Origin of the sequence: Pseudomonas protegens, assembly GCF_003363755.1 — a bacterium.
Lineage (GTDB): Bacteria > Pseudomonadota > Gammaproteobacteria > Pseudomonadales > Pseudomonadaceae > Aquipseudomonas > Aquipseudomonas danubii.
In genome coordinates this window covers 1490481-1602671 of record NZ_CP031396.1, presented here as the reverse complement: position 1 = coordinate 1602671, position 112191 = coordinate 1490481, and the positions used below count along the sequence as shown (strand labels likewise).

The following is a 112191-nucleotide window of genomic DNA, read 5'->3' as shown; positions in this document are numbered from 1 at the left end:
CGAAGTCAAGCAGCGCACCCTGTATGGCTTCATCGATGCCAGCGGCCTGTACAGCAACCCGATCAACAAGTCCGACCGCTCGTGGATGAACGTGCCGTTCCGCCTGGCCGACGATCGCCTGGACAAGCCGTTCCTGGCTGGCGCCGAGGCTCGTGGCCTGCTCAACCTCAAGGGCCATCGCTCGGTGGGCGGCATGCGCGCCTCCATCTACAACGCCGTGGACATCAACGCAGTCAATGCGCTGGTAGCCTACATGGCGGAGTTCGAGAAGGAACACGGCTGATGTCTGAGCAAGAACTCAAGGCCCTGCGCCTGCGCATTGATGCTCTGGACGAGAAGGTCCTGGAGTTGATCAGTGAGCGTGCGCGCTGTGCCCAGGAAGTTGCCCGGGTGAAGATGGCTTCCCTGGCAGAAGGCGAAGTGCCTGTGTTCTATCGTCCCGAGCGCGAGGCTCAGGTGCTCAAGCGGGTGATGGAGCGCAACCAGGGGCCGCTGGGCAATGAAGAGATGGCGCGTTTGTTCCGCGAAATCATGTCTTCGTGCCTGGCGCTGGAGCAGCCGCTGAAGGTGGCTTATCTCGGTCCCGAAGGCACTTTCACCCAGGCTGCGGCCATGAAGCATTTCGGTCATGCAGTGATCAGCAAGCCGATGGCGGCGATCGACGAAGTGTTCCGCGAAGTGGCGGCCGGTGCGGTTAATTTCGGCGTGGTGCCGGTGGAAAACTCCACCGAGGGCGCGGTCAACCATACCCTCGACAGCTTCCTCGAACACGATATGGTGATCTGCGGCGAAGTCGAGCTGCGTATCCACCACCATCTGCTGGTAGGCGAGAACACCAAGACCGACAGCATCAGCCGTATCTATTCCCATGCCCAGTCCCTGGCCCAGTGCCGCAAGTGGCTGGACGCCCATTATCCGAATGTCGAGCGCGTGGCGGTGTCCAGCAACGCTGAGGCGGCCAAACGGGTCAAGGGCGAATGGAATTCGGCGGCTATCGCCGGCGATATGGCAGCGGGTCTGTATGGCCTGACGCGACTGGCAGAGAAAATCGAGGATCGTCCGGACAACTCCACGCGCTTCTTGATGATCGGTAATCAGGAAGTGCCGCCGACTGGCGACGACAAGACCTCGATCATTGTCTCCATGAGCAACAAGCCCGGTGCGTTGCACGAGCTGCTGGTGCCGTTCCACGACAACGGCATCGACCTGACGCGCATCGAGACCCGACCCTCGCGCAGCGGCAAATGGACCTATGTGTTCTTCATCGACTTCGTTGGCCACCACCGTGATCCGTTGATCAAGGATGTGCTGGAGAAGATCAGTCAGGAAGCAGTGGCACTCAAGGTGCTGGGTTCCTACCCGAAAGCGGTTCTCTGAGGCTTTAACAATGAGTGGCGACTTCCTCGCACTGGCACAACCAGGCGTGCAACAACTTTCGCCTTACGTTCCGGGCAAGCCCGTGGACGAATTGGCTCGTGAGCTGGACATCGATCCGGCCACTATCGTCAAGCTGGCGAGTAATGAAAACCCGCTGGGCGCCAGCCCCAAGGCGCTAGCAGCGATTCGTGACGAGCTGGCGGAGCTGACCCGTTACCCTGATGGCAACGGCTTTGCTCTCAAGTCCCTGTTGGCCGAGCGCTGTGGTGTGGAGATCCAGCAGGTAACCCTGGGTAACGGTTCCAACGACATTCTGGAGTTGGTGGCTCGCGCCTATCTGGCGCCAGGCCTGAATGCCGTGTTCAGTGAACACGCGTTTGCCGTCTACCCCATCGTGACCCAGGCAGTCGGTGCCCAGGCAAAAGTAATTCCCGCCAACAACTGGGGGCACGATTTGCCGGCCATGCTCCAGGCGATTGATGAGCAGACCCGTGTGGTGTTCATCGCTAATCCGAACAACCCGACAGGGACATGGTTCAGTGCCGAGGCGCTGGATGAGTTTCTTCAGGACGTGCCTGCCCATGTGCTGGTAGTGCTGGATGAGGCCTATATCGAGTATGCCGAAGGCAGTGACCTGCCTGACGGTCTGGACTTTCTGGCAGCCTACCCGAACCTGCTGGTGTCACGGACCTTTTCCAAGGCCTATGGTCTGGCGGCCTTGCGGGTTGGTTATGGTCTCTCGACCCCGGTGGTGGCGGATGTGCTGAATCGGGTGCGTCAGCCATTCAATGTCAACAGCCTGGCTTTGGCGGCGTCCTGTGCCGCCTTGCTGGACGAGGATTACCTGGCTGAGAGCCGTCGACTGAATGAGTCGGGCATGCAGCAGCTGGAGGCGGGTTTCCGCGATCTGGGGTTGAGCTGGATCCCTTCCAAGGGCAATTTCATCGCCGTGGATCTGGGGCGTGAAGCTGCGCCAGTGTTCCAGGGGTTGTTGCGTGAAGGTGTGATTGTGCGTCCGGTGGCTAACTACGGCATGCCGAACCATTTGCGCGTCACCATTGGCTTGCCTGCGGAAAATACTCGCTTCCTTGAGGCTTTGGCCAAGGTTCTGGCCCGTGGTTGATGTCATTCCAATGCAATCTGCTGTGCCTATGATCGGTCGCCTGGTAGTGATCGGCCTGGGGTTGATTGGTGGCTCCTTTGCCAAGGGGTTGCGCGAAAGTGGTGTATGTCGCGAAGTGGTCGGTGTCGATCTGGATCCGCAGTCCCGCCAGTTGGCGGTTGAGCTGGGGGTAGTGGATCGCTGTGAGGAAGACTTGGCTCTGGCTTGCCAGGGGGCCGATGTGATTCAACTCGCGGTACCGATCCTGGCCATGGAAAAACTGCTGGCAATGTTGGCTGGCATGGATTTGGGGGCGGCGGTGCTGACCGATGTTGGCAGTGCCAAGGGTAATGTGGTGCGTGCGGCGCAGGCGGCCTTTGCGGGTATGCCAGCTCGGTTCGTCCCGGGGCATCCTATTGCCGGCTCCGAGCAGAGCGGCGTCGAAGCCTCCAATGCGCAGTTGTTCCGTCGTCACAAGGTGATCCTGACGCCTCTGGAGCAAACCGATCCTGCCGCGCTGGATCTGGTCGACAAGCTTTGGCGTGAGTTGGGGGCTGATGTCGAGCACATGCAGGTCGAGCGCCACGACGAAGTTCTGGCAGCGACCAGTCACCTGCCGCACTTACTGGCATTTGGTCTGGTCGACTCCCTGGCTAAGCGCAGTGAAAATCTCGATATCTTCCGTTACGCTGCGGGCGGGTTCCGCGATTTCACGAGAATCGCCGGCAGCGACCCGGTCATGTGGCACGACATCTTCCTCGCCAACCGCGAAGCAGTTCTGCGCACACTCGATACATTTCGCAACGATCTCGACGCCTTGCGCGACGCGGTCAATGCAGGGGACGGGCATCAGTTGTTGGGCGTATTCACTCGCGCCCGGGTTGCCCGCGAGCATTTCGGTAAAATCCTGGCCCGCCGGGCCTATGTGGACGCTATGAACTCCAACGATCTGATTTTCCTGGCAAATCCTGGTGGCCGCCTGTCTGGGCGGATTCGTGTACCGGGCGACAAATCGATTTCCCACCGTTCGATCATGCTTGGCTCCCTGGCTGAGGGCACCACCGAAGTCGAGGGGTTTCTCGAGGGTGAGGATGCTCTGGCGACGCTGCAGGCCTTCCGCGATATGGGGGTGGTCATTGAAGGTCCGCACCATGGGCGTGTGACTATTCATGGTGTGGGTCTGCATGGCTTGAAGCCAGCGCCGGGCCCGATCTATCTGGGTAACTCCGGCACTTCGATGCGCCTGCTCTCCGGTCTGCTGGCTGCGCAGAGCTTCGACAGCACCCTCACGGGGGACCCCTCGCTGTCCAAGCGTCCGATGAATCGCGTGGCCAACCCGCTGCGGGAAATGGGTGCGGTGATCGAGACAGCGGCCGAGGGTCGCCCGCCAATGGTGATTCGTGGTGGTCACAAGCTCAAAGGGCTGACCTACACCTTGCCAATGGCCAGTGCCCAGGTTAAGTCCTGTCTGCTGCTGGCTGGCTTGTATGCTGAGGGGAAGACCACAGTCACAGAGCCAGCACCGACCCGCGACCATACTGAGCGTATGCTGCGTGGTTTTGGCTACCCGGTGAGTGTTGACGGTGCAACTGCATCGGTTGAGTCGGGCGGTAAGCTCAAGGCAACTCATATCGAAGTCCCGGCAGACATTTCTTCTGCGGCGTTCTTCCTGGTAGCTGCTTCCATCGCCGAAGGCTCTGAGTTGGTGCTGGAGCATGTGGGAATCAACCCGACCCGTACTGGCGTGATAGATATCCTGCGCCTCATGGGCGCTGATATTCGTCTGGAAAACCAGCGCGAAGTCGGCGGTGAGCCGGTTGCCGATTTGCATGTGCGTGCTGCCAAGCTCAAGGGGATCGAGATTCCTGAAGAGTTGGTGCCATTGGCGATCGACGAATTCCCTGTGCTATTCGTAGCTGCCGCCTGCGCCGAAGGGCGTACTGTGCTGCGTGGTGCGGAAGAGCTGCGGGTCAAGGAGTCCGATCGTATCCAGGTAATGGCTGATGGCTTGCTGACCTTGGGAGTCAAGTGTGAGCCAACTCCTGACGGCATCATTATTGAGGGTGGCCAGATTGGGGGCGGTGAAGTGCACGGTCATGGTGATCACCGTATCGCCATGGCATTCAGCGTTGCTTCGTTGCGTGCCAATGCGCCGATTCGTATCCACGACTGTGCGAACGTTGCTACCTCGTTCCCGAACTTTCTTGCGTTGTGCGCGCAGGTGGGGATTCGTGTCGCGCAAGAGGCTCAGTCGTGAATATCAAGGCGCCCGTGATCACCATTGATGGGCCAAGTGGTTCAGGTAAAGGCACCATTGCTGGCAAGCTGGCCAAGCATCTGGGTTGGTGCCTGCTGGATTCCGGGGCTCTTTACCGGCTGCTGGCTTTCGCCGCACGCAATCATGGCGTTGACCTGACTAACGAAGAGTCGCTGAAGTTGTTGGCAGCTCATCTGGATGTGCAGTTTCTCGGCGCCACTGAAAATCATCCACAGCGGATCATCCTCGAGGGCGATGATGTGACCGACGACCTGCGCAATGAGCAGGTTGGAGCCTGGGCGTCTCAAGTGGCAGCGCTGCCGGCTGTGCGTGACGCCTTGTTACAGCGTCAGCGTGCATTCCAAGAGCCGCCGGGCCTGGTTGCGGATGGTCGCGACATGGGCACCGTGGTGTTTCCTGATGCGCCATTGAAGATTTTCCTGACTGCCAGTGCCGAGGAGCGTGCCCGTCGGCGTTACTTGCAGTTGAAGGGAAAAGTCGATGGTGTTAGTCTGTCGAGTCTGCTAGATGAGATACGTGCGCGCGACGAGCGCGACACCCAGCGAGCGGTAGCCCCGCTCAAGCCGGCGGCCGACGCCATACAGCTGGATTCCACGGAGTTGTCCATCGATCAGGTGTTGCAACGCATCTTGAGTGAGATCGCCATCCGCGATATCGCCGGGTGAACAAGGAGGATCGCGGGGGACCAGTCATAGTCCTGCGATCTTTCTTTTATATGAACGTAACCCACATTGTCTGGGATGTGGCAGATGGGCGTATTCTTCGCCCTTATCAACAGGAATTAAAATGAGCGAAAGCTTTGCGGAACTCTTTGAAGAAAGCCTAAAAACCCTGAACCTTCAGGCAGGCTCCATCATCACCGGTGTTATCGTCGACATCGACTACCAAGCGCGTTGGGTAACCGTTCACGCTGGTCTGAAGTCTGAGGCACTGATCCCGCTTGAGCAGTTCTACAACGATGCTGGCGAACTGTCCATCAATGTTGGTGATGAAGTTCACGTTGCTCTGGATTCGGTTGAAGACGGTTTCGGTGAAACCAAGCTCTCCCGTGAAAAAGCCAAGCGCGCTGAATGCTGGATCGTTCTGGAAGCAGCCTTCGCAGCCGAAGAAGTGGTCAAGGGCGTTATCAACGGTAAGGTTAAAGGCGGCTTCACAGTCGACGTTAACGGCATCCGTGCGTTCCTGCCAGGTTCTCTGGTTGACGTCCGTCCAGTGCGCGACACTACGCACCTGGAAGGCAAAGAGCTCGAGTTTAAAGTCATCAAACTCGACCAGAAACGCAACAACGTTGTCGTTTCCCGTCGTAGCGTCCTCGAAGCCGAGAACTCCGCTGAGCGTGAAGCTCTGTTGGAATCCCTGCAGGAAGGTCAGCAAGTCAAAGGTATCGTCAAGAACCTCACCGACTACGGCGCATTCGTTGATCTGGGCGGCGTCGATGGCCTGCTGCACATCACTGACATGGCTTGGAAGCGTATCAAGCATCCTTCCGAAATCGTCAACGTTGGCGACGAGATCGATGTCAAGGTTCTGAAGTACGATCGCGAGCGCAATCGTGTTTCCCTGGGCCTGAAGCAACTGGGCGAAGATCCATGGGTTGCTATCAAGGCTCGTTACCCAGAAAGCACCCGCGTTACCGCTCGTGTAACCAACCTGACCGACTACGGCTGCTTCGCTGAGCTGGAAGAAGGCGTGGAAGGCCTGGTGCACGTTTCGGAAATGGACTGGACCAACAAGAACATCCACCCTTCGAAAGTCGTACAAGTCGGCGACGAAGTGGAAGTTATGGTTCTGGACATCGACGAAGAGCGTCGTCGTATCTCCCTCGGCATCAAGCAGTGCAAGTCCAACCCGTGGGAAGACTTCTCTGGCCAGTTCAACAAGGGTGATAAGATCTCCGGCACCATCAAGTCGATCACCGATTTCGGTATCTTCATTGGTCTGGACGGCGGCATCGACGGTCTGGTTCACCTGTCCGACATCTCCTGGAACGAAGTGGGCGAAGAAGCCGTACGTCGCTTCAAGAAGGGCGACGAACTGGACACCGTTATCCTGTCGGTTGACCCAGAGCGCGAGCGTATCTCCCTGGGTATCAAGCAACTGGAAAGCGATCCGTTCTCCGAGTACGTTCAAGAGAACGACAAAGGCGCAATCGTTAAGGGTGTTGTAAAAGAAGTTGACGCCAAAGGCGCCATCATCACCCTGGCTAACGATATCGAAGCTACTCTGAAAGCCTCCGAAATCAGCCGCGACCGCATCGAAGATGCGCGTAACGTTCTGAAAGAAGGCGAAGAAGTTGAAGCCAAGATCATCAGCGTTGACCGTAAGAGCCGTGTAATCCAGCTCTCGATCAAGTCGAAAGACGTTGAAGACGAGAAAGAAGCTATCCAGAGCCTGCGCGACAAGCCAGCTGCTTCGGATATCGCTGCTGGTCCTACCACTCTGGGCGACCTGCTGCGTGCACAGATGGAAAAGCAGAACTAAGTTCTGTCAGACCATAAAAAGGGCGACTTCGGTCGCTCTTTTTTTTGCTCCAAAATCGTTAGTTTGAGAGTTCTCCGCAAGGGAAACCAACATGTACCGTGAGCTGTCTCTTTCTTAGGTGGCCGGCTGCATATTCGGAGCTAGGCTTTGCCTTGGATGTGCATCATTCGAGCAGCAGGGGCTGCTATAAGGAAGAGCATGAGCAGGCTGGTTATGATTGTTTTGGTTCTTTTGTTGGTTGGTTGTGCGACCAATGTAAAGACTCATGCTGTTCGTGGGGTCAGTGGTATTGAGATCGATTGTTCAGGTTTGGGAGCGGATTGGGGGCAGTGCTACAGGCGTGCTGCGAGCGAATGTAAGGCCGTTGGTTACAAAATCATCACTAAGTCGAGCGACACCAAGGACGAGGAGGGAGATTATCCCTTCGGCTGGAATCCGGCGGGGTACCTCACGCGTACGATGCTCGTGATGTGTCGATAGAAAGGCCTGAGTTTACATCTCTGCGTCTCTATCACTGGCAAAAGGAGTTTGTGCTAGCTACGCAGTTCTTGGGCTGTTCAAAACCTTCAGAGCATGCTAAAACCTTTTGAGCACTGACCTAGCTGCTTGAAAAAGAAGGGAAAAATATGACGAAGTCGGAGTTGATCGAACGAATTGTCACCCATCAAGGGCTGCTGTCATCCAAGGATGTCGAGTTGGCTATCAAGACTATGCTTGAGCAAATGTCCCAGTGTCTGGCTACTGGGGATCGGATTGAAATTCGAGGATTTGGCAGCTTCTCGCTTCACTATCGCGCTCCTCGGGTAGGTCGGAACCCAAAAACTGGTCAGTCAGTTAGCCTGGATGGAAAATTTGTGCCCCATTTTAAACCGGGTAAGGAGCTTCGCGATCGGGTAAATGAAGAGGAAGGAGATGGGCTCTAAGCCTGTAAACTAAGGATTCACCGTTTTTCTGATTTTACTAAAGAAGAGTTTCTTTAGTTTATCTTGCTGAGCACTTGTTAGCGAAAATTTTTTATATGGTTTTTAGTGTTTATAAAGTGTTTTTTTTGTGTTGCTAGATTGTTTTTTATGAGTTTTATAGTTGGTGGTTTTTTTGGGCTTGTATTTTTGTGAGGTTGTGGCATTAGCAATTATAAATCGCGGGCTTTTTTGATATTGGATTATGGTTCATCAGGGCTCTATAAGTGCATAATGTCGTTTTTCGAGCGCTTCAGATACTACCCTGTAGCGCCAGTTCAAGAAGGTACAGTAGGAAATGAACAGGATCCTTTTGACAGGAGCATCCGGTTTTGTGGGAGGAGCTGTTCATGAATGCTTGTCTAAAATCTCAACTCAGAAGCTAACCTTGGCAATACGTAAGCCAGTGCAAGGGTTGATATCCTCTACGATCACTGCTCAGATTGATCAGATTGATGGCTTTACGGACTGGGCTCAGGCCCTGTTGGATTGTGATGTCGTAATACACGCGGCTGCTCGTGTCCATGTAATGCATGATTCCTCTCTTGATCCACTCGCTGAGTTTCGAAAAGTTAATGTTGACGGAACGCTGAATCTTGCGCGACAAGCTGCGCAAAGAGGGGTGCATCGGTTCATATTCATTAGTTCCATAAAAGTCAACGGTGAGGAAACGTCACTTGATGAACCCTACACTGCAGATATTGAGCCGGCTCCGGTGGATCCCTACGGAATTTCCAAGATGGAAGCGGAAAAGGGGCTTATGACCATAGCATCACAAACTGGAATGGAGGTTGTGATCATTCGGCCTACGCTTGTTTATGGCCCCGGGGTTAAGGCGAATTTCTTGAGTATGATGAAATGGTTGTATAAAGGAATTCCTTTGCCTTTTGGTGCTATATACAATCGCCGCAGTTTAGTTGCGTTGGGTAACTTGGTAGATTTTATTGTTACTTGTATTGATCATCCCAAAGCCGCAAATCAAACATTTCTGGTTAGCGATGGTGATGATCTATCAACAACTGTATTGCTCGAGAAAATGGGCGCAGCATTGGGGAAAAGTGCTCGCTTGTTACCTGTGCCGAGTGGCGTTTTGAAGTTTGGTGCTGCTATGTTGGGGAAAAAATCGTTGTCTCAACGATTGTGCGGCTCGCTTCAAGTTGATATAGAGAAGAATCGCGAGTTGCTGGGGTGGAGTCCGCCTATAACTGTAGATGTCGCGATTGGTCTTACCGCCAAGCATTTTATTGATAGTCATTCCTGAATCCTCATGCTTGTCAGGAGTGTTTTTCAAGAGGCTTTCATTTTTTAGGTTGAGCAGTTCTAGTTGTGCTTGCTCTCTAGTTTGGAATTAGGGAAAAATATACATGGCAATCTGGTGGTTGATGTTGGCGGTGCTCGGCATTTCGCTTTTGTTGACTTGGGTGCTACGTCGTTATGCGCTTGCCCGCAGCCTGATGGATATTCCCAATAATCGTAGTTCTCACTCGGTACCTACCCCTAGAGGGGGGGGCGTTGCAATTGTTTTGAGCTTTCTTGTGGCCAGCCCTCTTCTGACTTTTCTTGTTGATGTGCCTTGGCCGTATATTTGGGCTCTATGGGGGGCTGGTGCGCTTATTGCGGTGATTGGCTTTCTGGATGATCACGGACATATAGCTGCACGTTGGAGGCTACTTGCTCATTTTTCTGCCTCGATTTGGGCGTTAGCGTGGCTGGGTGGCTTGCCCCCTGTAAAGTTGCTAGGAATGGACTTCAACCTTTCATGGGTTGGCCATTTTTTCACTGTTTTCTATTTGGTCTGGATGCTTAATCTATATAACTTTATGGATGGTATTGATGGAATAGCCAGTGTGCAGGCAGTGAGCGCATGTCTTGGTGCATGCGTTATTTATTGGTTGTCTGGAGACGTATCTTTGATCTGGGTGCCGCTACTATTAGCAGCGGCAGTACTTGGGTTTCTTTATTGGAATTTCCCCCCTGCACGAATTTTTATGGGTGATGCGGGCAGTGGTTTTCTCGGGCTTATTTTGGGTTTGTTTTCAGTCCAGGCTGCTTGGACCTCTTCACGTTTTCTTTGGGTTTGGTTGATTCTTCTTGGAGTATTCATTGTTGATTCGACTTTTACTCTGACTCGTAGATTGTTACGTGGAGATAAAGTTTATGAAGCTCATCGCAGCCATGCTTATCAATTTGCCTCTCGCCAATTTGGTCGACATCTGCCGGTGACTCTGGCGGTTATGGCGATTAACGTATTTTGGCTGCTGCCAATTGCTATGTGCGTGGGGCTATTCGACTTGGATGGTAGTATGGGCATGGTATTGGCTTATGTGCCTTTGGTGCTCCTTGCTATAAGGTTTCATGCGGGAGAGCTGGAGAAAGCCGGTTGACAGGGCTCGATGTCAGGAGTAGGCAAATGAATGCTCCACATCAGTGTGTAAGATAGATCGAGGCTAGGGGCCGGGATTCGAAAAAGCGATTATGGATACAATACGAACATGTCTGTTAAAGCTTCCACGCCGACAGAAGCGAGTCCTGCAAGTCATCACCGATATTTTGTTAGTGTGGGCTGCGTTGTGGATGGCGTTTGTCGTCAGGCTGGGTTTTGATGACCTAAACAATCCGTTTGTCGTGCATTTCTGGCTCTTTGCTAGCGCACCCATCGTTGCCATACCTTTGTTTGTACGGTTCGGGATGTATCGTGCAGTGATGCGCTATTTTGGTAACGATGCCCTCATAGCAATAGTTAAGGCTGTGACGTTGTCTGCCTTGATTCTTGCCTTGGTCGTTTATCTGTATAGCAATCACCAAACAGTAGTGCCACGCTCAATTGTGTTCAACTATTGGTGGTTGAGTATGGTGATGATCGGTGGGCTCAGGCTCGCTATGCGCCAGTACTTTCTGGGGGATTGGTTCACTGCAGCCCAGCATGTGCCCTTCACCAATCGGGATGATGGTTTACCCAAGGTAGCCATTTATGGCGCGGGGGCGGCAGGTAATCAACTGGTTGCAGCGTTGCGATTGGGACGACTGATGCGGCCGGTGGCATTTATTGATGATGACAGCAGTATCGCTGACCGGATGATCGCCGGACTACAAGTATACAAACCCAAGCATTTACAACAGATGATTGACGAGACAGATGCAGAAGAGATACTTCTTGCTATCCCTTCGTCCACTCGTAGTCGCCGAAGAGAGATTCTGGGTTATCTGGAAGGTTTTCCCCTTCATGTTCGAAGTGTTCCTGGCTTTATGGATTTGGCCAGTGGGCGAGTGAAGGTTGATGACATTCAAGAAGTGGACATTGCGGACTTGCTTGGGCGTGACTCTGTACCTGCTCAAGGCGATTTGTTGGCGCACTGTATAAAAGGGAAAACTATTCTGGTGACAGGTGCCGGCGGATCTATTGGATCTGAGCTTTGCCGACAGATTTTGTCCTTGGGCCCCACTGCTCTGATTCTGCTCGATCATAGCGAGTTCAATCTCTACAGTATTTTGTCTGAGCTTGAACTGCGTGTGTCGCGGGAGGCTCGTATTGTAAAATTGCTCCCTATTCTAGGCTCCGTGCGTAATTACGAAAAGCTGTTATCTGTCATGAAAACCTGGAGTGTCGAGACGGTTTATCATGCTGCTGCTTATAAGCATGTACCGATGGTTGAGCATAATATTGCTGAAGGTGTACTTAATAATGTGATGGGTACGCTCAACACGGCGCAGGCCGCTTTGCAATCCGGTGTGGCTAATTTTGTACTGATTTCTACTGATAAGGCTGTTCGCCCAACTAACGTAATGGGCAGTACCAAGCGTTTGGCGGAACTTACTCTGCAGGCGTTGAGCAAAGAAGTCGCGCCAGTGTTATTCAATGACTCTTCAAATATTTCAAGGGTAAATAAAACCCGTTTCACCATGGTGCGTTTCGGTAATGTATTGGGCTCTTCAGGCTCAGTCATTCCACTGTTTCGCAAACAGATCAAATCAGGTGGTCCGCTGACGGTCACTCATCCGAAGATTACGCGCTATTTCATGACTATTCCGGAAGCTGCTCAGTTGGTTATCCAGGCTGGATCGATGGGGCAGGGCGGTGATGTTTTTGTGCTGGATATGGGTGAGCCGGTGAAAATCGTCGAGTTGGCGGAAAAGATGATTCATCTCTCCGGGCTGAGCATACGCTCGGAAAAAAATCCTCATGGCGATATCGCTATCGAGTTTACCGGCCTTCGTCCTGGTGAAAAGCTTTACGAAGAGTTGCTGATTGGCGACAACGTAGTGGCGACTCAACACCCAATGATCATGAGCGCCAATGAGGATCATCTGTCTTGGGATTTGCTTAAGGCCAAGCTCAGCGAACTCCTTGCAGCGCTTGAGTTAGATGATTATGCAAGAGTTCGACAACTGCTTCGTGAGACGGTGAGTGGTTATACCCCGGACGGTGAAATCGTCGACTGGGTTTATCAACAGCGGCGTCTCAAGCCTTGAATCTACACAACCGGTAACCCTCCTGCTTTTGACTTGCCTGCGGCATCACCTAGGTTTGGAAGGCAGCTTCGGAAAAGCTGTTTTCCTTACTCGATGTCATGGAGCGTCACTATGCGTAACTCTTATCTCTCCTCGCTGATCTTTGCCGTTCTAGCCAGCCTTTCGCTTGCAGCTCAAGCAGCGCCTGCTGTCAAGGCGCAGGTTGTTGCTCCTGAGGCAGTGGAGCAGGCAACGCCTCAAGTCAGCAAAATCAACCTCAATACCGCCGATATGGCTGTCCTGCAGCGCGAGCTATTTGGAATTGGCGAGGCCAAGGCCAAGGCGATTGTCGCTTATCGTGAAGAGAATGGTCCCTTTGCTTCGGTGGATGAACTGCTTGAGGTCAAGGGGATCGGCAAGACTATCCTGGAGCGCAATCGAGACAAGCTCGTCGTCAACTGACTTGATCAAGTAGCAATCGAAGGTCGGTCAGTGACCGGCCTTCTGTATTTCGGGCGGGTTTGGTGCCTAGCCATGAATCTCAATCAACAGGCAATTTTTTCATGGTGCTGCAAGAGTATTGTGCATGTAATATTTTTCGCTCTCCGGATGTTCCAATCGGAGGCGTCCATTACTTTCAAGATTGTCAGGAGCGGCCGCGACGAGTTTTTTCGCGGTCGGGCGCAGGGCGATCATCAAAATTGTCTCAGTGGTCGCGTTAATCCCGGAGCGTTTCAATGCGACTTACAGTGCCGCCAAGGCTTACGTGCTAAGCCTGACTCAGTCACTGCCGGCTGAGTTGAAAGGCAATGACGTTCAGGCTCAGGGGAGCTTGCCTGGCGTTACTTGTACCGAGATATGGGAGCGTTCAGGCTTGGAGGCTAAGGCCATCCCCCTAGAGATGGTGATTGAGGCGACTGAGATGGTGGACGCGGCATCGAGTGGTTTCGACCAGAGAGAGTTGATCACGCTACCTTCGTTTCCCGCTCCGGCGGACTGGCAAGCACTGGTAGCCGCGCGCCTGGCCTTGGGGCCCAATCTTTCCAGGAACAGTGCCGCCGCGCGTTCCAATTAAGGCGGCCCATGGAGCGGGTTGTATTATTCCTGCTCCTGTTTCTTCAGGCCCTCACTGACGACCTCCAGTATCTGTACCGCCAGTTCAGGACTTTCCACGCTGCGCGAGAGCATCAACGCTCCCACCAGGGTCGACATGATCATCAGGCTGCGTTGCGCCTTATTTTCACCTTCCAGAGTCGCTTCCACTTGGGCAAGTCTGGCATTGAGCACTGCATCGGTGGTGGGGCTGGGTTGGCCGCGCTGGCCGAGTTCCGAGCTCATGGTTGGTAGTGGGCAACCTTGATGGGGTGAGCTGCGATGCCACTCGGAAAGGTAGTTGTCGATAAACGCCTGCAAGGGCTGTTCTTGTGCGAACAGAGTTGCGCAGTGGGCGTCCAGGTCTTGGGCAACTGCGCAAAGGGCTTCTTCTACCAGCTCATCCTTGGACTTGAAGTGGGAGTAGAAACCGCCATGGGTCAGGCCCAGTGCCTTCATCAGTGGTTGTAATCCCGTTCCCCCTATTCCATCACGACGAAAACGTTCCGAAGCTTCTTTGATAATGCGTTGATGTGTCTGGGCTTTATGGTCTGCTGAATAACGCATTTGAGAAACCTCCACAACTAGAGCGCTATTTTAACCAAGGATCATCAGATCACGCCCCTACTTATCAGTGGGTGTTTTGCGTATTTACAGCGTTCCGACAGGTAGGGCGAGTGTTTGCAGGACCCTCAGGAATTGGCACGATAAGTGATTAAAGTTTGATCACGAATTGTTGAACAATCTCGAGGTGTTGCCATGAGCAACGGTTTATCCCTTGCGGACCAGATCAGGGTGGAACTGCGTGCCGACATTATCGGTGGTCGCCTGTTGCCTGGCATGCCGTTGGTAGAGAGCGAGCTGGTCAGCACCTACAACGCTTCGCGCAACACCATACGTGAAGCGTTGCACGGCTTGGGCCAGGAGGGGTTGACCCACTATGTCCGTTATAAAGGCGTGGTGGTCAGACGCCTGAGCAGCGATGAGGTAAAGGATCTGTTCCGGGTACGTCGGACTCTGGAGTTGCAGGCGATCGCCAGTGCAAAGCCGCTGAGCGAGTGCCAGGCTGATCGTATGCTCGACGCCATCGAGGCGGCCCAATTGGCCCGAGATCGCGAGGACTGGCGTGCTGTCGGGACCCATGGTTTGCGCTTTCATCAGCAGGTGGTAAGGCTACTGGATTCTTCCTTGTTCGATGAGTTTTTCACCAATGTAGTCGCGCAATTGCGTCTGGTGTTTTGCGCCGCGCCGGATGAAGCGTTGTTCCAGGCGCCCTGGCTGGTTCGTGACCGGCAGATTCACCAATGGCTGGTGGAGGGTGACAAAGCCCGCGCCGGCGAGGCAATGGAGGCATATCTGGACGACTCCGAGCGCCTGCTGCTGAACATGTTCAGTCAATCCTTGCGTCACTGAGTGAGGGCGATACCCATGTACAAAGACTATCCAGCGGCTTATCAGGTCAGCAAAGGCTCGGCGCTGCAGGTGGATACGACCTTTTATGAACGTATCCGTGATAACCGGGCACAACGTACGCTGATCGAGCAGTTCGAGGTGCCGATTCGTACGGGCCGGGCCTGGAAGGTGCCCGCCGGTCATGTGTTTCGAGTGACCACACCCGTAGGCCCGCAAGTGGGAGACTTCAACGTCTGGAATGCCAATGACCCGCGAGAACGCCTATGGGCTGCACGTACCCGGCAGTTGCAGGGCGCCCATGTCAGCACCCATGACCGGCTCTGGTCGAACCTGCCTTTCTTGCGGCCGCTGGTCACGATCACCGATGACAGCCTGGCGAATTATGGTATCGACGAGCATGGCGGGCGCCTGCACGATTTATTGGGTACCCGTTGCGATCCCTATGTGAACCGAATGCTCACAGGCGAGGATTTTCATCATCACTGTCACTCCAATCTGACACGGGCGGTTCTGCCCCATGGCCTCACCGAATTCGACGTGCATGACGTATTGAATATCTTTCAGTGCACCGGCCTTAATCATGACGACATGTATTTCATGAAGGCCTGTCCGGCGCAAAAGGGCGACTATCTGGAGTTTTTTGCCGAAATCGACCTGCTGTGTGCACTGTCGACCTGCCCGGGGGGCGATCTGTCCTTGCCGATGTGGGGCCCCGAGGCTCAGGACCCCTTGAGTGTTTGCCGGCCACTGGGAGTGGAGATCTATCGTCTCGAAGAGTCACTGCTTGAAGGCTGGAGCCAGCCGGAGCGGGCGGCCTACAAAGGTCAGCACGGCTTGCACATCGCCAAGGCCGAATGGGAAAAGTAGGGCCTTGAGCAGTCCCTTCAATGCAGGACGAAAGGGCTGATGGGATTAACGATCCTGCGCTTCTTTGGCATCCATTTCTGCGTTGCGTTCGGCTACGCGTTTACGTTGCTCATCAGTCAGTTCCACCTTGTGGGCGGTGTCGCGCAGCATCATCAAGCCGCCGACGATCGAACCGATAGCAACCACCAGAATCAACCAGGCATACCAGGGCATAGGGCTCTCCTTGAACGGCAGTTTCCCGAGGACGAAGGTTCGCCCTCGGGACTGCCTGTAATGCTTTGAGTTAAAGCGTTTCGCACTGGTTCCATTGTATGCCTGATTGTTCTGGCTAGTAGTGCCCGATGCTTACAGACCGGTGAGCATGGCATCCGCCGGGGCATCGGCCCGCAGTTGTGCGGTGAGCTGAAAGTAAATGAAACCCAGCACCATGAAGCCGAGGAAGATCAGGCCAATCAGCGCGTTGAACCAGGCCATGGCCACCAGGCACACCAGCGCCAGTGCCAGTGCGATGGCGGGTACCAGCGGGTAGCCCGGGGCGCGGAAGCTGCGTGGCAGGTCCGGTTCGGTCCGGCGCAGTTTGAACAGGCTGAGCATGCTCATGATGTACATCACGATGGCGCCGAATACCGCCATGGTGATCATTGCGGCGGTCAGGGTCATGCCGCCCAGGTTGATCAGGCCATCGCTGTAGATCGCGGCGATACCGATCAGGCCGCCGGCGATGATCGCCCGGTGTGGCGTCTGGAAACGTGACAGCCTGGCCAGGGATGCTGGCAGATAGCCGGCACGAGCCAGGGCAAAGAACTGCCGCGAATAGCCGAGGATGATCCCGTGGAAGCTGGCCACGAGGCCAAACAGGCCGATCCACACCAGCATGTGCAGCCAGCCGGAACTGTCGCCCACCACGGCTTTCATCGCCTGTGGCAACGGGTCGTTGATATTGGCCAGGGTGCGCCAGTCACCCACTCCGCCAGCGAAGAACATCACCCCCATGGCCAGCAGTACCAGGGTCAGAATGCCGCTGATGTAGGCCTTGGGAATGGTGCGTTTGGGGTCCTTGGCTTCTTCGGCGGCCATGGCCGCACCCTCGATGGCCAGGAAGAACCAGATGGCGAAGGGGATGGCGGCGAACATCCCGGCAATCGCAGGGGCTCCGAAGGTGTCGGCTCCGGCCCAGCCGTTGAGGGCGAAATTGCTGAAGCTGAAGGCCGGTGCTACCACGCCCATGAATACCAGTAGCTCTGCCACCGCCAGTACGCACACCACCAGTTCGAAGGTAGCCGCCAGTTTTACCCCGAGGATGTTCAGGCCCATGAAGACGAGGTAGGCCCCCACGGCGGCATGCTTGGGGTCCAGCGCCGGAAACTGCACATTCAGGTAGGCGCCAATGGCCAGGGCAATCGCCGGTGGCGCAAAGACGAATTCGATCAAAGTGGCCAACCCGGCAATCAAGCCGCCTTTCTCGCCAAAGGCGCGTCGGCTGTAGGCAAAGGGGCCTCCTGCATGGGGAATGGCCGTGGTCAGCTCGGTGAAACTGAATATAAAGCAGGTATACATGGTGGCGACCAGTAAAGAGGTCACGAGGAAACCAAGGGTTCCGGCCACGCCCCAGCCATAGCTCCAGCCGAAGTATTCCCCGGAAATCACCAGACCGACCGCGATACCCCATAAATGCAGCGTGCCCAGAGTGGGCTTGAGTTGTGTGTTCATCAGTTGCTCCCTGAACGGTTGGAAGTGCTCGGGACTGGCCTGTGCAGCGCCCATGCCAGTCTCGTGGCGACCGTCGTAAAGCCAGGAAAGCGGTCGTATCGAGGATGTTTTCCAGGTTTTTGTCGTCGATCGATATCAGTCTGGTGCATCCCGGTGCCTTCGATTGGGGCAGGGGGAGCATGGGGGCAGCCGCTGTCGTCTTCCAACTGCCCAGGTAAACGCCGCATAAAGCCAGTCTTTACGCTTTCTTTATGGGCCTCCCACCCCGTCGATCTCGTTCCTTTACAGGCACCCTGCGGACAATGGCTGCATTCGCGGCAATCGCCGTACCTCGGAGACATTCCATGAACATTCTGGACGCGGTGTCATTGCTGCTGGCAGTGGGCCTGTTCGTTTATCTACTGGTTGCGCTGCTGCGCGCGGATCGGAACTAGGAGCTGCGGTTATGCACAGTTATGACTATTGGCTGCTCCTCGCCTTCTTTGCCCTGGTGCTGCTGCCCGCGCCCTGGCTGGGACGTTTCTACTACAAGGTCATGGAAGGCCAGCGCACCTGGCTGACCCCGGTCCTGGGGCCGGTGGAGCGTGCGTGCTACCGGATTTCCGGGGTCGACCCACAAGACGAGCAGAGTTGGCAGAAATACACCCTGGCCTTGTTGGCCTTCAACCTGGCGGGGTTTGTCCTGCTGTTTGCCATCCTGCTGTTCCAGGGGTATCTGCCACTCAACCCGCAGAATCTTCCGGGACAGGAATGGACCCAGGCGTTCAACACCGCCGTCAGTTTCATGACCAATACCAACTGGCAGTCCTACAGTGGTGAGGCCTCCCTGAGCTACCTCAGCCAGATGGTCGGCCTGACCGTGCAGAACTTTGTCAGCGCTGCTACCGGGCTGACGGTGCTGGTTGCCTTGTGCCGCGGCATTGGCCGGCGTTCGGTGCGCACCTTGGGCAACTTCTGGGTCGACATGACCCGCGCGACTCTCTATGGCTTGCTGCCGCTGAGTCTGCTGCTGGCGTTGTTCCTGGTCTGGCAGGGCGTGCCCCAGACCTTTGCCCACTACGTGGATGCCCTGACCCTGCAAGGTAACGACCAGGTGATTCCGCTGGGCCCGGCGGCGAGCCAGATCGCCATCAAACAGTTGGGCACCAATGGTGGTGGCTTCTTCGGTGTCAACTCGGCTCACCCGTTCGAGAACCCCAGTGCCTGGAGCAACCTGTTCGAGCTGGTGTCGATCATCTTGATTCCCGTGGCCCTGGTGTTCACTTTCGGCCACTACGTCAAGGATCTGCGCCAGAGCCGCGCGATCATTGCCTGCATGTTTGCCCTGTTCCTGATTGGCGGTGCCACCTCGCTGTGGGCGGAGTATCAACCCAATCCGGCGTTGCAGAATGCTGCGGTGGAGCAGGCGGCACCTCTGGAAGGCAAGGAAGCGCGCTTGGGCACCACTGCCACGGTGCTCTGGTCGGTGACCACTACGGCCGCGTCCAATGGCTCGGTGAACGGCATGCATGACAGCCTGAATCCTTTGAGCGGCATGGTGGCGCTGATCAACATGATGGTGGGGGAGGTGATCTTCGGCGGTGTCGGCGCGGGTCTCTACGGCATGCTGTTGAACGTACTGATCGCGGTATTTCTCGCCGGGTTGATGATCGGTCGCACCCCGGAATACCTGGGCAAGAAGCTTCAGGCCAAGGAAGTGCAATTGCTGGTAGTGACCCTGATGGTCATGCCCATTGGCGTCCTCGTTCTCGGTGCCCTGGCCGCCAGCCTGCCTGGCCCGGCCGGAGCCATCAGCAATCCAGGGCCTCACGGTTTCAGCCAGTTGCTGTATGCCTACACCTCAGCCAGCGCCAACAACGGCTCGGCCTTCGGTGGCTTCAGTGCCAACACCCCCTTCCATAACCTGATGCTGGGCCTGGGCATGCTGATTGGACGTTTCGGCTACATCCTGCCGGTGCTGGCCCTGGCTGGCAGCCTGGGGCTGAAGAAGCCCGCCCCCATCGGCCAGAACAGCTTTCCCACTCACGGCCCGTTGTTCGTGGCCTTGTTGACCGTGACCATTTTGCTGGTGGGCGGCCTGACTTTCCTGCCGACCCTGGCGTTGGGCCCAATCGCTGAACACTTGAGCATGGGCTTCTGAGGACCTGATGATGAATATGCATGTTCCTGCCTCGAACAAGGCTGTTGACTCGGCCGCCAAGGCCAAGCGCACCCAGGCCGAATCTTCGAGTACCGCGATCTCTGCTCTGTGGCGCCCGGCGCTGATTCAGGCCTTCGTCAAGCTCGACCCTCGCCAGTTGCAACGTTCGCCGGTGATGTTGGTGGTGGAGTTGACGGCAATCCTGACCACTGTGCTGTGTTTCGTGCCGGATACCTCGGTATCGACGTTCGTCGCGGCACAGATAGCCCTCTGGCTGTGGTTTACCGTGCTTTTCGCCAACTTTGCCGAAGCTCTGGCAGAGGGCCGTGGCAAGGCCCGGGCCGACAGCCTCAAGGCCGGCAGCGAAGGCTTGAGTGCTCGCCGTCGCACCAGCGAGGGCACCTATCAGGTGGTGCCGGCGATCAACCTGCGCAAAGGCGATGTGGTGCGGGTTGAAGCCGGGGAAATGATCCCGGGGGACGGCGAGGTGATCGAGGGCATTGCCGCGGTCAACGAGGCGGCGATCACCGGTGAGTCGGCGCCAGTGATCCGCGAGTCCGGTGGCGATCGCTCAGCGGTGACCGGCAACACCCGGCTGGTTTCCGACTGGCTGCTGGTGCGCATCACCAGCAATCCCGGCGAGTCGACCCTGGATCGCATGATCGCCCTGGTGGAAGGTGCCAAGCGGCAGAAGACGCCCAACGAAGTGGCCCTGGATATCCTGCTGATCGGCCTGACCCTGATCTTCCTGCTGGTGGTGGTGACCCTGCAGCCCTTCGCCCACTTTGCCAATGGCAGCCTGCCGCTGGTGTTCCTGGTGGCGTTATTGGTGACCCTGATTCCCACCACCATCGGCGGCCTGCTGTCGGCCATCGGCATTGCCGGGATGGATCGTCTGGTACGCCTCAATGTGATCGCCAAATCCGGGCGTGCGGTGGAGGCCGCGGGGGATGTGCATGTGTTGTTGCTGGACAAGACCGGCACCATCACCTTCGGCAACCGTCGTTGCAGCGCCATTCATCCGGCTCCCGGCGTGAACGCTCGTGAGCTGGCCGAAGCAGCATTGCTGGCTTCACTGGCGGATGACACTGCCGAAGGCAAATCCATCGTCGAGTACTTGCGGGAGCTTTATCCACAACCTGAACCGGCTCCTGAAGTCTTGACCGCCGTGCCATTCAGTGCGGAAACCCGCCTGTCCGGCGTCGATTACCAGGGCCGGATCTATCGCAAGGGGGCGGTGGATTCGGTGCTGAACTTTGTTGGCCTCAAACGCAGCGACCTGGCGCCGGCCCTGTCCCGGGAAATCGACAAGATCGCCCAGAGCGGTGGTACTCCACTGCTGGTGTGCGGCGAAGGCCGGATGCTTGGGGCCATTCACCTCAAGGATGTGGTCAAGCCGGGTATCCGCGAGCGTTTCGCCGAGTTGCGCAAGCTGGGGATTCGCACTGTCATGGTGACCGGCGACAACCCGCTGACTGCTGCCGCCATCGCCGCTGAAGCCGGGGTCGACGACGTACTGGCCGAAGCCACGCCGGAAAAGAAACTGGCGCGCATCCGTCACGAGCAGAACGACGGACGCCTGGTGGCGATGTGCGGCGACGGTGCCAACGACGCCCCGGCGCTGGCCCAGGCCGATGTCGGCATGGCGATGAACGACGGCACTCAGGCGGCTCGCGAGGCGGCCAACATGGTCGACCTGGACAGTGATCCGACCAAGCTGCTGGATGTGGTGCAGATCGGCAAGGAGCTGCTGGTGACCCGTGGCGCCCTGACCACCTTTTCCATCGCCAACGATGTCGCCAAGTACTTCGCCATTCTGCCAGCGCTGTTCGCAGCGATTTATCCACAGCTGGGCGTGCTCAACATCATGCACCTGACCAGCCCGCAGAGCGCGATTCTCTCGGCGATCGTATTCAACGCCCTGATCATCGTGGTGCTGATCCCTCTGGCGTTGCGCGGGGTCAGGGTCCAGGCCGCCAGTGCCGCCCACCTGCTGCGGCGCAACCTGCTGATCTACGGTGTGGGTGGGATCGTGGTGCCCTTTGTCGGGATCAAGCTGATCGACATGCTGCTGACCGCCTTGCACCTGGTGTAACTCGCCTGCGGCATTGAATGAATCGAGGATTGAGAAATGACTAGCGTATTGCGTCCGGCCTTGAGCCTAATTGTGTTGATGACTGTGATTACCGGCGTGGCCTATCCACTGGTGGTGACCGGTGTGGCCCAGGTGGCGTTCCCGGATCAGGCCAATGGCAGCCTGGTGCGTGATGCCCAGGGCAAGGTGCGTGGTTCGACCCTGATTGCCCAGGATTTTGTCGGTGATGCCTGGTTTCATCCACGCCCATCGGCAGGAGCCTTTGCCACGGTGTCCAGTGGTGCCAGCAACTTGGCGCCGAGCAACCCGGCCCTGGCCACGCGGGTGATCGACGATGCCCAAAAGCTCCAGGTGCCAGGTCAAGGGCCAGTGCCGCTGGCCTTGCTGACCACCTCCGGCAGCGGCCTTGATCCGCACTTGCCACCCGAGGCGATTGACTATCAACTAGCGCGGGTCGCGGCGGCGCGCAATCTGCCGGCGGCTAAGCTACAGGCGCTGGTGCAGGCACATATCGAGCGGCCGCTGGTGGGGCCGCCGGTGGTCAATGTGCTGGCCCTGAACCAGGCCCTGGAGAATCTGTAAGCGCTGCCGTTCGTGCGGGTGACAGCGTCTAGCGTGCGGATTGAACCGATTGTTTTGTTGCAGAGAGATAACCCATGAGTGATTCCGGCCGCGCCGACGCGCTGCTTGCTGATCTGCCCCGGGATGGCCGCGGCCGGCTCAAGGTCTTTCTTGGCGCCGCTCCTGGCGTCGGCAAGACCTACGCCATGCTTCAGGCCGCCCACACGCAAATGCGCCAAGGGGTCAAGGTGCTCGCCGGGGTAGTGGAAACCCATGGTCGTGCCGAGACCGAAGCGCTGCTGAGCGGCTTGCCGCAGCAGCCCCTGGTGCGCTCGGAATACCGTGGGGTGGTGCTCGAAGAGATGGACCTGGATGGTCTGTTGAAGGCCCGGCCCAAGCTGGTGCTGGTGGACGAACTGGCCCACAGCAATGCGCCGGGCAGCCGGCATGCCAAGCGTTGGCAGGATATCCAGGAGCTGCTGGCGGCGGGTATCGACGTGTTCACCACGGTCAACGTCCAGCACCTGGAGAGCCTTAACGATCAGGTGCGCGGCATTACTGGGGTCCAGGTCCGCGAGACGCTGCCCGACTGGGTGCTGCAGGAAGCCTATGAATTGCTGCTGGTGGACCTGCCGCCGCGGGAGCTCCTGGAGCGCCTGCGGGACGGCAAGGTCTATGTACCGGAGCAGGCGCGGGCGGCCATCGATGCCTTTTTCACCCAGACCAACCTCACCGCGCTGCGGGAGTTGGCGATGCAGACTGCTGCGGCCCAAGTGGATAACGACCTGGCCCTGGGCTATCGCCAGTTGGGGCAGGCGGCTCCGGCGGTGCGTGGGCGTTTGCTGGTGGGCATTGATGGCGATGCCCAGGCCGAGCGTCTGGTGCGCCATGCCAGTCGTGTGGCCCAGCGTCGGCATTTGCCCTGGAGCCTGGTGCATGTGGACAACGGCCGGCTGCGGGACGAGCAGTCGCGCCTGCGCTTGCAGGCGGCGCAGCAATTGGCTGAGCGCCTGGGCGGGGAGGTGGTTCTGCTGCGGGCTGGCGAGGTGGCCAAGACCCTGATCCAGCACGCCAGCGAACGCCGCGCCAGTCTGTTGCTGGTGGGGCAATCCAGCCGCCGCTGGCGTCGGCGCTGGTTTGGTGGTGGCCTGGCGGCGCGCCTCTTGCGTAATGCCGATGGCCTGGAAATCAATGTCCTGGACAGCGAGCCACAACCCCATCAGCCGGGTTTGCGAGCCAAGCATTCGCTGTTGTGGTTCGACTATGCCCTGGCGCTGTTGGCGACCGTGTTGGCCAGTGCCCTGGCCTGGGGGGTGGCCAGTGTGCTGCCGTTGCCGAACATTTCCCTGGTGTTTCTTGCCGCAGTGTTGCTGGTGGCCGTGCGCAGCAGCCTGGGGCCGGCCCTAGCTTGCGCGGCGCTGTCGTTCTTGAGTTATGACTTCCTGTTTATCCCGCCGAGTTTCTCTTTTGCCATCCAGCGTGAAGAGGATGTGCTGACTCTGCTGTTTTTCCTACTCATGGCTGCGCTCACCGGCAACCTGGCGGCGCGCCAGCGGCGGCAGTTGCAGGCCCTGCGCGAGACCCAGGAGGAAACCGGTGAACTGTTGGACCTGTCACGCAAGCTCACCGCTGCCACTGACCGGCAAGCGGTGATCAGTGCCGCAGCCCAGCACCTGCATGGGCGTGATGAGTTGCGTATCTGCCTGCTTAATCGCGACGGGCAGGGGTGCTGGAAAGTCGAAACCGGTGGCTCGCCGCAGTTCTCCGAGGCTGAGCGTGCGGCGGCCGATTGGGCCTGGCAGCACGATCAGCCTGCGGGGCTGGGGACCGGGACCTTGCCCTTCGGGCGTTGGTGGTGGTGGCCATTATCGGTGGATGACGGCCCCTTGGGGTTGTTGGGTGTCTGTCCCAGGGAAGGCGAAGAGTTCAGTGGCCAGCGTCGCCGCCTGCTCACCGCCCTCAGCCAGCCCCTGGCCCAGGCGCTGGCTCGGGCGCGTTTGGCGGAGGATTTGGAGGCGGCGCGACTGCACGGTGAAACCGAACAGTTACGCAGTGCCTTGCTGGCCTCTGTGTCCCACGATCTGCGCACACCGCTGACTTCGATGCGCGGCAGCATCGACAGCCTGTTGGCGCTGGGGGAGGCGATTCCCCTGGAAGACCGGCGCGAACTCCTGGAAGGCACGCGGGATGAGGCCGAGCGCCTGGATCGCTACATCCAGAACCTCTTGGACATGACCCGGCTCGGCCATGGTGCGTTGAAACTGGCTCGCGACTGGGTCGCGCCTGGGGACATAGTCGGCAGCGCCCTGAACCGCCTGCGTGCGGTGCTGGCGCCGCTGCAGGTGAGCACCGAGTTGCCACCGGACCTGCCGTTGCTCCATGTGCATGCCGCCCTGATCGAGCAGGCACTGGTCAATGTCCTGGAGAACGCCGCACGCTTTTCGCCAAACCAGGGTCGCCTGCAACTCAAGGTCAGTGCCGATGAGCATGAATTGAGCTTTGCCGTCAGCGATGAGGGCCCGGGGATTCCCGAAGAGGAGCGGGCGAAGATCTTCGACATGTTCTATACCGCTGCCCGTGGCGATCGGGGAGGGCAGGGAACGGGGCTGGGCCTGGCGATTTGCCAGGGCATGGTTGGTGCCCACGGCGGGCATATCAGTGTCGCCGATGGCATTGACGGCCATGGCACCTGCATCACCTTGCACTTGCCATTGCAAACCCAGCCGGAGCTTGAGCAGGATCTGTGAATACCTGTAGAACGCAGTCATACCTCGTAACGCAAGCGCTACCGGGATTACCGGAGCAGCCTTGCGCTACTCTTTTGCCTCTTATTTGTCTTGAATTGAACCCATGAGCCAGACCGCGACCATCCTGGTCATCGACGACGAGCCGCAGATCCGCAAGTTCCTGCGCATCAGCTTGGCGTCCCAAGGATACAAAGTGATTGAAGCCGGTACCGGTACCGAGGGCCTGGCCCAGGCGGCACTGAACAAGCCGGATCTGCTGGTGCTCGACCTGGGGCTTCCGGACATGGATGGCCAGCAGGTACTGCGCGAGTTTCGTGAGTGGTCGACGGTGCCCGTGCTGGTGCTTTCGGTGCGTGCCAGCGAGGTGCAGAAGGTCGAAGCCCTGGACGGTGGCGCCAACGATTACGTGACCAAGCCTTTCGGCATCCAGGAGTTCCTGGCACGCATCCGCGCCCTGTTGCGCCAGGCGCCGGTGGGGGAGGTGCAGGAAGCGGCGTTGCAAGTTGGGCCGCTGACGGTGGACCTGGCCTACCGTCGGGTACTGCTCGATGGCCAGGAAGTGGCCCTGACGCGCAAGGAGTACGCTGTGCTGGCGCAACTGGCACGACACCCCGGTCGGGTGATCACCCAACAGCAGCTGCTCAAGGACATCTGGGGGCCGACCCACACCGAGGACAGTCATTACCTGCGGATCGTGGTCGGGCATTTACGCCAGAAACTGGCGGATGATCCGACCCAACCACGGTTCATCGTCACCGAGGCGGGTGTTGGCTACCGTCTCTTGGGAAGCGAGCCCTGAGCCTTAGAGGGCTGGAATGTCGGGGCTTGCTATTGTTCCTGTTCGTAGCGGTCCAGGGTATCGCTGGCGATTTCACGACCCAGGGCGATCAGTTCCGGGGCCTTGTAGAACTCGAAGAACCGGCACACACGCTTGGGCACGTTGATCAATATGTCCGGTGGATAGCCGGCGATCTTGTATTGGGCCAGGGACGTCTGCATGACCTCGAAGCTCTGGTTCACCAGGTCCAGTAGCGAGGCCGGACCGACGTTGTCGATGATGAACGAACCGCTGGCGGACTTGGGCGCGCCGTCGGTTTCTGGCGCAGCAGCCGGTTGCTGGGATTCCGGTTCGGCACCTTCGACCCAGGGATTGATCTCGGCGGCTTGGCTCTTGAAGGCCTCCTGTTCCAGCAGCAATAGTTGTTCGGCCTGTTTACGCCGGAACGGCAGGTGCGAGCCCAGGGAGTTGATCAGGCTGTCAAAGCGGCTTTTGAACGCCGGGGGGCGCTGGATCACCGGTAACTGATAATGGCGCTGGTTGGTGGAGTTGAGGTTGACCGCGATGATCAGGTCGCAGTGGCTGGAGACCACTGGCACGATCGGCAGCGGGTTGAGCAGACCGCCGTCCACCAGCATGCGGTTACCCTGCATCACCGGGGTGAACAGGCTTGGGATGGCTGCGGACGCGCGCATGGCTTGATGCAGGCAGCCTTCCTGGAACCAGATTTCCTGTTGGTTGGTCAGGTCAGTGGCTACCGCGGTGTAGGGAATGCGCAGCTCTTCGATATTCACTTCACCGACGATCTTGCGGATCTGGCCGAAGACTTTCTCGCCGCGAATCGCCCCCAGGCGGAAACTCACGTCCACCAGGCGCAGTACATCAAGGTAATCCAGGCTTTCGATCCACTCCCGATACTCGGCGAGCTTGCCTGCGGCATAGATGCCGCCCACCACGGCGCCCATGGAGCAACCGGCGATGCAGGCGATGTCATACCCGCGTCTTTCGATCTCCTCGATGACCCCGATATGGGCGTACCCGCGAGCGCCTCCCGAGCCGAGGACCAATGCGACACGTTTGTTCATGATTCGTCCTTTCGCCAAACAGGTTGCAACAATGCACCCATAGCGGCCTGGGGTTCAATTGCTGATGTAAGGCCGGACCTGTCCGGTGTTTTTTCCTTGGGGGGCTCGGGCCGCGCGGCTATGCTCCTGCGGCTATATTTTCCAAGGGTTGCGTCAGGCACTTTTTTACGCGGCCATCGTCTTACCCTGTACGACTGTTTTCTTTTCTTGAGGTGTCATTGATGAAAGCCTGGATCTGCTTGCCCCTGATGGCATTGGTACTGACCGGTTGCGCAGGCAAGACCGCCTACCGGGACAGCTGTGGCACTCAGCTGGACGCCGCCTGGCGCGAGCTGGACCTGGCCAAGGCTGAAGGTTTCGCCGGCACTGTGAGTTATTCAAAGGCCTTGTCGTTGCTGACGGGGGCCAAGACTCAGCAGCAATTCGAAGCCTTTGAAGGGTGCACCAAGAAAGCCGAGAAGGCGCGCTTCTATATTCGTGAGTCCCGCGCCGGGCGCTGAGCCGCGCCAGCCGCTACGCTGAAGCGGTGAATCTCCACCCTGGACCCCAATGACATGGCGCAACGCCGTTCTTGGGCCTGGGGTGTCATTCTTGAGTCGGATAAGCCCACATCGGGCTTGTGAGCCGTATTGGGGAAAGCCTGATGTCTGCCTTGGTTGATCGATTGGTGGTTCAGATCCTGAGCCTGGAAGTGAGCTTGCTGGCTTGTCAGGCGCGGCTGGCTGCCGCCACTGATGCCGAGGCACTGCATGACTTGCGTATCACTGTGCGCCGCTTGCGCAGCTTGTTGCGTCCATTGCGCGGTTTGCCTGGTGTCGAGCAGTTGGAGGCTGCAGCCAGTGAGGTGGGACAGCTGACGACGCCGATTCGTGACCGCGAAGTGTTGGCCGCTTATCTGTATCAGCATGGCCTGCATGCTGCCGCCGAGCGTCGTACCGCTCAGTTGCAAGGGGAGTATTCGGCGATCGCCGCCGGGCCGCCGTTGGCGCAGTTGTTTCTGGTGCTGGATGCGTTTCCGCGGTTTCTACGGGCCTCCGAGCGTCAGGGTCTGCTGCGTGGTTTACGAGGAAAGATTGAAAAACGCTTGTCCAAGCAGTGGAAAGCCCTGGGTGAGGCGTTGCGTGATCCCGCCCACGACCGGCATCGCCTGCGACTGTTGATCAAGCGTGTGCGCTACGCCGCCGATGCATACCCCGAACTGGATCGTTTGCCACCCCAAGCCATGAAACGCCTCAAGGCAGCCCAGGGGGCATTGGGGGATTGGCATGATTGCTGGCAATGGCTGGCTCAGGCCGAACAGCAGACGGACTTGCTGCCCTGTGTCGCCACCTGGCGTAAAACCATGCACAAGTCCCAGGCCCGCGCCGACCAGGTACTGGACAAGCTTCATGGCGATTGCTTCAGGAACTGACTACCGTTGTGCGGCTTATCTGTCCGCTGCTTTGGCCAGAATAGTGGCTGTGCGGCTCTGCGACGCTGGTTAAGATCCTTGAGTCAATTTTTTGCCCCTCGAGGTTTTCATGCGTTTTTACGATTTGCTTGAGGCCGTACGCGGCCAGCCCCAGGCGTTGACCATTCCGCCCGAGTGGGCTCAGGGGCGTGCCAGTTTTGGTGGCCTGGTGGTTGCCTTGCAGTACGAAGCGATGCGGGCCAAGGTCCCGCTGGACCGGCCGGTACGTTCCTTGGCGGTCACCTTTGTCGGCCCAGTGTCACCGGATGTACCGGTCAGTTTTGAAGTGGATGTGCTGCGCGAAGGCAAGGCTGTCAGCCAGGTGCTGGGACGCGTCATGCAGGACGGCCAAGTGGTGACCCTGGTGCAGGGCAGCTTTGGCGCTTCCCGCGAGTCTGTGGTCAGTGTCGGCGCACTTCCGGCGCCTGAGATGAAGCATTGGGAGGAGTGCCAGGAACTGCCCTACATCAAGGGCGTGACGCCGGAATTCATGCGTCATTTGGCAATGCGCTGGAGCATCGGCGGTATGCCCTTCACTGGCAACCGTTCCCGGGACATGGGGGGCTGGGTGCGCCTGCGGGGGGATGTCAAAGAGGAGCCGGTGACCGAGGCGCATATCCTGGCGCTGGTGGATGCCTGGCCGCCGGCCCTGTTGCCGCATTTGAACAAGCCAGCGGCGGGCAGCACCCTGACCTGGACCATCGAATTCGTCCAGCCGTTGTTGTCAATCAGCACCCTGGACTGGTGCAAGTACCGGGTGGAAATCGAGCATGCCCGTGATGGCTACGGGCACGCTGCCGCCGCGTTGTGGAGTCCTGAGGGGCAACTGATTGCCCTGAGTCGGCAGACGGTAACCATCTTCGCCTGATCCGTCAGTGACGGTGGCGTTGCCGCCAGGCGCGCCACCAGGCACCGCTGAGGACAAAGCGTGGAAAGGTCACGAACTGCTCCATCAGCAGGCGTTGCACTGCATCTTTGCGATCGCTGAATGGTTCGCCGGCTTGTGCCTCCAGGCTATGGCCGTGACGCTGCAAACCGAGGGCAGCCAGCACTCCGAGCACGCCAATGGCCAGGCTCAGGAAACTCAGGGAGAACACTCCCGAAGCAATCAGCAGAAAACCGACAATGAACAGCGGGACGGCGATCAGGTGCAAAACCAGGTTGGTCGGATGCTGGTGGCTGTGCGGGTAGACGCGCCATTGCCAGGCGGGGAGGTTGGGGTGACGTTTGCCCATGATGATCATCCTTAGTGCTTGAAAACTCATGGACCAAGAATAGGGCGCAGTCGGTTTGGCGGCGAATCAAGGCTGGCTATCGGTTCGATAGCCAGTGGGGTGAGGGCAGGTGGCTGCTACGGGGTAGCGGCTCATGCTGGCGGATCAGAGCTTCAACTGGCCGATGGCCTTGCTCAATTCGCCGGCCAGGGTCGCCAGTTCACTGCTGGTCGTGGCGGAAGCAACGGTCTGTTGCACGGTGTTTTCGGTAACATCGCGAATGCTGACCACCGCTCTATTCATTTCTTCGGCCACCTGGCTCTGCTGTTCCGCGGCGACGGCGATCTGAGTGTTGCTTTCGCGCATCTGTGCCACCGCGCCGGTGATTTCCGCCAGTGCCGCCCCGGCTTCCTGTGCCTGTTGCACGCAGTCGTCAGCTTTGAACGAGCTTTCCTGCATGAAGTCCACCGCATCGCGGGTACCGGCTTGCAGGGCGGACACCATGCCGGTGATTTCGTCGGTCGAGGCCTGTACGCGTTTGGCCAGGTTGCGTACTTCATCTGCCACCACGGCAAAGCCGCGACCCATTTCGCCGGCCCGTGCGGCCTCAATGGCGGCGTTGAGCGCCAGCAGGTTAGTTTGCTCGGCGATGCTGTGGATGACGTTGACCACGCCGTTGATTTTCTGGCTGTCCTCGGCGAGTTTCTGAATCATCTCGGCAGTTTGTTGCACGCCACTGGACAGCCCTGCGATGGATTTCTGCACTCGGCCGACCACTTCATGGCCAGTGCCGGCCAGGGTGTCGGCAGTTTGCGACAGGTCACGAGTGGCACCTGCATGCTGGGCAATGTGGTAGACGGTGGCGGACATTTCGTTGATGGCGGTGGCGGCCTGATCGGTTTCGCTCTGCTGGCCGAGCATGCCGTGGCGTACATCATTCATGCTTGAGGCTAGGCGCGCGGCGCCCTGATCCAATTGGCGAGCGGTATTGGCCACGGTATTCACCACCCGTTGGTAGCCGGCCTGCATGGCGTTGAACGCGCTGGCCATCTGGCCCACCTCGTCCTTACAGGAGAGCGGTACGCGGGCAGACAGATCACCGGTCTTCTCAACGTGCAGCATGACGTCCTTGAGGGTATTGAGTTGGCTGAGGAGAAAGCGAATCAGCAACTGCGAGGCGCAGAGCATGGCGAACATCAGGATGAATACGGCCGCTGCATAGTTGGTGAAGCGGTCACTGAAGACCTGGGCCAGGCTTGGAGCGCGGGCCAGGACTGCGACCTGCTGGCCGTCGGCGCGATGGACGACTTCGGCGCCCAGCAACGGGTTGGTACCGAACAGCGGCATGTGGTTGATCTCGATCCAGCCGTTGGCGCCGTTCAGCTCGGGCAACGCCTGGTCGTTGAAACTGGGCGTCTGTCCCTGGGAGAAAGTCAGTAGGTGTTCATCGGTGGGCAGGGGCTGTCCTGCAGGCCAGGCATTGAGCAGCAGGGCCTGGCTATGGGCGGCGGCCTGGGCGGTCTGGCTACGTGCCTGCTGCTCCAGTTGCACGGCGTACAGCACCAATAGCAAGGTGGTGACAAAGGCGACCGCATTGACCGCCCAGAATTTGTATTTCAACGAGATATTGCTAAGCCAGGCACCCATAGAAGGTTTTCTCTGATTGAGCGGAACAGTATTGGCAAGGTGCCATTATTGTGCCGTCATGATCTCGGAAAAATCTTGATATGAGTCAAGCAATCTCTGGCAAGCGGAAGAAAGCTCTGGAGCAGGCGGTGCTGTGGTTGGCCAGGTGTTTCGGGGTCTCTTCCCGGTGCAGTGCCACTTCCCTCAAGACCTCGGTCAGATAGGCCGGTTCGTTACGGCCGTTCTTCGGTTTTGGTCGCAGACTGCGCGGCAGCAGATAGGGAGCATCGCTTTCCAGCATCAGACGCCCGCGGGGAATGTTGCGTACCAGTGGGTGCAGGTGGGTGCCCCGGCGTTCGTCGCAGATCCAGCCGGTGATGCCGATGTGCAGGTCAAGATCAAGGTAACTGAACAGCGCCCGTTGTTCACCGGTGAAACAATGCACCACGGCTGCTGGCAAACGGTCACGAAAGTCCCGCAGGATATCCAGCAGACGCTGATTGGCGTCGCGCTCGTGGAGGAACACCGGCAGTTGCAGCTCGGCCGCCAGGGACAAGTGTTCTTCCAGGACTTTTTCCTGTTGTGGGCGGGGGGAGAAGTCGCGATTGAAGTCCAGTCCGCATTCGCCCACTGCACGTACCCGTGGCTCGCTGAGCAAAGCGCGCAAACGCCGCGAGCTGTCGGCATTCCAGTCGCTGGCAGCGTGAGGGTGCAGGCCCGCGGTGGCGAACAGTCGCTGCCCGTTGCTGTCCAGTTGCTGGCACAGTTCCAGGGCCTGTTCGCTACCTTCGACGCTGGTTCCGGTCAGGACCAATTGGCAGATCCCAGCCTCATAAGCACGATCGAGAACGGCTTGGTGTTTTTCAGCAAAACAGGGATTGGTCAGGTTGACGCCGATATCGATGAGTTGCATGGTGCTATCTCCGCCTGCGGCCGGAAAGCATATCAGAGCTGTAGATTTATAAGAAAAACCAAGAACTACAACGAGTTAACGCTGTCTTTTGTTGCCGGAAGAACGTAGTGCTCAGGCTTTTTACTGCCATTGCGTTTGTCTTTCGCACCTTGCCAGTGCTCATGGCGCTCTGTTTCTGTCGATCAATTCTTCAAAAAACGACGAAGGGTTGAACAGTATTCTTTGCGGAGAACGGATGACCCGACCCTCGATATTGCTCGCGCTGTGCCTGACGTTGCTACTGCCATTGCCGGCCATGGCGCGCTTGGCGGGGCCGTCGGAAACCCAGGCTGCGGGAAAGGTCCGCGACCTGGCGGAGATCCGCAGCAGTCGGGTTCTGCGGGTACTGGTCAACCAGAGCCGCAATAGTTCCGGTGAAGTCCAGGGCCAGGCCATTGGCGTCGAGTACCATCGTCTGCGCTCGTTCGAGCAGTATCTCAACGGCCATGCCCGTGACGGTCAGGAAATCAGCCTCAAGATCATTCCCAAAGCCAAGGATCAACTGCTTGGCGCCTTGCAGCGAGGAGAAGGGGATCTGGTGGCTCCCGGTGAGTTGTTGGAGGCTCAGCCAGGGCATGCGGTCAGTTCCAGCGATCCGATCGTCAGCAATGTTCCCTTACTGCTGGTGGGGATCAAGGGCGAGCGTCGTTATACGCGTATCGAACAGCTGTCCGGCAAGACTCTGACCCTGACCACCGGTAGCGCCGCAGGGGATGCGGTGAGTCAGATCAATCAGAAACTTGCGTTGCACAAGCTGGCGCCGATCAAGGTCGAGTGGGTGGACCCCAGTCTGGCGGTGGAAGATGTGCTGGAAATGGTCCAGGGCGGGATCTTCCACCTGACCATTGTCGAGCAGCCGATTGCCGAGCGTTGGAGCAAGATCCTGCCCAAGTTGCGTTTTGACAGGCAATTGAAGATCAGTGAGCCGGGAGAGGAGCACTGGTTTGTCCGGTGCGATGCCTCGATGTTGCGGGCAAGTATCGATCGTTTCCTCAAGACCTATAAGACTCCAGCGGACCAGGATGTAGCCTTCTTGCGCATCTATCGTCGCCAGTACCAGGTGCATTACCCCCTGGCTCGGGCCGATCGACAGCGCCTGGAAAAACTGCGGCCGGTGTTGCAGAAGCATGCGGGGGAGCAGGGTATGGACTGGCTGAATCTGGCGGCCCTGGCTTTCAAGGAGTCGGCCTTGCAGCCCAGCGCCAGGAGCGGCAGCGGTCCAACCGGGCTGATGCAGATCACGCCTTCGGCGGCGCAAAGGGTCGGGGTCAACAATATCCAGTCTCTGGACAACAATGTTCAGGCCGGTGCCAAGTACCTGGCGATGATCCGCCGTAAGTTCTTCTCCAGCCCCAAGCTTAACGAACGCGAGCGCATGGCGTTCGTCCTGGCGGCCTACAACATGGGCCCGGAACGGGTACAAGGAATGCGCAGCGAGGCCCGGCGCCGTGGACTGAATCCCAATCAATGGTTTTTCCAGGTTGAGCGTATTGCCATGGAGCAGGTGGGCATGGGCGCGGTCAGCTATGTTAATAGCGTCAATAAATACTATCTGGCCTTTGACCGTGAGCGAGGCTCTCTGGAGCCTCAGGAGCGAAAAGTTGCGTCTCGCAAATAATCGAAAAAACTGATTTTTATCTTGGGTTTTTTGCGCTTTTAGCATGATAAAAATTGATTAATATGGCGACCAACTTCCCCACCATACACAGGACTACAGAGCATGAGCACATTGATCAAAAACCTACTGAGTACTCGCGCTGGTTACGGCTTGAGCGTCTTGCGGATCTTCGTCGGTATCATCTTTGCGGCCCACGGTTCGCAGAAACTCTTTGGCTGGTTCGGGGGAGGCGGTCTGGCGGGAACGGCTCAGTGGATGGAAAGCATTGGTCTGGCTCCTGGGTATCTAATGGCGTTGTTGGCAGGTGGTACCGAGTTCTTCGCTGGTTTGGCGCTGGTCATTGGCTTGCTGGCGCGTCCGGCAGCTCTGGGCTTGTCCTTTACCTTGTTGGTGGCGATCTTCTCGGTGCATATCGGCAATGGTTTGTTCATGGCCAATAACGGCTATGAGTTCGCCCTGGCTCTGCTGGGCGGTACTGTCGCGGTCCTGTTCGAAGGTGCTGGCAAGTTGTCTGTGGATGCAGCAATAACCAAGTGATTTGACGAGCTCGATTCATCCGTCAAGTTGGTCTTCGGCGGCTCTGGATCAACTGCCAGGAAAATTTCCAAGGCCTGCCAATGCAGGCCTTTTTCGTTGTTGGGAAATCTTGACACTGACCTGCTGGCTTCTCTAGGATGCTGCTCATGCGCCGATTTAAACAGCTACTTGCGGGGCGCCAAGTGAGTCGAAAGATCACTGTTAGAAGCTATATTCTGGCTTCGAAATACCGCTAAAGCGCTGGTTCGGTGTTGCCTCTCACCTGCCCGGCAGAAACTTGAGGCAGAGACACAATACGATGAATGCACCACGCCCCCTTGTACGTCTTGCGCCGATCACGGCGAGTCTTTCCCAGCGCAACCCGAAAATCCTTCTTGGCGGCAAACATCAACCCACCTTGTTGCGTTACCTCGACGGCTGGCCACGGCGTTCCCCGGGCCCGGCGGCCTTTTTGATTCAGTTTGTTGAAGAGGGCGAGTCTCTGGCACGTTTTGCCAGCGATAGCTTTGATCTGGCGGTCATTCCGGCCCCCAGTGCAGCGGATGCTGCTGAAGTCATCAAGCAACTGACCCGCGTCGCTCGCCAAGGCCTGATCATTCGCCGCTAGTTACATAGAGGTTTCGGCGGCGCTGTACAGTTTGTTGCTGAACTGCGCCGTATTCAGATTGTGACCCCACCTAACAAGCACTGATTGGGATAGTCCCGGTTGCAGTTACTGCTGGTCATGAGTGAAGCGACAACGGGTTAATGTTCAAACTACGGCGTTACGTTTTGCCAGATCGGCCAGCGCTACGAGGTTGGAAATGTTGAAGCGCTTGAGCAAGCGAACCTTGTAGGTACTGACGGTCTTGTGGCTGATCAACAGAGCGTCGGCAATCTGCTGGTTGTTGAGGCCGCTTGCCAGGAGCTTCAGCACCGTGATCTCGCGATCGGTCAGGCGCGAGATCAACACGCTCTCCTGACTGGCGGCATTGGTGTTTTGCTGCAGGATATTGATGGTGTCTTCCGGGAAGTAGCTGTACCCGGACAGAATGGCTTTAACCGCATTGGCCAGCTCGTGAAGGTTTTCAGTCTTGCACAGAAATCCCGCGGCTCCCGCTTGCAGGCATCGCAGGGCGAAGTTCTTCGAGTCACTGGAAGTCAGAACTAGGGTTTTTACAAGCAGGTCCGCGGACTTGATATGGGCGATGACCGAAAAGCCGTCCAGGTTGGGAATACCCAGGTCGAGGATCAACAGGTCCGGCATGTGCTTTCGCACCAGTTGCACCGCGTCCGCACCGTTGTCGGCTTCGGCAACGATGGTGTGATGGTGGGGTTCCAGCACCGACCTGATGGCCAGTCGAATCAGAGGATGGTCATCGACGATAATGATGTTGCCCATTTAGTGCGTTCCCTTTGTTTTTAGAGGTGTTGGTCAGTATTGGCGGGTGCTTTGGATAAGTAGGTTTCAAGTTGTGCCTCAGGCTGGATGCAAACACTGTTACTTAAGGTGTGTCTTGTGCCGTAAGCCTCAGCTGTTTGGCTCTATGATTGGCTGACCTCTCTGAAATCTAAATCGGACAAATCTGATAGTGCTGACAGGCTGGGAGAAGGGGGCGTAACAACCCTCCCATGACGGGCCGAGTGCATCAGCTCATTCAAATAACAGAACAGCATGTACAAGGCTGGAAGGTGACAAGCCAATTGAGTACTAAGCTCATCACACAGGATGGTTACGACGCTCTGAAGCAGGAGTTGGATTATCTGTGGCGGGAGAAGCGCCCGGATATTACCCAGAAGGTCACTTGGGCCGCGTCATTGGGTGACCGCAGTGAGAACGCGGACTATCAGTACAACAAAAAACTCTTGCGGGAAATTGATCGCCGGGTGCGTTACATACGCAAGCGTCTGGAAGACATGAAGGTGGTTTCCTACGCGCCAGAGCAGGAAGGGCGAGTGTTCTTTGGCGCCTGGGTAGAAGTGGAAAACGAGGCTGCCGAGATCAAGCGCTTTCGTATCGTTGGATACGACGAGATCTATCTGCGCAAGGACTACATTTCCATCGACTCGCCCATGGCCAGGGCGCTGCTGAAGAAGGAAGTGGGCGACGAGGCCATTGTTCATACGCCGGCTGGCGAAACCTGCTGGTGGATCAATCAGATCGACTATGAGAAGTAGGCTCGCCAGCCTGTGCTGGCGAGCTGTTGCTCTTCACCCTTCGCGCAGGACGCTCAACGGGCTGGCGTTCAATGCCCGGCGGGTGCCGAAAACCCCGGCCCCGCCCACCAACAGGGCGCCTATCAGCGGCAGCAGCAATAGCCAGGGATGTGGGTGCCAGGGCAGGTCGAAGGCGAATCGGTAAAGCACCAGGCTGACCAGTTCGCTACCCAGGGCTGCCAGCAGGCCGCTGACGGCGCCGAGAAGACCGAACTCGATCCGCCGAGCCTTGACCAGCAACCGCCTCTCGGCACCGAGCGCGCGTAATAGGGCGCCTTGGCGAATGCGCTCGTCCAACGTGGCCTGCAGGCCGGAAAACAGCACTGCCATTCCCGCCGCAAGGACAAACAGCAATACATACTCCACTGCCAGAGTGACCTGGGCCAGGATGCTGCGCAGTTGCTCCAGCAAGGCCTCCACTTGAAGAATAGTCACCGCTGGAAAGGCCCTGGATAGCTCGATGACCTGCTGGTCGTGTCCCGGGCTCAGATAAAAGCTGGTCAGGTAGGTGGCAGGCAGGTCTTTCAGGGTGCCTGGCTGGAAGATCATGAAGAAGTTCGGTTGGAAGTTGTCCCAGTTGATGCTGCGCAGGCTGGTAACCCGGGCTTCCCGATTAACGCCCGCGACCGTGAAGGTCAGTTGGTCGCCCAGCTTCAGTTTCAAGCTTTGTGCAACCTTGGCCTCCACCGATACGCCGGGCACAGCGTCGGCGGGCTGCGCTGACCACCAGTTGCCTTCGGTGATGCGGTTGCCGGCCGGCAGGTCGGCGGCCCAGGTCAGGCTCAGGTCGCGCTGTACCGCGCGGTCGCCACTGGAGTCCTTGCTGACTATCTCCCTTACAGGCTCGCCGTTGATGCTCACCAGGCGTCCGGGAACCACTGGATACAGCGGTGCCGAAGGGGCTGAAAGTTGTACCAGGCGTTCGCTAAAAGCCTGTTTTTCGGCGGGTAGGATATTCAGTGCAAAGTAATTGGGGGCATTTTTCGGCAACTGGTTCTGCCAGGTATCGAGCAGTTCGCCCCGCAGCAGGGCGATCAATGCCATGGACAGCAGAATCAGACCAAAGGCCAGGGACTGTCCGGCTGCCGCCAGGGGATGCCGCAGCAACTGGCCCAGCCCCAGGCGCCAGGGCAGGGAGGAGCGGGCCAGCAGACGACGCAGGCTTTGCAGCACCAGAAGCAGTAACCCACCCAGTACCAGTGCAGCTACCAGCCCACCGCCGAGCAGTGCAAAGGTCAGGATCAGATCCAGACTCAGGCGCCACATGATCAGGCCCAGGGCAAACAGGGCAGCGCCGTAGATCATCCAGGTACTGGAAGGATTTGGCAGCAGGTCACGACGTAACACGCGAAGTGGCGGGACCCGCCCCAAGGCAGCCAGGGGCGGTAGGGCAAACCCTGCCAGGGCCACCAACCCGGTGCCAATGCCGGCAATGGCCGGGAGCAGGCCACCTGGAGGCACATCGCTGGGCAGCAGGTCATGCAGCAGATAGAACAGGCCAAGTTGGGCCAACCACCCCAGCAGTGCGCCGCTGACGCTGGCCAGGAGCCCCAGAAGTCCCAATTGCACGCTGAACAGCAACATGGTTTCCCGTCGCGACAGACCGAGGCAGCGTAGCAAAGCGCTGGCATCGAAGCGCCGGGCTGCGAAACGATTGGCCGATAAGGCGACGGCGACCCCGGATAGCAACACGGCTACCAGACTGGCCATGTTCAGGTAACGCTCGGCCTTGCCCAGGGCGCCGCCAATCTGCTGGTTGCCATCGCGGGCATCCTGCAGTCGCTGGTTGGGCGCCAGGCCCGGCTTGATCAGTTGGCGATAGCTCTCTAGGGCCAGTGCCGGGCCGCGCCAGAGCTCCTTGTAGCTGACCCGGCTACCCGGCTGGACGACGCCGGTGGCTTGCAGGTCGTCCAGGCTGATCAGCACTCGAGGCGTCAGGCTATAGAAGTTGCCGGCTCGGTCGGGCTCATAGGTCAGGACCCGAGCCAGCCGCAGGGGGTGCGTGCCGACGTCGATGCTGTCGCCGATCTTCAGATTCAGCGCGGTCAGCAGGCGTGATTCGACCCAGGCTTCACCGGCCTTTGGACCTCCACCGGGCTCTTCAATGCCGTAGGGCGCTGCCGCGCTCTTGAGTTGGCCGCGTAGTGGGTAGGCATTGTCCACTGCCTTGATACTCGACAGCTGGATGCCATTGTCGGTGGCGATAACGCTGGAGAATTCGACTATGCGGGCATGATCGAGTCCCAGTGCACGCCCGCTGTCGACCTGCTCCGGGCGTGCCGGTGAGCTGCCCTCCAGAAGCAGATCAGCCCCGAGAAACTCGGTGGCCCGCAGCAGCATGGCGCCGTTCAGGCGGGCGCCGAAATAACCAATGGCGGTGCTCGCCGCCACAGCCACCAGCAAGGCAAAGAACAGCACCCGTAACTCCCCGGCGCGGGCATCGCGCAACAGCTGGCGCAGGGCGAGGCTGAACAGACGCAACAGCGGCAGACGTGCCATCAAGGCTCCAGAGGGGCGACCAGCAAGCCCGCTTCAAGACGGATCAGGCGCCGGCAACGATGGGCCAGGCGTTCATCATGGGTCACCAGCACCAGGGTCGTGCCGCTCTCCTTGTTGAGTTCGAACAGCAGGTCGCTGATGCGTTCACCGGTGTGGCTGTCGAGGTTGCCGGTAGGTTCGTCGGCAAACAGCACGTCGGGTTCGGCGGCAAAGGCCCGGGCGATGGCTACTCGTTGTTGCTCACCGCCGGAAAGCTGGCGAGGCGAGTGGCTCAGGCGCTGGCCGAGGCCGACCCGTCGCAGCAGCTCGGTGGCGCGCTCACGGGCGTCGCGGCGGCCATCCAGTTCCAGGGGCAGCATGACGTTTTCCAGGGCGTTGAGGCTATCGAGCAACTGGAAGGATTGAAACACGAACCCAACGTGCTCGGCCCTGACCCGTGCTCGCTGATCTTCATCCAGGCGACTCAAGGCCTGGCCGGCGAGGGTGACCTCACCACTACTGGGCAGGTCGAGTCCTGCCAGCAAACCGAGCAGTGTGGATTTTCCGGAACCCGAGGCGCCGACTATGGCCAGGCTGTCGCCCTGGTTCAGCTCCAGGCTGAGTTCATGAAGGATGGTCAGTTCACCTTCCGCGCTGGGAACCACTTTGCTAAGGTTCCGCGCAGTGAGAATGCTTGCGCCCATGGAGAATCCGATGCGTGTATGGTTTTTGAGTGCCGGCCTGGCCTTGATGTGCATGGCCCAGAACGCAGCGGCGGGTACGGTCCTGATCGTGGGCGATAGTATCAGTGCGGCTTTCGGCCTGGATACCCGCGAGGGGTGGGTGGCTCTGTTGGAGAAGCGGCTCAAGGACCAGGGTTTCACCGACAAAGTGATCAACGCCTCGGTCAGTGGCGACACCAGTGCCGGTGGCCTGGCGCGGCTGCCGCCGCTGCTTGCAGAGCATAAGCCTGAGGTGGTGATCCTCGAGTTGGGCGGCAACGATGGCCTGCGCGGCCAGCCGCCTCAGCAATTGCAACAAAATCTTGCGTCGATGATCGACAGTGCCCAGGCCAGTGGTGCCAAGGTGCTGCTGTTGGGCATGCAGTTGCCGCCCAACTATGGTGTGCGCTACACCCAGGCGTTCGCTCAGGTTTATGGCCAGTTGGCCAGTGACAAAAAGGTGGCGCTGGTACCGTTTTTTCTTGATGGGGTCGGTGGTCATCCCGAACTGATGCAGGCAGACGGTCTGCACCCTGCAGCAGCGGCTCAGGACAAGTTGCTGGAAAATGTCTGGCCGACGCTAAAACCGCTGCTTTGACGCTTTTCTAGTGGCAGTGTTTCGGCTAATGTGGCGCCCCCGATTTGGAGCCCCCGATGCCGCGTCCCGCCTGGTCCCTGTTTGCCTATCAACTGATCGAGCCTGATGAACAGCTTGACCTGTTCGCCTGCCAGGAAGTTCGAGTGCATCTGGTGACGCGTCAGCTGGAGTTGGGTGGTTCTGCCGATCGGACCTTGTGTGGCACTTTGTTGCCCGCGCAGCCGCGCTGGTCGAGTGTGGATCGGACGATTTTCCAGGATCAACGACTCTGCCCTTTGTGCCGGGCAATCCTGGAGTCGCAAAAGCGCGGCACTCCGCCGATCTGGCCGGAGTTGCGCTTCGAGCTGTAGGCGGTCGATAGCGGACCGTTTCGACAGGGATTTCATGTGCCTGCGCTTGTGTCTCCCGCTTGGCTCCCGCAGCCAGGGGGCGGGGTGTACAATCGCGTTTCTATCACTCGTTTTTCATGCGAAGGATTATCCGGATGTTGCCGCGTCTCCCCGTCGTCACCCGCTGCCTGACACTTGCCGCATTGTGTTTGGCCGGTCCCGTTGCAGCATTGGAATTGCCTCTACCGCCGCCCGGTGAAGATATTGTCGGTCAGGTGCAGGTGATCAAGGCCAAGTACGAAGACACCTTCGCCGACCTGGGCACTGCTCATGACCTGGGGTATCTGGAGATGGTGGCGGCCAATCCGGGAGTCGACCCCTGGTTGCCGGGGGCGGGGACCGAGGTCATCTTGCCCACCCGTTTCATCCTGCCTCCCGGGCCCCGTGAGGGCATCGTGATTAACCTGGCGGAGTATCGTCTTTACTACTTCCCCAAGGGGCGGAATGTGGTTTACACCTTCCCGTTGGGCATTGGACGCGAGGGTTGGGGGTCGCCGATCGCTCATACCAGCATTACTGCGAAAACCCCGAATCCAACCTGGACTCCACCAGCGTCGATCCGGGCCGAACACGCTGCCGATGGTGATCCCCTGCCGAGCGTGGTGCCGGCAGGACCGAATAACCCGCTGGGGCCGTTCAAGTTCACATTGGGCACGCCTGGTTACCTGATCCACGGTTCGAACAAAAAGTTCGGCATCGGCATGCGCACCAGCCATGGCTGTTTCCGTATGCTCAACAACAACGTGCTGGAAATGGCCGGGATGGTTCCGGTAGGAACTTCCGTGCGTATCATCAACGATCCGTACAAGTTCGGTATCAGCGGTGGCAAAGTCTATCTGGAGGCGCATACACCTTTGGATGACAAGGGTAATCCTTCAGTGGTCGACAAGCACACTGCGGTGATCAATGCTTTGCTCAAGCGCGAAGATCTGGCCAACAACCTGCGCATGAACTGGGATGTGGTCAGGGATGTAGTGGCGGCCGAAGATGGCTTGCCAGTGGAGATCGCAATACCGACCACTGCGCCTGCAACATCGTTGTCCAGTGCTCCGTTCGATCTGCAGCAGTAAGGGTTAGAACAACAACCCGTCGAGACCTGCCGGTGTCGACGGGTTTTTTATTGTCAGTGGAAAATCCCAGGCAATAAAAAAGCCGATCCAAAAAATGGATCGGCTTGATAACAATCCCGAGGGACTATTACTTGCGGCTAGCTTTTTCCAGCATACGCAGAGCGCGCTCGTTAGCTTCGTCAGCAGTCTGTTGTGCTTTTTGAGCAGCAGCCAGAGCTTCATCAGCTTTACGATAGGCTTCGTCTGCACGAGCCTGAGCACGAGCTGCTGCATCTTCAGTAGCAGTCAGACGAGCTTCGGTTTCTTTGGATACGCTGCTGCAACCGGTAGCCAGAACTGCGGCCAGAGCCAGAGCAGAGAATTTCAGAACGTTGTTCATCGTGTTCCCCTTCAAGGACTTTCTATTAGTAGCTATCACCTCAGAGTGAGGAAATAGCCGGCGTACATACTACCCATTACTTGTAGTAAGTAAACTGACGTAGCGCAAGAAGCAAAAAAAATTCTAGGCGGTGATTCTTTTTCGAGCAACTTTTTAAGCGATTGTATAAAAAACATTCAGCGGCAAGGCTCTGTCAGAGGGTGCTGGTTGTTTGCCAGCATTCTCCAGGCGCTGTTTCAGAGTCTAGGCTAAAGTGGCCTATATTCTGTCGATGGCACTTTTCTTCAGAATCTGCCCAGCCTTGGCCTATCTTTATCCATCTTGCCGGTGACTTTAAGAAACGGTGCTCGTCTTAAGTTTCAGCATCCGGCGATGTATAGCCTCAACGCATTTTTACACTGGGCCTGACGGTGCTTTCTGCAAGGCTTGCTGAGGGCGTTTTACGTTGATCTGTGACGAGTGTGGCTTGAGCATTTATGCCCAGGGCGCCTACTATTTTGTAACGTGCTCGCGATGTAAGGGGGATGCCTTCTACGGTGGTGTCCGACAGGCACGAGGTGGCGTAAGTTGTTCCTTCGCCGGAAAAACATCGGTAAGGTATGGGTCAGCATTCCAGACCCGCAAGGAGTAGTGATGAGCGAGGCGTTGTCCATCCACCATGACCAGGCTGGTCATCAGTTCGAGACCAATGTGGACGGTCATCGTGCCTACCTGACCTATATGGACCTGGGTAAGCAGACTCTGGATATCTACCGCACCTTCGTGCCCAACGCATTACGTGGGCGCGGCATTGCCGCGGCGTTGACCGAGCAGGCGCTGGAGTACGCCGAGCGTATGGGTTACACAGTGATTCCATCCTGTTCTTATGTAGAACGCTACATGGAACGCCATCAGCGTCACGCAGCAAAGCTCTGATCGGGGCGACCATAAAAAACGCCGGGCTTGGCCCGGCGTTTTTGTGTCTGACGAAAAGGAATCAGCTGCGATCGCGTTTCGGCAATACGTCCTTGAGCTTGGCGTGCATGCTGCGCAGGGTTTTCTCGGTGCTTTCCCAGTCGATGCAGGCGTCGGTAATCGATACGCCGTACTGCAGGTCTGACAGGTCCTTCGGAATCGCCTGGCAACCCCAGTTCAGGTGACTTTCCACCATCAGACCGATGATCGACTGGTTGCCTTCCAGGATTTGGTTGGCAACGTTTTCCATGACTAGAGGTTGCAGCGCCGGGTCCTTGTTGGAGTTGGCATGGCTGCAGTCGATCATGATGTTCGGCTTGATCTTGGCCTTGCTCAGGGCTTGTTCGCAGACAGCGACGCTCACCGAGTCGTAGTTCGGCTTACCGTTGCCGCCACGCAGCACCACGTGGCCGTAGGCGTTGCCTTTGGTGGTTACGATCGATACGCCACCTTGTGGGTTGATCCCCAGGAAACGATGCGGGCTGGATACCGATTGCAGCGCATTGATCGCCACGGTTAGGCCACCGTCGGTGCCATTCTTGAAGCCCACGGCCGACGACAGGCCGGAAGCCATTTCCCGATGGGTCTGGGATTCGGTGGTGCGTGCACCGATGGCCGACCAACTGATCAGGTCCTGCAGATATTGCGGGGAGATCGGGTCAAGGGCTTCAGTGGCGGTAGGCAGGCCCATTTCAGCCAGGTCCAGCAACAACTGCCGCCCGATATGCAAACCGTCCTGAATCTTGAACGAGTCATCCAGGTAAGGGTCGTTGATCAGGCCTTTCCAGCCAACGGTAGTACGGGGTTTCTCGAAGTACACCCGCATTACCAGATAGAGAGTGTCAGAGACTTCCGCCGCCAGTGCCTTGAGACGTTCAGCGTACTCGTGCGCTGCCTTGATGTCGTGGATCGAGCAGGGCCCAATGACGATAAACAGACGGTGATCAGTGCCATCGAGGATGTTGCGGATCACTTCGCGACCCTTGGTCACGGTGCGCAAGGCGGTGTCGCTAAGGGGGATGTCTCGCTTGAGTTGATCAGGGGTGATCAGGGTCTCGTTGGAGGCGACGTTAAGGTCGTTGATCGGTAAATCAGCCATCGTGTTACTCGTCAGGTCACGGGTGCCGGCCGCCAGCGATCCCCGCGCGGCGGAGCACAGCGGATTTGAGCGCGTCGGGGAGCGGAACCTTAGCGCGTTACCCGGTGACTCTACAATGGGCAGACGGCGGTTTTATTGGGCTAAGGCTGCACAAAAGCCTGGTGTACGCGGTCCTCGGAATAGTCCTCTGCGTGCTGCTCGACCCAATTCAGGGCCAGGGCCTCGATGCATTGTTGTTCGCTCTGAGGTTCATGCAGGCGGCAGTATCGAGCGATCTGGCACACCTGTTCGCCCATGCGGGCGCCGAACAGCGTTTGTTCATCGACGAAAGCGATGCCCACCAGGTAGCCGCGCTTGCGTTTCAGGCACCAGGCGACATAGCCGTTGTAGCGCGCATTTTCCCCCAGCGTCGGCATATACACCTCTAGTGCGGTGCCGTGGCGCCAGGCGCGGTGGTAATTGCACGCCATGCCACCGAGGCTGATAGTGTGCAACCGCTGACGCGAAATGCAGGCGTATTTACGCAGGGTCAGTTCAACCGGAACATCATCAGGATGAGGCAAAAAACGTCCCATGACCGCAGACTCCGAGTGTCGTCCATTTGACATTGTTTCCCCCAGTATAGTGGTCGAATTGGAACTGACAGACTTCGATATCGACCAGCAATTGCTGGGTCTGGATGGTGTTTCCCTGGTGGTTTTCACCAGCGTTGGCTGTTCCAGTTGCCGTTGGGCGCGGGCGCAACTGCCGGGGCTGGGCTTGCCGGTCGAGCGCTTGTGCTGGGTCGACGCCGCTGACAACGGAGGCGCCGTGGAGCGCTATCAGGTGTTTCACCTGCCGGCCCTGTTTGTGGTGAGCGACGGTGAGTTTTATGGGGCGTTGCAGTCGCGGCTGACGTACAAGGCGCTCACTGAGGGCTTGCGTCAGGCGCTCAATCGAATTCCAGAGGAGTTGCCTTGATGGATGCAGGTCGTAAACCGCGTGTGGGCATTATCGGGACCGGAGCGATCGGAGGTTTTTACGGGGTGATGCTGGCACGCGCCGGTTTCGACGTGCACTTTCTATTGCGTAGCGAGTTTTCGACGGTGGTGGAGCAGGGGCTGCAGGTCAACAGCGCTCAGTACGGGGCGTTGAGCCTGAAACCGGTGCAGGCATACGCCAGCGCTGAGGAGATGCCGCTTTGTGACTGGCTGCTGGTGGGAGCCAAGACCACCAGCAACCTCCAGTTGGCGCCGGCGATCATTCAGGCGGCGGCGCCTGATGCCAAGGTTCTGTTGCTGCAGAACGGCCTGGACGTTGAAGATGGCCTGCGCGCCGTGCTTCCTGAGTCGCTGCACCTACTGGGTGGCTTGTGCTTTATCTGTGTCCATCGTGCGGGTCCCGGCCAGATCGAGCACCAGGCTCTTGGTGCAGTCAATCTGGGTTACCACAGCGGTCCGGCAAGCGCTGATCCGGTGTTGAGCCAGGCTATTGTCGAAGAAGGGGCGGCGTTGTTTCGTGAGGCCGGGCTTGATTCCAAGGTCATGGGCAACCTGCAGCAGGCGCGTTGGCAGAAGCTGGTGTGGAATGTGCCTTACAACGGTCTATCGGTGCTGCTCAAGGCCAGCACCACGCCGTTGATGGGCGATCCGGACAGCCGCGAGTTGATTCAGAACCTCATGCAGGAGGTGCTTCTGGGGGCCGCGGCTTGTGGTCATGTCATTCCAGATGCCTACGCACAGCAACTGTTCAAGTCCACCGAGCACATGCCCGACTACTGGCCGAGCATGTACCATGATTTCCTGCATCAGCGTCCTCTGGAGTTGGCAGCCATCTATGCCGCACCTTTGGCGGCAGCCAGGGCCGCTGGCTGTGAGCTGCCGAAAATCCAGGCGCTTTACCAGGCCTTGAGTTTCATCGACCGGCATCACGCTTGAGCTGATTACCTGAAGGGGACGGAATATGGCAAATGGCCTGGATGGCAAGCTGGTGGTGGCGATTTCGTCGCGGGCGCTGTTCGATCTGAGCGACAGCCATAAGGTCTATCTGGCCCAGGGGGTCGAGGCTTATAGGCAGTACCAGATCGAACACGAAGAGGAGATCCTCGAACCGGGCGATGCCTTCCCATTGGTGAAGAAACTGCTCAGTCTCAATGCCAGTCTGGGGCGTGCGCGGGTCGAGGTGGTGCTGGTTTCACGCAACAGTGCCGACACCGGCCTGCGGGTGTTCAACTCGATCCAGCATTACGGCCTGGGTATTTCCCGTGCGGCCTTCGTCGGCGGTCGCAGTCCCTATCCCTATCTGGCGGCCTTTGGCAGCGATCTGTTTCTCTCTACCCATGCCGACGATGTGCGCAGTGCTCTGGAGGCTGGGTTTGCTGCCGCGACCATCCTCTCAGGCGGCGCCCGGCGTGCCGCCAATGGCGAGTTGCGCATCGCCTTCGACGGGGACGCCGTGCTGTTTTCCGATGACTCGGAACGGGTCTATCAAACCGGTGGCCTGGAGGCCTTTCAGGCCAGTGAGCAGCAGTCGGCCCGGGAGCCATTGCCGGGCGGACCGTTCAAGGGCTTTCTGGCGGCACTCAATCTGCTTCAGGGCGAGTTTCCCAACGATGCCTGCCCGATTCGCACGGCCTTGGTCACGGCCCGTTCGGCGCCGGCCCATGAGCGGGTGATCCGCACCTTGCGCGAGTGGGACATTCGTCTGGACGAGTCCTTGTTTCTGGGCGGCCTGGAGAAAGCCGCCTTTCTTGAAGCCTTCGCCGCCGATGTTTTTTTTGATGATCAGGCCGGTCACTGCGAGTTGGCCCGCGAGGTGGTTGCCACCGGTCACGTGCCCCACGGCATCAGCAACGAAGCCAGGGATTGAGCCCTAAAATCCCAGGCTTGGCGTCGAACCTCCCACAGTTCCAGGCACTGCTAAGCTGAATCAATCTCCGCCATCTTGGCAGTTGAGGAGGTCATATGATTCGTTCGATGCTGTATGCCACCGACCTCGGTCTGTATGCGCCCTTTGTCATGCAGCATGCCTTGGAGCTGGCTCGAACGTTCAATGCCGACTTACATGTAGTGCACGCAGTGGAACCCATGGGGCTATTTGCCGAATCGGTGTTGCAGAGCTATCTGGATGAGCAATCCTTGAACGAGTTTCACCGCCAGGGCTTGAGCACGGTAATGGCCAATATCGAGCAGCGGGTGCTGGACAGTTTTCGCGAGGAGTTGGGGGAGGGCATGCAGGACCTGACCTTGATCCAGTCGGTGCGGGTGCTTCAAGGGGACCCATCCCAGGTGATTCTGGACCAGGCGGCGAAACTCTCGGTGGATTTGCTGATCGTAGGAAGTCACAGCCACGGGGGCGGTGCGCAAACCCCTTTGGGGCGTACGGCCGCACGGGTTTTACAGCTGGCCAAAGTGCCGGTTTATCTGGTGCCTCTGGTGCAGCGTCGGCGTCAGGGGGATGTCTGAGAGCGGAATGGAAAATTCTGAATAAAAGTTCTAGATTTATTCTCCTGACCATTAATATAGTTATATACCGTCGCTGATACCCGTGGCGTCTACCTGCTTTGAGGGATTGATATGAAGCTTCAACAATTGCGCTACATCTGGGAAGTGGCGCACCACGACCTCAACGTCTCCGCTACCGCCCAAAGCCTTTACACCTCACAACCGGGTATCAGCAAGCAGATCCGTCTGCTCGAAGACGAGCTTGGGGTCGAGGTCTTCGCTCGCAGCGGCAAGCATCTGACCCGTGTGACCCCGGCCGGTGAGCGAATAATCACTACCGCTGGCGAGATCCTGCGCAAAGTCGAGAGCATCAAGCAGATCGCCCAGGAGTTCTCCAACGAGAAGAAGGGCACCCTGTCCATCGCCACCACCCATACCCAGGCACGTTACGCCCTGCCGCCGGTGATCAGTAGCTTCATCAAGCAGTACCCCGATGTGGCCCTGCACATGCACCAGGGCTCGCCGATGCAGATCGCTGAGATGGCCGCTGACGGCACTGTGGATTTCGCCATCGCCACCGAGGCGCTGGAGCTGTTCGGTGATCTGGTGATGATGCCGTGCTATCGCTGGAACCGTTGCGTGGTTGTGCCTCAGGGCCACCCGCTGACCAAGCTGCCGAAGCTGACCCTGGAAACCCTGGCCGAATACCCCATCGTTACCTACGTGTTCGGTTTCACTGGCCGCTCCAAGCTCGATGAAGCCTTCAGCCATCGTGGCCTGACGCCAAAGGTGGTGTTCACTGCGGCTGACGCCGACGTGATCAAGACCTATGTGCGCCTGGGGTTGGGAGTGGGTATCGTCGCCAAGATGGCGGTCGACACCAAGCTCGACAATGACCTGGTGGTACTGGACGCCAGCGAGCTGTTCGAGTCGAGCATCACCAAGATCGGTTTCCGTCGCGGTACATTCCTGCGCGGCTTCATGTGCGACTTCATCGAGAAGTTCGCCCCGCACCTGACGCGCGAAGTCATGGCCAAGGCGATTCAATGCCATAACAAGCAGGAACTGGAAGAACTGTTCGACGGCGTTGAACTGCCGGTTCACTGATTACAGCTAGCGGACCTCGGTGACAGTGAACTGTTGCCAGGTCCCCGCCACTACGATCTCCACCTCGTCGTCCTCGAACTTGCCCATCAGGCTCTTGCCCAGCGGTGACCGCGGGGTGATGACGGTCACCAGTTGCCCCACCACATAAACCTTCAAGCCTGCCCCGTCGGGACCAAGAAACAGCCATTGTTCGTGGCCGTTTTCATCCTCCAGCCCCAGCAACGCACCGACCTGGATTCCGGCCTGTGGGTCGTAGGATCGCAAACTCAGATTCTGCCAGAGACTCAATGCCTGACGGATTTCCTCGACCCGCCGAGCCTGGCCGGCCGCCAGGTAGGAGGCTTCCAGCCCCAGGGTGTCGTACTTGTTCTCGGCGATATTCTCTTCGTGAGTGGCGGTTTCGTAGGCGGTTTGCGCAGCGCGCACCGCGACTTCCAGATCCTCTCGGAGCTGTTGCAGAATCAGTTGGCAGACAGACTGTTTATTCATGATCAATTACAGAACTGCAGAACGTTGGCGCGACTCTTTTCGCTGGGCGCTGTCTGGTCCTGTTGCAACCAGAACTGGCATTTGGGATTGGACAGGTTGCGCGGGTTGCTACGAGCGTTATCCAGGGATTGCAACTCTTCGTTCTTGCGCAGGTTTTCCTGATACTGCTCGAACAGCCGATTGGGCGGCTCAGGCGCAACCACCGGCGGCTTCGCCAATTGCTGCACGGCTTGCGCTACAGGAGCCAGTTGCTGGCTGAAGAGAAAGTGCGAGGCTAGCCAGCAGGTCAGGGCAATCGCCAGAAAACCCAGCCACAGGCCCAGGGCAATGCTGCCGCTGAGCGCCAGGGCATTGAAGCTGATGCGCAAGGAGCGACGAGCGGGCGGGCGATAAGACATGGTTGCCTCCTGGCGGGCGATAGTGGGCGAGGGCTGATTGTCGCATGAAGATTAATCGAGGTTGGCTCTTCTGCGCAGGAGCATTTATGCGGACAATCGGCGCCTTTGCCAATCGGGGACTGGAATGAAAGCCTCCTGGGATATTTTTTGCAGCGTGGTCGACAACTACGGCGACATCGGCGTGACCTGGCGCCTGGCCCGACAGTTGGTGGCCGAGCATCAATGCACGGTGCGTTTGTGGGTCGATGATCTGCGGGCCTTTGAAAAGATCTGTCCAGAGATCGACTTCCAGCGACTCAGTCAGTATCAGGATGGGGTCGAAGTGCGCCATTGGCCGGCCCAGTGGCAGGATGAAGTTGCTGCCGATGTGGTGATCGCTGCGTTTGCCTGTCAGTTGCCCCATGCCTATATGGAGGCGATGGCCGAGCGCCAGCGTGCACCCTTGTGGCTGAATCTGGATTACCTGAGCGCGGAGGACTGGGTCAGCGGCTGCCACGGCCTGCCATCAGTGAAGTTTCGTGGTGTACAGAAGTACTTTTTCTTCCCCGGATTCCAGGCTGGCACGGGCGGCTTGCTGCGCGAAGCCGGATTGCTCGAGCGCCGCCGGCAATTTCAGGCCGATCGCCAGGTCCAGCTGGATTTTCTTCAAGGACTGGGAGTCACTCCCGCCGCCGATAGCCGCTTGATATCACTGTTTGCCTATGAGAACGCCAGTCTTGGTGGTTGGCTGGATGCCTTGGCCCTCGATACGCAACAGACCCATTTGCTGGTGCCCGAAGGGCGCATCCTGGGAGATGTGCAGCGCTGGCTGGGAAACGCGTCGTTGAGTGTGGGCAGCCTGCAGATCCGGCAGTCCCTGACGGTCCAGGTCCTGCCTTTTGTTCGCCAGGAAGATTACGACCGTCTGTTGTGGTGCTGCGATTTCAACGCGGTGCGTGGAGAGGACTCCTTTGTTCGGGCGCAATGGGCCGGGCGGCCGATGCTCTGGCATATCTACCGCCAGGACGAAGACATCCACCTGGACAAGCTCGAGGCCTTTCTCGCCTTGTACACCCGGACTCTTTCACCTGACGCCCAAGCGGCGGTGCGGGCCCTGTGGCAGGCCTGGAATACCGAGGCAGCGATGACCGAAGCCTGGAAAAACCTGCTGCAACACTGGCCCGAAGTCGCCGCGCACGCCGAACAATGGTGTCTGGAACAAGGCTTGCAAGCCGATCTTGCTGCGGCGCTGGTGCAGTTTTACCTAAATTGGATATGATACGCGGCCTAGATTTTTGTAAATCCCATCCAAATTCGGATATTCGCAATGAAAACTGGTAAAGAACTCAAACCCGGTACCGTGATCCGTATCGACAACGATCCTTGGCTGGTTCAGAAAGCTGAATTCACCAAGTCCGGTCGTAACAGCGCGATCATGAAGACCAAGCTGAAGAACCTGCTGACCGGTTACAAGACCGAAACCGTTTACGGTGCGGACGACAAACTGGACGACGTGATCCTGGATCGCAAAGAAGCGACCCTGTCGTTCATCAGCGGTGACACCTACACCTTCATGGACACCACCGACTACACCATGTACGAGCTGAACGCCGAAGACATCGAGGCCGTTCTGCCGTTCATCGAAGAAGGCATGACCGACGTTTGCGAAGCCGTGTTCTTCGAAGACCGTCTGGTTTCCGTTGACCTGCCGACCACCATCGTACGTCAGGTTGACTACACCGAAGGTTCCGCTCGCGGCGACACTTCGGGCAAGGTGATGAAGCCTGCCAAACTGAAAAACGGTACCGAGCTGAGCGTTGCGGACTTCATCGAAATCGGCGACATGATCGAGATCGATACCCGCGAAGGCGGTTCCTACAAGGGCCGCGCCAAGGTTTAATCCTGGTTCGATCTTGTCGATGAAAAAGCCCGACCTTGAGTCGGGCTTTTTTATGCCTGGCGTTTACCGTTTCAGACGTTCACGTGCAGGCGTACATCAACATTGCCGCGGGTGGCGTTGGAGTAGGGGCAGACCTGATGTGCGGCATCCACCAGGCTTTGCGCATCTTCCTGAGCCACGCCCGGAAGGCTGACATGCAGATCGATATCCAAGCCAAAGCCGCCAGGGATCTGACCGATACCGACATGGGCGGTGATCGAGGCGTTGTCCGGGATCTTGCGCTTGCTCTGGCTGGCAACGAACTTCAGGGCACCGATAAAGCAGGCCGAATAGCCGGCAGCGAACAGCTGTTCCGGGTTGGTCGCCTGTCCACCGGCCCCGCCGAGTTCCTTGGGGGTGGCCAGTTTGACGTCGAGGATGTTGTCACTGGAAACAGCGCGGCCATCACGGCCACCGGTGGCGGTTGCAACTGCGGTGTAGAGAGTTTGCATGGTGAAAGCCTCGTGCTGGGTTGTTTTTGCGCTAATTGTTTGCGCGCTAAGTAAGTGCGAAATAAATGTATCGCTCAAATATTTAGTGCGCAAGATATATTTTATGCAAACTCTTGCCCGAAGCCCTGTTTCTGGCTCAACTCATTGTTTTTTATAAATATATTTTTTTCTCAAAACCAGCCCCAGCCATAGGCGCTGGCTTGTCGGCGAAGCCTTAGAGACTGTCCTGCAAATGCCCCCGCAGCATCTGTAAATCTTCTTGCAGCTGCCGCAACTGCTCCACTGTCCGACCGCTGGCGCCGAGGATGCACTGTGGGATGTTCCGGGCTTGTTCGCGCATCGCTCGGCCCTGTTCCGTCAGCTCGACAATGACCACTCGCTCATCTTCCCGGCTGCGAGTGCGGCTCAGCAGGCCCTCGGCTTCCAGGCGCTTGAGCAAGGGAGTCAGCGAGCCGGGGTCGGTCAGCAGGCGCTGGCTGATTTCGCCGACGGTCAAGCCATCCCGCTCCCAGAGCACCAGCATTGCCAGGTACTGCGGATAGGTCAGCCCCAGTTGCTGCAGCAACGGTTTATAGACCTTGGTCAGTAGCAGCGATGTGGAGTGCAGGGCGAAACACACTTGGTTGTCCAGCAGCAGCTGTTCGCAGGTATCCGGGGTAGAGCGGTCGGTGGTCATGTCGGGGGCCTTGGTCGTTAATGGTCCTGAATCTAGCGGGCGAGTCTTTAATGCACCAGATAATTTTCTTCGACGTCAGTTCATTGCACTCTGCAGTGCCAGGTCCCATGGCGGAACCGGACTGAAGCGACTTTTCAGGTACTCCAGCAGCAGGCGGCTACGGGCATTGGGATGCTGCTCCATGCGCAAGGCATAGATACCGGCGGTTTCCGGCTTGGGTAGACCGTTATCACAGAACAACGGCACCAGTTCTCCGCGCAACAGGTACTCACTCACCAGCCAGGTGGGCAAGTGAGCAATTCCCAGCCCGGCCAAGGCTCCCGAAAGCAGGGCTTCGGCATTGTTGGCGCTGAGGCGGATGCGTTGTGGGCGATGACTGTGCAGCTGTCCGTCCCGTTCAAAGCGCCAGGCGAACAAGGGTGCCAGGCCATCCCAGTCGAGGCCGTCGTGCTGGCTGAGCTCAGCGGGTTGAGTCGGGGTGCCACGGCTCTTCAGGTAGGACGGACTGGCGCAGGCAATGCGTACGATGCTGGCCAGGGAGGTGGCCACCATCCGGGTATCCACCTGTTGCCCGGCCCGCAGTACCAGGTCCACTTTGCCCAGGTGCGAGCCCTGCATGTCGACGAAGCTGTCGATCAGGTGCAGTTGTACATCCAGGCCGGGATAGAGCACCAGGAAGTCGGCGATCGCCGGTGCCAGATGACGGCGGCCGAAGGCGGCCGGGGCATCGATGCGGATCAGGCCTTCCGGCGCATGGCTCAGGGACACCGCCTCGGCCCGGGCCAGTTGCAGTTCAGCGACAATGCGCCGGGCCCGTTCGGCGAAGGCCAGGCCAGCGGCTGTGGCAACCACGGCATGGGTGGTGCGCATGAACAACGTGGTGCCCACGGCACTTTCCAGGCTGTCGATACGCCGGGCCACGGCGGAGGGCGTCAGTGGATGGCGGCGAGCCGCGGCGGAAAAACTGCCGGCTTCCAGCACATCGAGAAACAGCCCCAGTTGTTCGGTGAGAGTGTTGGGATTCATGGTCAGAGCGCTTATGCGAAAACGGCACAGCCATTGTGCGTTGCTGTGCGTTTCCGTGCCAGGGCCGACTGCGTAGCATGCAGCTCTCAGGTGAGGAGAGCGGCTGTGATCGAGTTAGTGATGTATCTGCTGTTGGGCGCGGCCCTGGGCACAGTGGGTGGTTTGTTCGGTATCGGCGGCGGCTTGATCGCGATTCCCGTGCTGGGGGGGGTGTTCGGCCTGGATCAGCAGATTGCTCAGGGCACCGCGCTGGTGATGGTGGTGCCCAATGTGATGCTGGCGCTGTGGCGTTATCACCAGCGCAACCGCATCGAACTGCGCCATGCCCTGCCACTGGCGCTGATGGGCTTTTGTTTCGCCTGGCTCGGCTCGATCTGGGCGGTGGGCATCGACGCGCAGAAGATGCGTATCGGCTTTGTCGTCTTTCTCCTGGTGCTGTCGGCCTACAACCTGCTGCGCATGTTCATGAGCAGCGCGCCGGCCAGCACGCGGATGCGTTATTCCTGGCCTTGGCTGGGGGTTCTGGGCGCTGCCTCCGGGGCCATGGGCGGGTTGTTCGGCGTAGGCGGAGCGGTAGTGGCCACGCCAGTATTGACCAGCGTCTTTGGCACCTCCCAGGTGGTGGCACAAGGGCTGTCCCTGGCTCTGGCGTTGCCGAGCACCGGGGTGACTCTGGTGACCTACGGCGTCCATCACCAAGTGGACTGGATGATTGGTCTGCCGTTGGCGGTCGGCGGCCTGTTGAGCATCAGTTGGGGAGTGAAGGTGGCTCATGCTTTGCCCGAGCGCCTGCTGCGGGCGCTGTTCTGCGGTTTCCTGGTGGTGTGCGCGGTGATGCTGGCCTTCAAAGTTTGAAGCCTTCGACAATGTGCTCCGCCAGGCATTCGGTGATGGGGGAGGGCGTATTGAGGTTGCGCAGCAGCATGATGCTCGCCTCCGGCAATTGGGGCAGGCCCTGTGCCTCGCCGAGAATGCGCATGTCCGGTGTGATCAGGCTTTCCAGTTGCGCGGTGATTGCCAGTCCGGCACTGACCACGGCCATCAACGCCGCCAGGCTCGAGCTGTTGTAGGCAATCCGGTAGTCGAGTCCGGCGGCGTCCAGGGCGTTGCAGGCCCAGAGTCTGCAAAAGCAGTCGCTGTTGAACATCGCCAGGGGCAATGGCGATTGCTCGTGGGGATTGAAGCCCTGGGCCACGGCCCAGACGAAGCGCTCCTTGCGCAGCAGTTGGCCGATCTCGCTGCCCGGCTCGCGGGTGACGATGGACAGGTCCAGGTCCTGGCGTTGCAGCAACTGTTTGCTGGATTCGCAATGCACCTCGATCTGGATCAGCGGGTAGCTTTGGGCAAAGCGCGACAGGATTCCCGGTAGAAAGCGCATCACATAATCATCCGGAGTGCCGATGCGAACCAGGCCCACCATGTGCGGCTCGCGCAGGGTGTTGAACACCTCGCTGTGCAGTTTCAGGATGCGTCGGGCGTAGCCCAGCAGCACCTGGCCCTCGGCGGTGAGCTTGACCTGGCGCCCGTCGCGCTGGAACAACTGGCGTTGCAGCACATCTTCTTCCAGGCGTTTCATCTGCATGCTCACCGCCGACTGGGTGCGATTGACCCGTTCGCCGGCCCGGGTAAAACCGCCTTCATCGGCGATGGCGACAAAGGTGCGCAGGACTTCGGTGTCGATGCTGGGGAACTGGGACATTCCATCAAATCCTGAGATGAATGACATAAGAAACATTCGTTGGATTGATCTTAATCCTAAGCACAGACTGGCGTCATCCCCACTGGAGGGCAAGATGATGAAAGGTCAAAAGGGTTATGTGCTGGTCCACAAGCTGTCATTTCAGGCGCTGTCATTGAGCGGCTTATGGCGCAGGGTCATGCGCTGGTATGAGCTTGGGCGTGAGCGCCGGATGCTCGCCGGGCTGAGCGATGAGGCGTTGAAGGACCTGGGCCTGACGCGGGCCGATGTCGAGCATGAGCGGGTCCGCCCGTTCTGGGACGACCCGATGCATAAATAGCGGCAAGGGTGCTACACAAGCCGCTTCCCGGTGCGCTAGCGTGCGGGCAGACAAGGAGAACTCCCATGCCTGCACAATGCTCTTTCTCTCTCAAACAGGCTCGCCGACTGGCGCTGGCCGCCCAGGGTTTCGGCGGGCGCCAGCCGTCGGCAACGATCAAGGCCGCACGCCTCAATCTGCAGATAGAGCGCCTGGGCCTGTTGCAGATCGATTCGGTCAACGCCTTGGTACGGGCCCATTACCTGCCGCTGTTTTCCCGCCTGGGCAGTTATCCACAGGCGTTGCTCGATCAGGCCGCCTGGAGTCAGGGCCGGCAACGCACGTTGTTTGAATACTGGGGGCATGAGGCGTCGTTGCTACCCATGTCCATGTACCCGCTGATGCGCTGGCGGATGCAGCGGGCAAAACAAGGGCAGGGTATCTACTCCCAGTTGACGCGCTTTGGTCAGGAGCGCCAGGCCACTGTCCGTCGGGTAATGGCCGCGGTCCAAGAGCAGGGCGCGCTAGGCGCCGGCAGCCTGTCCACCCGTGAGGAGCGTGCCGGGCCCTGGTGGGATTGGAGCGATGAAAAGCATGCGTTGGAATGGCTGTTCGCGGCCGGTGAGGTAACGGTGGCGGGGCGCCGCGGCTTCGAGCGCCTGTACGATTTGCCGGAGCGGGTGATCGCGCCGCAGATCCTTCGGCAACCGCTGCTGGATGAGGCTCAGGCCCAGCGTCGCCTGATGCTGCATGGCGCAACCGCTCTGGGTGTGGCCACGGAAAAGGACCTTCGGGATTATTTTCGTCTCGATCCAGGCGACAGCCGTGCACGACTCGCCGAACTGGTGGAGTCCGGTGAGTTGCTGGCCTGCGAGGTTCAGGGTTGGCGTCAGCCGGCCTATTGCCTGCCGCAGGTCAAGGTGCCGCGCAAGGTCGAGGCCAGTGCGCTGTTGTCACCGTTCGATTCACTGATCTGGGAGCGCAGCCGCACTGAGCGACTGTTCGATTTCCGCTATCGGCTGGAGATCTATACGCCCCGGCACAAGCGGGTCTATGGCTATTACGTGCTGCCGTTCTTGCACAACGAGCGGATCGTCGCTCGGGTCGATTTGCGGGCGGAGCGAGCTCAGGGGCGTTTGGCGGTGCATGGGGTGCATGAAGAGCAGCCCGGTCTGGACGAAGAGGGCATCCGGGCATTGGCCGTGCAATTGCGCAAGATGGCCGATTGGCTGGGGTTGGAGCAGATTCAGCTCAATTGCCAGCGTGATGCTGCGCGACATCTGCGTGAGGTGCTGGAGTGAAGCGCTTCGCGGGCAAGCCCGTTCCTACAGTGGCCTTGCAGGAGCGGGTTTGACCGCGACAGCGCTTTTAGCGTTTGACCTGCTTCAAGGTCTCGGCAATCAGGAAGGCCAGTTCCAGCGACTGGTCGGCGTTCATCCGTGGATCGCAATGAGTGTGATAGCGATCCGATAGGCCGTCTTCGGTAATAGGCCGTGCGCCGCCGATGCACTCGGTGACGTTCTGACCGGTCATCTCGATATGGATGCCGCCGGCATAGCTGCCTTCGGCCTGGTGCACCTGGAAGAACTCCTTGACCTCGGTGAGGATCTGCGCGAAATCCCGGGTCTTGTAGCCGCTGCTGGCCTTGATGGTGTTGCCGTGCATCGGGTCCGAACTCCAGAGCACCTGCTTGCCTTCGCTTTCTACCGCACGGATCAGTTGCGGCAGATGGTCGCCGACCTTGTGGGCGCCCATGCGCACGATCAGGTTGAGGCGCCCGGGATCGTTGTCCGGGTTGAGGATGTCGATCAAGCGGATCAGTTCCTCGGTGTTCATGCTCGGGCCGACCTTGACCCCGATCGGGTTGTTCACGCCCCGCAGGAACTCGACGTGGGCACCGTCGAGCTGGCGAGTGCGGTCGCCGATCCACAGCATGTGCGCCGAGCAATCGTAATAGTCGTTGGTCAGGCTGTCGCGGCGGACAAAGGCCTCTTCGTAATTGAGCAGCAGCGCTTCATGGGCGGTGAAGAAGCTGGTCTCGCGCAGTTGCGGCGAGCTGTCCATGCCGCAGGCACGCATGAAGGCCAGGGTTTCATCGATGCGGTCCGCGAGCTGGCTGTATTTCTCGGCCAGAGCCGAGTTGGCGATGAAGTCCAGGTTCCACTTGTGCACCTGGTGCAGGTCGGCAAAGCCGCCCTGGGCGAAGGCCCGCAACAGGTTCAGGGTGGCCGTGGCCTGGTGGTAGGACTGCAGCAGGCGGTCCGGGTCCGGTATCCGGCTTTTTGCATCAAAGCCGATGCCGTTGACGATGTCGCCGCGATAGGCCGGCAAGGTCACGCCATTGATGGTTTCGTCGTTGGCCGAGCGCGGCTTGGCGAACTGGCCGGCCATGCGTCCGACCTTGACCACCGGGCAGCCGGCGGCAAAAGTCATGACAATGGCCATCTGCAGCAGCACCTTGAAGGTGTCGCGGATCTTCGCGGCGGAGAATTCGGCAAAGCTTTCGGCGCAGTCGCCGCCCTGCAGCAGGAAGGCGCGGCCCTGGGTCACTTCGGCAAACTGGCGGCGCAACTCCCGGGCTTCACCGGCAAACACCAGCGGTGGATAACTGGCCAGGGTTTGCTCGACCTGTAGCAGATGCGCAGCGTCGGGGTACTGGGGTTGTTGCTGGATCGGCAAGGCGCGCCAGCTGTCGGGGCTCCAGGGTTGGCTCATCGCGGACTCGAGTGCGTTACGGTGGGAGGGGCATGTTAGCAGCAAATTAGTGCGTGACCTGCTCCTCTCGCTTGGCCGACAATCGCGCCTTTCCCGCTCGCTGCCGAGCGGTTGGTTTATCGCGCCGGCTCGATTGCGAGCCCCGCGACTAGGAGATGAAATGACTGAGGAGCGCGTCGAGCGTGTGCTCGCCGAGGTTCATGACCAGTTCGGCATGATTCGGGTATTGGAAGTGGCGGACTACCGCTTCCTCGAATTTGGCGACGCCATCGAGCAAAGCTGCGTGTTCACCGCCGACCCCAGCTGGCTGGAGTACGACTACACCCGGGCCATGCTGATCGGTGCCCTGTGTCATGAGGCGCCGGAGAGCGCACTGTTTCTCGGCCTGGGCGCCGGGACCCTGACCCAGGCCTGCCTGAAGTTCCTGCCCCTGGAAGACGTCGAAGCCATCGAACTGCGCCCGGATGTTCCACGCCTGGCCATCGAGTACCTGGGCCTGGACGATGATCCGCGTCTTTATATAAGAGTCGGTGACGCCCTGGAGTTGCTGGACAGTGCCGAATCCGCTGATCTGATCTTCGTCGACCTGTACACCGATGTCGGCCCGGGCGTCGGTCATCTGGCCTGGGGCTTCCTGGAAAACTGCCAGAAGCGCCTCAATCCTGGAGGTTGGCTGGTGATCAACCAGTGGGCTACCGATGACGGCAAGCCTCTGGGCGCAGCCTTGTTGCGTGGCCTTTATCACCGCCACTACTGGGAGCTGCCGGTGAAGGAGGGCAATGTGATTCTGATCGTGCCATCCGACCTGGAGCAGGACCTGGACCTGCCGAGCCTGACCGCCCGGGCTGAAGCCCTGGCCCCGCGCCTGGGCTATTCCCTGCAGTCGCTGATCAAGGCCATTCGTCCCGCCACCTGATACTTGCGCAGGAGCCGGTTTGTCGGCGAGGACGATCTGCCGGCCATCTGGTTCAGCAACCCTTGAACACCCCCGGTCGCTTCTCGATCATCGCCCGCACGCCTTCCTTGGCGTCCTCACTGTTCATCAGTTTGTGTATCAGCGGTGGCAAGCCCTGGGCGGCCAGCGTCTCGCCCTCGAGCCTGGCCTGGCGCGCCGACATCAGCGTCGCCTGCACCCCCAGCGGCGCCTGTCGGGCAATCCGCTCGGCCAGTTCAATGGCCCGGGGCAGCAGGTCCTCACTGGCCATCACTTCCTGGACCAGCCCCAGGCGCAGGGCTTCATGGGCATCGAACTCGTCACCGGTCAGTAACCAGCGCATGGCATTGCCCCAGCCGGCCAGTTGATGCAGGCGCAGGGTTGCGCCGCCGAAGGGAAAGATGCCGCGCTGCACTTCCATCTGGGCAAAGCGCGTATTGCTGGCGCAGAGGTTGATGTCCGCCGCCAGCATCAACTCGATGCCGATGGTCAGGCAGTAACCCTGTACGGCGACTATCACCGGCTTGCTTACCCGTGGTCCGGCGAACACGCCCCAGGGGTCGCAGCCGCCGGGCGGTGCCTGCCAGCCCTGAGCCAGGGCAGCGCCGACATTGGCCAGGTCCAGCCCTGCGGTAAAGTGTTCGCCGTGGCCGAACACCACGGCGATCCGCGCTTGGCTGCTGGCTTCGAACTCGCCATAGGCCAGGCTCAGCTGGTTGAGCAGCTCCAGATCGAAGGCATTGCGCTTGGCGACCCGGTCCAGGCCGATCAGGAATAGATGATCGCGCAGTTCGCGGCTGACACGGCTGGCACTGGGCTGATTCATGGGCGCGATCCTCAAGGGGGAAAGAGGGAATGGGCGAGACGGCTTTCAAGCACCAGGGTGAATCGTTTTAGCGGTGGCGACCAACAACGGCGGGCTCAAGCAAAATAGCGCGCCCTTCGAGTCTGCGCAAAGCCCGTGACCATCGGGCGTTCAGCGGATTTTTCCGATAAAAAAAACTCCCTTTTTTGAGTAATTCCGGTATAGTGCGCGCCGGCCTTTAGCCGGGCCACGTTTAGGTAATGCAATTCCCCGAAGTCAGCTTCGGCTGCTTGTCCGCTGCGCGGACTATCCTTGACGATCCATTCATCCAATCGTTTTCGCAAATCCCCGCCGACAAAGCTGCCAGGGTGACTCTTGAGTCTTACACGGCATGCGCAGCTTTGGAGCATGGGTCTTTGCGGATGCACTTAGAGGCAGACCCATGACCCAGGAAATCGGCGGCTTCGCCGCTCTTGAACTTCATCCCAATATTGTCGCTGCAGTAGTCGCTACCGGCTATGAAGAGCCTTCGGCTATTCAGCAGCAGTCGATCCCGATCATCCTTGCCGGTCACGATATGATTGGTCAGGCGCAAACCGGTACCGGTAAAACCGCTGCCTTTGCCCTGCCTATCCTGCACCGCATTGATCCGTCCAAGCGCGAGCCGCAAGCTCTGATCCTGGCCCCAACCCGTGAGTTGGCGCTGCAAGTTGCAACCGCTTTCGAAACCTACGCCAAGCAAATGCCGGGCGTGACTGTTGTGGCCGTCTACGGCGGTGCGCCGATGGGCCCACAACTGAAAGCAATCCGTAATGGCGCACAGATCGTTGTCGCCACTCCGGGCCGTCTGTGCGACCACCTGCGTCGCGACGAAAAAGTGTTGGCCACCGTGAACCACCTGGTTCTCGACGAAGCCGACGAAATGCTCAAGCTGGGCTTCATGGATGACCTGGAAGTCATCTTCAAGGCCATGCCTGAGTCCCGCCAGACCGTACTGTTCTCGGCCACTCTGCCGCAGTCGATCCGGGCCATTGCCGAGCGTCATCTGAAGGACCCGAAACACGTCAAGATCCAGAGCAAGACCCAGACCGTCACCGCGATCGAGCAGGCTCACCTGCTGGTTCACGCTGACCAGAAGACCTCTGCTGTTCTGAGCCTGCTGGAAGTTGAAGATTTCGACGCCCTGATCATGTTCGTGCGCACCAAGCAAGCGACCCTGGACCTGGCCAGTGCCCTGGAAGCCAAAGGCTACAAAGCCGCTGCGCTGAACGGTGACATCGCCCAGAACCAGCGTGAGCGCGTGATCGACTCCCTCAAGGATGGCCGTCTGGACATCGTTGTGGCCACCGACGTCGCCGCTCGTGGTCTGGACGTACCGCGTATCACCCACGTATTCAACGTGGACATGCCGTACGACCCGGAATCCTACGTGCACCGTATCGGCCGTACCGGCCGTGCCGGTCGCGAAGGTCGTGCGCTGCTGCTGGTGACTCCGCGTGAGCGCCGCATGCTGCAAGTGATCGAGCGTGTGACCGGTCAGAAGGTTGCCGAAGTTCGCCTGCCGGACGCCCAAGCTGTTCTTGATGCGCGCATCAAGAAACTGACCAACAGCCTGTCGCCGCTGGTAGCTGATGCTGAAGCCACCCACGGTGAGCTGCTGGATCGCCTGACTGCCGATATCGGTTGCAGCCCGCGCGCCCTGGCCGCGGCCCTGCTGCGCAAGGCCACCAATGGTCAAGCGCTGAACCTGGCAGCCATCGAGAAAGAGCGTCCACTGGTGCCCAACAGCGCGCCACGTGGTGATCGTCCTGAGCGTTCCGGCGATCGTCCTGATCGTGGTGATCGTGAGCGTCGCGCGCCAATGCCTCTGGGCGAAGGCCGTGCTCGCTGCCGTACCGCGCTGGGTGCCCGTGACGGTATCGCTGCCAAGAACCTCTTGGGCGCGATCCTCAACGAAGGCGGCCTGGCCCGTGAAGCCATCGGTCGCATCCAGGTGCGTGACAGCTTCAGTCTGGTCGAGCTGCCGGAAGACGGTCTGGACCGTCTGCTGACCAAGCTCAAGGACACTCGCGTTGCCGGCAAGCAGCTGAAGCTGCGTCGCTACCGCGAAGATTGATCCGCCCTCGGGCTGATTGATCAGGCATAAAAAATCCCCGACTGGTTCGGGGATTTTTTTTGCCTGGAGTTCGGGCCGGGACTGTTCGCCGGCAAGCCGGTTCCTGCGGGGTTGTGTAGCAGCCCTGCCGTTGAGGCTTCAGCCAAAGCGGTAGATGTCCATGCCCAGCGCGCCCAGGGTGAAGCCCTGGTGGGCCACGCTGAATTCGCCACCGGCACCCCGGGCGAAGTACAGCGGCAGCAGGTGTTCATCGCTGGGATGGCTGCGCACGGCATGCGGTGCCTGCTGCCGGTAATCATGCAGGGCCGCTTCATCATTGGCCGCCAGTTTTTCGATCATCCAGTCACGAAAGGCCTTGGCCCAGGGTTCGACGCTTTCCGGGCCGGCGTGCCAGTCCAGTTCCCGCAGGTTGTGGGTGATGCTGCCGGAGCCGATCAGCAGCACGCCTTGTTTCCTCAGGTTCGCCAAGGCATGACCGATGCGGGTCTGCAGGGCAGGGCCCTGGTGACTGGGCAGTGACAACTGGACCACCGGGATGTCTGCTTGTGGATACATCAGCGACAGTGGTACCCAGGCGCCGTGGTCGAAAGGTCGCTGGTTGTCCAACTGCGCCGGCAGGCCGTCGGCCTTGAGCAACTCCACCACTTGTGCCGCCAGTTCAGGATCGCCGGGCGCCGGGTATTGCACGGCAAACAGTGCAGCGGGAAAGCCGCCGAAGTCATGCCAGGTTTCCGGATGAGGGTGGGCGCTGACTCGCAGATCCTGGCTTTCCCAATGGGCTGAAACCACCAGGATCGCCTTGGGGCGTGGCAGCTGTGCCGCCAGGTTGGCCAGGGCAGGACCGCTGGCACCGGGCTCCAGGGCCAGCATGGGAGAACCGTGGGAGATAAACAGGCTGGGGAGCATGAGAAGGTCCTGAAGGTTAAGATGCGCCATCTTCAATCAGATCATTGATCTAAATCTAATATAAGTTTTAGGGCTTTTTGATCGAATTTTAAGGACTTCTCATGCAAGCGGACTTTTGGCACAAGCGTTGGGAGCGGGATCAGATCGGCTTTCACCTGGCAGAGGTCAACCCCTACCTGCAGCAGTACTGGCCGGCTCTGGGGCTGGCGGCACAAACCCGTGTGCTGGTGCCGTTGTGCGGCAAGAGCCTGGACCTGATCTGGCTCGCCGACCAGGGCTTCGAGGTGCTGGGCATCGAGCTGGCGGAAAAGGCGGTGGAGGATTTCTTCCGTGAGCGTCAGTTGCAGCCGCAGATCAGCCAACACGGAGAGTTCAAGGTCTATGCCCAGGGGCCGATCCAGCTCTGGTGCGGCGATTTCTTTGCCCTGACTGCCGAGGACACGGCTGGTTGCACAGCCCTGTACGACCGTGCGGCCATGATTGCCTTGCCCCCGCCGATGCGGCAGCGCTACACCGCCCACCTCAATGGCCTGTTGCCGGAGGGCAGCCAGGGGCTGCTGATAACCATGGATTACGCCCAGGAGCAACTGGACGGGCCGCCATTCGCGGTGCTCGACGATGAAGTTCGACAGCGCCTGGGGGAGGTCTGGCAGCTGCAGGTCGAAACGGAGCGCGACATTCTGGGAGAGAGCTGGAAGTTTCTCCAGGGTGGCGTGACCCGGCTGGTGGAGCGGGTCTATCGCCTGAACAAGCAAGGTGTCCGTGAATAGGCTTTATTGGCGGCCATGCAAAAGGGCGACTCGCGTCGCCCTTTTGGGTATGGCCTTGCAGCGGATCAGCCGCGACGACGCAGGGCGTCGATACGCTCTTCCAGCGGCGGGTGGCTCATGAACATGCGAGCCAGACCCTGTTTGATGCCGCCATTGATGCCGAAGGCGTTCAGGGTGTCGGGCATATGCACCGGCAGGCCCTGTTCCGAACGCAGGCGCTGCAGGGCGCCGATCATGGCGTTGGTGCCAGCCAGGCGGGCACCGGCTTCGTCGGCACGGTATTCACGCTTGCGCGAGAACCACATGACGATGGCGCTGGCCAGGAAACCCAGGACCAGCTCGGCGAAGATGGTCGCCACGTAGTAGGCAATGCCCTGGCCCTCTTCGTTCTTGAAGATCACCTTGTCGACGAAGTTGCCGATGATCCGCGCGAAGAACATCACGAAGGTGTTCACCACGCCCTGGATCAGCGCCAGGGTCACCATGTCGCCGTTGGCAACGTGACCGATCTCGTGGGCCAGTACGGCTTTCACTTCATCGGGCGAGAAGCGTTCCAGCAGGCCCTGGCTGACCGCCACCAGGGCGTCGTTCTTGTTCCAGCCGGTGGCGAAGGCGTTGGCCTCGTAGGCCGGGAAAATACCCACTTCGGGCATCTTGATCCCGGCTTCGCGGGACAGTTGCTCAACGGTTTGCAACAACCATTGCTCATGGCGGGTGCGCGGTTGAGTGATGATCTGCGTGCTGGTGCTCATCTTCGCCATCCACTTGGAGATGAACAGCGAGAACAGCGAACCGGCAAAACCAAAGACGGCACAGAAAATCAGCAGCTGATTGAGGTTGAGATCAACCCCATTGGCCGCCATGAACCCGTTGAAGCCGAAAAGGCTCAGGGTGATGCTGGCAATCAGCACGACCGCAAGGTTAGTGGCCAAAAACAGCAGGATTCGCATCATGGTTGTAGAAATCTCCTCAAGCTAAAGATGTAGCGTACTGCGGGGTATATAAGGTGCGGCAACGGCCTATTCAATACGGCTTCTATTTCAAACTGTGTCGTCTAGCCCCGGGGTTAGACGCTTGCATTGACGCGGCGCGGGGGATTGTCGGATGGGGCAATCAACCGGCTGCGGTGCAGGATTTGTGACAATGGGCCGGACGGAAAGTGCAAGCTTATAGAAGGGGCGTGGTGCAGGGCAGCGAAGATGTGTTGCTGAATTAATCGCAGTGCGACCGGGTAAGGATCGCACTGCGTGATTCGGATTACTGGCGGTAGGACTTGAGGAAACTTCCGATCCGCCCAATGGCCTGTTCCAGGTCATCGACCCGCGGCAGGGTGACCACGCGGAAGTGATCCGGCCAAGGCCAGTTGAAGGCGGTGCCCTGGACCACCAGGAGTTTTTCCGAAAGCAGCAGGTCGAGAACGAACTTCTCATCGTTATGGATCGGGCAGACTTTCGGGTCGATCCGGGGGAAGGCATACAGCGCGCCCATGGGTTTCACGCAGCTGACCCCGGGAATGTCGTTGAGCAGCTCCCAGGTACGGTTGCGCTGTTCCAGCAGGCGGCCGGGCGGCAGCACCAGGTCATTGATGCTCTGGTAGCCGCCCAGGGCGGTCTGGATCGCGTGCTGGCTGGGCACGTTGGCGCACAGGCGCATGTTGGCCAGCATGTCGATGCCTTCGATATAGCTCAGGGCATGCTGCTTGGGACCGGAAATGGCTACCCAGCCGGAACGGAAGCCCGCCACCCGATAGGACTTGGACAGGCCGTTGAAGGTCAGGCACAGCAGGTCCGGCGCCAGGGAAGCGGTGCAGATGTGCACGGCGTCATCGTAGAGGATCTTGTCGTAGATCTCGTCCGAGAACACCACCAGGTTGTGCTGGCGGGCCAGCTCCAGCATGCCCAGCAGCACTTCCTTGGGGTACACGGCACCGGTGGGGTTGTTCGGGTTGATGATCACCAGGGCCTTGGTGTTCGGGGTGATCTTGGCCTTGATGTCGGCCAGGTCCGGCCACCAGTTGGCCTGCTCGTCGCACAGGTAGTGCACCGGGTTGCCGCCGGCGAGGCTCACCGCGGCGGTCCACAGCGGATAGTCCGGGGCCGGCACCAGCACTTCGTCGCCGTTGTTGAGCAGGGCCTGCATGGCCATCACGATCAGCTCGGAAACACCGTTGCCCAGGTAGATGTCTTCAATGCCGATGCCTTCTACCTGCTTTTGCTGGTAGTACTGCATCACCGCCTTGCGCGCACTGAACAGGCCCTTGGAATCGCTGTAGCCCTGGGCGGTGGGCAGGTTGCGGATCACGTCTTGGAGAATCTCGTCCGGCGCTTCGAAACCAAAGGGCGCCGGGTTGCCGATGTTCAGCTTGAGGATGCGATGGCCTTCCTCTTCCAGACGCTTGGCGTGCTTGAGCACTGGGCCGCGAATGTCATAACAGACGTTGGCGAGCTTGTTCGATTTGCTGACCTGCATGGCGATGTGTTCCCGAAAATGAACGATCCAGGCGGAGGATGAACTACCGTACTGGGAATCCTGCCGTGTCACACCGGCCTGTAGCCCGCACCGGCGCGGCAAAATCCGTTTGAATGGGTGTAACGCGGCTGCCAGACTGGCGTCTGACGAGGCGCAATCATACGTGCCGCCCGATCCGTGGAAAAGACACAGATCGGGCTTTTTCCGTTGCAGAGGAAGGACCATGGAAAAGCTGGAAAAAACCCTGGAAGAGTGGCGGGCGATGCTCGATCCGGAGCAGTACAACGTCTGCCGGCTCAAAGGCACCGAACGGCCCTTCTCGGGCAAGTACAACGGCACCAAGACCGATGGGATCTATCATTGCATCTGCTGCAATGAGCCGTTGTTCGACTCCAAGGCCAAATTCGACTCCGGGTGCGGCTGGCCGAGTTTCTTTGAACCCATTGCCGACAGTGCCATGGTCGAGATTCGGGACGTGAGCCACGGCATGATCCGGACCGAAGTGGTCTGTGCCAGATGCGACGCGCACCTTGGCCATGTTTTCCCGGACGGCCCGCCGCCCACCGGCTTGCGTTATTGCATCAATTCGGTTTGCCTGGATCTGGTTCCGCGCTAAGCACCAGGGCGATTCTTTGGAGTCGCCCTTTGTTCAATTAAATTGCGTGCAATTTAATTGAGCGCTATTTTTACCGCCTCTTATCTTGAATGGAATTGCTGCCATGACCGATTCGCTGCTGACTATTCCCTGCACCACCATCAAGGGTGAACACAAGACCCTGGCAGACTTCTCCGGCAAGGCCGTGCTGGTGGTCAACACCGCCAGCAAATGTGGCTTCACGCCCCAGTACAAGGGACTGGAGGAGTTGTGGCAGACCTACAAGGACCAGGGCCTGGTGGTACTGGGGTTTCCGTGCAACCAGTTCGGCAAGCAGGAACCGGGTGACGAAGGGGCGATTTCCGAGTTCTGCGAGCTGAACTACGGTGTCAGCTTCCCGCTGTTCAAGAAGATCGAAGTCAATGGCGCCGCCGCTCACCCGTTGTTCGTCCAGTTGAAGAAGCGTGCGCCTGGGGTCCTGGGTTCCCAGGGCATCAAATGGAATTTCACCAAGTTCCTGATTGGCCAGGACGGCAAGCTGGTCAAGCGTTTTGCGCCGACCACCAAGCCCCAGGACCTCGGCCGCGAGATTGAAGCCCTGCTCAAATGAACGACCTGTCGGCTGATTCACTGAAACTCGATTCCCAGCTGTGTTTCAAGCTGTACGCTGCCTCGCGGGCGGTGGTTCGTGGCTACAAGCCCATGCTCGACCGCCTGGGCCTGACCTATCCGCAGTACCTGGTGATGCTGGTGCTGTGGGAGTGGCATGCGGTGCCTGTGCCGCAGCCGACGGTGAAGGCGCTGGGGGAGCGTCTGTCCCTGGATTCCGGCACCCTGACCCCATTGCTCAAGCGTCTTGAACAACTGCAACTGGTGCAGCGCCAACGCTCAGGACGTGATGAGCGGGAAGTGCACCTGAGCTTGAGTGAAACGGGCCTGGCGCTGCGCGATCAGGTGCCGCCGCTCAAAGCGGCGCTATTGTGCGAGAGCGGCGTTGACCTCAACAGCCTGGACCAGTTGCGCGACGGCCTCGATCACCTGCTGCAGCAGATCAGAGCCTTGTCGTAGTGGGCACCCACAGATCCAGCAGGGCGATCAGTTCCTCGCGGCGAAATGGCTTGGCCAGGTAGTCGCTCATGCCCGCCGCTCGGCAGCGTTCGCGTTCCTCGGGCATGGCGTTGGCGGTCAGGGCAATGATCGGCAAGTCCGGCCAGCGCCCACTGCGGCGGATCTGTCGGCTGGCTTCATAACCGTCCATGACCGGCATATTGCAGTCCATCAGCACCAGGTCGAAGCGGTTGTGCTCCAGCTGGTTGAGGGCCTCGGCGCCATGGACGGCCACGGTCACGGCACACCCGAGCTTGCTGAGCATGCCTTTGGCCACCAGTTGATTCACCGGGTTGTCTTCCACCAGCAGAATGTCTGCCCGGCGGATCTGCGCCGGCATTTCCAGTTGGGCGTCATTGAGGGTAATGGTTTCCGCCAGCAACGAGCGGCGCAGGGTCTGATACAAGGCATTGCGCGCCAGGGGGCGAGCCTGTTGCTGCAGCGGTGCCAGGGCGCTGGCCTCTTCGCTGGGCAGGAAGCTGCCATAGGCGGTCACCAGCAGGATCGGCGCGGTAATGGCCGGGCGCAGGCCGAACAGGCATTCCGGGCAATCCGTGATCAGCAGGTCGGGGTCACGCCCGGCCAGCGAGTCCTCGATGTCGTAACGCTGGTAGTCGAGCCCCCAGGTCGGCAGCAGGGAACCCAGCAGTTCAGCCAGGCCGCTGCCGGCGTCGGTGATGGCGATGATCTTGCCGGACAGCGCCGGCGGCGCAATGGCCGGGGTGTGGCAGGGCAGCGGCAGATCGGCGCAGAACTGACTGCCGAAGCCCACTTCCGAGCTGATGCTCAAGCGCCCGTTCATGGCCTCGCAGAGGTTGTAGGTCAGGGCCAGCCCCAGCCCCGTGCCGCCGTATTGGCGGGTGATACCGGCGCCCGCCTGGGTGTAGGGCTGGAAGATCCGCACCTGGGCTTCCTGGGCGATGCCGATCCCGGTGTCGCAGATTTCGATACGCACCCCGTCGCCCTGGGTGCTCAGGCGCACATCGACGCGGCCGAAACGGGTGAATTTGAGGGCATTGGACAGCAGGTTGCTGACGATCTGTCGTACCCGCATCGGGTCCCCCAGCACCAGGGCCGGAAAGTCCGGGGCGATCAGGCAGGCCAGTTCCACGCTGGCTGCCGCGTTCTGCGACAACAGGTTGGCGGTGTCTTCCACCAGCACCCCGAGGTCGAAGGGGATGCGCTCCAGCTCCAACTGCCCGGCGTCGAACTTGGACATGTCGAGAATATCGTTGAGCAGCTCCACCAGGACTTTGCCGGAGTCGTGGGCGATAGACAGTTGCTGGCGCTGTTCGGGGGTCAGCGGGCTGTCCAGGGACAGGGCGATCATCCCCAGCAGGCCGTTGAGCGGGGTGCGGATCTCGTGGCTCATGTTGGCCAGGAATGCGGCGCGGGCCTGGGCCATGTCCAGGGCAGTGCGCCGGGCGATCTCCAGCTCCTCGTTGGACTGGCTGAGCCGGGCGTTGCTGGCCTTGAGCTCGGTGGTGCGTGCCGAGACCATGTTTTCCAGCTGCCCGAGGTATTCGGTCAGACGGTTCTCGGCATTGCGTCGTTGCTGGATTTCGGTGGCCATGATCTCGAATTGCTGGTTGGCCACCTTGACCAATACCCCGACTTCATCGTTCTCGTGGCCATGGGGAAACTCCAGTTTGGTCTGTTGCGGGCTGCGCGGGTCACGGCTGCTGAGCTCGCGGATCACTCCCACCAGAGGCTTGGTCAGCATCACATAGAACAGTGCCAGGAGAATCCCGGTGAGGATCAGGCTACGGGCGAAGCCGTTGATCAGGGTGACCTCGGCGCGGCGCAGGAAGCGGCTGCCGAAGGCATAGGTGTCGACGTCCAGATGCAGCGTGCCGAGGGACTCCTCGGGCAGGTGGCTGAGGTACAGACGATTTTCGAACTGCCGGTCGGCACCGAACAGGAAGTCGCTGAGGGCCCGGTAGGGGCTCTGTTGCGCGGGCCGTTCAACGTTGGCCAGCAGGGTATTGTTGTTGTCGATGAGCTGCGCACGAATGATCGCCGGGGAACGCAGCAGACCCAGGGTCAGTTCCTGGGCCAGTTCGGAGTCGATGTTGTAGGCAATGCGTGAGGCCGGGTTGTGACTGATTTCCAGCAGTGACTGAATTTCACGATTGATGGAGGCATCTTCGCTGGCATAATCGATGCCGATTTGCAGCAGACTGAGCGCGGTCCCCAGAATGAAACCCACCAGCACGGTGAGCCGGGCCTGTTTATAGGACAGGCGATTGGTGAACTTGATATCCATGGGGGGCTGAACCACTTTCGTTTCCCTTCGCTGCGCAAGCATAGCTGATCATCTTTGGTTGCCGGCCTGGCCTGGCAGCAGCTGATAAGGCAATAGACCCTTTGATCAGGACGGCGTTTGGTCTGTGTGACGCATCATTACCTTGAACGTGCCTGAGGAAAAGTCGTGGATGCCCGATTGAATGCATTTCTTGAACGTGCCGATGCCGTCCTGGCCCGAATCGAACCGCTGCTACCTGCCTTGCGCCAGAGCATCGACTGGAATCAGTGCCTGGCAGCCCGCTGGCAGCGTGAAGGCCGCGGTGGCTTCCTGCTGCCCCTGGAAGTCAGCCTGGACATGCGCCTGAGCGATCTGATCGGGGTCGACAAGCAGCGAGAGCAGTTGGCGCGCAATACCCAGCAGTTTCTTGACGGCCTGCCGGCCAACCATGCCTTGCTCTGGGGCTCGCGTGGCACCGGTAAATCCTCCCTGGTGCGAGCCTTGCTGGCCGAGCACGCCAAGGGCGGCCTGCGGTTGATCGAGATCGAGCGTGATCACCTGGCGGACCTGCCACGGGTGGTGGAGCAACTGGTCAAGCTGCCCCAGCGTTTCGTGCTGTTCTGCGACGACCTGTCGTTCGAGGCCGGCGAGGGCGACTACCGGGTGCTCAAGAGCGTACTCGACGGTTCCCTGGAGCAGGCTCCGGAAAACGTGCTGTTGTACGCCACCTCGAACCGCCGGCACCTGGTGCCGGAAAAGGAAAGTGACAACGAGAACTGGAAGCGCGTCGACGGCGAGCTGCACCCCAGCGAAGCGGTGGAAGACAAGATCGCCCTGTCGGACCGCTTCGGCCTGTGGCTCTCGTTCTATCCCTTCACTCAGGAACACTTTCTCAATGTGGTGGAACACTGGATCGGCGAACTGGCGCGCAAGGCCGGCTTGAGCTGGCAGCGCACTGAAGAGCTGGACATTCTGGCGGTACGCTGGGCCACGGGCCGGGGCAACCGCAACGGCCGATGTGCCTATCAATTTGCCCGCTATTGGGTGGGCTTGCAGTTGTTGGAGCAAAAAGCATGATCGATTTGCAAAGTGCCGGCCAAGGCCTGGATGGCTACGGGCTGCTGTGTGCCCAGCTGGAGTCGCTGTTGGCCGAAGAGCGTGACTTCATCGCCAATGCCGCGCAGTTCTCGGCGTTCCTGTTCAGCCAGCTCGATGACCTGAACTGGGCCGGCTTCTACCTCAATCGCAACCAGGAATTGGTGCTCGGCCCGTTCCAGGGCCAGATCGCCTGCGTGCGGATACCCTTCGGTCGTGGCGTTTGCGGCACCGCCGCGGCCACCCTGCAGACTCAACGGGTAGAGGATGTGCATGCCTTTGCCGGACACATCGCCTGTGACAGCGCGTCCAACAGCGAGCTGGTGGTGCCCCTGGTCAAGGACGGCCGGTTGATCGGCGTGCTCGACCTGGACAGCCCGAAGCTGGCCCGCTTCAGCCCGGCGGACCAGGCCGGGATCGAACAACTGGCGGCGATCTTCCTGCGCCTGAGTGACTGCTGACCGCCATCAGGCGGTCAACCCTGCCTTTTTCAACAGAGCGTCACGATCCACGGCATCGATCTGCTGTGGCACCAGGAAGCGCTCGGCGTAGCGCTGATAGATCTGCTCCTGAAGAAACAGCTCGAACAATTCGGGATCGATGTGGGCGTCGCGGCACATCATGGCCATGATGTTCAGCGCTTCGCTGAGGGTCTTGCCCTTCTTGTAGGGGCGGTCTGCCGCGGTCAGTGCCTCGAAGATATCGGCAATCGCCATCATCCGCGCCGGCAGGCTCATCTGTTCACGCTTGAGCTGTTTGGGGTAGCCGCTGCCGTCCATTTTCTCGTGATGGCCGCCGGCGATCTCCGCCACGTTCTGCAAGTGGCTGGGAAAGGGCAGGTGGTTGAGCATGATGATGGTCTGCACGATGTGGTGATTGATCACATAGCGCTCCTCGGCGGTCAGTGTGCCTCGGGGGATGCTCAGGTTGTACAGCTCGCCACGGTTGTACTTGTGGGCTGGCACCTGGAGCTTGAAGCCCCAGGGATTGTCCGCGGTCATGATCTCCACGGCGCTGCGTTCCAGCAGGTGTTCCGGCTTGTCCGCCAGCAGATGCTCCTGCACCGGCAGGCTGGGCGCCGGGGTGCGATTCTGACGCTGCAGCTCTTCCCAGGAAACCCCCAGGCGATCGTCCAGGGTCCGGCTCCAGGTGCGCTGGGCGATGATCTGCAGGCGCTGCTGGTCGGCCTCGGCCATGAACTCGGCCCCCAGATTGCAGTGCGCGACAAAAGCGAAATCCTCGTCCAGGGCCCGCAGGTGCTCGTCGCGCTCGGCGGCCTGGGCGGTGGCCTCGGCCCCTTCGGCCACGGCCCGCCAGTAGTCGATCCAGGCATCGCGCTTGAGCACTTCGAAGCGGGTGCGGATTTCATGAATCCGGTCATTCAGGGTTTCCAGCTTGGTGGCTTTGTCCACCACGTATTCCGGGGTCGTGACCTTGCCGCAGTCATGCAGCCAGGCGGCGATATGCAAGGCTTCCCACTCGTCGTCGCTGGGTTGATAGGCGGCGAACCTCGGGTCCTGGCTGGCGGCAGCGGCTTCGGCCAGCATCAGGGTCAGGGCCGGCACGCGCTGGCAGTGGCCGCCGGTGTAGGGACTCTTGGCATCGATGGCCCCGGCCAGCAACTGGATAAAGGCGTCCAGCAGATGCTTTTGCTTGTTCTGCAGGCGCTGGCTCTCGATGCACAGCGCGGCAGTGGCGGACACCGCCTGGATAAAGGCGATACGGTCCGGGCTGAGTTTTTCCAGGTCTGCCTCGGTGCCGCTGTCCACCAGAAACAGTAGGAGCATGCCCACCGTTTCGTTGTGCCGATTGCGCAAGCGGATGCCCACCAGATGGGAGCTGGGACTGTCCAGGGCCAGCAGTACGCTTTGCAGGCTGCCGGCCTGTTCGAAGCCCAGGGTAGTGACCACGTTGTCGTTGTCGGTCAATTGATGCAGCCAGTCCGGGAGCCTCGGGTCCGTCAGGTCTTTGGTGGCGATATCGAAGCGCTGCAGGTCCTGGAGTTGTCCATCGATGATCAGGCCATAGGGTTGCAGGCGCGAACCCTTGCTTTCCGTGAGGTAGATCAGCCCGGCCTGGGCCTGGGCGATCTTCACGGTCTCGAACAGCACCCGTTGCAGCAGGGGATCGAAGCGGGTTTCGGCGGACAGGCTGGCGTTGATCTCGAAAAAACTGGCCAGGGTATCTTTCATCCGGGCCATGGACAGGCTCAGTTGGTCCACCTCCAGCACAGGTGAGCGCCGCGACACCGGGTAGTCGAAATTGAAGCTGCGGATGGCGTCCGCTTCCTGCACCAGAGCGTGCAGTGGCCGCACCAGAATGCGCGAGATCAGCCAGCCCAGGGGCAGGCACAGCAGCAGAGTGGTCAGCGTGATCAAGGCCCCTTGCCAGCGCAGGCGGTAGGCATCGACCAGCAGTTCGTCCTCGGGCACCAGCAATGCCAGTCGCAGTCCGCCGGGCCCGCCTTCGGCGATATGGCTGCTGGCGACTATCCAGTCGCGTCCCAGGGCCTGCAAGTGACCGTCAACGGTCTGTCCCTGCAACAGGGCATCGAGCATCGGGTTCAGGTCATTGCCCTTGATCAGGCGCGCGCTGCGCTGTTCCAGCAGCAGCTTGTGGCTGTCGGGGTAGGCCACGACGTTGCCCTGGTCATCCAGCAGTGCCACCTCGGTGGCCGGTGTGACCCGGTTCTTGGCCAGGGTCGATGACAGTTGTTCGAGGGTCAGATCGGCACCGATCACTGCCATTCTGCCGCTGCGCCGGGCCAGGGTGGTGCCGACGTTGAGGGTGGAATAAAACACATAGGGCCGGGTGGTGATCTGGTCGGCATCGCCCCGGGCGCTGGAGAACCAGTCACGGGTTCTTGGGTCGTAGCGCTCGTCGGCGTGGTGCCGACGGTCGATCAGGGACAACCCGGCGTCATAGAACAGCGACTGTGAGTGAACCTGGCCGTTGCTGGCATTGCGCTCGATGCTCCAGATTTCGTAGGCGCTGTCCGGCGGGGCATGGCGCTTGTCCTTGATCTCGGCGTTGCGCAGCGGACGCACCATGAAGAAGTCGCCATTGGCATATCCCAGGTACAGCGAGGCCAGGTTCGGGTTGTCCTGCAACGACTGGCTGAACGGCTTGAGCAGCGCCAGACGCTGTTCCAGGTTGGAAGCCTGGGCTGCCGGGTTGTCCGCCAGCAGGCTGAGCAGGTGGCGTATGGGGTCATAGGTGGATTTCAGGTCGCTGCGCACATCCTGTTCGATGCGCTGGAAGAGTTTTTCACTGCTGCCCAGGATGATGCGGGTGGTCTGTTGGTAGTTGTAGATGCCCAGTACCACGCCAGTCAGGAGCAGCAGCAGGGTGAACATCACGCTGATATGGATATGAAGAGGAAAGCGGCGTTGTGTCGGTTGTGGCGTGCTCGGCATTCCAATTCTCTCCAAGGGCACATCAGGCATGGCTCAGGAACCAAGCATAGTTAAGGCCGGTATTCTCTGCCTTGGCTTTGCCTGGGGATTGAGGATGTCGGGAAGTCCATGGGCATGGACCCCATGGAGGTGGACTACTGCGCTGAAATACTGGCCCTTTGATATATACCTGGCAAGAGGCTTGATCATCGGTGATCCGCAAGGTCCGAAGCCTCCGGGGCCACGGCGGGGCAGGTGGCAGTCGGTGTCCATTGCCGGTGCTGGTCCAGATGCTGCAGCAGGGATTGGGTAAAGCGCAGCAGGGCCCGGTCCAGGGCGTTGCTTGCGGCGCGACAGGCCTCGATCCCGGCGTTGTCCTGACAGGCCCGCTCCAGGGCTTCGCAACAGGCCAGCAAAGAGGTAGCACCGAGCATTTTCGCCGAACCCTTGATCTTGTGTGCCAAGGCTGCCAACGCTTGGGAATCGCCGGCCGGAATCAGTCCCAGGGCGAGGCGGTCCTCGCGACAGCACTGCAGGAGCGCCTTGAGCATGCGCAGGGCAAGCAGTGGCTGGTTGCGGGTCAGGGTGCGCAGGGTCGATATGCTGAAACTGTCCGCCCTGGGCAGCGCCTTGAGTGTCTCCAGTGTCTGGCTCAGCAGGTTCAGATCCAGGGGTTTGAGCAGGCAGTCGTGCATGCCGGCATTCATGCAGCGCTGGATCGTCTGGGTATCGTCGCTGGCGCTGCAACCGAGGAGTGTCACCGGCGGCCGTTGCTGCAGCGCTTCATGTCGGCGGATGGTCTCGGCCAGTTGATAGCCGTTCATCAAGGGCATGTTGCAATCGACGATCAGCAAGTCGAAATCGCCTTCTTGCCATTGCTCGTAGGCCTGCACTCCATCCCCCACGCAGGTGACCCGGTGCCCGAGGTACTCCAGTTGTTCCTGCAGCAGTGTCAGGCTGGCGCGGTGGTCGTCCGCCAGCAGGATGTCCAGAGGCAGGCGGTTGGCCTGGGGTACAGGGGCCGGGCTGGCTCGGGCTGCCCCCTCCCGCCCGGCCAGGGGCAACTCCACCCGGACTTCGCTGCCGGGGCCGCGGCGCCCGTGCAGGCTCAGCTTGCCCCCCATCTGCTGGCACAGCTGATGGCTGATGGGCAGCCCGAGCCCGGTACTGTCCCGTGGCGACTGGCTGTGCGGGTCAACCTGGGCAAAGGGTTGCAACAGTCGTTGCCGCTCCTCCCGGGGCATGCCTATGCCGGTGTCCAGCACCTGCAGTAGCAGCTTGTAGTGCCCCTTACGCATCGTGGGTTGCAGTTGCAATCTGACCAGGACCGTACCCTGGTGGGTGAACTTGATTGCGTTGCTCAGCAGATTTGCCAGCACCTGCTTGAAACGCAGGGTGTCAAGCAGCACCAGGGGCTCTGGCTCAGGGGCCTTGAACTCAAGGCTGAGGTCCAGGTTCTTCTGCCGGGCCAACGCCTGGAACACCCCCATCACCCCGTCGACGCTGCCCCGCAGGCTGCTCCAAGTCGGGTTCAGTTGCAGGTGGCCGGATTCGAGCCGGCTGATGTCCAGCAGGTCCCCGAGCAACTCGCGCAAATCCCTGGCGGCGCCCAGGGCCAGTTCCAGGGAGGCGTGGTTTTGTGGATGGTCCCTGGTTCGTTGCAGGATCAGTTCCAGCAGGCCGATGAAGGCGTTCAGCGGAGTACGGATTTCATGGCTCATGCAGCCCAGGAACTGGATTTTGCACCGGTTGGCTTCTTCGGCTTGGCGCTTGCCGGTTTCCAGTGCCGCCACCGATTGTTCCAGCCTCCCGGATTGCTGCCGAAGACTGCGCCGTTGTCGGTAGAGTCGCGCCTGGTTCAGCCATGACGCCAGCAGCAGGACCAGCAGCGTGATAACGCCGGATGGCGAGAGCAGGACCTCGATCATCGCCGCGGCGCTCGACGGGGCCAGGGCATGAGGAGTTGGCGCTTCATATCAGTTCATTGCGCTTGGCCATGTCCACCAGTTCATTCATGGAGGTGGTGGCGAGTTTTTGCATGATGCGCTTCTTGTAAGTACTGACAGTCTTGTTGCTGAGAAACATGCCCGTGGCAATTTCCTTATTGGTTTGGCCCATTGCAAAAAGCTTCAGAACCATCAACTCCCGATCATTCAACGAGTTGAATTGCGCCAACTCCAAAGTTTCACCAAGAGCACTTCGATCAACTTGCAGCGCCTGGCTGGGAAAGTAGTTGTAGCCACTGCAGATGGCCTTGATGGCGCTGAGCAATTCACTCAGGTCTTCCTGTTTGCAGACATAGCCGCTGGCCCCGGCGCGCATGCAGCGATTGGCGAACAAGGCCGCCGACTGGGCGGTGAGGACCAGGATTCGCAAGGGCCTGGGCATGTTGCTCAAGCGTTCCAGCAGCTCCAATCCGTCGAGTTTTGGGATGCAGATATCGAGTATGACCAAGTCCGGTTCGCCTTCACGAACCATTTGCAAGGCATCGACTCCATTATCGGTTTCCCCGAAGACTCTATAACCCTCGTGTTCCAGCAGAATACGAATGGCCATGCGTATGACAGGGTGATCATCAACGATAAGTACTGTGCCCATACTGGTCTCCTACCGATAAATGGAAGTTCGAACAGTAGCCCAGCTGATGGAATGGAAGTAGCTGTGAAAGTGTGGAAAAACCCAATCTAAGACGGGTCCTACAGCGAATAAGGGGAGGTATTACAGCCAGTTGGCATAGAAGGGAAGTTAAAGCGGGATTGACCTGCATCGGGCCGCCGGCTACGGCGGTAAAAAGTCGCTGGCGAATGCCATCGCAGGCCGCCCCCCGGGAGGAGGGCGGCCTGAGCCTCATGGCGTTTTCTGATCGATACCGGCTTGCAGCAGCTGGCTGTCACTGTGGGCGCCGACACGCAGCGGGCCGAGGTTGAACAACTGGTCCTTCTGGGTGGCGTCATCCTGTTTGCGGGTCAATTCGGCCACGCTGCCCGTGGCAATGTTGACCGGTGACTTGGACAGGTTGGCGCCGACGTCCACGCGCAGTTCCGAGCCGGCCAGGTCGGTTTTGCTGACCTTGGAACCTCCCAGTTCGACGCGACCCTCGCTGGCCCCGATGCGCGCACCGGTGAGCTGGGTTTCGCCGCTGACCTTCAGGTTGACGCCCTGCTGGGTACTGATCCCCGAGGCCTGTTCCACGCGGTTCTTGCTCTCGTGGCTGACGTTCAGGTTCAAGGTCGGGGTATAGGAGGTCTGACCGCTCTTGTCGCCAAACAGCACGCCTTCAGCGGTATTGGCCACTTTGCTGCCGGCGGTGTTCTTCTCGCTGACCGAATAGCTGTCGCTGGTTTTTGGCCAGAAGCGCTCTTTCAGGCTGGAGAGACGATTGCCCACGGCGTCGGCCTTGTCGGCCAGGTAGTTCTTGGCCTTGTCCACGCCGTTGCCAATAGCGCCGCGTGGTTCGGGGTTGACGTCGTAGCTGCCACTGCGGCTGAGTTTCTCCCCCAGGCGCTCCTTGGCTTCGCTGGCCTTGGCGACCACGCTGTCCTTGGCCGAGCTGACCTTTTCCACCCCTTTGTCGACGGCGTTTTCCAGCTTCTCGCGGTGTTTGTCGAAACCTTTCTCGGCCTTGGCCTTCAGGTCGTCCTTGAGCGGACCGGCCGGCTTGGCCAGCTTGTCCACCAGCCCCGGCTGGTTCTTCGCCACTTCCAGCTTGGCGTCGATATTGACCTGGGTGCTGCGCAGCCGATCCTGGCGGCTTTCGATGTCGAGGTTGCCACCGATGGCACCGTCGAGGCGTTGCGCGTCGATGTTGGCGCCGGCCAGATGCACGTTGCCGGCACTGTTGAGGGTCACCTGATCGGCCTTGATCAGGCTGTTGTGCTGAGTCGTGTTCTGGCGCTGATCGACGTCGATCTTGGCCCGGGCATTGATCCCGCGATCGACTTTCGGCGAGTCGTGCTCACTGGCGTCGGCCAGGGTGGTCTTGCCCATGCTGCCACCGGCGCCCAGGGTCAGGCCCCAGTTTTTGTGGGCCTGGGTGGACTGCGCCGACTCCTGGTAGATGCCGCCCTGGGCCGCATCCAGCACCACCTTGGCGGCGTCGATGCGCGTGCCCTGCAGGTGGATGGCGCTGTCGCCCTCGGCTGCGCTGGCCAGGCGTACCTGGCCCTGGCTGTAGAGCTGGGCGCCGCGCTGGCTCTGGTCGTTTTCATTGACCCGGCCGATGTTGAAGTTGGCGCTGAGGTTGACGCTCTTGCCGCTGCTCTGCTCGCTGCTGGTCTTGCTGCCACCGGCCGTGAGGCCGCCACCGAGGTTGCTGCCCTGGCTGTGGTGGGTGTCCACCGCGGCTTGCAGGTCGAGCTCGCCGCCGGCGTCCAGGGTGATATCGCCGGCCGGACGCGCGGCGTTGCCGATCTGTGTGCCTTGCAGCGTCAGGTCGCTTGCACTCTTGAGGTTGACCGGCCCCTGGCCCTGGATGCTGGCGACCCGCGCCTGGCTGTCCTGCTGCTCGAGGCTCTTGTGATCCAGTTGCAATCCGGCGCCGACGTTGAGGTTGGTGCCGCTGCTACCTGGAGTGGTGCCCAGGGTCAGGGAGGCATCGCCACGCAGGCTGGAGTTGCTGCTGCTCTGGCGATCATTGGCCTGATTGAGTGCCAGCTTGCCGTCAGTCTTGATGTTGACGCCGCCCAGGCCGCCATTGAACTGGCTGCCTTCGAAGCTGGCATCGCCACCGACCTTGATGTCCACGCCCTGGCTGCCGGCGTAGCTGCCGACCTGGGCCTTCTCGGAGCTGCTGGTGACGTTGCTGCTGCCACCGGCACCGCTGCCACGGATGTTCAGGTCTTCACCGGTGTTGGTGTAGACCCGTACGCCGGCCTTGGCGTCCACGGCCTGTTCGCTGCTGCTGTGGGTATCGCTGGCGGCACTGGCCACCAGGCTGCCGGCGCTGATCTGCACGGCGCCGTCGGTGGCGCGGTACTGGGTGCCCTGGTCCTTGAGTTGCCCATCGGCCTTGACCGCGACCTGGGCGCCGCTCAACTGGCTGACCACGGCGGTGCTGGCGTTTTCGCTGCGTTGGCGGTTCTGGTGGCTGACATCCACATCGAGCCCGACATTGGGCTGTTCCAGGGCATCGAGTACCCCAGGCTGATGGAACTTGCGCTGGGCCACGCCCTGGATGGCTTTTTCGATGGGGCGGGTGACGCCCTTGTATTCGACGTTGGCGCCGACATCCACCGCCCAGTTGTTCTCCTTGTGGCTGCTGCTTTCGCGGTTGTGCGCGGCCTGGTTGTCGATCTCGGCTGCATTGACCTGCAATGCACCGCCGGCCTTGACCTGGGCGCCTTCGGTGGTGAGGCGGTTGCCGGCATTGATGGTCAGGTTGCCGCTGGCGGCGATGTTGCTGGTCTGGGCAGTGCTCTTGCTGCTGCTGTCCTGGCTGCTGGTGTGGGCCACTTCCAGGCCGTTGCCGGCCCGATCCAGGCCGCCGGTGTAGTAGAAGCCGCCACCGGTGGTGGTGCTGTCGCTGTGCTTGTCGGTGGTGTTGTCCGCCGCCAGCAACTGCACATTCTTGCCGCTCAGGCTGGCATCGCCGGCCGTGGCCGCAAGGTCGCTGCCTTGCACCTTGAGGTCCTCGCCGGCAGTGACCGCCAGGGTGCCGCCAGTGAGGCTGGAGGCCTGTTGCCGGGTGCTGTCGCTGCTGTCGTTGCGCTGCTCATCCTGGTAGCGCACCCCGGCCCGGTACTGGCTGGTGCCCGGGGCGTTTTCCTTGGCGTAGGCGTCGAAGCCGCGCTTCTGGGTGCTGCTGCTGTCGTGCTGGGTGTCTGCGGCGGCCGCGACCTTGACGGTGCCCTTGGCGCTGGCGTCCAGTGCTCCCGCAGCGGTCACCTGGGAGCCGCTGATGGTCAGGTCCTCGGCACTTTGCAACTTGAGGTTGCTGTCCGAGCGCACCTGGCTGCTGACGGTGGTGCTGTCCTTGTGCTGCTGACGGCTCTCATCCTTGGTGATGCCGAAGAACTTGCTGTCCTTGCTGTGGCTGTTGCGGTGAGAAGTGTCCTGCACGCCGTCGATGGTCAATGAACCCTTGTCGCTGATAACGCTGGCCTGGGTGCCGCCCCGGGCCTGGCTGCCGCTGATGCGTACGCTGTCGGCGCGCACGATCAGCTTGCCGTCGGCGATGACCTTGCTGCCCTGGTTCTCGGTCTTGCCCTGGTCGCCGTCGGCGTTCTTGCCGAAGAAACCACCGCCCACCAGGTCACCGGAGTAATGCTGGTTGCTTTGGCTCTGCCGGCGGCTGGCGCTGTTGATGTCGACGTCCTTGGCGGCCAGTTGGATGTCGCCCTGGCTGTGCAGTTCGGCGCCCTCAAGGCGCAGATTCTGCTGGCTGTCGAGTTGCAGTTGCTTGCCGCTCTTGAGCTGGCTGGTGACGCTGCGCTGCTGGCTGCTGGCGTTGTCCCAGTTTTCTTTCCACAGGTGCTTGCGGTGCTGGCCCTGGTCGCGCTGGGTCTGGGTTTCGGTGGCGGCAGTCAGTTGCAGGTCGCCGCCGCTGCGGGCACTCAGGCGATTGCCGGCTTCGACGCTGCTGCCCTGGATCCGGGTATTGGCGCCGGATTTCAGCTCGGCGTCATGCTGGGCCAGCACCTTGTTACCGTGCTGGCGTGTTTCGCTATCGGTCTGGGTAGCGTCGTAGGTCTCCCAGGTGATGCCGATGGTGCTCTTGTCCCACTGTTGGCGTTTTTCCTGGAGCTTGCGGCTTTCGATGCTGCTCAGGGTCAGGTTGCGCCCGGCATCGAGCTTGACGTTGCGGCCGCTGACGTCGGTGGCGGCCAGGGTCAGGTCCTTGGCACCGTGGAGTTCGATATCGCCCTGGCTGCGGACGCCGGCGCGCGTGGCGTCGAGGCTGTTGGCCACGGCCTCGCCGCGGATGTCCAGATCACCGGCGGAGCTCAGCTTGACTCCGTCGCGGCCATCCACCTGGACGGCGCCCACCCGGACTCCGGCACCTTCAGCGGTGCTGACGATGTTGATCCGCCCGGCCTGCATGGCACCGAACAGGCTGGCATCGATGCGCTGGTCCTGGGTGTGGCTGCTCGGGTCGACCTTCAGCACCTTGCCGCTGGGGTAGTCGAGCTGATTGCGGCCCACGGTCACGTTCAACTGGTCCCGGGCGGCGAGGCTGCCCTTGCTGTCGATGCGTGGGGCGATCAGGTTGATCGAGCCTTCGGCATTGCGCAGACCGCCGCCGTGGATATCCAACTGGCCCCGAGCGTCCTGGGTGTTGAGTCCCTGCAGCTTGCCGTCCTGGAGTTCCGGGCGACCCACCACCAGGCTGGCATTGGGGGTGTTGATGAAGCTGCCACCATTGACCGAGATGCCGTTGGGGTTGGCCAGCACGAAGTCGGCGGCGCGGCCGAAGATTTCCTGGGCGCCATTGAGTTGCGAGGCGTTGCGGCTGATCACCTCGTTGAGGATCACGCTGGCCGCCTGGCCCTGGAGTTGCGCGTTGGCCGCCAGTTGTCCGGCCAGTTGCGACTGCCCGGCCTGCAGGGCGTTGTTCAAGACCACGCCTTGTTGCCCGACGTTGTAGTCCAGGAACTGGTTATGGGACAGGCCACCGGCATTGGGTGCGACGATGTTGACGATGGGCACGCCGCCCTGGTTTTGCAGTTGCGGGGTGCCGCCGGGGCCTTCGACCACGGTGATTCCGCCGGCCAGGGCCAGGGGCAGATGGGACACCAGCAGCAGGCCGGCGATGGTCCAGCGCAATGTGCCTTGGGGTGAAAGGTTGAATCTATGAGTGTTGTCAGGCATGAGAACCTCGTGCTGAGTGGGTGAGCCGGGCGTTGCCTTCTAGAGGGGCGACGGCGCGTTGTGCTCAGGTTCGTCGGGTATTTCAGGCTAATCGGCGGTTGATCAAATCTGCAGGCTGAACCTGGCCAGCCAGACTTCCGGTTCTGTGCGAAAGCCCTGCGGGTTGGTGAGGCTGCGTTGGTAATCCAGGTCGACCTGGAGGTTTTTCCAGGCCAGGTTGAGGCCCAGGCTGGCACCGCCGAGATGGCGGCTCTGGGCGCCGTGCTCAGCCTTGATCCAGCCGTTGTCCAGGCCCAGGCGTGGGGTGATCTTGATCGGCAGGTCGCTGTTGAGCGGCAGGCGCAGGGTGTTGCGCCACACCGCGCCGATGGCGCCGGAGGCACTGTTGACGCGGTAGCCGCGCACGGCCGAGTCATCGGTGCCCAGCAGTTGTTCGATGGCCGGCAGCGGGTCCGGGCTGTATTGGGCCGAGAGCTGGCTCTGCCACTGCCAGCGCTGCTCGCCCAGCTGGCCGTTGCGCCACTGGCTGAGGCCGGCGCGGTACTTGCGGAACTGCGCCTGGGGCAGGTTGCGTTGCACCTGCTGCGAGTCACGGTCGGCGCCGAACCAGGTCAGGCCCTGGGCGTAATTGACATCCAGGTTCCATACCGCGCTGTTGAGCCAGAACAGGTTGAGCCCGGCCTCGGCCACGGTCAGGGTCGGGCTCTGGATCTGCAGGTGGGCCTTTTGCAGGTAGCTGTCCACGTCCTTGTAGGCCAGTTGCAGGTTGGCGCTGAGCTGGTGGCTCTGATCGCGCCACAGCACCCGGTCGGCGCGGCCGCTGACCATGTCGGTGCGGCCGCTGTTGTACAGGGTGGTGCGGGCCAGCTTCAGCGGGGCGCGGTATTCGGCGTGGCTGGCGAACAGGCTGTAGGTCCAGTAACCGTAGGGCACCGAGTAGAACAGGCTGCTGCTGCGGCTGTAGCGCGGGCCGTGGTTGAGGGTGTCGCTGTAGTTCAGGTTCAGCGCGTCGTTGATCTGCAACGGGCTGTCGAGGTTGAGGTTGATCGACTGGCGGTCGCGGCCGGTGCCGGCGCTGCCGAGGTTATCCACACCCAGGCCGAGGCCCCAGCGCGCGGCGCTGCTGCGCGAACGCAGGATGATCCGCGAGGCGCCGGGCTGGCTGCCGGGGGCGATGTCGGCGGTCAGGTCCAGGGAGCGCAGGCGGTTCAACTGGTCCAGGCCCTGTTCCAGGTCCCGCAGGTTCAGCGGCTTGCCGAGCATGCCGGGGAAGGCCCCGCCCAGGGACACCGGCAGGCTCTGGTCGGCCAGTTCGATGGCTTCGACGTAGCCTTCCTCCACCAGGATATCCAGGCTGTGCCCGGCGGCCGGGGTGCTGGCCAGGTACGGGCGGCTGGCAATGTAGCCGGCCTCGACATAGAGGCGAGTGATGGCCGCCAGCAACTGGTTGATCTGATTGACCCCCATGCACGGCGCTACGTACGGCTTGATGGCGTCGTTGAGCCGGGTTTTGCCGAACAGGCTGACACCGCCGATGCGGGTGCCGCTTAAGGGCCAGCAGCGGCTGTCGCTGGCGGTCTGCTCCGGCAGGTTGGGCGTGGCCGGGGTGCTGCTGAAGCTGCCGCGCTGCATCTGCCGCTGGCGCTGCTCCAGTTGCAACTGTTGCAGGTCCCGTTGCTGTTGCTGCTGCAGGCGCAGGGCTTCCTGACCCGGTTGCAGATCGTCGGCCAAGGCCGGGGCCAGGCAACTCAGACCCAGTACCAGTCCCAGGCACCAGCTGCCGGAGTGGGCAAGAAGGGAGCGGTCGGTGCGTGATGAATAGGGCACTTGGCATCCTTACTGTAAAAAGACCAAGTGACGAACAACAGAAAAGCCGATCGTTGAGGCTCAACTAGTGACGTCGCTTTAAGTTCTGCACGGTGAATATGAGGTGCCGTCGATTGCTATATCGTTGGCCTATGTTCAAGTGCTCGCGAGTGACAATTCCTGAGTGAGAGCCGGGTGCTTCAATCTAAAATCAGGTATGACAAAAGGGTTGAGTGAGTTGCAGTGCAAACGTTACAGCGCAGTGTGAAATTAATTTTTCCGAGGGCGGTCAGCGGGGAAATATCTTGTTGAAATCGAGACTATCCGAAACTAAAAACTCGATTTGTACGTAAATTGTAAATACATAGAAGGCTAACAAAAATTCCTGGCGGCCTTGACTGGCAAGGGGTTCAGGGAATTCGTGAGAATCTGCAAAGGTAGGATGTTTGGTTGAATCAAGAACAGGTGTTCGAATTTGTGAAAGCAGCGCAATATCTGCGCCCCGCACACCAAGTGTTTACGGCTAGTTGCTCTTTCTATCTGAGTAGTTGCTCTAATCGTGTTGTTCGTTAATTGAAGTCATGTTGGTCGGGGAATGCCTTAGAGTCGGGCTCTTGAATGAAATGCCCGTAGCGCCGAGTGTTTTTCCCCTTGTACTGGCGTATATCTGGAGTTTGTCGGCTGCTGTTGCGGCGGCCGGGCTAGGGGAATCCCTTAGTTGTTGATTGGATGTTGCAGGTCATATCAAGTGCCTGGCGCAGCGGCCAGGCACTTGATGAGCGAGGGTCATTGCGGACTTGAGCGTCCGGTCATTTCCCGGGCCATTTCACTGGCGTAGCTGTCGGTCATGCCGGCGATGAAATCGATCATGCGCAGGAACGAGGTGTGCAGCGGCCAGTTCGGGTCCGGTGCGTTATTGCCCAGCAGATCGAGAATCCGCCGGTTCTTGAACGACGGGGTCTTGCCGCCGTGCTGCTCCAATGCCGCGCCGCAAAACGAGTTCAGGAGAATTTCCAGGGTGGTGTAGGCGCCGATCTCGTGCAGGGTCTTGCGCTTGTCCTGGAAGATCTTGCGCCGCGCCACGTCCTTGGCATTGAGCACACAACGCTTGGCCGGGCCATGCATGTGCTCCACCAGATCGCCGTGCAGGGTGCCGGCCAGCAGGGCGTCCTGCTGTTCGACAAAGGCCCGGGCGGCGGCGTTGGTCAGGTGCTCGATGGCCTTGCCCCGCAGGATCGCCAGGCGCCGCCGGCGCGAATCCCCCGGGCCCAGCTGGCGATAGGTTTCCGGCAGGTCGTCGCCCACCAGCCCCAACAGCAGGGACTCGACTTCGGCGTACTCCAAAAGGTCCATCTCCAGGCCGTCTTCCAGGTCGATCAGGGCGTAGCAGATGTCGTCCGCCGCTTCCATCAGGTACACCAGCGGATGCCGGGCCCAGCGCTGTTCCTCCAGCTGCGGCAGGCCCAGCTTGTGGGCGATCTGTTCCAGCAGCGGCAATTCGCTCTGGTAGCAGCCGAACTTGTGCTTCTTGTAGCCCAGGGAATCGGCGTGGCGCGCGGTCCAGGGGTACTTGAGGTAGGTGCCGAGGGTGGCGTAGGTCAGCCGGGTGCCGCCATCGAACTGATGATATTCAAGCTGGGTCAGGACCCGGAAACCCTGGGCATTGCCTTCGAAATTGAGGAAGTCCTGGCGTTCGGCCTCGCTCATCGCGTCCAGCCAGCCACGCCCGGCGGCCTGCTGGAACCAGTGGCGGATGGCGTCTTCGCCAGAATGGCCGAAGGGCGGGTTGCCGATGTCGTGAGCCAGGCAGGCCGACTGCACGATCATCCCCAGGTCGCTGGGGTCGCACCAGTCGGGCAGGGCGCCGCGCAGGGTCTCGCCGACGCGCATGCCCAGGGAGCGCCCGACGCAACTGACTTCCAGGGAGTGGGTCAGGCGAGTGTGGATATGGTCGTTGCTGGACACCGGGTGCACCTGGGTCTTGCGCCCCAGGCGGCGGAAGGCGCCGGAGAAGATGATGCGGTCATGGTCTTTATGGAAAGGGCTACGGCCGAGTTCTTCCGGGCTGTGCACTGGCTTTCCGAGGCGTTCGCGGTTGAGCAGGGTCTGCCAATCCAAGGCGGGGTCTCTCCGAAAAAAAACTGAAGGGCAGAGCTTCCGGGTTCCTGGGCGTGGCCGCAAGAGGGGCGTGGCCTGCACTCGTGTATCCATCGCGTCGCCGCGTTTGTCGGCAAGCCGGCTGGAAACAAGGCGAGGGCTACAGGCCGGCGGCGTCGATATCGATCAGCAGCAGGCGCTGGCCGTTGTCGAAGAACTGGCCGGCAGTCAGGCAGTACTGGTTGCTGGTGGCGTCGCGGTAGGTGTTGGACAGGGTCAGGCGGCGCTCCTCCCAGCCTTCGGCCAGCAGGTGATAGAAGTACGGGCGCCACGACCAGTTGTGGCCGACGTAGCTGCTGTCGGCCTGCCAGTGGTCATGCCGCCATTCCAGGTTCGGGGTCAGTTGGGTGCCGTGGCGGTCGCACTGGTAGAAACGCAGCAGCCAGGGAAAGGCCTCCACGGCGGGCAGTTGGCTGATGGGAGCCTGAGCCTGGGCCCAGGCCTGCAACAGGTTCATCAGCTCTGCCAGTTGCTGGCGCATGCGCATCAGGCGGTTGCGTTCGGCCAGCTTGTGCCGCACATAGCGCTCGCGCAGGCGGGCGAAGGGCTGGACGAAGGCATCGCTGGCGAACAGCTGTTCTTCGGCCCGGGCAAACAGGAAGCCCTGTACGTAACGCGAGCCGCACTCCAGGGCGAAATCCAGTTCGGCTTCGGTTTCCACCCCTTCGGCGATGATCCAGCAGCCGGTTTTTTCCGCCATCTGTGCCAGGGCCTTGACCACATCGCTGCTGGGCCCGCCCCGGGCTGCGGCCTGGAACAGGCGCATGTCGAGCTTGAGGATGTCCGGTTGCAGCGCCAGCACCCGGTCCAGTTGCGAGTAGCCGGCGCCGAAATCGTCGATGGCGATTCGCGCCCCCGCCTGGCGATAGCGCGCCACCACCTCGGTCAGGCGCTGGCTGTTGCCCCCCAGCTCGGTGATCTCGAAGACGATGCGCCGCGGATCGACCTCGTTTTGCTGCAACTGCTTGAGGCTGGGCAACGGCTGTCCTGGCCGCAATCGACTGATCCAGCGTGGGGAAATGTTCAGGCTCAGGAACCAGTCCGCCGGGGCTTCGTGCAGGCGGCGCAAGGCATCGTCGCGGACCAGGCGATCAAGACGGCGCAAGGCGCTGGAAGGGGTGCGGGGATCGGCGAACAGCGGCCCCACCGACGCCAGTTGCCCATTGCCCTGGCGCAGGCGGCCCAGAGCTTCGACTCCGGCGATGCGCCCGGTAGCGGTATCGATGAATGGCTGGAAGCAGGCGAGCGGTTGCCCGTCGATCACAGGGCCTCCTTATAGAGTCTTGTTGGTAGGGGGGGCTGTGGCTGTCGGGTAGACAGACAGGCGTCCAGGCTGGGTGAACATTGCCGCGTTCGACAATACGGCGTTTTCACCCACCCTGGGTCGACCCCTTGGTTAAGGGGCCGATCCGGGTTGCTTAGCAAGAATGCAGCCAGATCAGCCGTTGCCTGTTGCAGGCGCTTGCCGATGCTCGCTCAGGGTTTGCGCGAGGCGCCTTGCAGCGCCAGTCTGATCAGAGGCAACAGGCTGGTGCCCAGGCGTATCAGGCGGGTGAGGCTGCTGGTGCCGCCGCTCTTGGCACCCTTGCCGGTGATGAACCCCAGCAGGGTCACCGCCGCCACGCCCCAGAGTGGGGCGTGCTTGATGCCAAAGCCTTCCTGCCAGCTTTGCCCAAGGCCGCGAACCCGTTGCAGGGGTTGCAGCAATTGCTGGGACTCGTGACGGATTTCCTGGCGGTGCATTTCCATGCGCAGGCGGATCAGTACCTTGCGCATTTCCCGGCGTGAGGTGTTCTGCGGAATGTCCGGCAACTTCATGGCAGCAGGCGCTCCCGATCATTGGCCAGCTCTTCGAGCGTGGCGTGGAAGGGCGAAGATTCATCAAAGATCGCCGACTTCAGGCGCAGGCCGCAGAACACTGCCGCCAGGGTGTAGAACACGCACAGGCCGATGATCCCGGCCAGGCGATAGCTGTCCCACAGCAGGATCAGCACCAGCGCCGACAACCCCACCAGCAACAGCAGGGCAAACACCAGAGCCAGGCCGGCAAACAGCAGCAGGCTGACGGTGCGGGCTTTCTGTTCCTGTAACTCGATGCCGAACAATTCGACGTGGCTGTGCAACAGGCCCAGGACAGCGGCCCCCAGGCGCCGCGAGGACGCGCTTGGACCGCTGCCGGACGAAGTGGATTCGCCGATAGCCATATCAGCGCCGCGTCGCCAGCAGGCCGATGAGAAAGCCGACGCCGGCAGCAATCCCGACGGACTGCCAAGGGTTGCTCTGTACATAGTCTTCAGCAGCCGTGACTGCAGCCTGGCCACGCTGGCGCAGGGAGTCCTCGGTCAGTTGCAGGGTTTCCCGGGCCTTGAGCAGGCTGTCGTGGATCTGCTCGCGCAGTTCATCAGCCTGGTCGCCGGCCAGGGTCGCGGTGTGTTCCAGCAGACGCTCCGTGTCACTGACCAGTGCCTGAAAATCCGCCATCAGTACTTCTTGAGCCGTCTTCGCCGTTTTGCTGGCCATGGTTGTTTCTCCGTTGATTGCGTGTGTGAGCTATGAGTGTGAGCCCCGAGTGAAGGTTCACTGTAATTGTCTGGTACAGCTTTTGCTTTGTCCTGGTGCGCAAGGCGTGACGCTTGCGCCGAAAACGAGCAAGGGTGGCGCTCTAGCCCGCGTCAACCCTGGGCAAAAAAATCACAACCTCAGGTCAATCTCCTTCCCGTGGTTTCGCGTGCGGCCCCTGGCGCGCCAAAACGGTTCACCGATTACGCGTGATGGCGTGTCCCGGAGCCAATTTGGTGCAAGGCCGGCCGTGGAGCCGGGGAGATGATGGCCGATTTCGGATCTGCCTACTCCATGGAAAATCTGCAAAGCGCTGTGGACACCCTGGTCCACGGTTCCAACACCCTGTTCATTCTGATCGGGGCGGTCATGGTCCTGGCCATGCACGCCGGTTTTGCCTTCCTCGAAGTGGGCACGGTCCGGCAGAAGAATCAGGTCAATGCGCTGTCGAAAATCCTCAGCGACTTCGCCGTCTCGACCCTGGCCTATTTCTTTATAGGCTATTGGATCTCCTACGGCGTGAGCTTCCTGCAACCAGCGGCGGTGATCAGTGCCGACCACGGCTACGGTCTGGTGAAGTTCTTTTTCCTGCTGACCTTCGCCGCAGCGATTCCGGCGATTATCTCCGGCGGCATCGCCGAGCGTGCGCGTTTTGTACCGCAATTGTGCGCCACGGTGCTGATCGTGGCGTTCGTCTATCCATTCTTCGAGGGGCTGGTGTGGAACGGCAACTTTGGGGTGCAAGCCTGGTTGCAGCAGCGTTTTGGCGCCGGCTTCCATGATTTTGCCGGGTCCGTGGTGGTGCACGCCATGGGCGGCTGGCTGGCGCTGGCAGTGGTGCTGTTGCTGGGGCCGCGCAACGGCCGTTACCGCGACGGCAAGCTGGTGGCGTTCGCGCCGTCGAGCATTCCCTTCCTGGCGTTGGGCTCGTGGATCCTGATTGTCGGCTGGTTCGGCTTCAACGTGATGAGCGCCCAGACCCTGCAAGGGGTGAGTGGGCTGGTGGCGGTGAACTCGCTGATGGCCATGGTTGGCGGCACCGTGGCGGCGTTGATCGTCGGGCGCAACGACCCGGGCTTCCTGCACAACGGGCCGCTGGCCGGGTTGGTGGCGATCTGCGCCGGCTCCGACCTGATGCATCCGGTGGGCGCCTTGGTCACCGGGGCGATGGCCGGGGCCTTGTTCGTCTGGTGCTTCATGGCCGCCCAGAGCCGCTGGAAGATCGACGATGTGCTCGGAGTCTGGCCGCTGCATGGCCTGTGCGGTGTGTGGGGCGGGATTGCCTGCGGGATCTTCGGCCAGCGTGCATTGGGTGGGTTGGGCGGTGTCAGCCTGGCCAGCCAGTTGATTGGCACCGGCCTTGGGGTACTGGTGGCGCTGCTGGGCGGATTCGCCGTGTATGGCGTGATCAAGGCCGTCTGCGGGCTGCGCCTGACCCAGGAGCAGGAGTATTACGGCGCCGACCTGTCGCTGCACAAGATCGGTGCGGTGAGTCAGGACTGAGGGGCCGCGGGCCCAGGCAGCGAACTGCTCAGGGCCGCGGCGGGACGGCCTCAACCGCCCTGCAGGCGTGCTTCGCAGGCCTCGATCGCGGCCTGGGAACCGGACACCAGTATCCGGTCTCCGGCTCGCAGGCGCGGGGCCGGATTGAGCGGCAGCTCGCTGCCATTGCGTTGCACGCCTTGCACATCCACGCCCAGTGCTTCCAGTCCCAGCTCTTGCAGCAGTCGGTTGCAGGCGTGGGCGTCGGCGTCGAGGTTGACCGCGTGCATCTGCACCGCGGGTGGCTCGTGATTGTCCTGGGTGCTGCTTTGCGCCCCATGGTAGAAACCGTGCAGCAGGCGATAGCGGCTGTGACGCACCTCGTCCACGGTGCGTTGTACCCGTTGCTCCGGCAGGCCAAGCATGATCAGGGCGTGGGAAGCCAGCATCAGGCTCGACTCTAAAAGCTCTGGCACCACTTCATTGGCGCCGGCGGCCTTGAGTTCCGCCAACTGGCTGTCATCCCGGGTCCGCACCAGGATCGGCACGTTGCGGTCCAGGCGTCGCGCGGCCTTGAGTACAGTCAGCGCTATATCGGTTTTATCCACCGCGATCACCAGCAGTCGCGCCCGCTCCAGGCCTACCGCCGCCAGCAGGTCGCTGCGCCGGCAGTCGCCGTAATGCACGCAGCTTTCCGCCGCCGAGGCTTCCTGGACCCGCACTGGGTCATCGTCCAGGGCGATATAGCGCAGTTGCTCATGGTGCAGGAAGCGCCCGATGGATTGGCCGACCCGGCCGTAACCGCAGATCAGTACGTGGCCCTGCAACTGGGCGTTCTGCGCGCTGATTTCCTCCAGTTGAGCGGCCTGGTTGGGCTTGCGGTGCAGGCGAGCAGTGATCAGCGGGGCGGCGCGCAGCAGCAGCGGGGTCAGCAGCATGGAGCAGAAGGTGGCGGCCAGCAGCAGGCTGCTGATCTGCGGCGGGATCATCTGGCTCAGTTGCATCTGCGCCATGAGGGCGAAGCAGAATTCACCACCCTGGGCCAGGGCCAGGCCGCTGCGCCAGGCGGTTTCGCCGTCACTGCCGCGCAGCTTGAGCAAGGCGGCCACTACCGAGCCCTTGATCAGTAGCAGGGCCAGGGTCAGGCCGAGGATCAACAGGCTGTGGTCGATGAACAGTTGCAGGTCGATGAGCATGCCGATGCTGACGAAGAACAACCCCAGGAGAATGTCGCGGAACGGACGGATATCGGCTTCGATCTGGTGCCGGTAGTGGCTTTCTCCCAGCAGCATGCCGGCAAGGAAGGCCCCCAGGGCCGGCGACAGGCCCAGCAAATGGGTGAGCCAGGCGGTCAGCAGCACAATCACCAGGGCCAGCAGTACGAACAGCTCGGCAGAGTGGGAGGCGGCGACTTCGTGGAACAGCCGGGGCAGCAGCCAGCGGCTGGCCAGCAGCAGGCCGAAGAACAGCACCAGGGTCTTGCCCAGGGTGACAGGCAGGGCCCAGTACCAGGCCTGGTCGCTGTGGCCGGCGAAGACCGGCACCAGGGTCAGCAACAGCACCGCCACCACGTCCTGGAACAGCAGCACGCCGATGGCATTCTGTCCGTGGCTGCTGAAGATCTCGCCGAGGCTGGTCAGCTCCTTGCTGACGATGGCGGTGGACGACAGGGCCAGGCCGGTGCCGAGCATCAGCGCCGAGGCCAGGGGCATGCCGAACAAGGCCAGGAGCACGCCGAGGATCAGGCCACTGCACAGCACTTGCAGGCTACCCAGGCCAAACACCACGCGGCGCAGGGCGAGCATCTTCGACAGAGAGAATTCCAGGCCCAGGGAAAACAGCAGGAAGACCACCCCCAGTTCCGCCAGGTCCGGCAGGTCCTCGCTGTCATTGACCCAGTCCAGGGCGGTGGGTCCGACCATCAGCCCCACTGACAGATAGCCCAGGACCGGTGGCAGGCTCAGGCGCCGGAACAGCGCAATGACCACCAGTGATGAAGCGAGAATGATCAGCAGATTGGCAAACAACGGGCATCTCCGGACAAGGGGCGGGCAGGGCAAAGCCTAGAGGCAAAAAGGCCGCGAGGATCGCCCGGTTGGCGGTAAATAATGCTGACTCATGTCATTTTTTGTTGAGAATTTCGCATATTTGCGAGCCTTGGCCAGGCTCAGAAAGTGTCTATCGAGGTGCTGTACGCCTGTCGGAGCATTCTCTGTGCAGGGCCGCAGAGGGGCAGGGGGCCTGGGCATATCTGGACAGAGGCGGGTCGACGGCTTTCGCGCTCGGGCCTAAAATAAGCACCCGTTCTTCACACGGTTGCCCTGTCATGCCCCCTGAATGCCAATTGTTCGGCACCCTTGGTTGCCACCTGTGCGAACTGGCCGAGGCCGAGTTGATGCCGCTAGTGGAGCACGGCCTGATGGTCGAGTTGGTGGACATCGCCGAGAGTCAGGAACTGTTCGAAAGCTATGGCCTGCGTATCCCGGTGTTGCGCCGGGTGGACAATGGCGCCGAGCTCGGCTGGCCCTTCGACGCCGAGCAGGTGGTGGCGTTCCTGCGCTGACACTTGGCTTGCAACATCCGATGCTTCCGCCTGTCGCCCGTGGTCAGAATTCATTGGCGAGATCTGTCGATTGGTTTACTGTATGCATATACAGCTATCGAGGAGTCTCGCCATGTCTCTCACTTTCCTGACCGGTACCGAACGCTCACAGCCGTTGCCAACCTGTTTTCTGGAACTGGGTGATAGCGGCTGCGCTGCCGTTGCCAATGAGCCCACCGGTAGCGGCTTTTCCCTGGATCGGACCCTGGGTCTGGGGTCTCCCCAGATCCACGGCCTGTTGGTGGACGACGACAACCTGCTGGGGTTCGGCATCTACCCCGGGGATCGGCTGATCGTCGATCGCTCAGCCAATCCGGTGGTGGACCAGTACTTGGTGGTACGTCCCCAAGGCGCCCATGAATACTCGCTGCGCCTGCTGGCTCCCGATCCTCGTGGCGGTCTTTTGCTCAAGGCGGCGCGCCCTTCAATCCCTTCCTTGGTGCTGGATGACCTAGGCTCGATCGAGATCTGGGGCGTGGTGTTGTGGGTGGTCAGTTATGTGGGACGCAAGCAGCCCTGATGGATATGGCGGACGCTTCAAACGGTTAAAGGAATAAATGATGGTCAATGTCGAACAACTGAAAAACAGCGTGAACAGCATGTCCACTGATGTGCTCCGTGAGGCGGTGCTTGAGTTACGCCTGGATGGGTTGGTCACCGAGGGCAAGACCCCCTTCAACAAGCTGCACTTCAATACCTGCTTTGCCGAGATCGAAGCCCTGTTCCAGCGAGCGGGGTACCACCGGCAACTGGATGTGGTGGGTTATCAGGGGCTGCTCTATGCCCTCTATGATCCGGGTCGCTGGGAGGCTGTGGACGTGCTGCGCTGGCTCAAGGAGTTCACCGAGGCAGCGGCCCAGGCCAAGCACTCGTGTGCCTGAGGTCGGGCAAACTGCTTCTAGGTTCCTGAGGGGCGCTGTTGGATAATGCCGCCTTGCATTGATCTTTCGAGCTTTTGTATGTCCACCGCGAGCTTTTCCGCTGCACAGCATCAGGCCAGTACCTTGTATCTGCCCCCTGGCTCCTGGCCGACGGTGCTGGATTGCCTGTGTGATCACTTCAAGGCCATCAGTCGTGAACAATGGCTGGATCGTATCGCCCGCGGCCGAGTGCTGGACGGGCAGGGCCAGCCCATCAGTCTGGACCTGGCCTATCGCGAAGGCTTGCGGATTCATTATTTTCGCGAGGTGCCGGATGAGAAGGTGATCCCGGTGCAGGAGACCATCCTCTATGCCGACGAGCATCTGGTGGTGGCGGACAAACCGCATTTTCTTCCGGTCACCCCTGCGGGCGAGTACGTCGAGCAGACTTTGCTGCGTCGCCTTATCCGCCGCCTGGACAACCCGAATCTGGTGCCCCTGCATCGCATTGACCGGCATACTGCAGGGCTGGTGTTGTTTTCTGCCCATCCCGGCAGCCGCTCGGCCTATCAAGCGTTGTTCCCTACCCGGCAGATCGAGAAACGCTATGAAGCCATTGCCGGCGCCTTGCCACACCTGAGTTTTCCCCTGGTGCACAAAAGCCGATTGGTGGACGGGGAGCCCTTCTTCCGCATGCAGGAAGGCGAGGGGGCGAGCAATACCGAAACCGCCATCGACGTCAGGGAAAGGCACGGCGATCTGTGGCGCTATGCCTTGTACCCGGTGACCGGCAAGAAGCATCAGTTGCGGGTACACATGAGTGCCCTTGGAGCGGCGATCTGCAATGACCCGTTCTACCCCGAGGTGCTCAAGGACGCCGAGGATGACTATGACAATCCACTGAAGCTGCTGGCTCAGGGCCTGCGCTTCATCGATCCGCTGACTGGGCAGGAGCGCGATTTCGAAAGCCGTATCAGTCTGCAGTGGTGAAAAACCGTCTCGCAGAAACAATAAAACCCGCAGCAAGCGGGTTTTATAACATCAGAGCAACCACCGTCGGACTTACAGCTCCTTGACGGTACGAACCTGATCCTTGTTGATGCGAGTGTGTTTGCCGTCCAGCTGTTCAAACTCGTAGAAGCCGGAATCCTTGTCGTATTCAGGGGTATCGACGGCCTGGATTTCGCGACCGTCATTCAGGGTGATCACTGTCGGCGAGGCGCAACCGGCGAGAGTGGCCAGGCCCAGTGCGAGCATGAGAGTGGCGAGGGTCCGTTGAGTCATTGTGTGTCTCCGAAATGAGTACTTTTGAGTGCTGGTCTTCAGACGCATACAACGTCTGCAAGTTCCTTGGCCAGGGACATTCTGTCACGTTGCCGGGCGGATCGCAGGCGTTGGCGGCTGCAGCTTAGCTCACAGCGCCTGTTTGTCCGCGGTCTGGCTTTCTCGACGGCCGGACTGCGTGTGCTGGCAGTCCGGGGCAAGGTGAAGGCCGACCCCGCAGCGGCGCCGGATCAAAGCGCTGTGATATAACACCGGGCTGTGTCTCCTACCTCTGGATCGAGCCTATGAAAGCCAAGGCTGATGTACCTTTTGCTCCCCTGAATATTGCGGTGCTGACCGTCAGTGACACCCGCACCCTGGAAACCGATACCTCCGGCCAGGTCTTCGTCGAGCGCCTGGGCGCCGCGGGCCATCGATTGGCGGCGCGGGTGTTGCTCAAGGACGATCTGTACAAGATCCGCGCCCAGGTCGCCACCTGGATCGCTGATGACGTGGTGCAGGTGGTGTTGATCACCGGCGGCACCGGTTTTACTGGTCGCGACAGTACTCCGGAAGCTGTGTCCTGCCTGCTGGACAAGCAGGTCGATGGTTTTGGCGAGCTGTTCCGGCAGATATCGGTGGCGGATATAGGTACTTCCACTGTGCAGTCCCGTGCCTTGGCCGGGCTGGCCAACGGCACCCTGGTGTGCTGCCTGCCGGGTTCCACCAATGCGGTACGTACCGGCTGGGACGCAATACTGGCCGAGCAATTGGATTCGCGGCATCGGCCGTGCAACTTCGTCCCTCACCTGAAACAGGCGGCGCCTTGTGAATCCCGTGGGTAAGCCGGGCAAGCAGGGGGCCTTGATGCCGGTGGAGCAGGCATTGGCGCGCCTGTTGGCCATGGCCGAGGCAGCGCCCATTGTCGAGCGTGAACGGCTGCCATTGGCAGCCACTGAGGGCCGGGTCCTGGCTGAGGCGCTGGTATCCAGCCTGGATCTGCCGCCTTGGCCCAACAGCGCCATGGATGGATACGCCTTGCGCGTGGAGGACTGGAAGGGCGAGCCCTTGCCGGTCAGCCAGCGGATTTTCGCCGGGCAGTCCCCCGAGCCCTTGCAGCCGGGAACCTGTGCGCGGATCTTCACTGGCGCTCCGGTGCCGGCAGGTGCGGATTGCGTCGAGATGCAGGAAAACACCCAGGTTCAGGATGATCAGCGCGTACGTTTTACCGAGCCATTGAAGGTCGGCCAGAACATCCGTCCCCAGGGCCAGGAAACCACCATAGGCGAGCAGGTCTTGGCTGCCGGTACGCGCTTGGGGCCCATCGAGCAGGGACTGGCAGCGTCCTTGGGATGTGCCGAGCTTGAGGTGCTGCGTCGAGTCCGTGTGGCGGTGTTGTCCACCGGCGACGAACTGGTGGAGCCTGGTCAGCCTCTTGGTCCGGGGCAGATCTACAACAGCAATCGAGTGCTGCTGTGCAGTTGGTTGAAGCGTCTGGGTTGTGAGGTGCTGGATGCGGGAATCCTTCCCGACGATCTTCCCGCGACCCGTCAGCGCCTGGCGGAGTTGGGGGATGTGGACCTGATTCTTTCCACCGGCGGTGTCTCTGTGGGGGAGGCGGACTTTCTCGGCATCGCCCTGCGGGAAGCCGGTGAACTGGCCCTGTGGAAACTGGCGATCAAGCCTGGCAAACCCCTGACCTTCGGACATTTTCGTGGGGTGCCGGTGATTGGCCTGCCGGGCAATCCGGCATCGACCCTGGTGACTTTCGCCCTGCTGGCGCGGCCTTATCTACTGCGGCGCCAGGGCGTGCAGCAGGTGCAACCATTGAGTTTCCAGGTGCCGGCAGGCTTTGTCTGGCCCAAGCCCGGCAATCGTCGCGAATACTTGCGTGGCCGCCTGGAGAATGGGCGAGCGATCATCTATCGCAATCAGAGCTCTGGCGTACTGCGCAGCGCTGCCTGGGCGGAAGGTCTGGTAGAGGTGCTGGAAGGTCGGACTCTGGAGGAAGGTGACGTGGTCAATTTCATTCCCTTGAGTGAAGTGCTGGAGTGAAGTGTTGGATTGATCGGCCACGGGCCCGGTTCGGCGCCGGGTCCGTGCCTTGCTTCAGCGCAGCAGCAATAACAGCAGCAGTCCGAAACGGCTGTGGAAACCCCAGGTCACCAGCCCTGCCATTATCGAGGCCGCACATGTCAACCAGGCCAGGCGCTTGATTATCGATAGCGGCCTGGAATGAGGCGGATGTGCTTCGGACGAGAGTGGCACATCGAACTCCCGAAGTGGAGGAGCCGCCAGCCAGGAGCTGTCGTTGATGCGATTGAGCGTTGAATGCCCTTGTGGATAAAACCCCTTGTCGTTCATGACGGTGCACTTCCTTGTATGAGGCGTCAGCGCCTGGCATGCACAGTCACTGATTGGCTCCGCAGGGTCAATTCAGGCAAATCTCATTCTTCGGTCAGAAAATTCACTTTGAGTCCTACGTCTCGTTTCAGGCGCCTGTACTGAGGCTGCCCGACGCCTGGGCCTGGGTTTATTTATGGGGCGAGTTGCCTGACGAGCAGCTTCGTCACTTGCCGTTGTGGCAGATTTACGGGGCCAACGCTGTTTCAAGTGCTACCGGGGGCGGCCGGAGCTCGGCCATAAATGTCGTTGAAGCGCACGATGTCGTCTTCGCCCAGGTACTCCCCGCTTTGCACTTCGATTATTACCAGGTCGATCACCCCGGGATTGCGCAGTCGATGAGGGCGACCGGGCTTGATAAAGGTCGACTCATTGGTGTCGAGCAGAAACTCGTCTTCTCCGTTGGTCACCCGGGCCATGCCGCTGACCACGATCCAGTGCTCACTGCGGTGGTGGTGCCTTTGCAGCGACAGCGAGGCGCCGGGTTTGACTTCGATACGCTTGATCTTGAAGCGCGGTCCTTCCTCAAGCACGGTATAGGTGCCCCAGGGGCGGTTCACGGTGCGGTGCAGGCGGTAGGCGTCGTGGCCCAGGCGCTTGAGCTCCTGGGCGATCAGTTTGACCTCCTGGCTGCGCTTGCCGTCGGCGATCAGCAGGGCGTCCGGGGTGTCGATGATGATCAGGTTGTCCAGGCCGATACCGCCCACCAGGCGCTGGCGTGAATCGATGTAGCAGTTGCGGACATCATGCAGCACGGTCTCGCCGTTGCACTGGTTGCCGTGTACGTCCGCCGGGCTCAGCTCGCGCACTGCTTGCCAGGAGCCGATATCGCTCCAGCCGAGCTGGCAGGGCACCACGGCGACCTCCTTCGATCGCTCCATCACCGCGTAGTCGATGGAGATGTCCGGCGCCAGGGCGAAGCTGTCGCGGTCCAGCTCCACTTGCACTTCGCGTTGGCCTTGCCTGTGGTGGCTCAGTTCCAGGCAGCGCTCGACGGCATTGACCACCTGCGGCGCGAATTTGCGCAACTCACGGAGGATCACATCCGCGCGCATGCAGAACATGCCGGCATTCCACAGGTGCTGGCCGCCGTCGACGTAACGCTGGGCAGTGGCAGCATCGGGCTTTTCGACGAAACGGCTGACCTGGAAGCTCTCACCGTGCAAGCCCAGGCCTTTCTCGATATAGCCGAAACCGGTTTCGGCATGGCTCGGCTCGATACCGAAGGTCACCAGCCAGCCTTGCTCGGCCAACTGCCGGGCGCGCGCCACCGCGGTGGCGAATGCCTGGAGGTCATTGATCAGATGATCGGCGGGCAGCACCAGCAGTTGTGCGTCAGCGCCGTAGTGCTGGTTGACGTGCAGCGCTGCGGCGGCAATGGCCGGCGCGGTATTGCGGCCGAAGGGTTCGAGGATGAAATCCAGTTCAAGCTGAGTCTTGTTCAGCGGGCGGTAGTCATCCAGAGTGCGAAAGAGCACTTCACGGTTGGTCACCGTCAGCAACCGGCCGACGTCTTTCAGGGCCGTGGCGCGCACGAAGGTCTTCTGCAGCAGGCTTTCGCCGTCTGGCAGGCGCATGAAGGGTTTGGGCATCGCCTCGCGGGACACCGGCCACAGGCGGGTGCCGGCGCCGCCAGCAATGATGCAGGGAATGAGCGCGCTCATTTAGAAGGCCTCGTGGATCATGATGACGGACGCGATGGTGCGGAACAGAATGTGCAGTTCAAGCCAGGCTGACCAATTTTCGATGTATTCCAGGTCGAATTCGACACGTTTTTCGATTTTTTCCAGGGTATGAGGCTCGTCACGGTAGTTATTGACCGGCGCCAGCCCGGCAGCGGCAGATTGCGCAGGATCAGTTGCAAGCGCAGCCGGTTGTCGAAGAGCGACTCGGCGTACTAGCTATGAAAGATTTTCCTCGTTGGCAGGCTAACCTGGGTCATGAGTGGTGAGGTACGAGCCAGGCTGGCTTGGGCAAAAAAATAATCGATGGGACAGACTTATTTTGCTGTGCCCGAGGTCAACATCCCTCAAGGAACCCATAACCGGAGCCATGGTTGATGAATGAGCGCAAGGCACTGTTGATACTGCACGGCAAGCAGGCCCTCAACGATGAGGTGCGCGCTGCGGTTGAGGCCAAGCGTGCTGCCGGCTGGGAGGTTTCGGTGCGTCTGACCTGGGAGGCGGGAGATGCCCAGCGTCTGGTGAGCGAGGCGCTGGACGCCGGGCATACCCGGCTGATTGCCGGAGGCGGCGACGGTACGCTGCGCGATATCGCCGAGGCCCTGGCCAACGCGTCGACCCAGGCCAGTCTGGCGCTGCTGCCATTGGGCACGGCCAATGACTTTGCCCGGGCTGCCGGTGTTCCCCTTGATCCGGCGGCGGCCCTGGAGCTGCTGGACGTCCCGGCCCGGACGATCGACCTGGGGGAGGTTGGCGGGCAGATTTTCCTCAATATGGCCACCGGCGGCTTTGGTAGCCAGGTCACCGCCAATACCTCTGAAGACTTGAAGAAAGTCCTTGGCGGTGCCGCTTATCTGTTCACCGGGCTGTCGCGCTTTGCCGAGTTGAGTGCGGCTTATGGCGAGTTGCAGGGGCCGGATTTCCATTGGCGTGGTGAGTTGCTGGCCCTGGGCATCGGCAACGGCCGGCAGGCGGGAGGCGGGCACGAGCTTTGCCCGGGAGCCATGGCCGACGACGGCTTGCTGGATATCAGCATTCTGCCGGCGCCTCAGGAGCTGGTGGGCACTCTGAAGAGTCTGCTGGCCGGTGGCTTGGGGATCGACAATATGTTTGTCCGCGCGCGTCTGCCCTGGGTCGAGATCAAGGCCTCAAGAGGCCTGGACATCAATCTTGATGGCGAACCGCTGCAGGGCGACACTTTGCGGTTTACCGCCCGTCCTGCGGCCTTGCAGGTGCATTTGCCGGCGGATTCGCCGTTGCTCGGCGCCGCTCGCTGAGTCAGTCGTCGAGGCTGATGATGCGCTCGCGCACGGCGAACAGCACCAGCCCGGCGACGTCGAAGATCTGCAGGCGTTTCATGATCTGCGAGCGATGGGTTTCCACGGTCTTGATGCTTAAACCCAGGCCCAGAGCGATCTCCCGGGTGGACTTGCCCCGCACGATCAGCCGCAGTATTTCCAGCTGGCGAGCCGTCAGGTTGTGGTTTTCCGCAGGCTGGGGCTGGTGCTTCTGGGCTCGGGTCAGCGCCTGGTTGATCACGGTATGAGCAATGGCCGGACTCAGGTAGCGCTCGTTGTTGCGCAAGGCTTCCAGGGCGTGTTCGAGTTCGGTGGCGGTGGTGTCCTTGAGCAGATAGCCGTGGGCGCCGGATTCCAGGGCCTGCATGATCAGGGAGGGGTCGGTATGCATCGACAGAATCAGGACTTTGCTCTGGGGCCGCATTGCCTTGAGCCGGCGCAGGGCGTCCAGGCCGCCGATGCGTTTCATCGACAGGTCCAGCAGGACGATGTCCGGATGCAGTTTCTCGACCATTTCCAGCAGTTGCGCGCCGTCATCGGCTTCACCGATCACCGCGTATCCGGGAATGTCCGTGACCAGGGCACGCACGCCAGCCCGGATAAGCGAGTGGTCATCCACCAAGAGTAAATTACAGGTCAATGTGAAACCTTATTCGTGCTGGCCCGCTCCAGGGTGCGAGGGGCCCAGGGAAAGAGTGCTTCGATCTGGGTGCCTTGGTCGAGCTCGCTGGTGATCTGTAACAGGCCGCCCAACTGGCTGATTCGTTCCTGCATCCCGGCCATGCCTCGCTGGCCCAGGGCGCCGGGATCGCTGGCCGGGGCGAACCCCTGGCCATCATCGCTGATGAACAGCGAAAGGCCTTCCGGCAGTCGCTGTATTCGTACCAACAGGTTTTTCGCCTGGGCGTGGCGCAGCATGTTGGTGACCGCTTCCTGGGTGATGCGGAACGCTGCGACGGCCATCTCCTCCGGGATTCCCGACAGGCGCTGGCGGCATTCCAGGCTCCAGTGCACCGATGTGTTTTCCAGAGTCTTGAGCAGGTGGGCGCGCAGGCTGGCCTCCAGTCCCAGGCTGGCCAACTGCCGGGGATTGAGGATTGCGGACACGTCACGCACTTTGGCCAGGGTCTCTTCCAGAGTGGTGCCGAGCACCGCGCAGGAGTCCTGCAGGTCGTCCGGCAGGCGACGCTTGAGCCAATCGGTCTGCAGTTTTGCCGCTGTCAGCAACTGGCCGATGTCATCGTGCAGTTCACGGCTGAGGCGGTGTCGCTCATTTTCCTTGACCTCTAGCAGGCGTTCGGCGAGCTCCTGGGGCTGAAAGCGGATGGACTTTCGCGAATAGCCGTATTGCACCCAGATACAGGTCAGCGCCGCGATGTTGAGCAGCAGCAAGATCAGCGGCAAGGGCCGGTCCAGGCAATAGATCAGTGCGTTGCCCAGGGTCGAGCAGGAACACAGCAACAGGCTGAGCCAGCGCAGATGATCTAGAGAGAGGGGCCAAGAGAAGAGAGACTTGAGGCTGGCGTACATAGCGGATGGAGCCAATGAATGTTCGCTGCGAGAGCCCTGTCAGAAGTGGATGACGAGGCTTGTTTGAGAAACGGTGTTATTTGAATACTCGGTTTCAATCAACGTTGTCTGTTTGTCTTGTACAAGCCGAGTAGTGACTGCCGACATTGGAATCAAAGTGCCATTACTGTGTCCGTTTATGGGCGACATAATACCACCGAAGATACCGTTGGTCGCGTTTATACGCACAGTTATATATGTCCTGAAAGTCAGGAATATGGATCTGCTGCACGTTTGTTCCATTTCCTCCACGGACTTCGGGAGGGCTAATGAAAGCGCGGGATATGGGCGATGTTGCGGGCCCATACAGGGCTCTGAACAGTAAGTCCCGGGGCTGGTGCTAGTTGGAGTTGGTGAATCGATAATGTCGCTCTTGGGTATGAAATACTCAATAACGACCAGATAGTTGACCCTGAGTCTGAAGTTCTAGTGATATTTCGGGTTGGCTATTGTAACTGCGGGTTTTATCTGCCAGCCAGCGGCACAAGTGCAACTTCAATGGGTGCAGGATGGATAAGCGCAGGTACAGTTTTGCGCCACTTGATCGTTCAGTTCGTTGATCAGCAGGGCCTGTTCGCTGTCATCCAGATTGAGTTGGCCGTTGTGCGGGTCGATCAATTCCAGTTGCCAGGCCATCAGGGTCAGGCAGCTTTTCAAGGCGTCGAGGATCGGATCGTTGAGGTCCACTGGATGTGCTGTACGTTTCAACACGCCATGAATGTGCAAGGCGAATTCGGCCAGCGGGCTGATGGAATGGCGTGCTGCCGTCTGGGCCAGGCACAGCAGGCTGGCGAGCAGGCAGTTGATCGCTTCTTCGTCATTCCTGATCAAGTGCAGATGGCTCAGGCAATCTTCCGATTTAGCCAGTAGAGCCTGAGCTTCAAGCAGGAACTCAGGCAGGGGGGGAGCGCACTCATGGCCGTCCTTTAGCATGCTTATCTCCATGACTTCGAGTCCGATGGCGGGATAGGGCCTTGGCTGAACGGTTTTAAGGTATGACGCGTTTTTTGCGTTTGCATATCAGATATATCTGATTTTTTTTCAGGTGGCGCGAGCGGCTGTGATAGTGGTTGTTCATCGCTTTTGCAAGCAGCCCGAATGCCGGCCACAGCAATGCGGCGCACTTGCGCTGGGGCTTGATGGGCGTGGGTGCTGAGGCTTGAAAGGGTGCTGGGCCACCTTTCTGCGATCACAAACAAAAGCCTGACTCCGTTCATGCAATGAGAATGGCGTCACATTAATGGCTATTGGATATTGCGAATATCAGGATGGTCCTGATTGTTGCTAGGGGAAACCCTTAGGCGCGGGAACTTCACGCCGCGAAGGAGGTCGCGCCGTCGGAGAGTCGTGCTGATGAATTGACCGGCTCAGTAAAGCATGATGTTAATGTGACATCAATGGCTTTCATGTGGCAATTTGCATGCGGGTCAAGATCCGGCGGATCCCGCCGATATCTGTCTTTAGTGAATTCATCAGAACAAGCCCAGGAGTCATTAATGGCCGGCATTCTCGACACGGTAGATCAACGCACGCAGCTGGTGGGTGAGAATCGCCTGGAAATCCTCATGTTTCGCCTGGCCGGTCGGCAGCTGTTCGCGATCAACGTCTTCAAGGTCCAGGAAGTCCTGCAGCTGCCCAAGCTGACCCTGATGCCGCAGCGCCACCCGTTCGTTTGCGGTGTGGTCAACCTGCGTGGCCAGACCTTGCCGGTCATCGACCTGTCCCAGGCCATCGGCATGCGCCCGCTGGTTCCGGGGCCCAACAGCACCATCATCGTCACCGAGTACAACCGTTCGGTGCAGGCGTTCCTGGTGGGCGGCGTGGACCGCATCGTCAACATGAACTGGGAAGCCATCATGCCGCCGCCCACCAGCGCCGGGCGCCAGCATTACCTGACGGCCATCAGCAAGGTTGACGAGCAACTGGTGGAAATCATCGACGTCGAGAAGGTCCTGGCGGAAATCGTGCCCTACAACGCCAAGGTTTCCCGGGACAAGCTGGAAGATCCTGTGCTCGAACGTGCTCGCGGCCGTGAAGTGCTGCTGGTGGATGACTCCAACGTGGCGCTTTCGCAACTGCGCGACACCCTCGGCCAGTTGGGGGTGAAGATGCACATCGCCAGCGATGGCCTCAAGGCTCTGAACATGCTCAAGGCCTGGGCCGACACCGGGGTCGACATGACCGACAAGTTGTTGATGGTATTCACCGATGCGGAAATGCCTGAGATGGACGGCTATCGCCTGACTACCGAGATCCGCAACGACCCACGCCTGCGTGGGCTGTATGTGGTCCTGCACACATCCTTGTCCGGCAGTTTCAACGAATCGATGGTGAAGAAGGTCGGTTGCGACAACTTCCTCTCCAAGTTTCAGCCGGACAAACTGGTGGACGTGGTCCGTCAGCGTTTGATGCTGGATGAAGTCAGCGTCTGATTCATGAGGATGTCCGGCTGCTTTTCCCTTGCACCTTTGTTTCGTCGAAGCGCTGGTATAGGGTGAGGCTTTTTGCCCACACAGGGAGCTGGACATGCGTCTTAGCGCGCTTTATCGATACCCGTTGAAATCCGCAAAGGGCGAAACCCTGCAACAGATCGGCCTGGACAAGCTCGGCCTGGAGGGGGATCGCCGCTGGATGCTGGTGGACGAGGCCAGCGGGCGCTTCCTCACCCAGCGTGCCGTGGGCCGCATGAGTCAGCTCTCGGCGTTGTGCAATGACCAGGGTGGCCTGACCCTCAGCGCTCCAGGGTTTTCCACCCTTGACGTGCCCCTGCCAGCGGCCGATGCCGCACTGCGCGGCGTGACCATCTGGCATGACAGCCTGCGGGTGCCTGATGCCGGTGACGAAGCGGGCGCCTGGGTCAGTGACTTCATCGGCAAGCCCACCCGCCTGGTGCAGGTAGCCGCGGAACGGGCGCGAAGCACCGCCGCCGGTTACGGCAGGGACGATGATCAAGTGGCGTTCGCCGATGGTTTTCCACTCTTGTTGATTGGCCAGGCATCCCTGGAGGACCTGGCCGGTCGCGTCGGGCGGCCTCTGGAGATGCTGCGTTTTCGACCCAATCTGGTGATCGAAGGCAGCGAGCCCTTTGCCGAGGACCAGTGGCGGCGCATACGGATTGGCGATGTCGAGTTTCGTGTGGTCAAGCCGTGCTCGCGCTGCATCCTGACCACCATTGACCCACAGACTGGCGAACGCAGCGCCGACCGCGAACCCCTGGCCACTTTGCAGAAATATCGCGCCCAGGCTGACGGGGCGATGTTCGGGCAGAATCTGGTCAACGACGGCAATGGTCGCTTGCAGGTGGGGATGCCAGTGACCGTCCTCGAATAGCGTTTCTTGGCCCCATGAAAAATGCCCGTCTCTTATAGGAGACGGGCATTTTTTGTCAGCGCGACAGCCGTGACAGGTGAATCAACCGCGGTATTCGCACAGGTAGGCGGTTTCCACGGCGACTTTCAGTTGGAACTTGCTGTTGGCCGGTACGTTGAACTGGCTGCCGGCAGGAAAGGTTTCCCAGTCGGCGCTGTCGGGCAGGCGCACGGTCAGGGCGCCGGACACCACGTGCATGATTTCCCGTTGCGCCGTACCGAACTCGTATTCGCCCGGGGCCATGACGCCAATGGTGGCTGGACCTTCGGCCGTGCCGAAGGCAATCGACTTGACGGTGCCGTCGAAGTACTCGTTGACTTTAAACATGGGCGATTCCTCAAGAAAGGGTCAAAAAGGTCGGCCAGTATGCACAAGGCCTCAAAGGCCGTCACCTGCCGCCATCATGGAAGAATCAGCGGCAATAAGCGCGCGGTATTGCGTGCATCTTCCAGGGCTCGATGCTGCTGGCCGTTGAACTGCATGCCGGCCAGTTGCAAGGCTGCATTCAGGCCCAGGGGGCGCTCCAGACGCCTGGCCTTGGCAAAGCGCTGCTTGAGGTTCATGTGGGGGACGTCATTCAACAGGCTGTGCAGTTGCTGGTTGTGCCACTCCAGTTGCAGTTGCTTGCGGTCATAGTCGCCCCAACTGGCCCAGCCCTCCAGGCGCGACTGATGCTGGCCCAGCCAGCGTTCGAACAGGGTCCAGACTTCGCCCAACGGTGCGGCGCTGTCGATATTGGCCTGGGTGATATGGGTCAGCTCGCGACAGAACGGCGTCAGCCTGGGACGTCGCAAGGGGCGGACGAAACGCTGGAAATGGTCCTGTTCCCGACCCTGACGGTTGACCAGGGTGGCTCCGATTTCGATGATTTCCATCTCGCTTACCGGCCAGCCCCCTTCATCCGTCGTGGCTTCCAGATCTATTACCAGCCAGTGGGGCATCGCTATTTCCAGCCTTCAAGCTCCTGATGAGGCTTGAGCGTAGCCAAAGCTGAGGCATCCGCCTAGTGCTCCATTTCCGCGGCGGGGGCGGCTTGCTCCACCTCCAGCAGAATCTGCCGGTTCTTCACCTGGTCCCCGAGGTTGACCTGGACCCGGGTGATCACTCCGTCGATCCCGGCCTTGAGCGGGTGTTCCATCTTCATCGCCTCCAGCACCAGCAGCAGTTGGCCCTTGCTGACACTCATGCCCTCGCTGACCAGTACGTCGACTATGGCCCCGTCCATGGGCGCCTTGAGGGTGCCGGAATCGGTGCTCAGTTGGCCCTGTGCCGGCGCATGGGTGCGGTCCTGCAGATGCAGGCTGCCCTGGCGGCTGCTCAGCCAGAGTTCGCCGTCGTGCAGTTGATAGATGTAGTGCCGGCGAATGCCCGCGACCTCCAGCGTGGCCCGGCGGCCATCGGCGGCCATGACCTTGATTGCCCACACGCCATCCCCCTGCCGCACGTGCAACAGGCCCGATGCCGAGGGGCTCAGTTCCAGCGACCATTGACTGTCATCCAGACCAATGCGGTAGCCCAGGGGCACACTGGCGTTGTTGCTCCAGGCACTCAGGTTTGAGCGGTGTGCGCTGGCGCTGTGGTGATAGAAGAGCGCAGCGGCAATGGCCAGTTCCTCAAGGCTGGGGCGCTGCGGTTGCAGGCTCAGGTCCTCGGCAAAATGTTCGGCGATGAAGGCGGTGCTGAACCGACCGCTGGCAAATACCGGGTGCCTGAGCAGACCGGCCAGCAGCCGGCGATTGCTCTCAAACCCCAGCAGCACGCAGTCCTCGACCCCGCGCAACAGCTTGCGCCGGGCTTCCTCGCGGGAGGCACCGTGGGCGATCAGCTTGCCCAGCATCGGATCATAGAAGGGGCTGACCCATTGGCCCTCCTGCAAGCCGTGGTCGGTGCGTATCCCCGGTGCCGGCTGCCAACGCAGGACCTGGCCGGTCTGGGGCAGAAAGTTCTGCGCCGGGTCCTCGGCGTAAAGGCGAACTTCGATGGCATGGCCGTTGAGCTGCACCTGCTCCTGGGTCAAGGGCAGGGGCTCGCCGGCAGCGACTTGCAACTGCAGGGCCACCAGATCCAGGCCGGTGACCAGTTCCGTGACGGGATGCTCGACCTGCAGACGGGTGTTCATTTCCAGGAAGTAGAACTGACCGCGGGCGTCCAGCAGGAACTCCACAGTGCCGGCGCCGACATAGTTCACCGCGCGCCCGGCCTTGAGCGCCGCTTCGCCCATGGCTCGGCGCAGTTCCTCTGTCATCACCGGGCAGGGTGCCTCTTCTATGACCTTCTGATGGCGGCGCTGAATCGAGCAGTCCCGTTCACCCAGATAGATCAAGTGACCGTGCTGGTCGCCGAAGACCTGCATTTCCACGTGCCGCGGCTCGATCAGCGCCTGCTCCAGAATCAGCTCGTCGCTGCCGAAGGCATGCAGGGCTTCCGAGCGTGCGGTACGGATCTGCTCCAGCAGGTCTTCGTGCTGCTGTACCAGACGCATGCCGCGTCCGCCACCGCCGGCGCTGGCCTTGATCATCAGCGGATAACCGATGCGCTGGGCCTCGCGCTGCAAGGTGGCGTCGTCCTGCTCCTCGCCCTGGTAACCCTGGATGCAAGGCACGCCGGCTTCGAGCATGGCGATCTTCGAGCGGCGCTTGCTGCCCATCAGTTCGATGGCGGCGGCACTGGGGCCGATGAAGGTGATACCGGCGGCGGCACAGGCCGCGGCGAACTCGGGGTTTTCCGAGAGGAAGCCGTAGCCCGGATGAATGGCGTCGGCACCGCTGCGCCGGGCAGCGTCGAGGATCGCCTCGCTGTTGAGGTAGGACTGCTGCACCGGGGACGGGCCGATGTGGATGGCTTCGTCGGCCATGTGCACATGCAGGGCCTCGGCGTCGGCATCGCTGAACACGGCCACGGTGCGATAGCCCAGGGCCTGGGCGGTGCGCTGGATGCGGCAGGCGATTTCGCCACGGTTGGCGATCAGGATCTTGCTGAAGGTGGGCATACAGGCTCCCGGGAATCGGTGGGGGGCATTCGCCGGCAAGCCGGCTCCTACAAGGGCTCAGCTGGCCCAGGCCGGTTTGCGTTTCTGCACAAAGGCCAGGGTGCCTTCGAGGCCTTCGGCGCCGGTGACGGCCTGGGCGAAGTCTTCGGCGGCCTGATCCAGCAGGGGGCCCAGAGGCTGGTCGACGCTGGCCAGGAGCAGGGCCTTGGTCGCAGCGTTGGCCCCTGGCGCGCAGCGCAGGATCTGTGACAACTGCTGTTCAAGGCGTTCTTCCAGGGCCCGGGGATCAGCTTCGACAAAGTGCACCAGGCCCAGCTGCAGGGCCTCGGCACCGTCGAAGCGGGCGGCGGTCAGGGTCAGGCGTCGGGCCTGGGTCAGGCCGATGCGCCGCACCACGAAGGGGGCGATCTGCGCTGGCAGCAGCCCGAGGCCGGTTTCCGGCATGCCGAACTGCGCACTGTGTTCGGCGATGGCGATATCGCTGACACACGCCAGGCCGAAGCCGCCACCCAACACCGCTCCTTGCAGCACGCAGACCAGCACCTGGGGCGTCTGCTGGGCTTCTTCCAGCAGTGCACCGAAGGCCCGGTTCAGTTCACGGTAGGCAGCGCTGCCTCGGGTGCGGGCGCCGGCCATGTCCTTGAGGTCGCCACCGGCACAGAAATGGCCACCGGCGCCCCGCAGGACCAAGGCGCGGATGCTCCGCCGATCTCGCACAGCGGCGAGCACGGTACGCAGTTCCGCCACCATCTGCAGGCTCATGGCGTTGCGGCTCTCGGGGCGGTTGAGAGTAATGAACAGCACGCCGTGGCGTGGCTCCAGCAGCAGGGTCTGGCAGGTCGGGAGCGGGCTCATTTCTTTTTCCCCGGCAGGATGCCCATGAGTTTGCAGATGATCCCCAACATGATTTCGTCGGCGCCACCGCCAATGGAAACCAGGCGCACATCGCGATAGGCGCGGGCCACCGGGTTGTCCCACATGAAGCCCATGCCGCCCCAGTACTGCAGGCAGCTGTCGCTGACCTCACGGCCCAGGCGCCCGGCCTTGAGCTTGGCCATGGAGGCCAGGCGGGTCACGTCCTGGCCGCGCACATACTGCTCGGTAGCCTGGTAGACCAGGGCCCGCAGGCACTCGATCTCGGTGGACAGTTCGGCCAGGCGGAAGTGGATCACCTGATTGTCGATCAGCGGGTTGCCGAAGGTGCGGCGCTCCTTGCAGTACTCGATGGTGCTGTCGACGCAGTACTCCAGGCCCTTGATCATGTTCGCCGCGCCGAACAGCCGTTCCTCCTGGAACTGCAGCATCTGCATCATGAAACCGGCGCCTTCATGACCGATTCGATTGCGCTGGGGCACCCGCACATCGTCAAAGAACACCTGGGCGGTTTCCGAACTGCGCATGCCGAGCTTGTCCAGATGCGAACTGAGGCTGATGCCCGGGGTGTTCATCGGCACCATGATCAGCGACTTGTTGATGTGCGGCTTGTCGTCCGAGGTATTGGCCAGCAGACAGATGAAGTCGGCGCTGGGTGAATTGGTGATCCACATCTTGCTGCCGTTGATCACGTAGTCGTCGCCGTCCTTGTGGGCGTGGGTCTTGAGCCCGGCCACATCGGAACCGGCGCCGACTTCGGAGACGCCGATGCAGCCTACCTGCTCGCCCGTGATGGCCGGGCGCAGAAACTCGTCGCGCAGCTCATCGGAACCGAAGCGCGCCAGGGCCGGGGTGCACATGTCGGTCTGTACGCCGATGGACATGGGGATGCCGCCGCAATGGATGGTGCCGAACTCTTCGGCGGCGACGATGGAATAGCTGTAGTCCAGGCCCATGCCGCCGAATTTTTCCGGCTTGGAGATGCCCAGCAGCCCCAGCTCGCCGGCCTTGCGGAAAATCTCGTGGATGGGAAAGCGCCCGGCTTTCTCCCATTCCTCCACATGGGGGTTGATTTCGCGGTCGACAAATTGGCGCACCGTGCGCCGCAGTTCTTCGTGTTCCTGGGTGAAGATCATTGTTGTTCTCCTCAAGTGGGGTCAGACCGCGAAATGGCCTATCAAAACCGTGCCACACCGAAACTGTTGGGCTGCAAGACCCGGGCCTCTGCCTCATGGCAGATGTCCAGCAGATAGCCCAGCAGCGTGCGGGTATCCCGGGGGTCGATCAGGCCGTCGTCCCACAGGTTGGCGCTGCCGTACAAGGCTGTGGACTGGCTGTCGAGCTTCTGCGCGGTGACCTGCTCCAGCATGTCGAGCATCTTCGGGTCGGCTTCCTGGCCGTTCTTCGCATGCTTGGCCTCGGTGACGATGCGCAGCACCTTGCCGGCCTGGGCGCCGCCCATCACCGCGGTACGGCTGTTGGGCCAGGCGAAGATGAAACGCGGGTCCAGGCCACGGCCACACATCGCATAGTTGCCGGCGCCGTAGGAGCCGCCGACGACGATGGTCAGCTTCGGCACCCGGGCATTGGTCACCGCCTGGATCATCTTCGCCCCATGCTTGATCACCCCTTGCTGTTCCGACTCGGTGCCCACCATGAAGCCGGTGGTGTTGTGGAAAAACAGCAGCGGGGTGCGGCTCTGGTCGCAGAGCTGGATAAACTGCGCCGCCTTGCTCGCGCCCTGGGGCGTGATCGGGCCGTTGTTGCCGATAAAACCGCAGGGCCGGCCCTGGATCTGCAGGTGGCCGCACAGGGTCTGGGCATCGAACTCGCCCTTGAATTCCAGGAACTGCGAGCCGTCCGCCAGGCGGGCGATGATTTCCCGGGCGTCATAGGGCTTTTTCGGATCAAAGGGAATCAGTCCGAGCAGTTCGTCGATGGGATACAGCGGCTCGCTCCAGGTTCTGGCGGGCTGTACCGGCAGTTGAGCATTCCATGGCAACAGGCTGACGATCTCGCGGACGATGCGGATGCCGTCGGCGTCGTTCTGCGCCAGGTACTCGGCGGTACCGGCGACCTGGGCGTGCATCTCGGCGCCCCCCAGTTGTTCATCGGTGGCCACCTCGCCGGTGGCGGCCTTGAGCAGTGGTGGTCCGGCGAGAAACAGCTTGGCCTTGCCGCGTACCACCACCACGTAATCCGAGAGCCCGGGCTGGTAGGCGCCACCGGCGGTGGCCGAGCCGTGGACCACGGTGATCTGGGGCAGGCCCATGGCCGACATCCGCGCCTGATTGGCGAAACTGCGCGCGCCCTCGACGAAGATCTCCGCCGCGTAGTTGAGGTTGGCGCCCCCGCTTTCCGCCAGGGTTACCACCGGCAGCTTGTTCTCCATGGCGATCTGTTGCAGGCGCAGGGACTTC

At 60.4% G+C, this 112191-nt stretch carries 107 protein-coding genes and 3 pseudogenes (2 of these 110 running past the window's edge); 60 read left to right on the top strand and 50 right to left on the bottom strand.

The genetic code is table 11. The features are described 5' to 3' along the window. The 13 genes and pseudogenes from serC to DWF74_RS06735 all read left to right on the top strand — a co-directional run. Positions 1-283: the 3' end of a 3-phosphoserine/phosphohydroxythreonine transaminase gene (gene serC / locus DWF74_RS06795; protein ID WP_102880987.1), read on the top strand. The gene continues 803 nt to the left of window position 1, outside the view; 283 of the gene's 1086 nt are visible here — the last part of the coding sequence; its start codon lies beyond the left edge, outside the window; it ends in the stop codon at positions 281-283. After that, the gene (gene pheA / locus DWF74_RS06790; protein WP_016964092.1) at positions 283-1377 is read left to right on the top strand and encodes a prephenate dehydratase; all 1095 of its coding nucleotides are present in this window, start codon (positions 283-285) and stop codon (positions 1375-1377) included. The genes serC and pheA overlap by 1 nt, the downstream gene beginning before the upstream one ends. A gap of 10 nt (positions 1378-1387) precedes the next feature. Beyond that, positions 1388-2500, top strand: a complete 1113-nt coding sequence (gene hisC / locus DWF74_RS06785; protein ID WP_102860849.1) for a histidinol-phosphate transaminase — start codon at positions 1388-1390, stop codon at positions 2498-2500. Positions 2501-2528: 28 nt separating this feature from the next. After that, on the top strand, positions 2529-4736 hold the full coding sequence (locus DWF74_RS06780) for a bifunctional prephenate dehydrogenase/3-phosphoshikimate 1-carboxyvinyltransferase (RefSeq protein WP_115580652.1): 2208 nt from the start codon (positions 2529-2531) through the stop codon (positions 4734-4736). Next, complete coding sequence (gene cmk, locus DWF74_RS06775; RefSeq protein WP_011062580.1) at positions 4733-5422, top strand: (d)CMP kinase; 690 nt, start codon at positions 4733-4735, stop codon at positions 5420-5422. Before DWF74_RS06780 ends, cmk begins: the two co-directional genes overlap by 4 nt. A 121-nt stretch (positions 5423-5543) precedes the next feature. After that, complete coding sequence (gene rpsA / locus DWF74_RS06770; protein WP_007931318.1) at positions 5544-7238, top strand: 30S ribosomal protein S1; 1695 nt, start codon at positions 5544-5546, stop codon at positions 7236-7238. A gap of 198 nt (positions 7239-7436) precedes the next feature. After that, on the top strand, positions 7437-7718 hold the full coding sequence (locus tag DWF74_RS30615; protein WP_115580651.1) for a hypothetical protein: 282 nt from the start codon (positions 7437-7439) through the stop codon (positions 7716-7718). Positions 7719-7864: 146 nt separating this feature from the next. Beyond that, the gene (gene ihfB / locus DWF74_RS06760; RefSeq protein ID WP_072442827.1) at positions 7865-8161 is read left to right on the top strand and encodes an integration host factor subunit beta; all 297 of its coding nucleotides are present in this window, start codon (positions 7865-7867) and stop codon (positions 8159-8161) included. Positions 8162-8495: 334 nt separating this feature from the next. Then, positions 8496-9458, top strand: coding sequence for a UDP-glucose 4-epimerase family protein (locus tag DWF74_RS06755; RefSeq protein ID WP_115580650.1), 963 nt, complete (start codon positions 8496-8498; stop codon positions 9456-9458). Positions 9459-9561: 103 nt separating this feature from the next. Beyond that, positions 9562-10581 (top strand): MraY family glycosyltransferase, encoded by a 1020-nt coding sequence (locus DWF74_RS06750; RefSeq protein ID WP_115580649.1) that lies wholly within the window; start codon positions 9562-9564, stop codon positions 10579-10581. Positions 10582-10672: 91 nt separating this feature from the next. After that, entirely contained in the window at positions 10673-12667 is a 1995-nt protein-coding gene (locus DWF74_RS06745) for a polysaccharide biosynthesis protein (protein ID WP_115580648.1), read from the top strand. A gap of 111 nt (positions 12668-12778) precedes the next feature. Continuing rightward, on the top strand, positions 12779-13108 hold the full coding sequence (locus tag DWF74_RS06740; RefSeq protein ID WP_115580647.1) for a ComEA family DNA-binding protein: 330 nt from the start codon (positions 12779-12781) through the stop codon (positions 13106-13108). Between the two features lie 172 nt (positions 13109-13280). Further along, positions 13281-13721, top strand: a pseudogene (locus tag DWF74_RS06735) (SDR family NAD(P)-dependent oxidoreductase); the annotation flags it as partial. Between the two features lie 23 nt (positions 13722-13744). On the opposite strand, the gene DWF74_RS06730 reads toward DWF74_RS06735, so the two are convergent. After that, positions 13745-14305 carry a TetR/AcrR family transcriptional regulator gene (locus DWF74_RS06730; RefSeq protein WP_115580646.1) on the bottom strand — a complete coding sequence of 187 codons (561 nt, stop codon included), beginning with the start codon at positions 14303-14305 and terminating at the stop codon, positions 13745-13747. 192 nt (positions 14306-14497) lie between these two features. On the opposite strand from DWF74_RS06730, the gene DWF74_RS06725 reads away from it, so the two are divergent. Then, positions 14498-15151 carry a GntR family transcriptional regulator gene (locus DWF74_RS06725; RefSeq protein WP_115580645.1) on the top strand — a complete coding sequence of 218 codons (654 nt, stop codon included), beginning with the start codon at positions 14498-14500 and terminating at the stop codon, positions 15149-15151. A 15-nt stretch (positions 15152-15166) separates the two neighbouring features. Next, positions 15167-16018: an urea carboxylase-associated family protein gene (locus DWF74_RS06720; RefSeq protein WP_102860868.1), complete on the top strand. Its 852-nt coding sequence runs from the start codon at positions 15167-15169 to the stop codon at positions 16016-16018. A gap of 45 nt (positions 16019-16063) precedes the next feature. Here the strand turns inward: DWF74_RS06720 and DWF74_RS06715 are convergent, their stop codons facing one another. Both DWF74_RS06715 and eat read right to left on the bottom strand, forming a co-directional pair. Continuing rightward, the gene (locus DWF74_RS06715; protein ID WP_020796133.1) at positions 16064-16231 is read right to left on the bottom strand and encodes a DUF2897 family protein; all 168 of its coding nucleotides are present in this window, start codon (positions 16229-16231) and stop codon (positions 16064-16066) included. 132 nt (positions 16232-16363) lie between these two features. Further along, positions 16364-17728 (bottom strand): ethanolamine permease, encoded by a 1365-nt coding sequence (eat, locus tag DWF74_RS06710; RefSeq protein ID WP_110594591.1) that lies wholly within the window; start codon positions 17726-17728, stop codon positions 16364-16366. Between the two features lie 344 nt (positions 17729-18072). Here eat and kdpF point away from each other — a divergent pair, with 344 nt between their 5' ends. From kdpF to DWF74_RS06680, 6 genes are all read left to right on the top strand, one after another. After that, positions 18073-18162 (top strand): K(+)-transporting ATPase subunit F, encoded by a 90-nt coding sequence (kdpF, locus tag DWF74_RS06705; protein ID WP_016964080.1) that lies wholly within the window; start codon positions 18073-18075, stop codon positions 18160-18162. An 11-nt stretch (positions 18163-18173) separates the two neighbouring features. Further along, positions 18174-19868: a potassium-transporting ATPase subunit KdpA gene (gene kdpA / locus DWF74_RS06700; RefSeq protein ID WP_115580644.1), complete on the top strand. Its 1695-nt coding sequence runs from the start codon at positions 18174-18176 to the stop codon at positions 19866-19868. Positions 19869-19878: 10 nt separating this feature from the next. After that, positions 19879-21963 (top strand): potassium-transporting ATPase subunit KdpB, encoded by a 2085-nt coding sequence (gene kdpB, locus DWF74_RS06695; RefSeq protein WP_102880457.1) that lies wholly within the window; start codon positions 19879-19881, stop codon positions 21961-21963. A gap of 36 nt (positions 21964-21999) precedes the next feature. Then, complete coding sequence (gene kdpC / locus DWF74_RS06690) at positions 22000-22545, top strand: potassium-transporting ATPase subunit KdpC (protein WP_102860871.1); 546 nt, start codon at positions 22000-22002, stop codon at positions 22543-22545. A 74-nt stretch (positions 22546-22619) separates the two neighbouring features. Then, positions 22620-25271 carry a sensor histidine kinase gene (locus tag DWF74_RS06685; RefSeq protein ID WP_115580643.1) on the top strand — a complete coding sequence of 884 codons (2652 nt, stop codon included), beginning with the start codon at positions 22620-22622 and terminating at the stop codon, positions 25269-25271. Between the two features lie 103 nt (positions 25272-25374). Continuing rightward, positions 25375-26070 (top strand): response regulator, encoded by a 696-nt coding sequence (locus DWF74_RS06680; protein WP_102860873.1) that lies wholly within the window; start codon positions 25375-25377, stop codon positions 26068-26070. Positions 26071-26099: 29 nt separating this feature from the next. On the opposite strand, the gene DWF74_RS06675 is transcribed toward DWF74_RS06680, so the two are convergent. Continuing rightward, a complete protein-coding gene (locus DWF74_RS06675) occupies positions 26100-27134 on the bottom strand; it encodes a patatin-like phospholipase family protein (RefSeq protein WP_102880454.1) in 1035 nt (344 codons plus the stop codon). A gap of 221 nt (positions 27135-27355) precedes the next feature. On the opposite strand from DWF74_RS06675, the gene DWF74_RS06670 reads away from it, so the two are divergent. The 3 genes from DWF74_RS06670 (at position 27356) to DWF74_RS06660 (ending at position 29452) form a co-directional block, all read left to right on the top strand. Further along, complete coding sequence (locus tag DWF74_RS06670) at positions 27356-27634, top strand: hypothetical protein (RefSeq protein WP_102860875.1); 279 nt, start codon at positions 27356-27358, stop codon at positions 27632-27634. Between the two features lie 143 nt (positions 27635-27777). After that, complete coding sequence (locus DWF74_RS06665; RefSeq protein WP_115580642.1) at positions 27778-28545, top strand: CHAD domain-containing protein; 768 nt, start codon at positions 27778-27780, stop codon at positions 28543-28545. Between the two features lie 109 nt (positions 28546-28654). Further along, the gene (locus tag DWF74_RS06660) at positions 28655-29452 is read left to right on the top strand and encodes an acyl-CoA thioesterase (protein WP_102860877.1); all 798 of its coding nucleotides are present in this window, start codon (positions 28655-28657) and stop codon (positions 29450-29452) included. Between the two features lie 4 nt (positions 29453-29456). Here the strand turns inward: DWF74_RS06660 and DWF74_RS06655 are convergent, their stop codons facing one another. The 3 genes from DWF74_RS06655 to DWF74_RS06645 all read right to left on the bottom strand — a co-directional run bounded on the left by DWF74_RS06655 (position 29457) and on the right by DWF74_RS06645 (position 32337). After that, on the bottom strand, positions 29457-29819 hold the full coding sequence (locus DWF74_RS06655) for a terminase (RefSeq protein ID WP_102861005.1): 363 nt from the start codon (positions 29817-29819) through the stop codon (positions 29457-29459). Between the two features lie 144 nt (positions 29820-29963). Continuing rightward, complete coding sequence (locus DWF74_RS06650) at positions 29964-31445, bottom strand: methyl-accepting chemotaxis protein (RefSeq protein WP_102860878.1); 1482 nt, start codon at positions 31443-31445, stop codon at positions 29964-29966. 85 nt (positions 31446-31530) lie between these two features. Then, the gene (locus DWF74_RS06645) at positions 31531-32337 is read right to left on the bottom strand and encodes a TatD family hydrolase (RefSeq protein WP_115580641.1); all 807 of its coding nucleotides are present in this window, start codon (positions 32335-32337) and stop codon (positions 31531-31533) included. A gap of 235 nt (positions 32338-32572) precedes the next feature. Here DWF74_RS06645 and DWF74_RS06640 point away from each other — a divergent pair, with 235 nt between their 5' ends. The 3 genes from DWF74_RS06640 (at position 32573) to DWF74_RS06630 (ending at position 35138) form a co-directional block, all read left to right on the top strand. Continuing rightward, positions 32573-33994, top strand: a complete 1422-nt coding sequence (locus DWF74_RS06640) for a transglycosylase SLT domain-containing protein (RefSeq protein WP_115580640.1) — start codon at positions 32573-32575, stop codon at positions 33992-33994. A gap of 102 nt (positions 33995-34096) precedes the next feature. Beyond that, complete coding sequence (locus DWF74_RS06635) at positions 34097-34531, top strand: DoxX family protein (protein WP_102860881.1); 435 nt, start codon at positions 34097-34099, stop codon at positions 34529-34531. Positions 34532-34829: 298 nt separating this feature from the next. Next, positions 34830-35138 carry a hypothetical protein gene (locus DWF74_RS06630; protein WP_102860882.1) on the top strand — a complete coding sequence of 103 codons (309 nt, stop codon included), beginning with the start codon at positions 34830-34832 and terminating at the stop codon, positions 35136-35138. Between the two features lie 144 nt (positions 35139-35282). Here the strand turns inward: DWF74_RS06630 and DWF74_RS06625 are convergent, their stop codons facing one another. Further along, a complete protein-coding gene (locus DWF74_RS06625; RefSeq protein WP_102860883.1) occupies positions 35283-35912 on the bottom strand; it encodes a response regulator transcription factor in 630 nt (209 codons plus the stop codon). Between the two features lie 302 nt (positions 35913-36214). On the opposite strand from DWF74_RS06625, the gene greB reads away from it, so the two are divergent. Then, a complete protein-coding gene (greB, locus tag DWF74_RS06620; RefSeq protein WP_102860884.1) occupies positions 36215-36688 on the top strand; it encodes a transcription elongation factor GreB in 474 nt (157 codons plus the stop codon). A 33-nt stretch (positions 36689-36721) separates the two neighbouring features. Here the strand turns inward: greB and DWF74_RS06615 are convergent, their stop codons facing one another. Together DWF74_RS06615 and DWF74_RS06610 are read right to left on the bottom strand one after the other, a co-directional pair. Continuing rightward, positions 36722-39226 carry an ABC transporter permease gene (locus DWF74_RS06615; protein ID WP_115580639.1) on the bottom strand — a complete coding sequence of 835 codons (2505 nt, stop codon included), beginning with the start codon at positions 39224-39226 and terminating at the stop codon, positions 36722-36724. Then, positions 39226-39909 (bottom strand): ABC transporter ATP-binding protein, encoded by a 684-nt coding sequence (locus DWF74_RS06610; RefSeq protein WP_102860886.1) that lies wholly within the window; start codon positions 39907-39909, stop codon positions 39226-39228. Before DWF74_RS06610 ends, DWF74_RS06615 begins: the two co-directional genes overlap by 1 nt. Before the next feature lie 10 nt (positions 39910-39919). Between DWF74_RS06610 and DWF74_RS06605 the strand changes: the two genes are divergently transcribed. From DWF74_RS06605 to DWF74_RS06595, 3 genes are all read left to right on the top strand, one after another. Beyond that, positions 39920-40525: an arylesterase gene (locus DWF74_RS06605; protein ID WP_102860887.1), complete on the top strand. Its 606-nt coding sequence runs from the start codon at positions 39920-39922 to the stop codon at positions 40523-40525. Between the two features lie 56 nt (positions 40526-40581). Then, positions 40582-40875 carry a hypothetical protein gene (locus tag DWF74_RS06600; RefSeq protein ID WP_007931378.1) on the top strand — a complete coding sequence of 98 codons (294 nt, stop codon included), beginning with the start codon at positions 40582-40584 and terminating at the stop codon, positions 40873-40875. 134 nt (positions 40876-41009) lie between these two features. Beyond that, on the top strand, positions 41010-41984 hold the full coding sequence (locus DWF74_RS06595) for a L,D-transpeptidase family protein (RefSeq protein ID WP_115580638.1): 975 nt from the start codon (positions 41010-41012) through the stop codon (positions 41982-41984). A gap of 127 nt (positions 41985-42111) precedes the next feature. On the opposite strand, the gene oprI is transcribed toward DWF74_RS06595, so the two are convergent. Continuing rightward, positions 42112-42363 (bottom strand): outer membrane lipoprotei OprI, encoded by a 252-nt coding sequence (gene oprI / locus DWF74_RS06590; RefSeq protein ID WP_003448337.1) that lies wholly within the window; start codon positions 42361-42363, stop codon positions 42112-42114. A gap of 633 nt (positions 42364-42996) precedes the next feature. Here oprI and DWF74_RS06585 point away from each other — a divergent pair. Then, a complete protein-coding gene (locus DWF74_RS06585; RefSeq protein WP_011062548.1) occupies positions 42997-43278 on the top strand; it encodes a GNAT family N-acetyltransferase in 282 nt (93 codons plus the stop codon). A 61-nt stretch (positions 43279-43339) separates the two neighbouring features. Here the strand turns inward: DWF74_RS06585 and DWF74_RS06580 are convergent, their stop codons facing one another. After that, positions 43340-44416: a 3-deoxy-7-phosphoheptulonate synthase gene (locus DWF74_RS06580; RefSeq protein WP_016967428.1), complete on the bottom strand. Its 1077-nt coding sequence runs from the start codon at positions 44414-44416 to the stop codon at positions 43340-43342. Positions 44417-44556: 140 nt separating this feature from the next. Further along, a complete protein-coding gene (locus DWF74_RS06575) occupies positions 44557-44991 on the bottom strand; it encodes a PilZ domain-containing protein (protein WP_102860889.1) in 435 nt (144 codons plus the stop codon). Here DWF74_RS06575 and DWF74_RS06570 point away from each other — a divergent pair. The 5 genes from DWF74_RS06570 to cysB all read left to right on the top strand — a co-directional run bounded on the left by DWF74_RS06570 (position 44990) and on the right by cysB (position 48945). Continuing rightward, a complete protein-coding gene (locus DWF74_RS06570; RefSeq protein ID WP_115580637.1) occupies positions 44990-45376 on the top strand; it encodes a thioredoxin in 387 nt (128 codons plus the stop codon). The genes DWF74_RS06575 and DWF74_RS06570 overlap by 2 nt on opposite strands. Further along, entirely contained in the window at positions 45376-46332 is a 957-nt protein-coding gene (locus DWF74_RS06565) for a putative 2-dehydropantoate 2-reductase (RefSeq protein WP_102860891.1), read from the top strand. The genes DWF74_RS06570 and DWF74_RS06565 overlap by 1 nt, the downstream gene beginning before the upstream one ends. A gap of 25 nt (positions 46333-46357) precedes the next feature. Beyond that, a complete protein-coding gene (locus DWF74_RS06560) occupies positions 46358-47263 on the top strand; it encodes a 5'-nucleotidase (RefSeq protein WP_102860892.1) in 906 nt (301 codons plus the stop codon). Positions 47264-47358: 95 nt separating this feature from the next. Further along, a complete protein-coding gene (locus DWF74_RS06555; protein WP_102860893.1) occupies positions 47359-47859 on the top strand; it encodes a universal stress protein in 501 nt (166 codons plus the stop codon). 111 nt (positions 47860-47970) lie between these two features. Continuing rightward, positions 47971-48945: an HTH-type transcriptional regulator CysB gene (cysB, locus tag DWF74_RS06550; RefSeq protein WP_102860894.1), complete on the top strand. Its 975-nt coding sequence runs from the start codon at positions 47971-47973 to the stop codon at positions 48943-48945. Positions 48946-48951: 6 nt separating this feature from the next. On the opposite strand, the gene DWF74_RS06545 is transcribed toward cysB, so the two are convergent. Beyond that, positions 48952-49434 (bottom strand): GreA/GreB family elongation factor, encoded by a 483-nt coding sequence (locus DWF74_RS06545; RefSeq protein ID WP_115580636.1) that lies wholly within the window; start codon positions 49432-49434, stop codon positions 48952-48954. 2 nt (positions 49435-49436) lie between these two features. After that, positions 49437-49832 (bottom strand): hypothetical protein, encoded by a 396-nt coding sequence (locus tag DWF74_RS06540; protein WP_102860896.1) that lies wholly within the window; start codon positions 49830-49832, stop codon positions 49437-49439. Between the two features lie 124 nt (positions 49833-49956). On the opposite strand from DWF74_RS06540, the gene earP reads away from it, so the two are divergent. Beyond that, complete coding sequence (earP, locus tag DWF74_RS06535; RefSeq protein ID WP_115580635.1) at positions 49957-51090, top strand: elongation factor P maturation arginine rhamnosyltransferase EarP; 1134 nt, start codon at positions 49957-49959, stop codon at positions 51088-51090. 48 nt (positions 51091-51138) lie between these two features. Next, on the top strand, positions 51139-51711 hold the full coding sequence (locus DWF74_RS06530) for an elongation factor P (protein WP_007931398.1): 573 nt from the start codon (positions 51139-51141) through the stop codon (positions 51709-51711). 71 nt (positions 51712-51782) lie between these two features. On the opposite strand, the gene DWF74_RS06525 is transcribed toward DWF74_RS06530, so the two are convergent. The 3 genes from DWF74_RS06525 to DWF74_RS06515 form a co-directional block, all read right to left on the bottom strand. Further along, positions 51783-52202 carry an organic hydroperoxide resistance protein gene (locus DWF74_RS06525; protein ID WP_115580634.1) on the bottom strand — a complete coding sequence of 140 codons (420 nt, stop codon included), beginning with the start codon at positions 52200-52202 and terminating at the stop codon, positions 51783-51785. A gap of 214 nt (positions 52203-52416) precedes the next feature. Beyond that, a complete protein-coding gene (locus DWF74_RS06520; protein ID WP_102860899.1) occupies positions 52417-52878 on the bottom strand; it encodes a MarR family winged helix-turn-helix transcriptional regulator in 462 nt (153 codons plus the stop codon). Positions 52879-52953: 75 nt separating this feature from the next. After that, on the bottom strand, positions 52954-53904 hold the full coding sequence (locus tag DWF74_RS06515) for a LysR family transcriptional regulator (RefSeq protein ID WP_102860900.1): 951 nt from the start codon (positions 53902-53904) through the stop codon (positions 52954-52956). Positions 53905-54009: 105 nt separating this feature from the next. On the opposite strand from DWF74_RS06515, the gene DWF74_RS06510 reads away from it, so the two are divergent. Further along, a complete protein-coding gene (locus DWF74_RS06510; RefSeq protein ID WP_115580633.1) occupies positions 54010-54759 on the top strand; it encodes a sulfite exporter TauE/SafE family protein in 750 nt (249 codons plus the stop codon). On the opposite strand, the gene DWF74_RS06505 is transcribed toward DWF74_RS06510, so the two are convergent. Next, entirely contained in the window at positions 54749-55603 is an 855-nt protein-coding gene (locus DWF74_RS06505; protein WP_102860902.1) for a LysR substrate-binding domain-containing protein, read from the bottom strand. The genes DWF74_RS06510 and DWF74_RS06505 overlap by 11 nt on opposite strands. 97 nt (positions 55604-55700) lie before the next feature. Between DWF74_RS06505 and DWF74_RS06500 the strand changes: the two genes are divergently transcribed. Both DWF74_RS06500 and DWF74_RS06495 read left to right on the top strand, forming a co-directional pair. After that, positions 55701-55922, top strand: coding sequence for a DUF1127 domain-containing protein (locus DWF74_RS06500; RefSeq protein ID WP_102861006.1), 222 nt, complete (start codon positions 55701-55703; stop codon positions 55920-55922). Between the two features lie 65 nt (positions 55923-55987). Continuing rightward, positions 55988-57202, top strand: coding sequence for a winged helix-turn-helix domain-containing protein (locus tag DWF74_RS06495; protein WP_102860903.1), 1215 nt, complete (start codon positions 55988-55990; stop codon positions 57200-57202). A gap of 67 nt (positions 57203-57269) precedes the next feature. Here DWF74_RS06495 and DWF74_RS06490 read toward each other — a convergent pair whose 3' ends face one another. Beyond that, complete coding sequence (locus tag DWF74_RS06490) at positions 57270-58616, bottom strand: class II 3-deoxy-7-phosphoheptulonate synthase (protein ID WP_102860904.1); 1347 nt, start codon at positions 58614-58616, stop codon at positions 57270-57272. A gap of 160 nt (positions 58617-58776) precedes the next feature. On the opposite strand from DWF74_RS06490, the gene DWF74_RS06485 reads away from it, so the two are divergent. Further along, a complete protein-coding gene (locus DWF74_RS06485; protein ID WP_102860905.1) occupies positions 58777-59532 on the top strand; it encodes a spermidine synthase in 756 nt (251 codons plus the stop codon). Positions 59533-59584: 52 nt separating this feature from the next. Here DWF74_RS06485 and DWF74_RS06480 read toward each other — a convergent pair whose 3' ends face one another. Continuing rightward, the gene (locus DWF74_RS06480; protein ID WP_115580632.1) at positions 59585-60376 is read right to left on the bottom strand and encodes a crotonase/enoyl-CoA hydratase family protein; all 792 of its coding nucleotides are present in this window, start codon (positions 60374-60376) and stop codon (positions 59585-59587) included. A gap of 95 nt (positions 60377-60471) precedes the next feature. Further along, positions 60472-60687: a hypothetical protein gene (locus DWF74_RS30390; protein WP_162884077.1), complete on the bottom strand. Its 216-nt coding sequence runs from the start codon at positions 60685-60687 to the stop codon at positions 60472-60474. Between the two features lie 76 nt (positions 60688-60763). Between DWF74_RS30390 and DWF74_RS06470 the strand changes: the two are divergent. Beyond that, positions 60764-62471: pseudogene (locus DWF74_RS06470) on the top strand (DEAD/DEAH box helicase). A gap of 138 nt (positions 62472-62609) precedes the next feature. On the opposite strand, the gene DWF74_RS06465 reads toward DWF74_RS06470, so the two are convergent. Continuing rightward, positions 62610-63377, bottom strand: coding sequence for a DODA-type extradiol aromatic ring-opening family dioxygenase (locus DWF74_RS06465; RefSeq protein ID WP_115580631.1), 768 nt, complete (start codon positions 63375-63377; stop codon positions 62610-62612). A 101-nt stretch (positions 63378-63478) separates the two neighbouring features. On the opposite strand from DWF74_RS06465, the gene DWF74_RS06460 reads away from it, so the two are divergent. After that, complete coding sequence (locus tag DWF74_RS06460) at positions 63479-64147, top strand: thiopurine S-methyltransferase (RefSeq protein WP_115580630.1); 669 nt, start codon at positions 63479-63481, stop codon at positions 64145-64147. A 65-nt stretch (positions 64148-64212) separates the two neighbouring features. Here DWF74_RS06460 and htpX read toward each other — a convergent pair whose 3' ends face one another. Further along, positions 64213-65100: a protease HtpX gene (gene htpX, locus DWF74_RS06455; protein WP_016965069.1), complete on the bottom strand. Its 888-nt coding sequence runs from the start codon at positions 65098-65100 to the stop codon at positions 64213-64215. A 304-nt stretch (positions 65101-65404) separates the two neighbouring features. Then, complete coding sequence (locus DWF74_RS06450) at positions 65405-66616, bottom strand: pyridoxal phosphate-dependent aminotransferase (RefSeq protein WP_016965070.1); 1212 nt, start codon at positions 66614-66616, stop codon at positions 65405-65407. 223 nt (positions 66617-66839) lie between these two features. Here DWF74_RS06450 and msrB point away from each other — a divergent pair, with 223 nt between their 5' ends. From msrB to DWF74_RS06435, 3 genes are all read left to right on the top strand, one after another. After that, positions 66840-67232, top strand: coding sequence for a peptide-methionine (R)-S-oxide reductase MsrB (gene msrB, locus DWF74_RS06445; RefSeq protein ID WP_102860909.1), 393 nt, complete (start codon positions 66840-66842; stop codon positions 67230-67232). 103 nt (positions 67233-67335) lie between these two features. Next, on the top strand, positions 67336-67821 hold the full coding sequence (locus DWF74_RS06440; protein WP_102860910.1) for a glutathione peroxidase: 486 nt from the start codon (positions 67336-67338) through the stop codon (positions 67819-67821). Beyond that, entirely contained in the window at positions 67818-68279 is a 462-nt protein-coding gene (locus DWF74_RS06435; RefSeq protein WP_115580629.1) for a MarR family winged helix-turn-helix transcriptional regulator, read from the top strand. The genes DWF74_RS06440 and DWF74_RS06435 overlap by 4 nt, the downstream gene beginning before the upstream one ends. Here the strand turns inward: DWF74_RS06435 and DWF74_RS06430 are convergent. Continuing rightward, on the bottom strand, positions 68263-70584 hold the full coding sequence (locus tag DWF74_RS06430; RefSeq protein WP_102860912.1) for a hybrid sensor histidine kinase/response regulator: 2322 nt from the start codon (positions 70582-70584) through the stop codon (positions 68263-68265). The genes DWF74_RS06435 and DWF74_RS06430 overlap by 17 nt on opposite strands. 165 nt (positions 70585-70749) lie before the next feature. Here DWF74_RS06430 and DWF74_RS06425 point away from each other — a divergent pair, with 165 nt between their 5' ends. Both DWF74_RS06425 and DWF74_RS06420 read left to right on the top strand, forming a co-directional pair. Then, positions 70750-71640 (top strand): ATP-binding protein, encoded by an 891-nt coding sequence (locus DWF74_RS06425; RefSeq protein WP_102860913.1) that lies wholly within the window; start codon positions 70750-70752, stop codon positions 71638-71640. Further along, positions 71637-72119, top strand: a complete 483-nt coding sequence (locus DWF74_RS06420) for a GAF domain-containing protein (protein ID WP_115580628.1) — start codon at positions 71637-71639, stop codon at positions 72117-72119. The genes DWF74_RS06425 and DWF74_RS06420 overlap by 4 nt, the downstream gene beginning before the upstream one ends. A gap of 6 nt (positions 72120-72125) precedes the next feature. On the opposite strand, the gene DWF74_RS06415 is transcribed toward DWF74_RS06420, so the two are convergent. The 10 genes from DWF74_RS06415 to DWF74_RS06370 all read right to left on the bottom strand — a co-directional run bounded on the left by DWF74_RS06415 (position 72126) and on the right by DWF74_RS06370 (position 89342). Next, positions 72126-75074 carry an HD domain-containing phosphohydrolase gene (locus DWF74_RS06415; RefSeq protein ID WP_115580627.1) on the bottom strand — a complete coding sequence of 983 codons (2949 nt, stop codon included), beginning with the start codon at positions 75072-75074 and terminating at the stop codon, positions 72126-72128. 185 nt (positions 75075-75259) lie between these two features. Further along, complete coding sequence (locus tag DWF74_RS06410; RefSeq protein WP_115580626.1) at positions 75260-76981, bottom strand: response regulator; 1722 nt, start codon at positions 76979-76981, stop codon at positions 75260-75262. Positions 76982-77024: 43 nt separating this feature from the next. Further along, positions 77025-77651: a response regulator transcription factor gene (locus tag DWF74_RS06405; RefSeq protein ID WP_102860916.1), complete on the bottom strand. Its 627-nt coding sequence runs from the start codon at positions 77649-77651 to the stop codon at positions 77025-77027. Positions 77652-77900: 249 nt separating this feature from the next. After that, complete coding sequence (locus DWF74_RS06400; RefSeq protein ID WP_115580625.1) at positions 77901-82859, bottom strand: hemagglutinin repeat-containing protein; 4959 nt, start codon at positions 82857-82859, stop codon at positions 77901-77903. Positions 82860-82961: 102 nt separating this feature from the next. Continuing rightward, on the bottom strand, positions 82962-84686 hold the full coding sequence (locus DWF74_RS06395) for a ShlB/FhaC/HecB family hemolysin secretion/activation protein (RefSeq protein WP_115580624.1): 1725 nt from the start codon (positions 84684-84686) through the stop codon (positions 82962-82964). 765 nt (positions 84687-85451) lie between these two features. Continuing rightward, on the bottom strand, positions 85452-86783 hold the full coding sequence (locus DWF74_RS06390) for a deoxyguanosinetriphosphate triphosphohydrolase (protein WP_102860919.1): 1332 nt from the start codon (positions 86781-86783) through the stop codon (positions 85452-85454). 139 nt (positions 86784-86922) lie between these two features. Next, positions 86923-88086, bottom strand: a complete 1164-nt coding sequence (locus DWF74_RS06385) for an EAL domain-containing protein (protein WP_102860920.1) — start codon at positions 88084-88086, stop codon at positions 86923-86925. Positions 88087-88298: 212 nt separating this feature from the next. Then, positions 88299-88640 (bottom strand): hypothetical protein, encoded by a 342-nt coding sequence (locus DWF74_RS06380; RefSeq protein WP_102860921.1) that lies wholly within the window; start codon positions 88638-88640, stop codon positions 88299-88301. Beyond that, positions 88637-89026 (bottom strand): phage holin family protein, encoded by a 390-nt coding sequence (locus DWF74_RS06375; protein WP_102860922.1) that lies wholly within the window; start codon positions 89024-89026, stop codon positions 88637-88639. The genes DWF74_RS06380 and DWF74_RS06375 overlap by 4 nt, the downstream gene beginning before the upstream one ends. 1 nt (position 89027) lies before the next feature. After that, complete coding sequence (locus tag DWF74_RS06370) at positions 89028-89342, bottom strand: DUF883 family protein (protein WP_011062506.1); 315 nt, start codon at positions 89340-89342, stop codon at positions 89028-89030. 333 nt (positions 89343-89675) lie between these two features. Here DWF74_RS06370 and DWF74_RS06365 point away from each other — a divergent pair, with 333 nt between their 5' ends. Further along, positions 89676-90884 carry an ammonium transporter gene (locus DWF74_RS06365; RefSeq protein ID WP_115582428.1) on the top strand — a complete coding sequence of 403 codons (1209 nt, stop codon included), beginning with the start codon at positions 89676-89678 and terminating at the stop codon, positions 90882-90884. Positions 90885-90934: 50 nt separating this feature from the next. Here DWF74_RS06365 and DWF74_RS06360 read toward each other — a convergent pair whose 3' ends face one another. Then, positions 90935-92890 carry a monovalent cation:proton antiporter family protein gene (locus DWF74_RS06360; RefSeq protein WP_115580623.1) on the bottom strand — a complete coding sequence of 652 codons (1956 nt, stop codon included), beginning with the start codon at positions 92888-92890 and terminating at the stop codon, positions 90935-90937. Positions 92891-93189: 299 nt separating this feature from the next. Here DWF74_RS06360 and DWF74_RS06355 point away from each other — a divergent pair, with 299 nt between their 5' ends. The 4 genes from DWF74_RS06355 (at position 93190) to DWF74_RS06340 (ending at position 95315) form a co-directional block, all read left to right on the top strand. Beyond that, positions 93190-93426, top strand: coding sequence for a glutaredoxin family protein (locus tag DWF74_RS06355; RefSeq protein WP_102860924.1), 237 nt, complete (start codon positions 93190-93192; stop codon positions 93424-93426). A gap of 112 nt (positions 93427-93538) precedes the next feature. Then, entirely contained in the window at positions 93539-93985 is a 447-nt protein-coding gene (locus DWF74_RS06350) for a S24 family peptidase (RefSeq protein ID WP_102860925.1), read from the top strand. Between the two features lie 40 nt (positions 93986-94025). Then, positions 94026-94346: a transcriptional regulator gene (locus DWF74_RS06345; protein ID WP_102860926.1), complete on the top strand. Its 321-nt coding sequence runs from the start codon at positions 94026-94028 to the stop codon at positions 94344-94346. 78 nt (positions 94347-94424) lie between these two features. Further along, positions 94425-95315 carry a pseudouridine synthase gene (locus tag DWF74_RS06340; protein WP_102860927.1) on the top strand — a complete coding sequence of 297 codons (891 nt, stop codon included), beginning with the start codon at positions 94425-94427 and terminating at the stop codon, positions 95313-95315. 72 nt (positions 95316-95387) lie between these two features. Here DWF74_RS06340 and DWF74_RS06335 read toward each other — a convergent pair whose 3' ends face one another. After that, a complete protein-coding gene (locus tag DWF74_RS06335; RefSeq protein ID WP_102860928.1) occupies positions 95388-95609 on the bottom strand; it encodes a YgdI/YgdR family lipoprotein in 222 nt (73 codons plus the stop codon). Positions 95610-95893: 284 nt separating this feature from the next. On the opposite strand from DWF74_RS06335, the gene moaB reads away from it, so the two are divergent. Both moaB and DWF74_RS06325 read left to right on the top strand, forming a co-directional pair. After that, positions 95894-96433, top strand: a complete 540-nt coding sequence (gene moaB, locus DWF74_RS06330; protein ID WP_115580622.1) for a molybdenum cofactor biosynthesis protein B — start codon at positions 95894-95896, stop codon at positions 96431-96433. After that, positions 96417-97643: a molybdopterin molybdotransferase MoeA gene (locus DWF74_RS06325; protein ID WP_102860930.1), complete on the top strand. Its 1227-nt coding sequence runs from the start codon at positions 96417-96419 to the stop codon at positions 97641-97643. The genes moaB and DWF74_RS06325 overlap by 17 nt, the downstream gene beginning before the upstream one ends. A 54-nt stretch (positions 97644-97697) precedes the next feature. On the opposite strand, the gene DWF74_RS06320 is transcribed toward DWF74_RS06325, so the two are convergent. From DWF74_RS06320 to DWF74_RS06310, 3 genes and pseudogenes are all read right to left on the bottom strand, one after another. Next, positions 97698-97952 (bottom strand): hypothetical protein, encoded by a 255-nt coding sequence (locus tag DWF74_RS06320; protein ID WP_115580621.1) that lies wholly within the window; start codon positions 97950-97952, stop codon positions 97698-97700. Positions 97953-98197: 245 nt separating this feature from the next. Further along, entirely contained in the window at positions 98198-99655 is a 1458-nt protein-coding gene (locus tag DWF74_RS06315; RefSeq protein ID WP_115580620.1) for a mannose-1-phosphate guanylyltransferase/mannose-6-phosphate isomerase, read from the bottom strand. Further along, positions 99656-99823: pseudogene (locus DWF74_RS06310) on the bottom strand (sugar transferase); the annotation flags it as partial. A 227-nt stretch (positions 99824-100050) separates the two neighbouring features. Between DWF74_RS06310 and yegS the strand changes: the two are divergent. Further along, positions 100051-100950: a lipid kinase YegS gene (yegS, locus tag DWF74_RS06305; RefSeq protein ID WP_102860933.1), complete on the top strand. Its 900-nt coding sequence runs from the start codon at positions 100051-100053 to the stop codon at positions 100948-100950. 1 nt (position 100951) lies between these two features. Here yegS and DWF74_RS06300 read toward each other — a convergent pair whose 3' ends face one another. The 3 genes from DWF74_RS06300 to DWF74_RS06290 all read right to left on the bottom strand — a co-directional run bounded on the left by DWF74_RS06300 (position 100952) and on the right by DWF74_RS06290 (position 103473). Further along, positions 100952-101611, bottom strand: coding sequence for a response regulator (locus DWF74_RS06300; RefSeq protein WP_102860934.1), 660 nt, complete (start codon positions 101609-101611; stop codon positions 100952-100954). After that, positions 101608-102501: a sensor histidine kinase gene (locus DWF74_RS06295; protein WP_102860935.1), complete on the bottom strand. Its 894-nt coding sequence runs from the start codon at positions 102499-102501 to the stop codon at positions 101608-101610. The genes DWF74_RS06300 and DWF74_RS06295 overlap by 4 nt, the downstream gene beginning before the upstream one ends. A 534-nt stretch (positions 102502-103035) precedes the next feature. After that, positions 103036-103473: a hypothetical protein gene (locus tag DWF74_RS06290; RefSeq protein WP_115580619.1), complete on the bottom strand. Its 438-nt coding sequence runs from the start codon at positions 103471-103473 to the stop codon at positions 103036-103038. A 563-nt stretch (positions 103474-104036) separates the two neighbouring features. On the opposite strand from DWF74_RS06290, the gene DWF74_RS06285 reads away from it, so the two are divergent. After that, positions 104037-104972 carry a chemotaxis protein CheV gene (locus tag DWF74_RS06285; protein WP_102860937.1) on the top strand — a complete coding sequence of 312 codons (936 nt, stop codon included), beginning with the start codon at positions 104037-104039 and terminating at the stop codon, positions 104970-104972. A 94-nt stretch (positions 104973-105066) separates the two neighbouring features. Further along, a complete protein-coding gene (locus tag DWF74_RS06280) occupies positions 105067-105870 on the top strand; it encodes an MOSC domain-containing protein (RefSeq protein WP_115580618.1) in 804 nt (267 codons plus the stop codon). Positions 105871-105951: 81 nt separating this feature from the next. Here DWF74_RS06280 and DWF74_RS06275 read toward each other — a convergent pair whose 3' ends face one another. From DWF74_RS06275 to atuC, 6 genes are all read right to left on the bottom strand, one after another. Beyond that, positions 105952-106236 (bottom strand): pyrimidine/purine nucleoside phosphorylase, encoded by a 285-nt coding sequence (locus DWF74_RS06275; RefSeq protein WP_102860939.1) that lies wholly within the window; start codon positions 106234-106236, stop codon positions 105952-105954. A gap of 74 nt (positions 106237-106310) precedes the next feature. Then, positions 106311-106850 (bottom strand): exonuclease domain-containing protein, encoded by a 540-nt coding sequence (locus DWF74_RS06270; RefSeq protein WP_102860940.1) that lies wholly within the window; start codon positions 106848-106850, stop codon positions 106311-106313. A gap of 62 nt (positions 106851-106912) precedes the next feature. Next, entirely contained in the window at positions 106913-108898 is a 1986-nt protein-coding gene (locus DWF74_RS06265; RefSeq protein WP_102860941.1) for an acetyl/propionyl/methylcrotonyl-CoA carboxylase subunit alpha, read from the bottom strand. 57 nt (positions 108899-108955) lie between these two features. Then, complete coding sequence (locus DWF74_RS06260; protein ID WP_102860942.1) at positions 108956-109753, bottom strand: enoyl-CoA hydratase/isomerase family protein; 798 nt, start codon at positions 109751-109753, stop codon at positions 108956-108958. Next, positions 109750-110907: a citronellyl-CoA dehydrogenase gene (gene atuD, locus DWF74_RS06255; protein WP_102860943.1), complete on the bottom strand. Its 1158-nt coding sequence runs from the start codon at positions 110905-110907 to the stop codon at positions 109750-109752. The genes DWF74_RS06260 and atuD overlap by 4 nt, the downstream gene beginning before the upstream one ends. 41 nt (positions 110908-110948) lie before the next feature. Next, a protein-coding gene (atuC, locus tag DWF74_RS06250) for a geranyl-CoA carboxylase subunit beta (RefSeq protein ID WP_102860944.1) crosses the window boundary here: on the bottom strand, positions 110949-112191 show its 3' portion. 374 nt of this gene lie beyond the right edge of the window; 1243 of the gene's 1617 nt are visible here — the last part of the coding sequence; its start codon lies beyond the right edge, outside the window; its stop codon occupies positions 110949-110951.

Excerpts from the sequence above, each read along its gene's own strand:
- pheA (WP_016964092.1), top strand. The coding sequence starts at position 283 with ATGTCTGAGCAAGAACTCAAGGCCCTGCGCCTGCGCATTGATGCTCTG.
- hisC (WP_102860849.1), top strand. The coding sequence starts at position 1,388 with ATGAGTGGCGACTTCCTCGCACTGGCACAACCAGGCGTGCAACAACTT.
- DWF74_RS06780 (WP_115580652.1), top strand. The coding sequence starts at position 2,529 with ATGATCGGTCGCCTGGTAGTGATCGGCCTGGGGTTGATTGGTGGCTCC.
- rpsA (WP_007931318.1), top strand. The coding sequence starts at position 5,544 with ATGAGCGAAAGCTTTGCGGAACTCTTTGAAGAAAGCCTAAAAACCCTG.
- DWF74_RS30615 (WP_115580651.1), top strand. The coding sequence starts at position 7,437 with ATGAGCAGGCTGGTTATGATTGTTTTGGTTCTTTTGTTGGTTGGTTGT.
- ihfB (WP_072442827.1), top strand. The coding sequence starts at position 7,865 with ATGACGAAGTCGGAGTTGATCGAACGAATTGTCACCCATCAAGGGCTG.
- DWF74_RS06755 (WP_115580650.1), top strand. The coding sequence starts at position 8,496 with ATGAACAGGATCCTTTTGACAGGAGCATCCGGTTTTGTGGGAGGAGCT.
- DWF74_RS06750 (WP_115580649.1), top strand. The coding sequence starts at position 9,562 with ATGGCAATCTGGTGGTTGATGTTGGCGGTGCTCGGCATTTCGCTTTTG.
- DWF74_RS06745 (WP_115580648.1), top strand. The coding sequence starts at position 10,673 with ATGGATACAATACGAACATGTCTGTTAAAGCTTCCACGCCGACAGAAG.
- DWF74_RS06740 (WP_115580647.1), top strand. The coding sequence starts at position 12,779 with ATGCGTAACTCTTATCTCTCCTCGCTGATCTTTGCCGTTCTAGCCAGC.
- DWF74_RS06730 (WP_115580646.1), bottom strand. The coding sequence starts at position 14,305 with ATGCGTTATTCAGCAGACCATAAAGCCCAGACACATCAACGCATTATC.
- DWF74_RS06725 (WP_115580645.1), top strand. The coding sequence starts at position 14,498 with ATGAGCAACGGTTTATCCCTTGCGGACCAGATCAGGGTGGAACTGCGT.
- DWF74_RS06720 (WP_102860868.1), top strand. The coding sequence starts at position 15,167 with ATGTACAAAGACTATCCAGCGGCTTATCAGGTCAGCAAAGGCTCGGCG.
- DWF74_RS06715 (WP_020796133.1), bottom strand. The coding sequence starts at position 16,231 with ATGCCCTGGTATGCCTGGTTGATTCTGGTGGTTGCTATCGGTTCGATC.
- eat (WP_110594591.1), bottom strand. The coding sequence starts at position 17,728 with ATGAACACACAACTCAAGCCCACTCTGGGCACGCTGCATTTATGGGGT.
- kdpF (WP_016964080.1), top strand. The coding sequence starts at position 18,073 with ATGAACATTCTGGACGCGGTGTCATTGCTGCTGGCAGTGGGCCTGTTC.
- kdpA (WP_115580644.1), top strand. The coding sequence starts at position 18,174 with ATGCACAGTTATGACTATTGGCTGCTCCTCGCCTTCTTTGCCCTGGTG.
- kdpB (WP_102880457.1), top strand. The coding sequence starts at position 19,879 with ATGAATATGCATGTTCCTGCCTCGAACAAGGCTGTTGACTCGGCCGCC.
- kdpC (WP_102860871.1), top strand. The coding sequence starts at position 22,000 with ATGACTAGCGTATTGCGTCCGGCCTTGAGCCTAATTGTGTTGATGACT.
- DWF74_RS06685 (WP_115580643.1), top strand. The coding sequence starts at position 22,620 with ATGAGTGATTCCGGCCGCGCCGACGCGCTGCTTGCTGATCTGCCCCGG.
- DWF74_RS06680 (WP_102860873.1), top strand. The coding sequence starts at position 25,375 with ATGAGCCAGACCGCGACCATCCTGGTCATCGACGACGAGCCGCAGATC.
- DWF74_RS06675 (WP_102880454.1), bottom strand. The coding sequence starts at position 27,134 with ATGAACAAACGTGTCGCATTGGTCCTCGGCTCGGGAGGCGCTCGCGGG.
- DWF74_RS06670 (WP_102860875.1), top strand. The coding sequence starts at position 27,356 with ATGAAAGCCTGGATCTGCTTGCCCCTGATGGCATTGGTACTGACCGGT.
- DWF74_RS06665 (WP_115580642.1), top strand. The coding sequence starts at position 27,778 with ATGTCTGCCTTGGTTGATCGATTGGTGGTTCAGATCCTGAGCCTGGAA.
- DWF74_RS06660 (WP_102860877.1), top strand. The coding sequence starts at position 28,655 with ATGCGTTTTTACGATTTGCTTGAGGCCGTACGCGGCCAGCCCCAGGCG.
- DWF74_RS06655 (WP_102861005.1), bottom strand. The coding sequence starts at position 29,819 with ATGGGCAAACGTCACCCCAACCTCCCCGCCTGGCAATGGCGCGTCTAC.
- DWF74_RS06650 (WP_102860878.1), bottom strand. The coding sequence starts at position 31,445 with ATGGGTGCCTGGCTTAGCAATATCTCGTTGAAATACAAATTCTGGGCG.
- DWF74_RS06645 (WP_115580641.1), bottom strand. The coding sequence starts at position 32,337 with ATGCAACTCATCGATATCGGCGTCAACCTGACCAATCCCTGTTTTGCT.
- DWF74_RS06640 (WP_115580640.1), top strand. The coding sequence starts at position 32,573 with ATGACCCGACCCTCGATATTGCTCGCGCTGTGCCTGACGTTGCTACTG.
- DWF74_RS06635 (WP_102860881.1), top strand. The coding sequence starts at position 34,097 with ATGAGCACATTGATCAAAAACCTACTGAGTACTCGCGCTGGTTACGGC.
- DWF74_RS06630 (WP_102860882.1), top strand. The coding sequence starts at position 34,830 with ATGAATGCACCACGCCCCCTTGTACGTCTTGCGCCGATCACGGCGAGT.
- DWF74_RS06625 (WP_102860883.1), bottom strand. The coding sequence starts at position 35,912 with ATGGGCAACATCATTATCGTCGATGACCATCCTCTGATTCGACTGGCC.
- DWF74_RS06615 (WP_115580639.1), bottom strand. The coding sequence starts at position 39,226 with ATGGCACGTCTGCCGCTGTTGCGTCTGTTCAGCCTCGCCCTGCGCCAG.
- DWF74_RS06610 (WP_102860886.1), bottom strand. The coding sequence starts at position 39,909 with ATGGGCGCAAGCATTCTCACTGCGCGGAACCTTAGCAAAGTGGTTCCC.
- DWF74_RS06605 (WP_102860887.1), top strand. The coding sequence starts at position 39,920 with ATGCGTGTATGGTTTTTGAGTGCCGGCCTGGCCTTGATGTGCATGGCC.
- DWF74_RS06600 (WP_007931378.1), top strand. The coding sequence starts at position 40,582 with ATGCCGCGTCCCGCCTGGTCCCTGTTTGCCTATCAACTGATCGAGCCT.
- DWF74_RS06595 (WP_115580638.1), top strand. The coding sequence starts at position 41,010 with ATGTTGCCGCGTCTCCCCGTCGTCACCCGCTGCCTGACACTTGCCGCA.
- oprI (WP_003448337.1), bottom strand. The coding sequence starts at position 42,363 with ATGAACAACGTTCTGAAATTCTCTGCTCTGGCTCTGGCCGCAGTTCTG.
- DWF74_RS06585 (WP_011062548.1), top strand. The coding sequence starts at position 42,997 with ATGAGCGAGGCGTTGTCCATCCACCATGACCAGGCTGGTCATCAGTTC.
- DWF74_RS06580 (WP_016967428.1), bottom strand. The coding sequence starts at position 44,416 with ATGGCTGATTTACCGATCAACGACCTTAACGTCGCCTCCAACGAGACC.
- DWF74_RS06570 (WP_115580637.1), top strand. The coding sequence starts at position 44,990 with ATGACCGCAGACTCCGAGTGTCGTCCATTTGACATTGTTTCCCCCAGT.
- DWF74_RS06575 (WP_102860889.1), bottom strand. The coding sequence starts at position 44,991 with ATGGGACGTTTTTTGCCTCATCCTGATGATGTTCCGGTTGAACTGACC.
- DWF74_RS06565 (WP_102860891.1), top strand. The coding sequence starts at position 45,376 with ATGGATGCAGGTCGTAAACCGCGTGTGGGCATTATCGGGACCGGAGCG.
- DWF74_RS06560 (WP_102860892.1), top strand. The coding sequence starts at position 46,358 with ATGGCAAATGGCCTGGATGGCAAGCTGGTGGTGGCGATTTCGTCGCGG.
- DWF74_RS06555 (WP_102860893.1), top strand. The coding sequence starts at position 47,359 with ATGATTCGTTCGATGCTGTATGCCACCGACCTCGGTCTGTATGCGCCC.
- cysB (WP_102860894.1), top strand. The coding sequence starts at position 47,971 with ATGAAGCTTCAACAATTGCGCTACATCTGGGAAGTGGCGCACCACGAC.
- DWF74_RS06545 (WP_115580636.1), bottom strand. The coding sequence starts at position 49,434 with ATGAATAAACAGTCTGTCTGCCAACTGATTCTGCAACAGCTCCGAGAG.
- DWF74_RS06540 (WP_102860896.1), bottom strand. The coding sequence starts at position 49,832 with ATGTCTTATCGCCCGCCCGCTCGTCGCTCCTTGCGCATCAGCTTCAAT.
- earP (WP_115580635.1), top strand. The coding sequence starts at position 49,957 with ATGAAAGCCTCCTGGGATATTTTTTGCAGCGTGGTCGACAACTACGGC.
- DWF74_RS06530 (WP_007931398.1), top strand. The coding sequence starts at position 51,139 with ATGAAAACTGGTAAAGAACTCAAACCCGGTACCGTGATCCGTATCGAC.
- DWF74_RS06525 (WP_115580634.1), bottom strand. The coding sequence starts at position 52,202 with ATGCAAACTCTCTACACCGCAGTTGCAACCGCCACCGGTGGCCGTGAT.
- DWF74_RS06520 (WP_102860899.1), bottom strand. The coding sequence starts at position 52,878 with ATGACCACCGACCGCTCTACCCCGGATACCTGCGAACAGCTGCTGCTG.
- DWF74_RS06515 (WP_102860900.1), bottom strand. The coding sequence starts at position 53,904 with ATGAATCCCAACACTCTCACCGAACAACTGGGGCTGTTTCTCGATGTG.
- DWF74_RS06505 (WP_102860902.1), bottom strand. The coding sequence starts at position 55,603 with ATGTCCCAGTTCCCCAGCATCGACACCGAAGTCCTGCGCACCTTTGTC.
- DWF74_RS06500 (WP_102861006.1), top strand. The coding sequence starts at position 55,701 with ATGAAAGGTCAAAAGGGTTATGTGCTGGTCCACAAGCTGTCATTTCAG.
- DWF74_RS06495 (WP_102860903.1), top strand. The coding sequence starts at position 55,988 with ATGCCTGCACAATGCTCTTTCTCTCTCAAACAGGCTCGCCGACTGGCG.
- DWF74_RS06490 (WP_102860904.1), bottom strand. The coding sequence starts at position 58,616 with ATGAGCCAACCCTGGAGCCCCGACAGCTGGCGCGCCTTGCCGATCCAG.
- DWF74_RS06485 (WP_102860905.1), top strand. The coding sequence starts at position 58,777 with ATGACTGAGGAGCGCGTCGAGCGTGTGCTCGCCGAGGTTCATGACCAG.
- DWF74_RS06480 (WP_115580632.1), bottom strand. The coding sequence starts at position 60,376 with ATGAATCAGCCCAGTGCCAGCCGTGTCAGCCGCGAACTGCGCGATCAT.
- DWF74_RS06465 (WP_115580631.1), bottom strand. The coding sequence starts at position 63,377 with ATGCTCCCCAGCCTGTTTATCTCCCACGGTTCTCCCATGCTGGCCCTG.
- DWF74_RS06460 (WP_115580630.1), top strand. The coding sequence starts at position 63,479 with ATGCAAGCGGACTTTTGGCACAAGCGTTGGGAGCGGGATCAGATCGGC.
- htpX (WP_016965069.1), bottom strand. The coding sequence starts at position 65,100 with ATGATGCGAATCCTGCTGTTTTTGGCCACTAACCTTGCGGTCGTGCTG.
- DWF74_RS06450 (WP_016965070.1), bottom strand. The coding sequence starts at position 66,616 with ATGCAGGTCAGCAAATCGAACAAGCTCGCCAACGTCTGTTATGACATT.
- msrB (WP_102860909.1), top strand. The coding sequence starts at position 66,840 with ATGGAAAAGCTGGAAAAAACCCTGGAAGAGTGGCGGGCGATGCTCGAT.
- DWF74_RS06440 (WP_102860910.1), top strand. The coding sequence starts at position 67,336 with ATGACCGATTCGCTGCTGACTATTCCCTGCACCACCATCAAGGGTGAA.
- DWF74_RS06435 (WP_115580629.1), top strand. The coding sequence starts at position 67,818 with ATGAACGACCTGTCGGCTGATTCACTGAAACTCGATTCCCAGCTGTGT.
- DWF74_RS06430 (WP_102860912.1), bottom strand. The coding sequence starts at position 70,584 with ATGGATATCAAGTTCACCAATCGCCTGTCCTATAAACAGGCCCGGCTC.
- DWF74_RS06420 (WP_115580628.1), top strand. The coding sequence starts at position 71,637 with ATGATCGATTTGCAAAGTGCCGGCCAAGGCCTGGATGGCTACGGGCTG.
- DWF74_RS06415 (WP_115580627.1), bottom strand. The coding sequence starts at position 75,074 with ATGCCGAGCACGCCACAACCGACACAACGCCGCTTTCCTCTTCATATC.
- DWF74_RS06410 (WP_115580626.1), bottom strand. The coding sequence starts at position 76,981 with ATGATCGAGGTCCTGCTCTCGCCATCCGGCGTTATCACGCTGCTGGTC.
- DWF74_RS06405 (WP_102860916.1), bottom strand. The coding sequence starts at position 77,651 with ATGGGCACAGTACTTATCGTTGATGATCACCCTGTCATACGCATGGCC.
- DWF74_RS06400 (WP_115580625.1), bottom strand. The coding sequence starts at position 82,859 with ATGCCTGACAACACTCATAGATTCAACCTTTCACCCCAAGGCACATTG.
- DWF74_RS06380 (WP_102860921.1), bottom strand. The coding sequence starts at position 88,640 with ATGAAGTTGCCGGACATTCCGCAGAACACCTCACGCCGGGAAATGCGC.
- DWF74_RS06375 (WP_102860922.1), bottom strand. The coding sequence starts at position 89,026 with ATGGCTATCGGCGAATCCACTTCGTCCGGCAGCGGTCCAAGCGCGTCC.
- DWF74_RS06370 (WP_011062506.1), bottom strand. The coding sequence starts at position 89,342 with ATGGCCAGCAAAACGGCGAAGACGGCTCAAGAAGTACTGATGGCGGAT.
- DWF74_RS06365 (WP_115582428.1), top strand. The coding sequence starts at position 89,676 with ATGGAAAATCTGCAAAGCGCTGTGGACACCCTGGTCCACGGTTCCAAC.
- DWF74_RS06355 (WP_102860924.1), top strand. The coding sequence starts at position 93,190 with ATGCCCCCTGAATGCCAATTGTTCGGCACCCTTGGTTGCCACCTGTGC.
- DWF74_RS06350 (WP_102860925.1), top strand. The coding sequence starts at position 93,539 with ATGTCTCTCACTTTCCTGACCGGTACCGAACGCTCACAGCCGTTGCCA.
- DWF74_RS06345 (WP_102860926.1), top strand. The coding sequence starts at position 94,026 with ATGGTCAATGTCGAACAACTGAAAAACAGCGTGAACAGCATGTCCACT.
- DWF74_RS06340 (WP_102860927.1), top strand. The coding sequence starts at position 94,425 with ATGTCCACCGCGAGCTTTTCCGCTGCACAGCATCAGGCCAGTACCTTG.
- DWF74_RS06335 (WP_102860928.1), bottom strand. The coding sequence starts at position 95,609 with ATGACTCAACGGACCCTCGCCACTCTCATGCTCGCACTGGGCCTGGCC.
- moaB (WP_115580622.1), top strand. The coding sequence starts at position 95,894 with ATGAAAGCCAAGGCTGATGTACCTTTTGCTCCCCTGAATATTGCGGTG.
- DWF74_RS06320 (WP_115580621.1), bottom strand. The coding sequence starts at position 97,952 with ATGAACGACAAGGGGTTTTATCCACAAGGGCATTCAACGCTCAATCGC.
- DWF74_RS06315 (WP_115580620.1), bottom strand. The coding sequence starts at position 99,655 with ATGAGCGCGCTCATTCCCTGCATCATTGCTGGCGGCGCCGGCACCCGC.
- yegS (WP_102860933.1), top strand. The coding sequence starts at position 100,051 with ATGAATGAGCGCAAGGCACTGTTGATACTGCACGGCAAGCAGGCCCTC.
- DWF74_RS06295 (WP_102860935.1), bottom strand. The coding sequence starts at position 102,501 with ATGTACGCCAGCCTCAAGTCTCTCTTCTCTTGGCCCCTCTCTCTAGAT.
- DWF74_RS06290 (WP_115580619.1), bottom strand. The coding sequence starts at position 103,473 with ATGCTAAAGGACGGCCATGAGTGCGCTCCCCCCCTGCCTGAGTTCCTG.
- DWF74_RS06285 (WP_102860937.1), top strand. The coding sequence starts at position 104,037 with ATGGCCGGCATTCTCGACACGGTAGATCAACGCACGCAGCTGGTGGGT.
- DWF74_RS06280 (WP_115580618.1), top strand. The coding sequence starts at position 105,067 with ATGCGTCTTAGCGCGCTTTATCGATACCCGTTGAAATCCGCAAAGGGC.
- DWF74_RS06275 (WP_102860939.1), bottom strand. The coding sequence starts at position 106,236 with ATGTTTAAAGTCAACGAGTACTTCGACGGCACCGTCAAGTCGATTGCC.
- DWF74_RS06270 (WP_102860940.1), bottom strand. The coding sequence starts at position 106,850 with ATGCCCCACTGGCTGGTAATAGATCTGGAAGCCACGACGGATGAAGGG.
- DWF74_RS06265 (WP_102860941.1), bottom strand. The coding sequence starts at position 108,898 with ATGCCCACCTTCAGCAAGATCCTGATCGCCAACCGTGGCGAAATCGCC.
- DWF74_RS06260 (WP_102860942.1), bottom strand. The coding sequence starts at position 109,753 with ATGAGCCCGCTCCCGACCTGCCAGACCCTGCTGCTGGAGCCACGCCAC.
- atuD (WP_102860943.1), bottom strand. The coding sequence starts at position 110,907 with ATGATCTTCACCCAGGAACACGAAGAACTGCGGCGCACGGTGCGCCAA.